This window comes from Streptomyces sp. R302 (genome assembly GCF_012927245.1).
GTDB lineage: Bacteria > Actinomycetota > Actinomycetes > Streptomycetales > Streptomycetaceae > Streptomyces.
The window spans coordinates 570890-685670 of the sequence record NZ_JABBGE010000002.1 but is presented as its reverse complement, the minus strand read 5'-3'; the positions used below and the strand labels follow the sequence as shown (position 1 = coordinate 685670).

The window sequence follows — 114781 nt, the reverse complement described above, 5'->3', positions numbered from 1 at the left end:
TCCCCGCCTTCACCCGCGCCGTCGGCGGCGCCGAGTCCAACGTCGCCTGCGCGCTGGCCGCCGCCGGGCACCGCGTCCGCTGGGTCGGCCGGGTCGGCGCCGACGGCTTCGGCGACCACCTGCTCGACACCATCGCAGCGTACGGAGTCGACACCGGCGCCGTCCGCCGCGACCCGCACCGCCCCACCGGCGTCTACTTCCGCACCGACGCCGACCGCTCCACCGACGCGCACGAGGTCGTCTACTACCGGGCCGGCTCCGCCGCCTCCGCGATGTCCCCGGCGACCGTCCCGTACGACGGCGTCGCCGACACCCGGATCCTCCACCTCACCGGCATCACCGCGGCCCTCTCCGCCGACTGCCGGGCCCTCCTGTACGACCTCACCGCCCCCCGCCCCGGCCGCCCCCTCCTCTCCTTCGACGTCAACCACCGCCCGGCGCTCTGGCGCGACGGCGAGGCCCCGGAGGTGCTGCGGGAACTCGCGAACCGCGCCGACCTCGTCTTCGTCGGCGCCGACGAGGCCGAACGCCTCTGGGGCACCCCCGACCCCGGCGCCGTCCGCGCCCTCCTCCCGGACCCCGCGGCCCTCGTGGTCAAGGGCGGCGACGGCCCGGCCGTCGCCTTCGAACGGCCCCGCCAGGGGACGGCCGACGCCGTCACCACCGTCCCCGCCCCCCGCGTCGGCGTCGTCGCCTCCGTCGGCGCCGGCGACGGGTTCGCCGCCGGCCACCTGTCGGCGCTGCTGCGCGGGCTGCCCACGCGCGACCGGCTGCGCCACGGACACCTCGGGGCCGCCGCCGCGCTCACCGTCCCCGGCGACCTCGCCGCCCCGCCCCGGCGCGCCCACGCCGACCGGCTCGCCGGGCTCGACGACGACGCCTGGGGGAGACTGCACCTCGGCCCCGGGTGGACGTCCGCCGGCACGGAGGCCGACGAGGAGGTACGTACCCGATGAGCCAGACCGTCGACCGCGCGCTCAGCATCCTGCCGCTGCTCGCGCAGGGGCCCGCCGACCTCGGGCAGGTCGCCGACCGGCTCGGAGTCCACAAGTCCACCGCCCTGCGGCTGCTGCGCACCCTCCACGAGCACGGGCTCGTCTACCGGCAGCAGGACCAGCGCTACCGCCTCGGCGCCCGGCTCTTCGCGCTCGCCCAGGAGGCCGTCGAGAACCTCGACGTCCGCGAGATCGCCCACCCCCACCTCGCCGCGCTCAACGAACGCACCGGCCACACCGTCCACCTCGCCGTCCACGAGGACGGCGAGGTGCTCTACATCGACAAGGTCGACAGCCGCTACCCCGTCCGCATGTACTCGCGGATCGGCAAGCCCGTCGCGATCACCGTCGCCGCCGTCGCCAAACTCCTCCTCGCCGACCTCCCCGAACCCGAGCGCCGCGCCCTCGCCGCCAAGCTCGACTACCCCCGCTACACGCCCCGCTCCACCCCCGACGCCGCCGCCTTCCTCCACGAGTTGGCGACCGTGCGCGAGCAGGGCTGGGCCACCGACCTCGGCGGCCACGAGGAGTCCATCAACTGCGTCGCCGCCCCGGTCCGCGGCGCCGACGGGCGCGTCGTCGCCGCGATGTCCGTCTCCGCGCCCAACGTGGTGGTCACGGCCGAGGAACTCCTCGCCCTGCTGCCGCTGGTGCGCCGCACCGCCGAGGCGATCAGCCACGACTACTCCGGAACCACCCCGCCGAAGGAAACGAAGGAAGCAGAGGCCACCGACGATGAGTGAGAAGACCGCGATCACCCCCGCGACCCACACCACCCCGCCCGCGAAGTTCTCGCACGGCGTGCGGAAGGGGAACATCCTCCAGGTCGCCGGCCAGGTCGGCTTCCTCCCGGCCGTGGAGGGACAGCCGCCGACGCCGGCCGGACCGACCCTGCGCGAGCAGACCCTCCAGACCTTCGCCAACGTCAGGGCGATCCTGGAGGAGGGCGGCGCGAGCTGGGACGACGTGATGATGATGCGCGTCTACCTCACGGACGTGGACCACTTCGCCGAGATGAACGCGATCTACGACCAGTACTTCGAGGAGCAGGATCTCAAGGCCCCGCCGGCCGCCCGCACCACCGTCTACGTCGGCCTCCCGAAGGGCCTCCTCATCGAGATCGACGCGCTCGCCGTCCTTGGCTGACCCCTGTATGGGCCCTTCACAGGGGCGTCGGCCATACTGCCGCCGTGGAGCAGAGCAACGGACCCATACAGCAGCCCCTGCACGCCGCTTCGGCCGACCCGGCGTTCGTCCCCGGCCTCACGGGGGTCGTGACGCCCCTCGACGACGCGCCCGAGGACGGGCCCGGGCCTGAGGACGCGGTCGTGGACTCCGTCGAGGAGGACGCGCCGCCCGTGGCGGCCGTCGCCGCCGCCGACGGGCCCGTCTTCGAGGCCGCCGACCGGCGGGGGCGGATCGTCGCCGACGCCGAGGGCGTGCGGCTGAGCTACGACGAGGAGGCGTGCGAGTTCCGCTGGGACGAGGTCGCCGCCGTCGAGAGCGGGAAGGGGCGGTTCGGGAAGCGGTTCACCGTCACCGTGCACACCCCTGACCGGCGCTGGTACCCGATCGAGATCATCGCGCCGGACAGGGGGCACATCGCGGGCTGGGAGGCCGAGCTCGACGCCGTCCTGGACGCCTACTTCGACGAGGACGAGACGGCCTGAGGACCGGCCGTCAGGGCGTCAGACCGTCAGACCGTCAGGCCGTGCAGTACTGGGCCTGCTTGCCGATGGAGCGGTACATGCAGTCCGCGTTCTCCAGGAGCTGGAGGACGGCGTCGCGGTTGCGGCTCGTCTCGCGCTCGATGACCTCGTCGGGCGGGTAGAAGCCGCCGTTCCAGGACGAGGTCGGGTACATCTCGAAGGTGTACCCGAAGATCCTGTGGGCGCCCCAGAGGTAGTCGTCGATCGAGCCGTCCGTGATGTACAGGTCGCTGGACTGCTCGGGGGTGTAGCCGTTGCTCGCGGCCATGTTCCTGCCGACCGCGGCGAAGGCGTCCCGGTCGTCCCGGGTCATGCCGGGGGCGGTGTCGGCGGTCGTCCAGCCGAAGGGCCAGAGGACCAGTTCGCTGTACGTGTGGAAGTCGATCGCCGCCTTGATCTGCTGCGTACCGCCGACGGTCCGGGAGCGGACGAAGTCGGCGACGACCTTCACCTCGGGGGCGGACTCGGGGGCGGTGCCCCGGTACGTCTCCGAGCTCTTGGAGCCGGAGGAGCCGCGGCAGCAGCCCCACTTGTAGTCCCAGTTCCGGTTCATGTCGGTGCCGACGTACGAGGAGCCGGAGTTGGGCTGCCGGTTCTTGCGCCAGCTGCGGTACGAGCCGGAGGCGATGTCGTACTCGCCGCCGTCCGGGTTGAGGTCCGGCACGATCCAGATCTCGCGCTCGTCCACCATCTTCGTGACGCGGGCGTCGGAGCCGTATCCGGCGCCCAGCTCGCGCAGCAGGTACAGCGCCATCTCGACGGTGAGGTGCTCGCGGGCGTGCTGGTGGTGGGTGAAGAGGACCTCCGGCTCGTTCTCGTCCGCGGCCACGTTGTCGCTGATCTTGATGGCGACGATGTCGCGGCCCTGGTAGCTCTTGCCGATGACCCGCTTGCTCATGATCGACGGGTACGCGGCGAGCCGCTGGTCGATCTCCGCCGTCATCTCGGCGTGGTTGTGGTACTTCGCGTCGGCGGAGGGGAAGTCGAGCGGGCCGAGCGCGGAGCGGCCGGCCTCGCCCCGGTCCGGCGGGGCGGGGAGGGCGACCGGCTCGTAGCCGAGGGCCTTGAGCCGGGTGAGTTCCCGCGCGTCGGCGCTGACCACGACCGAGCGGGCGTCGACCTCGTCGATCGAGACGCCGGTGGCAGCGAGGGCGGAGCGCTCGGCGGGGGTGGCGGGTCCGGTGATCTCGTACTGCCGGATCACGTCCCGGTCGGTCCGTGCGGTGGAGGCCGGGTCGGCGCCGGCGGGTGAGGAGAGGGCGGAGAGGGGCGCCGCGAGGGCGAGCGCCACGAGGGCCGCGAGGGTGGCGGACCTTCTGCCGCTTCGGGGACGTCGCATGGTGTCTCCTGGGTGGGGAGTGTGGGGGAGTGCGACAACAGGTGCGGGTGTCCGGGACACAGGGTGAGGCTGTGTCATGGACGGGTCAAGAGGGGGAGTTCGGCCATGGTCGTCGTCGCGGTAGGTGCGACGGTAGGCGCCACGGTAGGTGACGGACCGTCCGGAAACGCGGCACGGCGCCGCCGGAGGACCGGCGGCGCCGCGACGGGGGTCGGGAAGGGTTACGGCAGGCCGTGGACGTGCGGGCCGACCGCGTTCGACCAGGCGTTGCCGGCCGTCGCGTCCCAGTTGGTGGACCAGGTCATCGCGCCCCGGAGGGTCGGCCAGGCCTGGGCGGGCTTGAAGGTGCCGCAGCCGGTCAGCTCGGTGAGGCAGTCGATCGCGCTGTTCACGACCGACGGGGCGACGTAGCCGCTGCCCGCGCCCCGGGGGGAGGCGGGGACGCCCAGGCCGACCTGGGACGGGTCGAGACCGCCCTGGATCTGGATGCAGGCGAGCGCGGTGAGGAAGTCCACCGAGCCCTGGCTGTACACCTTGCCGTCGCAGCCGAGCATCGAACCGCTGTTGTAGTACTGGGTGTTGACCACCGTGAGGATGTCCTTCACGGCGAGCGCGGTCTTGAAGTACTCGGTGCCCGTCGACTGCATGTCGATGGTCTGCGGGGCCATCGTCAGGACCATCTTCGGCCCGGCGAGGGCGGACAGCTGCCGCAGCGCCTTCGTCAGGTACGTGGAGTTGATGCCGTGTTCGAGGTCGATGTCGATCCCGTTGAAGCCGTACTCCTGGAAGAGCGCGTAGGCGCTGTTCGCGAAGGCGGTGGCGCTGGCGTCACTGTTGATCGTGACGTTGCCCTTCTCGCCGCCGACCGAGATGATCACCGACTTGCCGGCCGCCTTCTTGGCCGCGATGTCGGCCTTGAAGTCGGCGGTCGAGGCGTAGCCGACGGCCGGGTCGAGGTTGAAGGTGATCTGGCCGGGCGTCGTCGTCGAGTCCGCGAAGGAGACGGCGATGATGTCGTAGGCGCCCTGGACGTCGCGGATCTTCTGCTTGGCGGCGCCGTTGTCGAAGTTCTGCCAGTAGCCGGTGACCGCGTGCTTCGGGACCGCCGGGTTGTCGCCGCCGCCCCCGCCGGTCTTGGCCGTACGGGCGCTCACGGCGGCCGACTTGGCGGACTCGCCCGCCGCGTTGGCGGCCGCGACCTGGAAGGAGTACGCGGTGTCGGCGGTGAGGCCGGTGACCGTGGTGGCGGTGCCCGTCACGGTCGCGGCGAGGGCGCCCCCCTTGTAGACCTTGTAGCTCGTCGCCCCGGAGACCGCGTTCCAGCTCAGCGGGACCGCGCTGGTGGTGGGCGTGCCGGCGGCGAGCCCGGCCGGGGTGGCGGGGACGACCGGGTCGGGGTCCTGCGTGCCGCCGCCGTCGGGGCCGAAGACGCTCACGTCGTCCACGTGGTAGGCGGCGGTGCCGTACCACCCGTGGGTGTAGATCTCGACCGAGGTGGTCGACGCGCCGGTGGTGAAGGTGGTGGTCAGCTGCTTCCAGGACGGGGAGTCGGGCGTCCAGGTGGAGACCGCGCCGGTCCCGGTCCCGGTGCCGCTCGCGCCGAGGTAGGCGTAGCCGCCCTGGACCCAGGCGCTCAGCGTGTAGGTGGAGTTGGGCTTCACCGCCACGGTCTGCACGCACTTGGCGTTGTCGAGACCGGCGGGGGTGGCCTTGAGGGCGCCGGCGCCGGTGTGCGTCGGGGTGGCGACGGCGGTGCCGCTGCCGGCCGAACAGGACCAGTTGGCGAGGCCGTTCTCGAAGCCCGCGTTCCTGGCGTTGTTGACGTCGGCGGCGAAGGCGGTGCCGACGCCGGCGGTCAGGGCGAGGCCGGACCCGACGGCGAGCGCGAGCGCGCTGCCGAGCAGGCGGCGGCCGACGGGCCGGGAGGTGGTGGTGCGGTCCACGTGTGTCCTCCGGTGGGGGAGATCGGGGATCGGGGGATCGGGGATCGGGGAGGGATCGGGGGATCGGGTTCTCGGGAGGTGGCCACCGCCGCTGTCGCACCAAGTTGGTCCAGACCAATTGCCTTGTCAAGACCTCTGGCAACCGGAACTCGTACGTCCGGCAACCCGAATGGGGGGTGGGAGTTGGCGGATTGTGTGTTCACCACCCCGGTCCCCGTGGATAAGGTGCAGAACAGTCGTGACGTGCGCCCCGAGGGGATGGGGACGCGGGGAGACGGGGGGTCCGACGTGCCGACAGCGATCGCGGTCACCGGCGCCGACCTCGTGCTGCCGCCCACCGATCCCGCGACCCCCAACGCCGCCGTCCTCGCCGACCCCGCGGCCCGCACGCTCGACGACTCCGTCACCGAACTCCGGCGCCTCGTCGACCGGTTCGGCCACGTCCTCGTCGTCTGCCCCGCCTCCGCACCGCCCGCCGTCGCGCACCGCCTCCACACCGTCCGCGGACTCCTGGAGAGCGACCGGATCGCGCTGGTCAGGACCGATCTGCCGCCGCTCGGCGCCGCCGTCCTCGTCCGCCAGCTCCGCGCGCTCTCCACCTGCGACTTCAGCCCCGGAGTCCTCGCCTCCGCCGCCCGGCTCCTCGCCCACTACATCTACGCGGGCGCCGTCCTCGGCTCCGTCTCCCGCCTCGACCGCGTCCCCGTCACCCTCGGCTCCCACCTCAAGAGCTGGCTCCCCGGCGCCCACTTCGCCGTCCTCGCCGGACCCACCCCCCGGATCGTCCGCGTCGGCGCCGACGAATCCGGCTTCACCGGACCCGAGTTCGCCACCCGGCTCCTCGTCGCCCGCGGCCAGCTCGCCACCGAATGGCCCGCCACCGCCCTCGCCCCCCGCTGGGCCGTCGCAGGCCCCGTCGAGGAGACCGCCCTCCCCGCCTCCTCACCCGCCTGGTGGGGCACCCCCAAACTCACCGAGTTCGCCGCCTACCTCCCCGACCTGCCCGTCCTCCACCGACTCGTCGCCTCGGTACGCCGCGAGACCTGCCACTGGTGCGGCATGGAGCTCATCGGCGACCGCTGCGGCTTCTGCGCGGCCCCCCTGGCCGGCCCCACCGCCCCCGCCCAGGCGGGCCCGGTGACCCGATGAACGGCGACCTGATGAACGGCGACCCCATGAACGGCGACCCGATGAACGAGGAAACCCGATGAACTCCCGCCAGCGCCGCGGCGTCATCCTGCTGCTGCTCTCCGTCCTCTGCGCCCTCGGCGCCTTCGCCGGCGTCCTCGCCGTCATCAGCGACGTCAACGCCAAGGTCGGACCGGAGACCACGGCCTACCGGGTCAAGGGCGACATCAAGCCCTACGTCCGCCTGAAGGCGAGCGACTTCGAGAAGATCTCCATGCCGGAGAAGTGGCTCTCCGACACCGCCGTCACCGACCTCGCCCAGATCGACGGGAAGATCGCCGTCACCGCCCTCAAGGCCGGTTCGCTCCTCCAGAAGGACATGATCGTCGCCCGCCCCGCGCTCAAGCCCGGCGAGCAGGAGATCGCCATCATGATCGACGCCGCCACCGGCGTCGCCGGAAAGATCAACGCCGGTGCCACCGTCAACATCTACGCCACCTTCGCCGGCGACAAGAAGGACGAGCCCGACCAGTCCCGCCTCCTCGTCGCCGCCGCCCGCGTCATCGACGTCGGCAAGCTGACCTCCATCGACGCGAAGAGCAGCCGCGTCAACCGCGACACCGAGGCCGTCCCGATCACCTTCGCCCTCTCCGCCCGGGACACCCAGCGCGTCGCCTACGCCGAGTCCTTCGCGAAGCACGTACGCCTCGCCCTCGTCGCCCCCTCGGCCGACGGCGCCCCCGCCGCGCCCGCCCCCGGCGACCGCACCTACACGCTCGACAAGGACAAGTGAGGCCCGGCCATGCCCACCAGGATCCTGCCGGCCGTCGGTGACCCCGACGCCGCCCGGGCCGTCGCCACCCTCCTCGGCCAGCTCCCCGACGCCGAGCCCGCCCCGCCCGTCCCCGACTCCACCCAGCTCGTCGACGCCCTCGCCCGGCTCGCCGCCGAATCCCTCGACGCGCTCCCCGAGGTCGTCCTCGTCCACGAACGGATCGGCCCCGTCCCCGCGCTCGACCTCGTCCGCGAGGTCGCCCTCCGCTTCCCCGCCGTCGGTGTCGTCCTCATCACCGCCGACTCAGGACCGGGCCTGCTCTCCGCCGCCATGGACTCCGGCGCCCGCGGCCTCGTCTCCCTCCCGCTCGGCTACGAGGAGCTGGCCGGCCGCGTCCAGGCCGCCGCCCAGTGGTCCGCCGGCTTCCGCCGCCACCTCGGCGGCGGCGCCGCCGAACTCTCCGCCGGCCCCGGCGGCACCGTGGTGACCGTCAGCGGCGCGAAGGGCGGCGTCGGCACCACCCTCACCGCCGTCCAGCTCGCCCTCGCCGCCCGCGCCGCCGGCCGCACCGTCGCCCTCGTCGACCTCGACCTCCAGAGCGGCGACCTCGCCTCCTACCTCGACGTCCAGTTCCGCCGTTCCGCCGCCGACCTCGCCGCGATCAGCGACATCTCGCCCCGGGTCCTCCAGGACGCCGTCTACGTCCACGAGACCGGCCTCTCCCTCCTCCTCGCCCCCGCCGAGGGCGAACGCGGCGAGGAGGTCACCGACCGCGCCGCCCGCCAGATCGTCAGCGCCCTCCGCGGCCGCCACGACGTCGTCGTCGTCGACTGCGGCTCCCGCCTCGACAGCGCCAACGCCGCCGCCGTCGAGACGGCCGACACCGCGCTCCTCGTCACCACCCCCGACGTCATCGCCGTCCGCGCCGCCAAACGGACCGTACGGATGTGGGAACGGCTCCAGGTCCGCAAGGCCGAGTCCACCGTCTCCGTCGTCAACCGCCACTCCCGCACCAGCGAGATCCAGCCACCCCTGGTGCAGAAGATCACCGGCACCCGCATCGCCGGCGTCACCGTCCCCGCCGCCTACAAGGAACTCCAGGCCGTCGTCGACGCCGGCCGCCTCCACGAACTCGACGCCCGCTCCACCGTCAAGCAGGCCCTGTGGACCCTCGCCGCCGAACTGGGCCTCACCGGCCCCCCGGCCGGCCCGCCCGCCCCCGGCAAGCAGCTCGCCCGCGCCGGCGACCGCGGCTCCCTCGGCCTGCGCCGCCGCGGAGGCCGCTGAACCATGCGCCGGCTGCGGGGGAGGGGAGACGAGGGCCAGGTGGCGGTGGAGTTCGCCGGCATGATCCCGCTCATCCTGCTGACCCTCGCGCTGCTGTGGCAGGTCGTCCTCGTGGGGTACGCGTACACCCTGGCCGGCAACGCGGCGGACGAGGCGGCCCGCGTGTGCGCGGTCGACGGCGACTACCGGGCGGCCGGCACCCGGCACCTGGACGGCGCCTGGTCCGGGAGCGTGGACTGCCCGCCCCCGGCGGACGGCATGGTCACCGTGACGGTCTCCATCGAGACCCCGATCCTCTTCCCGGGACTCGGCGGCTTCCCGGGCGTGCAGGCGAAGGCCGGCGCGGTGTACGAGGGGGAGGACCGATGAGGCGTACGGGGCGACTTCGGGCGCGGGACGGCGCCGACGGTACGGGCACGGGTACGGGTGCAGGCCTCGCCCGGCCGGGCGGTGCGCGGGTCCTGGGAGGACGTGCGGAGAGGTGCGGGGGCGCTTTCCGGCGGGGCTTCGGCGGGGCCCGGGGCGGTCCGCCACGGGGCGGCGGCCACGGGCGGGGCGACGACCTTCGGAGTCGTACGAGATCTTCCTCCCGGGTCCGCGACCGCGGTCAGGCGGCGATCGAATACCTCGGCTTCCTCCCCATCCTGCTCCTCGTCGGGCTCGCGGGGCTCCAGCTCGGGCTCGCCGCGTACGCCGCGCAGCAGGCGGGGACGGCGGCGCGGGCGGCGGCGCGGGCCGCGACCAGCGACGAGGAGGACGCCCCGGACGCCTCCGCCGCCGCGCGGGCCGCCGTCAGCGGCTGGCTCGACGTGAGCGGAGGCGACCCGACACCGGGCGACGGGGAAGTGACCGTCACCGTCCGGATCGAGGTCCCCCAGGTCGTCCCCTTCTGGTCCTTCGACCCGGTCGAGAGGTCCGCCACCATGCCCTACACCCCGCAGGAGGACGAGCGACCGTGAGCGTCTCTGATCAGCTGAGCGATCCCGTGCGAGCTGTGAGGTCGGGCATGGGTTCTGCCCACCTGGGTGGGGAGGCGTGAGCGTGGAGGTGGAATCCCGCGCCCAGCGCTGCCCCTCGTGGCCGGTGTCGGCTGGTGGTGGGTGTGCTGATCGTGATCACGCTCTGGTGCCGGTGGGCTGCGTGGGGCAGCCTTCTCCGGTCCGTTGGCGCGTGTCCCTCCGGACGCTGGCCAGTGCGACCCGTGGGCCGGGCTGGGGAGGGAACCTCACGTCGCCTGGGCGCGAGGCGGTTGGTTCCGGGCCGGGTGGGGCCGGTCTTCGACCGGTCCCACCGGCTGGTCTTCGGGACGGCGGTGATGACGGCCTTGGCCTCCATCGTGTCGACCACCGTGCGGATCACCATCGCACCGTTGGTGCGTTCGGTGACGGTCTTGGTCTGGTGGGTCAGCCCGCGTGCGGCGATACGGCGCCAGGCCCCCTGGTCGCGGTCGCCTTGCCATCGGCATTCGGGGTTCGGGCAGAACGCCCATTTCCACCCCGCGACGGTGGGTCGGTCAGGGGCTTTGCGATGCCGCAGCGGTGTGAGGCAGTTCGGGCAATGCTTCGAGGTGTTGCGCGGAGGCACCACGACCACGGCGATGCCCGCCTCGGCGGCGAGGTGACGCATACGGTCGGTGATCTTCCCGCGCACGGTCTGCGACAGTCGCGTGTTGTGGGTGCGGCCCATGCCCCCGGCTTCCATCGACCGGAGGTCTTCCAGGTAGATGACGGTTGCACCTGCGGCGGTGGCCTGGTCCACGGCCCAGCGGGCCGCGCTCCACGCCAGGGCGCCGTTGAGGTTCGAGCGGCGCTCGGAGACGCGCCGCATCTCCTCGGACAGCACCGCGTGTCGGCCGTCCGGATCGGGGTCGGCGAGCCGGGTGTACTGGTCGGTCTTGGCATGCAGGCGTTCCGAGTTGCGGCGAAGCCGGTTCTGCTTGGCGAGCACTCCGGCGGCCCGCAACCGGGCACCGGAGCCGAGCGTGGTGATACGCCCGTCGTCGTGCAGGCGGACAGCTCCGGCGGACAGGAGAGTGTTCAGGCCCCAGTCCACACCGAGCGCGACCGTGTGGCCGGTGCGCCGGGTTCTGGGGACGGGGTGGGTGTAGGCGAGGCCTGCCCGAACCTTGCCGCCGGCGAGGCGCAGGGTGGGCAGGTGGATCACTGCGTTCGCCGGAATGGTGGGCGGCAGTGTGACGGGGCAGGCGACCCAGGACCAGTCTGCGTACCGCTGAGGGTCGGGTCGAGTGGGGAGCTGGAGCCGCAGCAGTGCCCGCCGCCCGTCGTCGGACCGTTCGATCGTGGCCTGCTGCCCGTCACACGCGGCCAGCAGCAGCATCCTGGCGACACGGGGCGCGGGCTCCGATTCGAACACGTCGGCAGGGAGACGGCCGTTCTTCCGCTCGAAGGAGACGACCTGGCGGGTCCGGGAGCGGATGACGCTGGACGGCAGGTACGCGCCGTCCGATATTGCGGCCCGCACCCGACCCCACTCTTCGGCGGTGCGCTTGGCCGGATCGACGGGCCACGCCGACAGCACGCCGGCCGTCAGGTCGGCACGCCACTTGACCGACCGCAGCACACGCCCGGCCTGCTCCTGGGCCATGCGCACGATCCGGTCGTTGACCTTCACTCCCTCGGCCGGGGCGGTCGTCCAGCCCAGGCGGCGCAGCGCCATCCACGCGTTCGACGGCAGCCTCCTGCCGCCCGCGTCCACACCAGAGGCCAACGCGTCCACATCCGTGCTGTTCCAGTGCTCGGCCAGCAGCGTCCCAGCCATACCGGCGACAAGGTCGGCACACCAGCCGAAGCGCGCCGCCAGAGCGGTATGGCCGAGGAGTTCGCCGGACTTCTCGTCAACACCCGTTCGGATCAGGGCGGGGGCGCACGCGGTACGGGCCGTCTCGCCCTCGCCCAGCGGCAATTTCCGGCGCAAGGCCCCTCCCCTCACCTACGGTGCTGTCATCCGACCAACGACACGGCCACGGAAAGGTCACCCATTCGACCCACGAACCCACGTACTCCCGAGCACTACTCGCCTCATGAGCACTAGGGATCCGGAGAGAAAGACGTGAGCCTGCGTGCCCGCATCCACCACACCGGCGACGACCCGCGCGCCCTCGGACCCGGCGGCGGCGGTCGGGAGGACGGCCACCTGGTGGCGTCCTTCCGGGCGAAGCTCCTGGAGGAGATCGACCTCACCGAGATGTCCGCGCTCGCGGCGGCGGAGCGCCGGGCCCGCCTCGAACGCGTCCTCGGCCACATCATCAGCCGCGAGGGCCCGGTCCTCTCCACGGCCGAACGCGGCCGGCTGATCCGCCGCGTCGTCGACGAGGCCCTCGGCCTCGGCGTCCTCGAACCGCTCCTCGAAGACGCCTCCATCACCGAGATCATGGTCAACGGCCCCGACCAGATCTACATCGAGCGCGCCGGCCGCGTGGAGCTGCTCCCGCTCCGCTTCGCCTCCCACGACCAGCTGATGCAGACCATCGAGCGGATCGTCTCCACCGTCAACCGCCGCGTCGACGAGTCGAATCCGATGGTCGACGCCCGCCTCCCCTCCGGCGAGCGCGTCAACGTCGTCATCCCGCCGCTCTCCCTCACCGGCGCGACCCTCACCATCCGCCGCTTCCCCCGCGCCTACACCCTCCACGAGATGATCGGCCTCGGCTCGCTCGACGAGCAGATGCTGATGCTGCTGTCCGGCCTGGTCCAGGCGAAGTTCAACATCATCGTCTCCGGCGCCACCGGCACCGGGAAGACCACCCTCCTCAACGCCCTCTCCGGCCTCGTCCCGGAGGGCGAACGCATCATCACCATCGAGGACTCGGCCGAACTCCAGCTCCAGCAGTCCCACGTCATCCGCCTCGAAGCCCGCCCCCCGAACATCGAGGGCCGCGGCCAGGTCACCATCCGCGACCTCGTCCGCAACTCGCTCCGCATGCGCCCCGACCGGATCATCGTCGGCGAGGTCCGCGGCGGCGAGACCCTCGACATGCTCCAGGCCATGTCCACCGGCCACGACGGCTCCCTCGCCACCGTCCACGCGAACTCCGCCGAGGACGCCCTGATGCGCCTCCAGACCCTCGCCTCCATGTCCGAGGTCAAGGTCCCCTTCGAGGCGCTGCGCGACCAGATCAACAGCGCCGTCGACGTCCTCGTCCAGCTCACCCGCCATCCCGACGGCACCCGCCGCGTCACCGAGATCGCGATCCTCGCCTCCCACGGCCGCGAACGCTTCCTCCTCGCCACGATCTGCCACTTCCGGGCCGAGCCGCTCTCCGCCGACGGCCGCGTCCACGGCCGTTACGTCCACCAGCCGCTCCCGAGGCGCGTCGCCGAACGCCTCTACATGGCCGGCCAGCCCGTCCCGCCGGCCTTCGGCGTCGCCGCCGACGACACCGCCCTCGCCATCCGGGAAGCGACCTAGGAGCGCCGATGACCGACCCCTTCTGGCTGACGACCGCCGTCGCGCTGCTCGCCTGCGTCCTCGGCGTCGCCGGAGTCCAGACGTACGCCAACGCCGCCCGCCGCCATGCCGCGCTCGTCGCCCGCCTCGACGACACCGCCGCGCCCGAGGAGACCGGCCGCCGCAGGCGCCGCTTCCCGTCCCTGGACCGGCGCGTCAGGGCCACCGCCCTCGGCCGCAACCTGGAACGGCGGATCGCGGCGACCGGACTCGACGTGACACCGGGCGAGTTCACGCTCGGGCTTGCGGTCACGGTCGCCGTCCTCTGGACGGTCGGCCAGGCGGCCCTGTCCCCCTTCTTCGGTCCGATCTGCGGCCTGCTGGGGGTGTGGGTGGCCCTCGGCTACCTCAACTGGCAGCGGCAGAAGCGCATCGAGAAGTTCATCAACCAACTCCCCGAACTCTCCCGGATCCTGGCCAACGCCACCCAGGCGGGTCTCGCGCTGCGCATGGCGATAAGCCTGGCGGCGGACGAGATGGAGGCGCCGGCGGGCGACGAACTGGAGAAGGTGTCGCAGCAGTTGGCGGTGGGCACGCCGCTCGACGACGCCCTGGCGGAGCTCGCGGAACGCCTCCCGTCGAGGGAGCTGGTGGTCCTGGTGACGACCCTGGTCCTGGCCAACCGCGCCGGCGGCACCGTCGTCTCCTCCCTCCGCAACCTCACCGAGACGCTGGAACAGCGCAAGGAGACGCGGCGCGAGGTCCGCACCCAGCTCTCCCAGGTGAGCATGACGGCGTACGCGGTCCCGGTCATCGGCTTCGGCTCGCTGCTCCTCATCGACAACATGCAGCCGGGCGCGCTGGACCGCATGACCGGCTCGCCGCTGGGGCAGGGCGCGGTGGTCGTGGCGTGCGCGCTGTACGTCCTGGGCTTCGCCGTCATCCGCCGCTTCTCGAAGATCGACGTGTAGGGACGGTCGCGACCGATGATGCTGGAACTGGCCCTGGCCCTCCTGGCCGCCCTCTCCGTCGCCGGCTTCGCGTACGGGCTCCGCCTCTACCGCGCCGACGCCCGCCTCCCCGACGACCTCCGCCTCGCCCTGGAGGTCGGCGCGACCCGCACCGGCGCGGTCGACTCCGCCGTGGACCGCCTCGGCATGCGCTGGTCCCCGACCGTCCTGCGCTGGATGGGCCCGAAGCGGGTCGGCGCGGTCCGCCGCCGCATCGACCTGGCGGGCAACCCCGGCGGCCTGACCATCGACCGCTACGGCGCGCGGCGCGCGGTCTACGGCTTCCTGGGCGTCCTCGGCGGCCTGCTGATGCTGGCGAGGGACTCGTACGTGACGGCGGCCCTCCTCTTCGCCTTCGGCGCGTTCTGGACGGAGGTCGGCATCTGGTCGGCCGTCCGCATCCGCAAGGACCAGATCGAACGCACCCTCCCGGACTTCCTCGACGTCCTCGCGGTCGTGGTCTCGGCCGGCCTCGGCTTCCGCCAAGCCCTGGAACGGGTCGCGGAGAAGTACGAAGGCCCCTGGTCCGACGAGCTCCGCATCACCCTCCGCCAGATGGACATGGGCGTCCCCCGCCGCCAGGCCTTCGACGAACTCCGCCGCCGCAACGACTCCGAGCAGGTCGCCCAGTTCGTCACCGCCCTGCAGCAGGGCGAGGAGCTGGGCGCCCCCATCGTCGACACGCTGATCCAGATCGCGGAGGACATGCGCCGCACGGACGCCCAGAACGCCCGCCGCAAGGCCGCGAAGGCGGTCCCCAAGGCAACCATGGTCATCACCACCCTGATGGTCCCCGCCACGATGATCCTGCTGGGCGCGGGCCTGTTCCTGGGCACGGGGACCGACCTGGGCTCGATCGCGGGGGAGTGACCCTCGGCCGCCGGCCGACGGGACCGACGACTGACGGGGCCGACGCCTGACGGGCAACTGTCTCAATCTCACCTCAGGTTGACGATCCTGCTTCGCGCAGACAACCGCATGTGACAGAGTGCTGACCGAGTGTGGGAGGGGTGGGCGTGATGGATGCGAATGCCGAGGGCCTGAACAGCCTGCGCGGCGACACGACTTGCGCCCTCGCCGACGGCTCGGCCGAGCGCCGCGCGAACCGCGTCTTCGCCGAACTCCCCACCCGCACACCCGTCGAGGCCATAGCCTCCTGGCTGGGCCCCAGGCCCACCCGATGACCCGGGCCCGCACCAGGGCCCACGGGTACGGCCCGCCGTCCCGCCGGTCGGCGGACCGTGCCCAAGCGCAGGCGTCCGAACGCGGAGGGGACCACGATGAACGACGCGATGCTGAAGGCTCTGACGAAGGCGCGACTCCACTGGGCGTCCCGGGGCGACCGGGGGCAGACGGCGGTGGAGTACCTGGGGATCATCGTGGTGGTGGTGGCGATCATCATCGCGATCACCGGGACGGACATCGGGCAGTCGATCAAGAACGCCATTGTCGAGCGGATCACGGCGATCACCGGTGGAGGAGGCGAGTAGCCGACTCCGGGCAGGCGTTCCCGGCCTACGTCGCGGTCATCGCGGGACTTCTCCTGCTGGGCTTCGTCTACTTCGTCGTGGGGCGAGCCGCCGTGGTGCGGAACGGTGCGCAGACCGCTGCTGACGCGGCCGCCCTCGCCGCCGCCCAGGACGCACGGCAGCAGCTACGCGAGGGCTGGCTCGGAGTGATCGACGACCCGGCGCAGTGGCAACAGTTCGTCCTAGGTGACGTGTACGACCCGGAGTTGGCGTGCCAGGCGGCGAATGCCTTCGCCGCGCGCAATGGTGCCGAGGTCGAGGGCTGCTCGCCCACGACGCTTGGCTTCAAGGTGACTGTGCACAGCACGGGCACGGTGGGCGATTCCATCGTTCCGGACGCGGCGAATCAGCAGGCCGTGGCCTCGGCGGCGGCCGTGATCGAGCCGCGCTGCTCGTTCGAGGAGCCAGACCCCACCGAGGAACCAGAGCCACCTCCGACACCGCCTGCTGAGCCCGAGGAGGAGGATCCCGGACCCATCGTGGGCCTTGAGTGTGACGGATCGCCCCAGGTCATCGACCCGGAGAATCCCGAGCTTCCCGATGCGGGCGACCTCTTCCGTGTCCGACTGACCGGCGACGACGAGTAAAGGAAGAGCTCTTCATGAATGTCTCGTACGTGAGAGGGGGGTTCATCGCCCTCGCGGTGGCAGCCTCATTGAGCGTTGCAGGCTGTGGCGCCGACGCCGAGCCCAAGGCGGGCGACAAGCCGACCGCTTCGGCCCCCTCACCGCAGCAGGGCGAGAAGGCTGCGACGGAGTCGCAGCCTACGAAGGAGGACGCTGAACCCTTGGTGGTCCTCAAGGGTCCGAAGGGGCTGCAACTGGAGATCGGCTCTGCCGAGCGGGATGCCGGCGGGTTCCTGACGGTGAAGGGTCGGCTCAGCAACGCATCCGACAAGGCGACCATCGTTCCGGCCCAGTTGAGTGGCGATGAGACCGAGGTCGTCAAGCACGGCAACTCGTTGGGCGGCGCGACGCTCGTGGACGGATTCGGCAAGAAGCGGTACTACGTCCTCAGGGACACCGACGGCCGGCCGCTCACCACCACCAACCTCGACAGCCTCGGCCCCGGTAAGTCCACCGCCGTCTTCATGCAATTCCCCGCGCCCCCCGCATCCACCACCGAGGTCTCGTTCCAGCTGCCCACGTTCGAACCTGCCACGCTCAAGCTTTCCTGAGGCGACGCCATGATGACGACGACAGGACGACGACGCAGGGTGGCCGCGCTGGTGGTCGTGGTGATGGTGGGGTGGTCGGGGGCGGTCGGTACCGTGGCTCATGCCGATGATCCGCCGGGGAGTACGTCCACCTCTCCGCCGCCCGCGATCGATTCCAACTCCCCGAATCTCATGCTTCCCGACGGTGCCACGCTCGCGCCCGCCAAGGTGCTCGACATCAAGCAGATCGTCGAGGAGGAGGGCGGCGAGCAGCGGCGTGAGGACACGAACGTGGACGTGACGTTCGCGCTGCAGGCGGAGGTGCTGTTCGCGAAGGACAGTGCCAAGCTCAGCCCGGCCGCCGCCGCGCGGATCCGGGCGATCGCGGGGGAGGTGCGGACGCAGGGGTCGGGGAAGGTGCGGGTGTTCGGGTTCACCGACAACCTGGGGACGTACGAGCACGGGCTGAAGCTCTCCAAGGAGCGGGCCGTCGCCGTGCAGCGGGTGCTGGCGCGCGAGCTGGACCCGGGGACCTCGTACGAGATCCGCGGCTACAGCGAGGACTACCCGATCGCCGACAACCGCACCGAGGAGGGCCGGAAGAAGAACCGCCGCGTCGAAGTCTCCTTCCCGCGCACGGTTCCGCCGTCCGCCGCACCCTAGGAGGGGAGACGGGGGGACGTGCGATGCGACGCGCTGTCCGACGTCCTCGACATGATCCACCTGCGCGGTGAGGCGCTGACCGCCGTCCGGGCGCGGGGCGGGACCGACGTCCGTCACGCGCCGGGGGCATGGCGCCGTCGGCGACCGGCGCCGCGCACCGGTTGCGGGCGGTCGAGGGGACGGGGCCTGGATGAGCGGCCGGTTCCTCGTCGAGGAGCGCGCGGCGTCCCCGCTGCTCGCGGCGCTGCCGCGGGTGATCGTGCTGCGCGCGCCGAGCCCGGCCTCGAATCGAGTGGCTGCCGCTCAGCGCCGGGCTGCTCGCCGCCGAGATCGCCGATCCGAGTGCCGATCCGAGCGCCGATCCGAGCGCCGGTTCGCGGGCGATGGCCTCCCGGCTGCTCGACCTGCTGTTCATCGAGGCGCTGCACGCCTGGTCCGACACCGACGGGGACGGCGGCAGCCCGGGGTGGCTGACCGCGGCGCTCGACCGGTCCCTCGGGCCCGCCCTGTGGGCCATCCACCGCCACCCCGAGCAGCCGTGGTCCGTGGAGGAGCCGGTGGGCCTCGCCTCGCTGTCCCGGGCCGCGTTCGCGGTGCGTTCCACCCGGCTGGCGGGCGATCGCGCCCCGCTGCTGTTCATCTCCGGCGGCAACGACCACCTCCTTCCCCCGGCCGTCCAGCGCGAGAACTACGAGAAGAACGCCACGCGTTGGAAGGCGATCACCGCGTACACGCTCTTCGACGGCCGCAGCCACTACACCTGCGGCGAGGCCGGCTGGCAAGCCGTCGCCGACCTCGCCCTCGACTGGGCCCTCCCCCCACCCCCCCCGGCGACCTCGACCAGCCCTGACGGCGGCCGCCTCACGTGACCGGGCCGAGGAGGGCCAGGTCCGTCAGGGACGCCGCGATCGTCGTCGTCATCCGGGTCGGGTCCGTGAAGACCTCTCTCGCTGTGAAACGGAGGACGCGGCGGATCTCGGGGCAGGACTGGAGGGCGTTGAAGCGGGCCACGTCCCGTTCGTGGGCGCGGGGCGTGCCGTGGTACGCGTACCCCTCCACCTCCACCGCCAGGCCCGCCGCCCGGAAGAGGAAGTCCGGGCGCAGGGTCTGGCCCCGGGGCGTGCGCACCTGCGGCTGGCACTCGGGGTGCAGGGACGCGTCGGCCATGCGCAGGCGGGCCACCGTCTCCGCCGGTGAGCCGGCCGCCGGGTTCGCGAGGCGCAGCCAGGCGCGGGCGCGCGGGGCTCCGGGGCGGCGCACGGAGAGCTGGGCGGCCAGGTCCTCGTAGCCGGTCAGCGGGTCTCTGCGGACACCTTCCACCACGCGCCGGGACAGGGCCGAGTCGGCCGTCACCACCGCCGCCTCCCTGCTTCCGGAGGCCCGTATCAGGTCCGCGACCGTCCGCGCGGCTGTCGTCACCCGCAGGCCCCGGCGCAGGCAGACGTCCCCCGGTGCGAGGGAGGAGCGGGAATCCGCGGGCGGCGGGCCCGTCAGGAGCTCGATGCGGTGGACGCGGGCCGCCGTGACGTGGCGGCAGATCCGCTGTGGGCGCAGCAGTTGGAGTGCGGTCTCCCGGACCCGCCAGTCCGTCTCCTTGCCCGGCACCGCCCACGCGCCCCGGCAGATCCGCTGCCAGCCGTCCCGCCGCAGGCGCGCGGCGAGCCGGCCCGGCGGCCAGCCCGCCGCGAGCGCCCAGACCGTGAGGAGTACCCCGCCCCTGGCGAGGATCGCCAACTCGTACATACGCCCAACGATCCACGGAAGAGCGACACTTCGCATCCCCTGTGGAAAACCCCCCGAAAGTTATCCCCAGGAAAACGTAAATGTGTCGGGACGGAGGGGCCGGGGAGGAGCATTCTGGACCGAAACACCACAACACCTCCGGGGCAGGGCCGCCGATGCCGCACTCCGCCACTCCTCAGACCGCCGTCACTCCTCAGACCACCACCACCCGTCAGACCGCCATCACTCCCCAGGCCGCGGCCTGCGCGTCCGGTGTGCAGCTCGTCCACGACCTCGTCGGCCACGTGCCCTCCTTCCAGGGCGCCTACGACCGTCATGTCTTCCGGCAGGGCGGGGTCCTGCCGCACGTCTTCTTCTGGGACGTCGTCCAGGGGACCGTCCGCTCCTTCCTCGCGCTCGCCGACGCGGAGGAGGAGAAGAAGGCGGCGGACTGGCGCCGCACCCTCGACTTCCTGGAGGAGCGGTGCGGGCGCGGCGACACCGTCGTCGACGAGGTCATCGTGACCTCCTTCCTCGGCGACCTGCCCTCCCCGCACGAGCCGGGCCACGGCATCGTCCGTCGGCTCGGACCCGTCATGGCGGCCCGGTTCGGGCGCATGAGGCCCGGCGGATGAAGTCGAAGAGGGGGTCCGTCCCGCTTGATCCGTAACGGAGTCGGGTAGTTTCCCGGGGTCATCCGAGGGTCCCCTGGAGGCCGAGGCGTGCTGAGCGAAGAGGACATCCTGGCGGCGGTGCGGCGCAGTCTGGGGGCGGCCGGGGCGGACCCCACCGCCTTCCCCGCCGACGGCGCCCGCATCACCCGGCACCTCCTCGTCGACGGGGAGATAGTCCGCAGCGTCGAGACCCGCGAGGAGCGGCCCGGCTTCCACCCGGGCTCCCGCGACCTGTCGGACCGGCCCGAGTACGACGACCTCGACGGGTACGCGATACCCGCCCCCGCCGACCCCGGGAACCCCTCGACCCTGCTCCTCGTGCGGCGCGGCACGGTGGACCCCCGGCCCTGCGTCTGCGCCAACGGGCGGCGGCAGTGCGCCCGCTGCGAGGGCGCGGGGGATCTGAAGTGCCCGCCCTACGTGCCCTGCGGGGGGTGCGAGGGGCGGCTGTGCTGTCTCAGCTGCGAGGGCACCGGCAAGCCCGCCCTCAAGGCGGCCGACCGGCCGCAGGGGGAGACGGCGACGCGGGTCCGCTGCCGGGAGTGCGGGGCCGAGGACGCGGCGTGCGAGAAGTGCCGGGGAGCGGGCCGGAAGAAGTGCGGGGTGTGCCGCGGCAGCGGGACCCGGCCCTGCCCCGTCTGCAAGCGGGAGGGCACGATCGCCCACGACTACTGCGAGGGCACCGGCCGGTACGTCCGGTGGACCGAGGGGGTCGTCGACCGCCGTCCGGTCGTGGACGCGTTCGAGGAGACCTCGTCCCTGCCGGCCCGGGCGTTCGCGTGGACGCGCGAGAGCGACGGCTGGGAGCACATCGACACCGCCCATGAGATCCCCGACATGGACGCCGGCATCGCCGCCTTCCTCAAGCCCCGGCTCGGGTTCCACGACGGCGAGGTCGGCCGCCGGGTCCGCGTGCGCCACCTCTCCCTCGCCCGCGTCACCCACGACGACCACCCCCACCGCGTCTACGTCGTCGTCCCGGGGCAGGTCACCCCGCGCGTCGTCGCCGTCCGCTCCCCGCGCCGCACCCTGCAGCTCGCGCTCCTCGCGCTGCTGGTCCTCGTCGCCACCTTCACGGCCGCCCGCCTCGTGTCCTGACCCGCCCGCGATAATCGAGCGCATGTCCCCGCCCGCACGTCGTCCTTCCCCCCTCCTGCTCGCCCTCGGCGGCTACGCCGTCACCCGGGTCCTCGGGCTCGCCGTCCTCGCCGTCGCCGCCGCCGCGACCGGCAAGGACGGCTTCCACCGGCTGAGCGGGCGCTGGGACTCCGTCTGGTACGTGCGGATCGCCGAGCACGGGTACGGGTACCAGGTCACGCTCCCGAACGGCGACGTCCACTCCGACCTGGCGTTCTTCCCGCTCCTCCCCGTCCTCGAACGGGGCCTGTCCGCCGTTCTCCCGCTCGACGCGGCCGGCGCCGGACTCCTCGTCTCCTGGACCGCGTCGCTCGCCGCCGCCTGGGGCGTCTTCCGGTGCGGCGAGCACGTCGTCTCGGCGCGCGCCGGGGTCGTCCTCGCCGTGCTGTGGGGGGTGTACCCGACCGCGTTCGTGCAGTCGATGGCGTACACGGAGACGCTGTTCACCGCGCTCGCCGCCTGGTCGCTGTACGCGGTGCTGCGCGGGCGCTGGATCCTCGCCGGGCTCCTGTGCGCGCTCGCCGGGCTGACCCGGCCCACCGCCGCCGCGCTGATCGCCGCCCTCGCCGTCACCGCCGCCGTGACCCTCGTACGGGACCGGCGGCTGCCGTGGCGTACGCTCGCCGGGGTGCTGCTCGCGCCGCTCGGCTGGCTCGGGTACGTCGCGTACGTCGGCGTCCGCGAGTCGAGCGTCACCGCCTACTTCGACGTGCAGGCCGCGTGGGGGAACTCCATCGACGGCGGCGTCGCCCTCGCCCGCTTCATCGCCTCCCAGCCCTGGCCCGCCGCGCTCGGCCTGTGCGCGGCCCTCGCGCTCCTCGGGTGGCTGGTCGTGCTGTGCGTCCGGCAGGGCCAGCCGCTGCCGCTGCTCGTCTACACGGTCGGGGTGGTCGTGGTGTCGCTGGTGGGCGCCGCGTACTTCGGCTCCCGGCCGCGCCTGATGATGCCCGCCTTCGGGCTGCTGCTGCCGCCCGCCGCGGCCCTCGCCCGGCTCCGCACCGGCCCCGCCGCCGCCGCGCTCGCCGCGCTGGCGCTCGCCTCCGCCGCGTACGGCGCCTTCACGCTCCTGGGGTCGGGTCCGCCGTGAGCGTGAGGCGTGCCCCGGGCCGTACGCCCCACCCCGCCATCGCGCCGGCCTCCGCCTCCAGGACGTGCCGGGCGCGCGGCCGGGGCAGGCCGAGCCGGCCCGGGCGCATGGTGACGACGGCGAGCACCCGCAGGCGCCGGTCCAGATAGGCCACGTCGATCGGGAAGCGCATGCCGAGGGTGTGGACGCTGTTCGCCGGGGTCAGCAGCATCGCCCCGGTGATCCCGTCCCGTCCGAGCAGCCCGCGCCGCCGCGCCCGGTACGAGGCCGCGATCTCCAGCCGGACCACCGGACCCCCCGGCGCCTCGAACGGCGCCTCGAACGGCACTCCGAGCGTCCCCGTCCCGTCCCGCCAACTCCGCCCCATGCGGCCGACCTTAGACCTAAGGTCGGGCCGTGTACGCCTCGCCGATCGTCCTCGTCGTCCTCGCCGCCCTGTGGGGCGCCGCCGTCGGGCTGCTCGTGCCGCGGGCCGCGTACCGGCTGTCCGTGGCGCCCGAGGAGCCGTGGCGGGAGCTGTGCCCGGCCGGGCACGTCCTCACCGGTCCGGCGGGCGGCTGGCTCGGCGGGCCCGGCCGGGCCGGGTGCGCGACGACGCCCGCGCCGCTCGCCGTGCCGCTGCTCACCGCCGCGGTCTGCGCGCTGCTCGCCGCCGCCACCGGCGGGCCCCGGCCCGAGCTGGCGGTGTGGCTGCTCGCGGCGCCCTTCGGGGTGCTGCTCGCCTGTGTCGACGTACGGGTGCAGCGGCTGCCGGACGGGCTGACGCTGCCGCTCGCGCTCGCCGTGCCGCTGCTCCTGGGGGCCGCCGAGCTCCTCCCGTACGACGCCGGGTCCTGGCCGTCGGCGCTGCTCGGGGCCCTCGCGCTCGGCGGCGGCTATCTCGCCCTGCACCTGATCAGCCCGCAGGGCCTCGGCTTCGGCGACGTGAAGCTGGCGCTGCCGCTGGGCGCCGCGCTCGGCTGGTACGGCTGGGGCGTCCTCTTCACCGGCGCGTTCCTCGGCTTCCTGCTGGGCGCCGGATACGGCTTCGGGCGCGTCCTCCTGGGGCGCGCGGGCCGCTCCTCCGCGATCCCCTTCGGGCCCTTCATGCTCGCCGGCGCCCTCCTCGGGCTCGCCCTCGGCGCCTTCACCGCCGTGCCGTGACCAACGGCGGCGTCAACGGGGGAGCGGCGCCGGGCGTTCCCCCGTCGGAGGGACGGAAGTCCGCCGCCACGCCGGGCACAAAACCGCCACACGGGCCCGGAACCCTTGCGGCGCCTGGGATCCGGGGAAATCCGCGCGGATCGTTCGGCGCACGTGGCGCGCAGCCCGACTATTGAAGGGTTATGGTGGAACCCCCCCCTCGGGCCGGTCCGTATCCCCCCCACGGACCGGCCCGTTTTTTCTTTCCTACCCGCCGATTCCCGCCCGGCGGGAGGGCGGGTCAGCCCCGGCCGGCCCAGATGTTGGTGCCCTCGGTGTCGACGGCGAAGGAGTCGATCTCCTTCAGCTCCTCGTCCGTCAGCGGTGCCGACGCCAGCGCCGCCACGTTCTCCTCCAGCTGCCCGACGCTCGACGCGCCGATCAGGGCCGAGGTCATCCGCGGGTCCCGCAGCACCCACTTCAGCGCCAGCTGGGCGAGGGACTGGCCGCGCCGCGCGGCGATGTCGGCGAGGCCGCCCAGCCGGCGCAGCACCTCGTCGGAGAGCAGGTTCGGGTCGAGGGACTTGCCCTGGGTGGCGCGGGAGCCCTCCGGGATGCCCTTCAGGTACTTGTTGGTGAGCAGGCCCTGGGCGAGCGGCACGAAGGAGATGCAGCCCATGCCGGCCGCCTCCAGGGTGTCGAGCAGGCCGTCGTCCTCGATCCAGCGGTTGATCATCGAGTACGAGGGCTGGTGGATCAGGGCCGGGACGCCCATCTCCTTCAGGAGCCGCGCGGCCTCGGCGGTCTGCTCCGCGTTGTACGAGGAGACGCCGACGTACAGCGCCTTGCCCTGCTGGACCGCGGAGGCGAGCGCCCCCATGGTCTCCTCCAGCGGGGTCTCCGGGTCGAAGCGGTGCGAGTAGAAGATGTCGACGTAGTCGAGGCCCATCCGGTCCAGGGAGGCGTCGAGCGAGGACAGCAGGTACTTGCGGGAGCCCCACTCGCCGTACGGGCCGGGGTGCATCAGGTAGCCGGCCTTCGTCGAGACGATCAGCTCGTCGCGGTAGGGCGCGAAGTCCTGGGCGAAGATCTTGCCGAAGTTCAGCTCGGCGGAGCCGGGCGGCGGACCGTAGTTGTTCGCCAGGTCGAAGTGGGTGACGCCGAGGTCGAAGGCGCGGCGCAGGATCGCGCGCTGCGAGTCGAGCGTGCGGTCGTCGCCGAAGTTGTGCCAGAGGCCGAGGGAGACGGCGGGGAGCTTGAGCCCGCTGCGGCCCGAGCGGCGGTACTCCATGGAGTCGTAGCGCTCCGCGGCGGCGCGGTGGAGGGGGGAGTCAGTCACGTATCTCTGCTTATCACGGACTTGTGACAGTCCCGTAGGGACTTGTGACACGCCCGGGCTGGGAGCCTTCACCCGACGGCAGTAGTGTGGCGGCTTGCGAACCGCCCGCCCATGGAGGGGTAAAGAACAGTGAACCTGCGCGACCTGGTGTACGGGCTCTACGCACGCCGGGTGGAAGGCCGACTCGACCACGATCAGGTGCCCAAGCACATCGGGGTCATCCTCGACGGCAACCGGCGCTGGGCGAAGGCCTCCGGCGGTACCCCCGAGCAGGGACACAAGGCCGGCGCGGACAAGATCCGGGAACTGCTCGGCTGGTGCGGTGAGACCGACGTCGAGGTCGTCACGCTCTGGATGCTCTCCACGGACAACCTGAACCGTCCCGAGGCGCAGCTGGTGCCGCTGCTCGGGATCATCGAGGACGCGGTGAAGGCGCTGGCCTCGGACGGCCGCTGGCGGGTGCACCACGTGGGCACCATGGACCTGCTGCCCGGCCGGACGCAGACGGTGCTCAAGGAGGCCGAGGAGGCCACCCGCACCAACCCCGGGATACTCGTCAACGTCGCCGTCGGCTACGGCGGCCGGCAGGAGATCGCCGACGCGGTCCGCTCCCTCCTCCTGGACCACGCCGAGCGCGGCACCGGCTTCGAGGAGCTGGCCGAGACCGTCTCCATCGACCTCATCTCGGAGCACCTGTACACCCGCGGCCAGCCCGACCCGGACCTGGTGATCCGCACCAGCGGCGAGCAGCGCCTCTCCGGCTTCATGCTGTGGCAGAGCGCGCATTCCGAGTACTACTTCTGCGAGGTCCACTGGCCGGCCTTCCGCAAGGTCGACTTCCTCCGGGCGCTGCGCGACTACGCGGCCCGGCACCGGCGCTACGGCACCTGAGGCCCGCACCCTTCCCGAGTCACCGGACGTTCACGAACACGCCGTCATATGCCGTGGCATGGCGAGGAGTGTTCGAGGGAATAAGCCTGGTGAAGTGAGCGGCACGGAGACCGCCACCCGGGAGGCCCCTTGCACCAGGACGACCGTGCGGGACACGCACGGGAGACGCGGAGGGCCGGAGTTCGGCCCGCGCTGGGCGGTCCGATCCCGGTCCCATTCCGCCGCGACACCGGTTGTCCCGTCGCACCCCGGCCTCATTCGGGTCTTCAGAGGGGGTCTGTCCTTCCGTGGTGACCAGCACGAAGCGCCGCCTTTCCGACCGGCGCACCTATGTACTCGACACCAGCGTCCTGCTCGCCGACCCCAAGGCGATGTCCCGCTTCGAGGAGCACGAGGTCGTGCTCCCCATCGTGGTGGTGACCGAGCTGGAGGCGAAGCGGCACCACCCCGAGCTCGGCTACTTCGCCCGGCAGGCGCTGCGCCTGCTCGACGACTTCCGGGTCCGGTACGGCCGCCTCGACGCGCCGCTCCCGATCGGGGACCTCGGCGGCACGCTGCGGGTCGAGCTCAACCACTCCGACCCCTCCGTCCTGCCGGCCGGCTACCGGCTGGGCGACAACGACTCCCGGATCCTCGCGGTCGCGCGGAACCTCCAGGCCGAGGGGTACGACGTCACCGTCGTCTCCAAGGACCTGCCGCTGCGCATCAAGGCGTCCTCGGTGGGCCTGCTCGCCGAGGAGTACCGCGCGGAGCTCGCCATCACGGACGCCAACGGGTGGACCGGGATGTCCGAGCTGTCCCTCTCCGGCGAGCAGGTCGACCTCCTCTACGACCAGGATCGGCTGTACGTGCCCGAGGCGGCCGAGCTGCCCGTGCACACCGGCCTGGTGCTCCAGTCGGAGCGCGGCAAGGCCCTCGGCCGGGTCGGCGCGGACGGGAACGTACGGCTGGTCCGTGGCGACCGGGAGGCCTTCGGGATCCGCGGCCGCAGCGCCGAACAGCGCATCGCCCTCGATCTGCTGCTCGACCCGGACGTCGGGATCATCTCGATGGGCGGCCGGGCCGGCACCGGCAAGTCGGCGCTCGCGCTCTGCGCGGGCCTGGAGGCGGTCCTGGAGCGCCGGCAGCACCAGAAGGTGATGGTCTTCCGTCCGCTGTACGCGGTCGGCGGCCAGGACCTCGGCTATCTGCCGGGCAGCGAGTCCGAGAAGATGAGCCCCTGGGCGCAGGCGGTCTTCGACACGCTCTCGTCGGTCGCGGGCCGCGAGGTGATCGAGGAGGTGCTGTCCCGGGGGATGCTGGAGGTCCTGCCCCTCACCCACATCCGGGGCCGCTCGCTGCACGACGCCTTCGTCATCGTCGACGAGGCCCAGTCCCTGGAGCGGAACGTCCTGTTGACCGTTCTGTCCCGTATCGGCGCGAATTCGCGGGTGGTGCTCACCCATGACGTCGCCCAGCGGGACAACCTCCGGGTGGGGCGGTACGACGGAGTCGTCGCCGTGGTCGAGAAGCTGAAGGGGCATCCGCTCTTCGCGCACGTCACCCTGACCCGCTCCGAGCGGTCCCAGATCGCGGCCCTGGTGACCGAGATGCTGGAGGACGGCCACCTGTAAGCATCGGATGCCCGATTGGTACCGATTGACTCCCGTACGGGAGTTGGCGCCGCCCGGCGAAGCGCAGGAGCTTAGCCGGGCGGCGCCCCTGTGTCCGCAACATCCGTCAAAACACCTGCGTCCAATGAGGTGTGAGCTTTCACACTCAACACGGAATTGCCTTGCGGCGTCCGCGTCCGGCAGAGTCTTGCTTCCGTCAGGCCCCGCATACGGCACCCGTGCATCCTCGATCCCTTCGAGCGCGCACCGCACCACCGCACAACTCCACAGACGTCGTCGTATGCCGCCCACAGCACCACGGGCCCGTGTCTTCTGTGACCGGTACGACGAAGACCAGCGCCAGGGGCACGATTTCGCCCGCGAGGTCACCATTGCGGGCGATGCTGGAAGGAAACCGTGTGAGCCGGATCTCGGTCCGGGGATTCGCGGTGGCGTCTGCCACTGCGGTCACCACCGTCGGCGCCGTCGTCGGCGTCGCCACGGGCAACGCAGCCCAGGCCACCTCTGACGACAACTTCGAGGCCACCGCGGCCGACAGCACGCTGCTCGCGGACATCCCCGCGGGCGCGCAGGCCCAGGTCCAGGTCGCCTCCCTCGCGGAGCAGGCCGACGTCCAGGCCGCCGCCGCGGACGCCACCGCGCGCAAGGACGCCGAGGAGGCCGCCCGCCTCAAGGCCGCCGAGGACGCCGAGGCGAAGAAGAAGGCCGCCGACGAGAAGGCCGAGCGGGAGAAGAAGGAGCGCGAGGAGCGGGAGGCCCGCGAGAAGGCCGAGCGCGCCAGCCGCGACGCCGTGCGCGACGCGTCCAGCTTCGCCGCCCAGGGCTCGTACTCCGTCTCCGAGGTCAAGGCGATCGCCCGCCAGATGGTCCCGGCCTCGCAGTTCCAGTGCTTCAGCAACATCGTGAACCACGAGTCCACGTGGAACTACCGGGCGCAGAACCCTTCCTCCGGTGCCTACGGCCTCGTCCAGGCGCTGCCGGGTTCCAAGATGGCCTCGGCCGGCGCCGACTGGATGACCAACCCCGCCACCCAGATCAAGTGGGGCCTCAGCTACATGAACAGCCGCTACGGCAGCCCGTGCGGCGCCTGGTCGTTCTGGCAGGCCAACCGCTGGTACTAGACCGGCGCGCGCTCAACCCCGGGAAGCCCCGCACCGTCCTACGGTGCGGGGCTTCCTGCGTGTAGGTTGCCAGGGACCGAACGGGGGGAAGAGGAACGAGATGTCGAGACTGCCAGGATGGCTGAACCGACTGGGCGAGGGCATCAGCCGGGTGGGAGCCGCGCTGGACGCCCGACGCGCCGAGGCAGCCGAGGACCAGGAGCCCGACGGTCGGGCACGACCCGCCGGATCCGTCGGACCGGACGACGGACGGCCGCCGCTGACGCCGGCTCCCGAACGCGCGCCGGCCGGGGAGGGACCTTCCGGTGACGCCGCCGAGCCGCCGGCCGCCGGGGACTCCGCCGTCGCCGTGACCGAGGGCCGCACCGTACCCGCCCCGCCGGCATACGCCCCCGCCGTCCCCGCCCGCCCCGACCCGGTCTCCGCCATCCCGTGGGGACTGCGGGTCGCCGGCGAGGCCGGCTGGCGGCTGCTCGTCCTCGCCGGGACCGTCTGGGTCCTGATGCGGGTGATCAGCTCCGTCCAGCTCGTCGTCCTCGCCTTCGTCGCCGCCCTCCTGGTCACCGCGCTGCTCCAGCCCACCGTGGCCCGGCTGCGCACCATGGGCGTGCCGCGCGGGCTCGCCACCGCCATCACCGCCGTCTCCGGCTTCGTCGTGATGGGGCTGGTCGGCTGGTTCGTGGTGTGGCAGGTGATGGACAACATCGACAACCTCACCGACCGGGTCAGGGACGGCATCGAGGAGCTCAAGCGCTGGCTCCTCGACAGCCCCTTCCACGTGACCGAGCGCCAGATCAACGACATCGCGAAGAACCTCAGCGACACCATCGGCTCCAACGCCGAGCAGATCACCTCCGCCGGACTCCAGGGCGTGACCGTGATCGTCGAGACCATGACCGGCATCCTGCTCGCCATGTTCTCCACCCTCTTCCTGCTCCACGACGGGAAGCGGGTCTGGGAGTGGACCCTCAAGCTCGTCCCCGCGCAGGCGCGCCCCGGGGTCGCCGGCGCCGGTCCGCGCGCCTGGCGCACCCTCACCGCCTATGTGCGCGGCACCGTCCTGGTCGCCCTCATCGACGCGGTCTTCATCGGCCTCGGCCTGTACTTCCTGGAAGTGCCGATGGCGGTCCCGCTCGCCGTCTTCATCTTCCTCTTCGCCTTCATCCCGCTCGTCGGCGCCGTCATCTCCGGCGCCCTCGCCTGCCTGGTCGCCCTCGTCACCAACGGCGTGTTCACCGCGCTGATGGTGCTCGTGGTGGTCCTCGCCGTGCAGCAGATCGAGGGCCACGTCCTCCAGCCGTTCATCCTCGGCCGGGCCGTCCGCGTCCACCCGCTGGCCGTGGTCCTCTCGGTCGCCGCGGGCGGGCTGACCGCCGGCATCGGCGGCGCCGTCGTCGCCGTCCCGCTCGTCGCGGTCGCCAACACCGTCGTCGGCTACCTGAAGGCGTGGAGCCACGAACCCGCGCTGCTCACCGCGCCCGAGCCGCGCGGCGCCACCGCCTACGAGGTGGCCCCGACCCCGGCGCCCGGCTCGCCGGGCCGAAAGGAACTGACGTGATATCCGAGCCCGAGCTGGAGGGCGGCGCCCCCTACCGGACCGTCGAGGTGCTGACCGAGGAGCGGGAGCGCGCGCCGCGCCCGCCGCGGGCCCGCCGGCCCTGGCTGTGGGCGCTCGGCGGCGCGGTGGTCGCCTCGGCGGTGTGGGGCGGGGGGCTGTACGCGTACGGGCAGCGGGCGGAGCCGGGCCCGGACCTGGGCGGGTACAAGGCGCCGGTGGAGCTCTGCGAGCTCGCGGAGCTGAAGGCGCTCACGACGGTCCTCGGGAAGCGGTCCGACAGCGGCGGCGAGCCGGTCGTGATGGACGACCCGGCCGTGTACTCCACGGGTTGTGACGTCTCCTTCGGCCCGGAGGACAACGGGCACCAGGTCTCCCTCAGGTACACCCTGCACAAGATGACGGACCCGGGTCCCGAGTTCGGGCCCCGGGCGAAGCACTACGGCCTCGCCACACCGATCGGCGGGCTCGGGGAGCAGGCGTTCTTCGACGACAACGGTGGCGAGGGCGGGCAGCTGCACCTCCTCGACGGGCAGGCCGAGATCGAGCTGCACATCTACCGGAACTACACGCTCGACGACGAGGGCATGCCGATCGAGGAGCCCGAGCCGGTCGACCTCTCCGGCGTCGACGTCCCCATGACCCAGGACATGCTGGCGCTCATGAAGGCGCTCAAGAAGTGACGGAAGGGCCCCGGAGCACGCGGCTCCGGGGCCCTTTCCCGTACAGGTACGGAGTCCTACTCGGCGAGGACGGCCTCCGCGTCCAGGGTGACGGCGACCGCCTGGATCACCGCGGCGATCTTGAACGCCTCCTGGATCGTCTCGCGGTCGACGCCGGCCTTGCGCAGGACCTGCTCGTGCGAGTCCAGGCACTGGCCGCAGCCGTTGATCGCGGAGACGGCGAGCGACCAGAGCTCGAAGTCGACCTTCTCGACGCCCGGGTTGCCGATGACGTTCATCCGCAGACCGGCCCGCATCGTCCCGTACTCGGGGTCCGACAGCAGGTGCCGGGTCCGGTAGAAGACGTTGTTCATCGCCATGATGGCGGCGGCGGACTTGGCGGCCTGGTACGCCTCGGGCTTCAGGTTCGCCTGGGCCTCGGGCTCCAGCTCCTTCAGCACCTTCGGCGAGCGCGAGGCGATCGCGCAGGCCAGGACGGTGCCCCACAGCTGCTGCTGCGGGAGCTCGCTGTTGCCGATGACCGAGCCGAGGTTCAGCTTCAGGTCCTTGGCGAAGTCCGGTATGGCGGCCTTCAGCTCATCGAGGGCCATGCTCACTCACCGGCCAGGAGCGCGCCGGCGTCCAGGGTCGAGTCGCCCTTGTTCCAGTTGCAGGGGCAGAGCTCGTCGGTCTGCAGGGCGTCGAGGACCCGCAGGACCTCCTTGGGGTTACGGCCCACGGAACCGGCGGTCACCATGGTGAACTGGATCTCGTTGTTCGGGTCCACGATGAAGACGGCGCGCTGCGCGAAGCCGTCCTCGCCGCGCACGCCGCAGTCGCTCATGAGCTCGTGCTTCGAGTCGGCGAGCATCGGGAAGGGCAGGTCACGCAGGTCGGCGTGGTCCTTGCGCCAGGCGTGGTGGACGAACTCGGAGTCGCCGGAGACACCGAGGATCTGGGCGTCGCGGTCGGCGAACTCGTCGTTCAGCTTGCCGAACGCGGCGATCTCGGTCGGGCAGACGAAGGTGAAGTCCTTCGGCCAGAAGAACACCACGCGCCACTTGCCCTCGTAGGACTTGTGGTCGATCTGCTCGAACTCCTTGCCGCTCTCCAGCGACACGCAGGCGGTCAGGTCGTAAGTGGGGAACTGGTCACCGACAGTGAGCACGCGCTCTCCTTGCACAGGTCGGAAGAATCCCTTTTGAGGGCTTCCGTGAGGGGTTGGACGTCTCACATACTGGCACGGGGTGCATTGATCAGTGAAATAGCTAGAGTGGGTCGCGTTGATCGAAGGTGGTTATCAGTGGTTCCCGTCCGGCGCGTGAAGCAACCCAGCCTGTCCCAGCTCAGAGCCTTCGCGGCGGTCGCGGAGCATCTGCACTTCCGGGACGCCGCGGCGGCCATCGGGATGAGCCAGCCGGCTCTTTCGGGCGCGGTTTCGGCCCTCGAAGAGGCACTCGGTGTCCAGCTCCTGGAGCGTACGACACGGAGAGTGCTGCTCTCGCCCGCCGGGGAGCGGCTCGCGGCGCGCACCGGCGCGGTGCTCGACGCGGTGGCGGAGCTGATGGGGGAGGCGGAGGCCGCGCAGGCGCCGTTCACCGGGGTGCTGCGGCTCGGCGTGATTCCGACGGTCGCGCCCTATCTGCTGCCGACCGTGCTGCGGCTCGTCCACACCCGCTACCCGGAGCTCGACCTCCAGGTCCACGAGGAGCAGACCTCGTCCCTCCTGGAGGGGCTCGCCGCGGGCCGGCTCGACCTGCTGCTCTTCGCCGTGCCGCTCGGGGTGCCCGGGGTCGTCGAACTCCCGCTGTTCGACGAGGACTTCGTCCTGGTCGCGGCCGAGGGGCATCCGCTGGCCGGGCGGGACGGCATCCCGCGCGAGGCCCTCAGGGGGCTGCGGCTCCTCCTCCTCGACGAAGGGCACTGCCTGCGCGACCAGGCCCTCGACATCTGCCGCGAGGCCGGGCGGGAGGACGGCGCGGAGGTCACCACCACCGCGGCCGGCCTGTCGACGCTGGTCCAGCTGGTGGCCGGCGGGCTCGGCGTGACGCTGCTGCCGCGCACCGCCGTCACCGTCGAGACCGCCCGCAACACCGCCCTGAGCACCGGTTCCTTCGCCGCTCCCGCGCCCACCCGGCGGGTCGCCCTCGCGATGCGGGCCGGGGCGGCCCGCCACTCCGAGTTCGAGGAGCTGGCCGGGGCGCTGCGCGAGGAGCTGGCGGCGCTGCCGGTACGGGTGCTGGGGGCGGGTTCCTGAGGGGAGCCTGGGCACGGAAGGGCGCGGGTTCCCGAAACCCCCCGGTATCGGGAACCCGCGCCCTTTCTCCCGTACATCCGTCCGGCGGGTTACTCCGTGCGCAGGCCGTCCGCGCGCATCAGCCGCCACAGCGGGGGCAGGCTCAGCAGCGTCACGGTCGCGATCAGGCCGAGGCCGATCCCGACGACCGGCAGGAAGGACCACCAGTCCCGCACCTGCTGGCCGCCGAGGCGCAGCAGGACGACGCCGAGGGCGAGGCCGCCCGCCACGGCGAGGGCGAGCCCGAGGAGGATCGGCACCGCCGTCTGCCACAGCACCGACCAGCTCAGGGTCGAGCGCCGGGTGCCGAAGGCGACGAGCGAGGACAGCAGCCGCTTGCGGTCCCGCAGTTGCTCCAGGGTGGAGACCAGGAGCGAGGCCGCCACCAGGAGCATCGTCAGGGTGGAGCCGACGAGGATGCCGGTGCGGACGCTGGAGAAGGCCGCGTCGCGCTCGGTGTCCTTCAGGTCGCGGACGTAGGCCGCCGGGTCGATGTCCGCGGCCGCGTTCCGCACGAGGTCGGCGGCGTCGGGCACGGACGGGTCGAGCCGGACCATGATCTGCGCCTCGGGCGTGTCGAGGACGGCCGTGCCGATCGCCGACGGGGTGGCGAGCACGCCGTACTCGTACATGCCCGTCGGGGCCGGGCGGGAGTCGACGACCCGGGCGTCGGCGGGGATCCGCCACAGCGGCAGCGGGGTGCCGGCGGGGGGCTTCGGCGCGTCCGGGTGGGGGTGCGGGTCGCGCAGGGCGACCGTGGTGCCGGGCCGGGCGGCCCGGGTGACGTAGGAGTCGTCCGGGTTGCCCTGCGCGCCGTGCGCGAGGAAGACGAACACGTCGCCGTCCGTGCAGGACGGCAGGGTGGCGAACTCGCGGAGGGAGGCGCAGTCGCCGACCCGGAGCGAGGTCGCCGGGGCGAACTCCTCGCCCTTCCGCAGCGGTCCCGGCCGCCAGACGGTCGACCCGACGGTGCCGATCACGGCGTCGACGCCCTCGGTCCGCGCGACGCGGTCGATCACCCCGCGGGCCTCGGCGGCGGTCCTCGCGTCGGTGCCGAACACGATCTGGGCGCGGGACGAGTCCTCCCCGGTGAGCTGGGTGAAGTCGCTCTCCATCGCCTGGAAGAGCATCTGGAGCGCGATCGCCCCGGTGGCCGCGACGACGATGCCGCTGACCGCGCGGGCCGCCGTGCCGGAGCTCAGCTGGAGCCTGCGGACCGCGAGCTGCCAGGCCACGGGCCCGGTGCCGAGCCGTTTGACGCCCGCCTCGACGAGCCACGGCAGGAGCGTGGTGAGGCCGATCAGGGCCAGCGTGGTGCCGGTGACGACGCCCACGGTGTCGATGCCGGTCTGGGTCGGCTGGATGTCGCCCATGAGGGGGACGAGGAAGGCCGCGCCGGCCGCGAGGAGCAGGAGCCGCCACCACAGCCGGCGGCGGCGCGGGGTGGAGACGCGGACGACGCCGAGCGGCTCGACGACCACGCCGCGCATGGCGAAGAGGGTGACCACGACGGAGGCGACCGGGACGACGACGAGGACGAGCGCGGCGAGCGCGGGCATCGGCACCACGTCGCCCGGGTAGGCGTTGACGTCCCAGATGGTGAAGGCGCCCGCGAACTGCCGGGCCGCCGCGAAGAGTCCGAGGCCCGCCAGGAGGCCGAGCAGCGCGCCCGCGAGGGACTCGCCGGCCGCGATCCGCCGGGTCGTGGCGGTGTCGGCGCCGATCAGCCGGAGCGCCGCGAGCCGCCGGTCCCGCTGCTCGCCGCCGAAGCGGACGGCGGTCGCGACGAAGACGAGCACCGGGAGGAGCAGGACGACGCAGGCGACGACGACGAGGAGGATGAGGAACGCGTTCATCGGTTCCTCGGGCACCGACCAGCCGTAGCGGACGCCGCGCCCGTCGAGGTTCTCCTCGTCCAGGAAGTCGGCGTGGGCGACGTACCGCAGTTCGGCGGGGCCGATGAGGCCGGCCTCGCCGATCGTCCCGGCGACCTCGTAGGGCAGCCGTTCCTTGAGGAGGGCGCCCTCGGGGGAGTCGAGCAGCTCGCGGAGCGCGGGGGAGACCAGCATCTCGCCGGCCTTCGGGAACGCGTCGGCGCCCGGCGGGACCGGGGGAGCGTCGCCCTCGGGGCGCAGCAGCAGCCCGCTGATGACGTCGTCGCGGTAGACCGTGGTCCGCGAGAGGTGGAGGAAGGAGTCGGGCCGGGGCGCGTCGACCTGTTCGCTGCCGTCGACGGCGCGGACCGACTCCCGCACCTCCCGCTGGAAGAGCATGTTCGGGAAGGAGGCGGCGAGCAGCAGCAGGGCCACGCCGAAGCCGACGCCCGCCGCGGTGAGGAGCGTACGGAGGACTCCCGAGCGGCCGCCGGTGACGGCGAAGCGGGCGCCGAGGGCGAGGTCGCGGGCCCAGAGCCGGGGGCTCACGCGGCCCACTCCGTGGACCGGACCGCGCCGTCGCGGACGACGACCTCGCGGTCGGACCAGGCGGCGACGCGGGCCTCGTGGGTGACGAGGACGACGGCGGCGCCGGTGTCCCGGGAGGCGTCGGTGAGCAGCCGCATCACCCGCTCGCCGTTGAGGGAGTCGAGGGCGCCGGTCGGTTCGTCGGCGAAGATCACGCGCGGGGCGGAGACGAGGGCGCGGGCGACGGCGACCCGCTGGCCCTGGCCGCCGGATATCTCGCCGGGGCGTTTGGCCGCGGTGTCGTCGACCTCCAGGCGGGCGAGCCACTCGGCGGCCCGGGCCTCGGCGGCCTTCCGCTTCTCGCCGTTGAGTCGGAGCGGCAGGGCGACGTTCTCCACGCAGCTGAGCTCGGGAACGAGCTGGCCGAACTGGAAGACGAAGCCGAAGTCGGTGCGGCGCAGGGCGCTGCGGGCCGAGTCGGAGAGGGCGGTGAGGTCGCGCCCGTCGTAGGTGAGGGTGCCCGCGTCGGGGCCGACGATGCCGGCGAGGCAGTGCAGGAGGGTGGACTTGCCGGAGCCGGAGGGGCCCATGACGGCGACGACCTCGCCGGCGCGCAGCGCGAAGTCCGCCCCGGAGAGCGCGGTGGTGGGGCCGTACGCCTTGGTCAGGCCCTCGGCGCGGAGGAGGGGCGCGGTGGTCACCGGCGGACCTCCTCGGCGAGCCGGTCGAGGCGGGCGGCGGTGAGTTCGAGCCAGCGCAGGTCGGCCTCCAGGTGGAAGAGGGCGTGGTCGCAGATGAGCTGGTCGGCGAGGTCGCCGTCCTTCTTGCGGCGGGTGAGCTCGCGCATCAGGCGCAGGTGCTCGGCGCGCTGGGTGTCGAGCAGCTCGGCGGCCCCGCGGCCGGTCATCAGGGCGAGGACGACCTTGGTGTAGAGCGTGGACTGGAGGTACGGCTCCGGCTTCTCGGGGGTCGCGAGCCAGGCGGCGACATCGGTGATGCCGGCGTCGGTGATCGCGTACCGCTTGCGCTCGGGGCCGCCGCCGGCCTCGACGCCGTCGACGACGACGAGGCCGTTCTTCAGGAGGCGGGACATCGTCGAGTAGACCTGGCCGTAGTGGAGCGGCCGGTCGTGGCCGAACCGCTCGTCGAAGGCGCGCTTGAGGTCGTAGCCGTGGCGCGGGCCCGATTCGAGGAGTCCGAGAAGGGTGTGACCGATGGACATGGGCGTCACTGTACACCTGGTGTATACGCACGATGTATAGCGATCCCCGGTGGATACGCCCGCGTACGTACGGAAAAGCGGAACCGAACCTTCACGCAACCATCACGTCCGCTCGGGCGTCGGTTCCCCTGGGAGTGGGTGCTGATTCTCACGTCCTGAAAAGGCGTGATCGGTTGCCCTATGTCCGCAGTGTCGGTGTTAGCTTGCTGAGCTGATCCGGCGCGCCGGGCGACCGGGGGTGGCGGGACACACGACGAGCGGGAGCGACACACGACATGGGCCGACCGGACGCGAAGGCGAAGAAACGGGGCATACGCCGCCTCTTCACCTGGAAGAAGCTGCTGGGCACCTTCCTCCTGCTCTGCCTCATCGGCATCGGCGGCCTCTACACGGTCTACCTGCTGGTCCCCGTGCCCACGGCCAACGCCGAGGCGACCATGCAGAGCAACATCTACAAGTACGCCGACGGCAAGATCCTCGCCCGCACCGGCGAGATCAACCGCGAGATCGTGGGCCTGGAGAAGATCCCGCTCCCCGTCCAGCACGCCTTCGTCGCCGCCGAGAACAAGACCTTCTACAAGGACAACGGCGTCGACATCAAGGGCACCACCCGCGCCGCCTGGAACACCCTCACCGGCAAGGGCAAGCAGGGCGGCTCCACGATCACCCAGCAGTACGTCAAGAACTTCTACCTGAGCCAGGACCAGACGGCGACCCGCAAGCTCAAGGAAATGGTCATCGCCATCAAGGTCGACGAGGAGATGTCCAAGTCCGACATCCTCGCCGGGTACATGAACACCAGCTACTACGGCCGCTCCGCCTACGGCATCCAGGCCGCCGCCCGCTCGTACTACGGCACCGACGCCTCGAAGCTCACCACCGCCCAGGGCGCCTACCTCGCCTCGCTGCTCCAGGCCCCCAACCAGTACGACTGGACCTCCGCCAACGCCACCGGCCGGGCGCTCGTCGAGGAGCGCTGGAACTACGTCCTCGACAACATGGTCGAGATGGGCTGGCTCCCCGCCGCCGAGCGCGCCGGCCTGAAGTTCCCCGTCCCGCAGGCGCCCAAGCCGCTCCCCGGCATGGAGGGCCAGACCGGCTACATCGTCGAGGCCGCCAACCAGGAGCTGATGCGCCAGGGCGTCAGCGAGGAGGACATCAAGGCCGGCGGCTGGACGATCACCCTCACCGTCGACGAGCGGAAGCAGAAGGACCTCGTCGCCGCCGTCGACAAGGAACTCGAAGCCAAGCTCGACCGCAAGGGCGACAAGAAGGCCGCCACCGTCCAGGCCGGCGCCACCTCCGTCGACCCGAAGACCGGCGCGGTCGTCGCGATGTACGGCGGCGTCGGCGCCACCGAGCACTGGATGTCCAACGCCACCCGGCGCGACTTCCAGCCCGCCTCCACCTTCAAGCCGATCGTCCTCGCCTCCGCCCTCGACAACGAGGCCACCACCCAGGACGGCCGCGACATCGGCCTCGGCACGATCTACGACGGCGACAGCAAGCGCCCCGTCGTCGGCAGCAAGATCCCCTACGCCCCCGAGAACCAGGGCGACTACTCGTACGGCCCCGTCACCGTCCAGCGCGCCACCGACAAGTCCATCAACTCGGTCTACGCCCAGATGATCGTCGACGTCGGCGCCGAGAAGACCAAGAAGACGGCGCTCGCCCTCGGCCTGAAGGACGGCCAGGACTTCGCCCCCACCCCCGCCATGGCGCTCGGCACCATGGGCGCCTCCACCCTCGACATGGCCGGCGCCTACGCCACCCTCGACAACCACGGCCGCAAGGTCAGCCCGAGCCTCGTCAAGGCCGCCCAGCACCGCGACCGCCAGGTCGACACCGTCCGGCAGACCGGCGAACAGGTCATCAGCCGCCGGGCCGCCGACACCGTCACCAAGGCCATGAAGGGCGTCGTCGACAACGGCTCCGGCTTCCGCGCCGCCGGCGACTACGAGGCCGCCGGCAAGACCGGCACCTCCGAGAACAACCGCTCCGCCTGGTTCGTCGGCTACACCCCCGAACTGGTCACCGCCGTCGCCCTCTTCGGCGAGGACACCTCCGGCAAGATCGCCGAGCAGGTCACCCTCACCGACACCATCGAGCCCGGCCGCGCCAACGGCGGCGGCTTCCCGGCCAAGATCTGGGGCGCGTACACCGAGCGTGCCCTGAACGGCGGCTCCGACGCCGAGTTCGACCTGGAGACCGACGGCGGCTGGGACGGCGGCGGCCGCCTCCCGACCGGGACCGGCTCGCCCACCGCGACCGAGGAGCCCACCGAGGAGCCGACCGAGGCCGCCACGACCCCGCCGGCCCGCACCACCGCCCCGCCGACCACCCCGCCCACCACGCCGCCGACGACCGCGCCGACGACCACCCAGGCGCCCACCACCACCCCGCCGGTCCCGACCGGCGACCCCACCCGGGAGCCGACCACCACGGCGACCGTCCAGCCGCCCGACCCCGGCGTCCCGGACGGCGACGAGGGCGCCGTCCTGCCCGACGGCACCACCACCCGTCAGCCCCGCTGACCCCCGCTCCTTCACGCGGCGAAGGCCGGCCCCCACCAGGGGGACCGGCCTTCGTCACGTACTCCCGCGGATCAGACGCGCGTCGACAGCTCGAACCAGACGACCTTGCCGCCCGACAGACGGGTCGCCCCCCACCGCCGCGCCAGCCGGTTCACCAGGAACAGGCCGCGCCCGCCCTCGTCCGTCTCGCGGGCCCGCCGCTGCCGGGGCAGCTGCGGGGAGTCGTCGCCGACCTCGCAGCGCAGCACGTCCGTCCGCAGCAGCCGCAGGGTCACCGGCCGCTCCGCGTACCGCACCGCGTTCGTCACCACCTCGCTGATCAGCAGCTCCACCGAGTCGGTCAGCTCCTCCAGGTCCCAGCGGGCGAGCGCCCGGCGGGCGAGCCGGCGGGCCCGGCCCGGGGCCGCGTCCTCAGGATCCAGGAACCAGTACGCCACGTCGCTCGGCGCGATCCCGTCGAAGCGGGCCGCGAGCAGCGCGATGTCGTCGTCCCGGTCGCCCGGACCCAGCATGTCGAGCACGTCGTCGCAGAGCGCCTCCAGGGGCGGCGCGTGGTCCGGCCCGGTCAGCTGGGCCGCCGCCGCCAGCCGCTCCCGCAGCTGCTCGATCCCGGTCCACACGTCCCGCAGCCGGGACTCCACCAGACCGTCCGTGTACAGCAGCAGCGTCGCACCGGCCGGGGCGTCCAGCTCGACCGCCTCGAAGTCCACGCCGCCGACCCCGATCGGGGCGCCCGCGGGCACCCGCAGCACCTCCGCGCGCCCGTCCAGGTGGAGCAGTATCGGCGGCGGATGACCGGCGTTGGCGACCGTGATCCGGTGCGAGACCGGGTCGTAGACCGCGTACATGCAGGTCGCCATCCGGTTCTCGCCGAGCCGCTGGGCCTGCTCGTCGAGGTGGTGCAGCACCTCCTGCGGCGGCAGGTCGAGCCCGGCCAGGGTCTGCGCGGTGGTGCGCAGCTGGCCCATGATCGCGGCCGAGGTCATGGAGTGGCCCATGACGTCGCCGACGACCAGGGCGACCCGGCTGCCGGGCAGCGGGATCGCGTCGTACCAGTCACCGCCCACCCGGGCCGTCTCGGCCGCCGGCAGGTAGCGGGAGGCGAGCTTGACGCCGGTCGGCTGCGGCAGCGAGTCCGGCAGCATGGTCCGCTGGAGCTCGTCCGCGATGTACGCCTCCCGGCCGTACAGCACCGCCTTGTCGATGCCGAGCGCGGTGTGGGTGGCCAGCTGGGCGCCGACGAGCAGGTCGTCCGGGTCGAAGGCGGGCTGCTCGGCGCGGCGCAGGAAGACGGCCGCGCCGATCACCCGGCGCCGGCCGCGCAGCGGAGCCAGTATCGCCCGCGGGCCGCGGGGCAGCGGATGCTCGGGGCCCAGGAGCTCGCCGAGCGCGGCCCGGGCGGCGGCGGAGTCGCCGAAGACCGGCCGGACCCCGCGGAGCACCTCGGCCAGGGAACTGCCGGAGCGCACCTCGCACAGCTCGGCGGCGGGGGTCGGGTCGGGATCGGGTACGAGGACGAGCTCGTCGCCCTCCAGGTCCGTTAACCGCAGCCGGTCCGTGCGGCGAAGGCGCAGCACGAAGGGCGCCACCGGGCGTTCGTCGCCGACCGGCAGCGGGTCGCGGAGGTAGACGAGGATCTCGTCGGAGAAGGCCGGCACGGTGGCGCGGCACAGGCCGAGCACGATCTCGTCGAGGTCGAGGCCGCGGGCGATCCGCCGGGTCGCGGCGCCGACGAAGCGCAGCCGGTCGCCCTCGCGCCGCCCGGCCTGCTCCGCCCCTTTGGGGGAGACGGCGACGGCGACCGCGGGCGCCGAGGGCCCCGGCGCCGGCGAGGGCTCCGGGAGCTGCGGCGCGGGCTGCGCGGGGATGTCGGAGGGCAGGCCGGCGGGCGCGGCCTCCTGGCGAGGCCGCGTCTGTTCCTGGGGCCGGTCGGCCAGCGGCTGCCGGCCTTCGTGGGAGGTGGGATGCTCCGTCACGCGTGGGATTCCGTCCGTCCGGGCCGGTGGTGCGATGCACTCGCTCTTCTCGCCGATGCCGCGCCTCCGGTGGGGATAAACCCCGCGGCGGCGGTATTCGCGCTGGATTTCGCGGTGGGTACGGACGATCCGCGGACCGCGGCAGGGGCGGGGGGAGTGCGACCCGGGCACAGCTCCGGCACTGCTCTCCCCCTCATCGATGACGTGCGGTGACGTGTGGTCAGTTGCTGCGCTGCGTTCGGTCGGTGACGTGGTGTCCGACGGTTGCGCCCGATGTCGGCCGTGCGGAGGACGATCCTACGTTTCGACCCCGGGGGCGCGGCAAGGGTCTCATGGAGCGGTGTGCGCCGGGGTGCGATCCCAGTCCGCCGGCAGGACGGGGACGGTCCAGGCGGGATCGGGCCGCCACTCCTCCCAGCCGTCCCGGAAGGGTGTTCCCCAGCTCTCGACCAGCCGTACGGCCGCCGCGCCGGCCTCCCGCACCCGGGCGGCCCCGGCCGGGTCCATGAGCCCGGTGCGCTGCGCCTGCTCGAACTCGTCCTCGTCCCGCCAGAGCCAGCTGTGGTCGGGGTAGACGGAGATGTCGAGGAAGTGGTCCTCGGAGTCGACGCCGCCGGCCCAGCGGCGGCGCGGCTCCTCCAGGTTCACGTACCAGCTGCGGAAGCGCCAGCCGCGCTCCCAGAAGAGCCAGACCGACCAGGGGTCGCCGGGTCTCGCCAGCTTGAGGACCCCGCTGCCCGCCCAGCGGGCGCGCTCGGTGGTGCGGGGCGCGGTGTAGCGGGTGGCGAGCGGCTCGTCGTGGACGGAGGTGCCGTCGGCGAGCACCGGCCGGACGCACTCGGTGCCGGGCGCCATCCACACGGCGAGCAGGTCCGGGGTGTCGCGGACGACGGTCACCGGCCGGCAGATGTGCACCGCGTCGGTGCCCACGCCGCGGTAGCGCCAGAGGATGTGCTCCCCGGGCGCCCAGCGCTGGATGTCGTCCGAACCGTCCGCTCCTGTCATGCGCAGATCTTAGGGGCGCGCTCCCACCGGCGCTGCGGTACAGGTCACGGTTGAGTCACCCGGGAGCGGCCCCGGGTTCGTACGGGAGACATCCCGGGGTCACGCCGGGGTCACGTCGGGACCGCACCGGGGCCGCGCCGGGGTCAGGGCCGGGTCATGCGCAGGACGTCGAGGGCCTCGTCGAGCTGTTCGAGGGTGAGGTCGCCGCGGTCCACGTAGCCGGACTCCAGGACGACCTCGCGGATGGTCTTGCGCTCGGCCAGGGACCGCTTGGCGACCTTCGCGGCCTCCTCGTAGCCGATGTACTTGTTGAGCGGGGTGACGACGGAGGGGGAGGACTCGGCGTACTCGCGGGCGCGCTCCACGTCGGCGGTGACGCCGTCGACGGTGCGGTCGGCGAGCAGCCGGGAGGCGTTGGCCAGGAGGCGTACGGACTCCAGCAGGTTCTTGGCCATCACCGGGAGCATGACGTTGAGCTCGAAGTTCCCGGCCGCGCCGGCCACAGCGACGGTGGTGTCGTTGCCGGTGACCTGGGCGGCGACCATGAGGACGGCTTCGGGGACCACCGGGTTGACCTTGCCGGGCATGATCGAGGAGCCGGGCTGGAGGTCGGGCAGCGCGATCTCGGCCAGTCCGGTGCGGGGGCCGCTGGCCATCCAGCGCAGATCGTTGGCGATCTTGGTGAGGGAGACGGCGATGGTCCTGAGCTGGCCGGAGGTCTCCACCAGGCCGTCCCGGGCGCCCTGGGCCTCGAAGTGGTCGCGGGCCTCGGTGAAGGGCAGGCCCGTGGCGCGGGCGAGCTCGGCGACGACGGCGGCCGAGAAGCCGGGCGGGGTGTTGATGCCGGTGCCCACGGCGGTGCCGCCGAGGGGGAGTTCGGCCAGCCGGGGCAGGGCCGAGCGCAGCCGTTCGATCCCGTACCTGACCTGCGCCGCGTAGCCGCCGAACTCCTGGCCCAGGGTGACCGGCGTGGCGTCCATCAGATGCGTACGACCCGACTTCACCACCGTCGCGAATTCGGCCGATTTTCGCTCCAGGGCGGCGGCCAGGTGGTCGAGCGCCGGGATGAGGTCGCGGGTGACGGCGGCGGTCGCGGCGATGTGGATGGAGGAGGGGAAGACGTCGTTGGACGACTGCGAGGCGTTGACGTGGTCGTTGGGGTGGACGGCCCGGTCGGCCGGCAGCCGCTCCCCGGCGAGGGTGGCGAGGACCTCGTTGGTGTTCATGTTGGAGGAGGTGCCGGAGCCCGTCTGGAAGACGTCGACCGGGAACTGGTCGTCCCAGCGGCCCTCCGCGACCTCCGCGGCGGCGGCCGCGATGGCCTCCGCGCGGTCCCGGTCGATCACCCCGAGCTCGGCGTTGACGGTGGCGGCGGCGGCCTTGATCCGGGCCAGGGCTTCGATGTGGGCGCGCTCCAGGCGCTGCCCGGAGACCGGGAAGTTCTCCACCGCGCGCTGGGTCTGGGCCCGCCACTTGGCGTGCGCGGGGACGCGCACCTCGCCCATGGAGTCGTGCTCGATCCGGTAGCCGTCTTCGTTGCTCATCTTGGTCAACCTCCTGAAAAAGTTGAGCACTTGTCTTGTTCGATGTATTCCCAAGGCGTGTACCGGCCAGTAAAAACCGTGGGTAACCCCACTTCCAGGAGGCGCAATGACGCGCACCAGGTACAGACTCCGGTGGCCCATCGCCGCCGTCGCGGCAGCCGCCGCCGCACTCGGCTCCTTCACCGCCGCCCCCGCCGGAGCGGCCGACACCGGTACGAGGGCCGCCGTCGCCTCCGTACCCCTCCCGCCCGAGCTGGAGGCGATCCGGGCCGCCGAGGCCACGAAGATCTACGGCAGCCCCGAGGAGCGCCCGCTCGACCAGCGGAAGACCGGCCTGATCTCGCTCGGCGACAGCGAGATCTCCGGCGAGGGCGTCGGGACCTACGAGTCCCCCACCAACGGCCCCACCAACTGGTGCCACCGCTCGCCCGACGCGGCCATCCACCGCACCGGCATCGCCGCCGACCTCACCTTCAACGTCTCCTGCTCCGGCGCCTACACCGGCAACATCCGGATCGGCGGGAGCAAGCAGTACGCGGACGAGCTGGTCCAGAGCGACAACCTCGCCGTCAAGGCCCGCAACACCCGCATCAAGATGGTCCTCCTGGTCGCCGGAGCCAACGACGACCTGCAGTTCGGCCCCGTCATGACCGACTGCGTCACCCGGTACGTCCTCAGCCAGGGCACCTGCGAGCCCAAGTACGCCCCCGGCTGGCAGTCCCGCGTCGACGCCCTCGTCCCCAAGGTCGAGCAGACCGTCCGCGACCTGAAGACCGTCATGCGGGACGCCGGGTACGCCGACGGCGACTACAAGCTCGTCGTCATGGGCTACCCCAGCCCCATCGGCCCGGACTTCTACGACAACCCCCGCTTCCCCGGCAAGCTGAGCTGCGGCGGCATGGGCTACGACTCCGACACCAAGTGGGGCCGCAACACCGCCGTCCCCGCCTTCGAGCGCGGCATGCGCCGGGTCGCCGCTTCCACCGGCGCCGTCTACCTCGACAACTCGCGGCTCTTCCACGGCCACGAGGTCTGCATGGAGGACACCTGGGCCCGGGGCCTGTACATCGACCTCTCCAAGCCCGGCGGGATCGACGAGAACTCCACCCGCCAGTCCTTCCACCCCAACAAGAGCGGCCACGCCGCCTTCGCGTCCTGCCTGACCCAGCTGTACGGCTCCGGCCTGCGCGAGGCGAGCTGCGCCGACGTGAACTCCTCCGGCACCCCGACGCTCTTCCCGCTCGCCTGGGACGACGCCTACGAGCCGCTGCGGAACGGCGCGACCGGCAACTGCCTCGACGTGAACGCCGCCGAGTCCGCCAACGGCACCGGCGTCCTCGGCTGGGACTGCCACGGCGGCCGCAACCAGGGCTGGTGGTACGACTCCGCCCGCGGGACCCTGCACACCGAACTCACCCAGGACCGCTGCCTGGACGTGCCGGGCGCCGCCTACCAGGCCGGCAAGGCGCTCATCGTCTGGAACTGCAGCGGCGCCGCCAACCAGAGGTTCGTCCGCGACGGCGCCACGATCCGGCCCGCCGCCGCGACCGGCCTCTGCCTCGCGCAGAGCGCCGCGAAGGAGCCGGTCCGGCTCCAGACCTGCGACGGCTCGGCGAACCAGAAGTTCGCCTAGCCGACGACAGGCCCGAGAACGCCGTGGCCCCCCGTCCGGTGCGGGGCGGGGGGCCACGGCCCCGTCGCGTGCGGAGCTCTCATGTCCGGGGCTCTCGCGTGCGGAGCTCTCAGGTGAGCTTGAGCGTGGACTTCGCCAGCTCGTACGCCGGCAGCATCTCCCGGTGCTCCTCCGTGTCCAGACCGCCGAGGTGCAGGATGACCGCGCCCTTCGGGGTGGCGACCGCGAGGGCCCGCTCCTCCTTGGGCTCGTCGAGGAGCTCGCTGCCGGCGGTGTACGTGACCTCCACCGCCGGCAGGCCGCCGGCGGTCCGGATCTCCCGGTAGACCGTGTCCGCGGTCTTCTCCTCGGCCCGCACGAACCCTTCGAGGGCGGCCCGGGCCGGGCCCTTCGCGGTCCACACCCGCAGGAAGCCGATCTGCCCGGCGGGCTTGGCGTCCACCGCGCAGCGGATGATCGCCGGCCCCTGCCGCGTCAGCGCCGCGAACTCGGGGTTCTCCGGGTCGTCGATCGCGTCCGGCTCCCACTCCTCGGCGAGGGAGAAGGAGACGGGGAGCGCGCACGCGGTCCCGGGACCGCCGACGGACCCCGCGGCCTTCACGGACGGCGAGGGTGTCACGGCCGACGAGGGCGTCGCGGACGGCGTCGCGGAGGGCTTCGCGGCCGGAGGGGCGGACGCGTCCGGCTCCGGGGTCGTGCCGCAGGCGGTCAGCAGGGCCGCCGCGAGCAGGGCGGTACGGAGGAGAGGGGCTCTACCTGGCATGGCCCCATCATCCCTGACCGGGGTGCGTCACCCGGACGGCGGTCGCACAATGTGAGGACGGCCCGAAGGGGGGAAGATCCGCACCCCGCCAGGGAGGCAGCCCATGATCCGGAGCTTCAGGAGGATCGGCGCCCTCGGCGCCGCGACGGTCGCGGCCGTCACCTTCGCGGCCGCCGCGCCGGCCGCCGCCGCACCCGCCGTACCCGAGGACGGGTTCGAGTTCACCCTGTACGCCAAGGAGGTCCCGGCCGACGAGGACGAGGGCACCGGCGCGGCACCGAAGGTCGGCGACTCCTTCGCCTTCGCCGATGACCTCTCCCGCTCCAAGGGCGGCGAGACGGTCGGCCGGGACGGCGTCGGCTGCACCGTCGTGCGCACCGGCGACCCGATGGACGTGCTCTGCGTCGGCACCTTCGTCCTGAACGGCGGTCCCGGCGGCCAGCTCACCGGGCAGACCCTGCTCTCCGTCGACCCCTCGGACGAGGCCCCGGCCGCGTTCGACATCGCGGTCACCGGCGGCACCGGCGACTTCGACAACGCCCGCGGCTGGATCCGCTCCATCCCGGACGGGGACTACTCACGACTGGAGTTCCACCTCACCCGCTGACGGGGCGGTGTCAGGAGAGCTTGCCGTAGTCCGGCAGCTTGAAGGCGCGCTCGGCGTGACCGCCGACGATGTCGGTCGTGTTGTTCCCGATGTTCGCGATGATCGTGTAGCCCTTGGCCTCGATCTCGGCGCGCTTCTCCGTCTTGTACGCGCTCACCTCGGCGAAGAGGTCGGGCAGCGAGCGCACGTACAGGCCGTCGACCGGGTAGCCGACCTGCTTGAGGTTCCACTCGGTGAGCGCGTGGATGATCCCCGGCCGCGCGGTCACGAAGAAGACCTTCACCCCGCGCGCGTGCGCGTCCCGGACCAGCGAGTGGATCTCGGGGATGGCCGGGGTCGGCAGCTCCCAGAACGGGTGGAAGTCCGTCTCCAGGGAGCTGTTGTCGATGTCGAGGACGATCGCCTGCTTCTCCGTGCCGGCGTCCTCGGCGCGCTCCTCGATGTACGGGCGGGCCTCGGCGACCACGGCGGCCACGTCCCGGCGCCAGGTCGCGTAGTCCACGTCCTCGAACGCGGCGGCGGAGGTGAGGTGGGTGTCGGGGTCGGCGGCGGAGGCGGCGGGCGCGGGCCCGACGACGAGGAGGGCCGTGAGGCCGAGGAGGCCGGTGGCGGTGGCGGCTGCGGACTTGGCGGAGGGCATGGGGGGCTCCCGAGTGGTCGACCGTCTCAGTGGTTGACATGCTCGCGACCCATACTGACCAGTAAGTGGCCGGCTGACCACCAGTCGGTAGCGACTTTCGGAGCGGGACGTGACGGCGCCCCCGGTCCGTCCGCGCGGACCGGGGGCGCCGAAGTGCTACCCGGGGTTACGACAGCTGGGAGCCCTGGCGCACCGGGATGTGGGTGAACGTCGGCTCCGGGGCGGGGTTCTGGAAGAAGTCGTTGCCCTTGTCGTCGACGACGACGAAGGCCGGGAAGTCCTCGACCTCGATCTTCCAGACGGCCTCCATGCCGTCCTCCTCGTTGTCCAGGACCTCGATCTTCTTGATGCAGTCCTGGGCGAGGCGGGCGGCCGGGCCGCCGATGGAGCCGAGGTAGAAGCCGCCGTGCGTGCCGCACGCGTCCGTGACCTGCTGCGAGCGGTTGCCCTTGGCGAGCATCACCATCGAGCCGCCCGCCGCCTGGAACTGCTCCACGTAGCTGTCCATGCGGCCGGCCGTCGTCGGACCGAAGGAACCGGAGGCGTACCCCTCGGGGGTCTTCGCCGGGCCCGCGTAGTAGACCGGGTGGTCCTTCATGTACTGCGGCATGTCCTCGCCCGCGTCGAGCCGCGCCTTGATCTTGGCGTGCGCGATGTCGCGGGCGACGACCAGCGGGCCGGTGAGCGAGAGGCGGGTCTTCACCGGGTGCTTCGTCAGCTCGGCCAGGACCTGGTCCATCGGCTGGTTGAGGTCGATCTTCACGACGTCGCCCGCGTCCAGGTGGGTGTCCTCGGTCTCCGGCAGGAAGCGCGCCGGGTCCGTCTCCAGCTGCTCCAGGAAGACGCCCTCGGCGGTGATCTTCGCGACGGCCTGGCGGTCGGCCGAGCAGGAGACGGCGATCGCGACGGGCAGCGAGGCGCCGTGCCGGGGGAGGCGGACGACGCGCACGTCGTGGCAGAAGTACTTGCCGCCGAACTGCGCGCCGATGCCGATCTTCTGCGTCAGCTCGAAGACCTTCTCCTCCAGCTCCTTGTCCCGGAAGCCGTGGCCGGTGGCGGCGTCGCCCTCGGTCGGCAGCTCGTCCAGGTAGTGCGCGGAGGCGTACTTCGCGGTCTTCAGCGCGAACTCGGCGGAGGTGCCGCCGACCACGATCGCCAGGTGGTACGGCGGGCAGGCGGCCGTACCCAGCGAACGGATCTTCTCCTCCAGGAACTTCATCATGGACGCCTCGTTGAGGACGGCCTTCGTCTCCTGGTAGAGGAAGGACTTGTTGGCCGAGCCGCCGCCCTTGGCCATGAAGAGGAACTTGTACGCGCCGCCGTCGGTCGCGTACAGCTCGATCTGCGCGGGCAGGTTCGAGCCGGTGTTCTTCTCCTCCCACATGGTGACCGGGGCCATCTGCGAGTAGCGGAGGTTGAGCTTGGTGTACGCGTCGTAGATGCCCTTCGACAGGGCCTCCTCGTCGCGGCCGGAGGTCAGCACGTTCTGCCCGCGCTTGCCCATGACGATCGCCGTGCCGGTGTCCTGGCACATGGGGAGCACGCCGGCGGCGGCGATGTTCGCGTTCTTCAGGAGGTCGAGCGCGACGAACTTGTCGTTGCCCGACGCCTCCGGGTCGTCGATGATCTTCCGCAGCTGGGCCAGGTGCGCCGGGCGCAGGAAGTGCTGGATGTCGTGGACGGCCTCGGCGGCCAGCTTGCGCAGCGCCTCCGGCTCGACCTTGAGGAACGTACGGCCGTCGGCCTCGAAGGTGGAGACGCCCTCGGCGGTCACCAGGCGGTAGGGCGTGGTGTCCTCTCCCACGGGGAGCAGATCGGAGTACGCAAACTCTGGCATGACGGCGGCCATTCCTCACTCGGCAGACAGCAGCGCGCCGCCTCCGTTGGCGGGCGCGCCCTCCAGCGTAGAACGCGGGCGCGGCACCGATCCTGTGAGGTAAGGCTCACCCGGAATCGGGAATGCGCCGAAGTGGAGTCTTCCGCGCCGGGGAGGCGCGCCGACAGCTCTCCGCCGAGGGCCGGGCCGTTCTCGGCAAGTCGCTTCCCCTAGGGGAGAGATGGGGGATCGGATCCCTGGTCGCGATCTATCGCGTGTGCCAGGGTGGAGACGTGGACCTCGAAAAGCAGCCCGACCCCGCGCAGCCGTCCGACCCCGCGCAGCCGCCCGCCGCGCCGGAAGCCCCCGCCGCGCCGGAAACCCCCGCCGCGCCGGAAGCTCCCGCAGCGCCGGAAACCCCTGCCGCCGCCCCGGCCTCTGCGGCCGCGCCCGCCGCGCCCGCGGAACCTGTCGCGCCTGCTGCTCCTGCTCCACCCGCTGCTCCTGCCCCACCGGTCGCTCCGGCGGCTCCCGTCGCTCCCGCGCCGCCCGCGTACGCCGATCCGCAGGGGGCGCTCCGGGCCTCCGACGCCGACCGGGACCGGGTCGCGGAGATCCTCGCGGAGGCGCTCGCGCAGGGGCGGCTCGACGCGGAGGAACACGCCGAGCGGGTCGAGGCGGTCTACCGGGCCAAGACCGTGGGCGAGCTGGAGCCGATCGTGCGGGACCTGCCGGCCGCCGACGGCGGACCGGCCGCCGCGCGGCCGGAGCCGGCCCCCACCGCCTGGGGACCGGAGGACGCGGAGGGGAACGCGGACCAGCTGTTCGCCGTCTTCTCCAGCACCACCCGCAAGGGCCGCTGGCGGGTCGCCCGCCGCACCAACGCCTTCGCGATCTTCGGGAACGTGGAGATCGACCTGACGGAGGCGATCTTCACCCAGCCCCTCACCACCATCAACGCCACCTCGATCTTCGGGAACATCGAGGTCCGCGTCCCGGAGAACATCAGCCTGCGCGGCTCCGGCGCCGGCATCCTCGGGAACTTCGAGGTCACGACCCTGGAGGGGGTCGACCCGCAGGCGCCGCTGGTCGTCGTCAACGGCTACGCGGTGCTCGGGAACGTGGAGGCGAGACCCAAGCGCGGCAAGTGGGTCACCGACCTCCAGAACAAGGTCCGCAAGCACCTCGGGCACTGACCCGCCGGGTATCGGCCAGGAAGTGACCGGAATACGTCGCCGGGGCTCCGGACTCCGGATGGGGAACGCACGCAGTGCATAGGCGCGCGCACAGCGGGTAGGGCTGCTGCATCGCTGCTCGCTCGCGAAGCCGTCGTCAGGAGTAGACCGTGCTGCAACTGCCGCATCAGCCCCTCCAGGTAGCCCCCGTGCCGCCCCAGCGTGCTCCGGCGCGGCAGGACGAGGACGGCCCCTGGCACGCGGAGGCGGTGTGCCGCCGGGACGAGGCAGGACTCTTCTTCGCCCCCTCCAAGGAGCCGACCGCCGCGCGACTGGCCCGCGAGGAGGCGGCCAAGCGGGTCTGCGCCCGCTGTCCCGTGATGGTCGACTGCCGCGAGCACGCGCTGCTGCAGCCGGAGCCGTACGGCGTCTGGGGCGGGCTCACCGCCGCCGAGCGCCGTGTGGTGCTGGCCCGGCGCCGCCGCCGCGAGGTCGAGCTGCGCAAGGCCGCCGCGGCCGAGCGCATCCCCCAGGCCGGCTGACGAGCGGACCGCCGGGGCCGGCCGCCCCGGCACCCGGACCCTGTCCCGTACCCCGCGACCCGGACCCGTACGGAACGGGAAGGGGCGCCCCCACCGCACATGGGGGCGCCCCTCTTCGTTGCCGTCGGCCGAGCCGGGGTCAGTTCGCCCGGTCGAAGTCGATCTGGCTGTAGGCGCGCAGCTTCGCGAGCCGGTGCGTGGAGTCGATCTGGCGGATCGTGCCGGACTTCGAGCGCATGACCAGCGACTGGGTGGTCGCGGTCTCGGAGCGGTAGCGCACCCCGCGCAGCAGCTCGCCGTCGGTGATGCCGGTGGCGACGAAGAAGACGTTGTCGCCGCTGACCAGGTCGGTGGTGGTGAGGACCCGGTCCAGGTCGTGGCCCGCGTCGATGGCCTTCTGGCGCTCGGCCTCGTCCTTCGGCCACAGCTTGCCCTGGATCACGCCGCCCAGGCACTTGATGGCACAGGCCGAGATGATGCCCTCGGGCGTGCCGCCGATGCCCATGAGCAGGTCGACGCCGGTGCCCTCGCGGGCGGCCATGATCGAGCCGGCCACGTCGCCGTCGGAGATGAACTTGATGCGGGCGCCGGTCTCCCGGATCTCCTTGACGATGCCCTCGTGACGGGGGCGGTCCAGGATGACCACGGTGACGTCCTCGGCGTTCATGCCCTTCGCCTTGGCGACCCGGCGGATGTTGACCGAGACGGGCGCGTTGATGTCGACGAAGTCGGCGGCCTCGGGGCCGGTGACCAGCTTGTCCATGTAGAAGACCGCGGACGGGTCGAACATGGAGCCGCGGTCGGCGGCGGCGAGGACGGCGATCGCGTTGGGCATGCCCTTGGCGTTCAGGGTGGTGCCGTCGATCGGGTCCACGGCGATGTCGACCTCGGCGCCGGTGCCGTCGCCGACCCGCTCGCCGTTGAAGAGCATCGGCGCCTCGTCCTTCTCGCCCTCTCCGATGACGACGACGCCGTTCATCGAGACGGTCGAGATGAGGGTCCGCATCGCGTTGACCGCGGCGCCGTCCGCGCCGATCTTGTCGCCGCGGCCGACCCAGCGGCCGGCGGCCATGGCGGCGGCCTCGGTCACGCGGACCAGTTCGAGGGCGAGATTGCGGTCGGGGGCCTCGGGAGAGACCTCCAGCTCGGGAGGGAGGTGGTGCTCGGTCATCGGAGCGCACCTTTCTGTACGACGACGGCCGGAAAAAGGAGGGTGCTGTGACTCTATCGCCAGGTCGACAAATTGAGCAGAGGGCCCCACGTATGAGCGCGGGACCCGGATGCGACCATATGGGGCGTGGCAGCTAAGCGAGGCAGGCAGACGGTACGCGGGATGTTCCAGTCCCTCGGGGTGATCATGGTCGCCGCGGGGGTCATGTATCTCTTCATCCCGCACGACGAGGACGCGGAGCCGGTCAAGGCCAAGGACTACCGCGTCGAGCTGGTCACGGCCCAGCGGGCGGCGCCCTACCCGGTGCTCGCGCCCGAGGGCCTCGGCGAGGACTGGAAGGCGACGGTGGTCTCGTACAGGCGCGAGCAGGGCAACGCCTGGCAGCTCGGCTTCCTCTCCCCGGACACCCAGTACGTCTCGGTCAACCAGTCGACCACCGAGCCAAAGAAGTTCGTGCCCAAGGTCACCCACTCGGCCAAGAACACCGGGAAGACGCAGACGGTGGGCGGCCAGGAGTGGCAGCGCTGGGAGGGCCCCAAGTACGACGCGCTGGTACGCACCGAGGGCGGGGCGACCACGGTCGTGACGGGGACGGCGTCCTTCGACACGCTCGCGGAGATGGCCGGCGCGCTCCGGTCGAAGCAGGCCTGACCCGATCCCGGGGCACGCCTGCCTTCCGGGTGTGCCTCCGGGCACTCTTCCGGACGCGCCTCCGGACGCGCCTCCGGACGCGCCTCCGGACGCGCCTCCGGACGCGCCTCCGGACGCGCTTCCGGACGTGCTTCCGGACGCGACGAAGCCCCCGGTGCCTCGGCACCGGGGGCTTCGTCGTGCGCGGTGGTCCGGCTCAGACGGTGGTGATGACGTCGTCGTAGGCCAGGCGCGGGGAGCGGGGGAACCAGGCGTCCTCGCCGGGCTTGCCGATGTTGACGACCATCAGCGGGGTGTGGTCGGCGTCCAGGAACTCCTTCTGGACACCGGCGAAGTCCAGGCCGGTCATCGGGCCGGCGGCCAGGCCGGCGGCGCGGACGCCGACGATGAAGTACGCGGCCTGCAGGGCGGCGTTCAGCAGCGCGGAGCCCTCGCGGACCGGGCGCTCCGAGAAGAACATGTCCTTGGCCTGCGGGAAGTGCGGGAGCAGGGCCGGGAGCTCCTCGTGGAACTCGTTGTCCGCGGAGAGGATCGCGACGAGCGGCGCCGTGCGGGTCTTGGCCTGGTTGCCCTCGGCCATGTGCTTCACGAGGCGCTCGCGGGCCTCCTCGGAGCGGACGAGCGTGATGCGCAGCGGGGTCTGGTTGAAGGCGGTCGGGCCGAACTTCACCAGGTCGTAGATCGCCTGGACCTGCTCGTCGGTCACCGGCTCGTCGGTGAACGTGTTGGCGGTGCGGGCCTCGCGGAAGAGGAGGTCCTGGGCGGCGGAGTCGAGAACGAGGGACATGCTGCGTACCTTCCGGACTGCAAAGAGGGCCGCCCGGCGGGGAATCCGGGCGATGGCTCGACAGTACGCCCGCGATTGGTGAAAATTCAACTATCCGATCCGGATAGTGATCCGTTTCACTTCGCCAGTGTAGCCCGGCCCCCACCACCGCCGGACCGCTCGCGTCTCCCTCTCTCCCTCTCTCTCCCTCCCTTCCCTCCCTGCGCTCAGTCCTCGGACTCCTCCGCCTCCCGCTCGGCCGCCAGCGAGGCGTCGAGCCGGGCGCGGGCGCCCTCCAGCCAGTGCCGGCAGACCTTCGCCAGCTCCTCGCCGCGCTCCCAGAGCGCCAGCGACTCCTCCAGGGTCGTGCCGCCCGCCTCCAGGCGCCGGACGACCTCGATCAGCTCGTCGCGCGCCTCCTCGTACCCGAGCGCCGCACCCGTCTCCGTACCGCTTGCCATGTCTTCTCCGTCCTCCGTGCCTTCTCGTGTCGTCGTCCCGCGCGGGCCCGTCACGCCCGCCGCACCGTGAACTCGCCCTCGGCGACCCGGGCCCGCAGCTCCTCGCCCTCCGCGACCTCGCCGGCCGCGCGGACCACGGAGCCGTCCGCCCGCTGGAGCACCGCGTAGCCGCGCTCCAGGGTCGCGGCGGGGGAGAGGGCCCGCACCCGCGCGCGGGTGTGCGCCAGCTCCGACTCCGCCCGGTCCAGGAGGTGCCCGAAGACCCGCCGGCTCCGCGCCAGGAGCGCGTCCAGCTCGTCCTCCCTGACCTCCACCATCCGCTGCGGGTGCTCCATCACCGGCCGGGCCAGGGCGTGCGCGAGCCCCCGCTCCTCGCGCTCCAGGAGTCCCCGGACCGTCCGCAGCGCGCGGTCGCGGAGCCCGCGCACCCGCTCCAGTTCCTCGCCCACGTCCGGGACGATCTTCTTCGCCGCGTCCGTCGGCGTGGAGGCGCGCAGGTCCGCCACCAGGTCGAGGAGCGGGGAGTCCGGCTCGTGCCCGATCGCGGACACCACCGGCGTCCGGCACGCGGCCACCGCGCGGACCAATTGCTCGTCCGAGAAGGGCAGCAGGTCCTCGACGCTGCCGCCGCCCCGCGCCACCACGATCACGTCCACGTCCTCGTGGGCGTCCAGCTCCTTCACCGCCTGGATCACCTGCGGCACCGCCTTCACGCCCTGCACCGGCACGTTCCGCACCTCGAAGCGGACCGCCGGCCATCTGCGCCGGGCGTTCTCCAGGACGTCCCGCTCGGCCGCCGACGCCCGGCCGCAGACCAGGCCGATCAGCTGCGGCAGGAACGGCAGCGGCTTCTTCCGGTCGAGCGCGAACAGCCCCTCGGCCGCGAGCCCCCGCTTCAGCTGTTCGAGCCGGGCCAGCAGCTCGCCGATCCCGACCGGCTTGATCTCCACCGCCCGCAGCGACAGCTGCCCGCGCGGCGCGTACCACTCCGGTTTCGCGTGCACGACGACGCGGGCGCCCTCCGACACGACGTCGGCCACCGCGTCGAAGACCTGCCGGTAGCAGGTCACGCCGATGGAGATGTCGTACGAGGGATCCCGCAGCGTCAGGAAGACGACCCCGGCACCGGGGCGGCGTGAGAGCTGCGTGATCTGCCCCTCGACCCAGATCGCCCCCAGCCGGTCGATCCACCCCCCGATCATCCGGGAGACCTCACCGACGGGAAGCGGCGCTTCGGCGGACGTAGTCATACCCATGCACCGAGCGTAACGGCGCCCCCCGACAACGTCACCGCCACGAGGCCCCCGGCCCCCCGGGGAAGCCCCCCCCGGCCCCCCCCCGGGGGAGCCCCGCGTCTGCTGCCCTCGCCGCCGTACCGACCCTCAGCGCCACGCCCGACCCGACCCCACCGGGAGGTCCGGGCTGGCGGGGTCCGGCACGGAGCCGGTCTCGTGGCCGTTCCGTATCCGGCCCTGCTGGGAGGTCCCGGCCGGCGGTTTCGGCTGGTCTCGTCGCCGTTCCGTATCCGGCCCTGCTGGGAGGTCCCGGCCGGCGGTCTCGGCCGGTCTCGTCGCCGCTCCGTACCCGACCCCGCCGGGAGGTCCCGGCCGCCGCCGCGCGCCGAACCTCAGTGCCGTCTCCCGCCCGCCCCCGCCGGCGAGCCCCCGACCGGCCCCCGCCCCGCCCCCTGCACCGCGAGCACCACGAGGCCGATGCCCAGCCACACCACGCCGACGACCTGGGCCGCCACCGACGCCTCCACGATCACGGCGATCAGGATCGCCGCGCCGACCACGGGCAGGACCACGTGGCGCAGCCAGTGCGGCGGGCCCTCCGCGCGCTGGACCGCGAACCAGCCGACCACGCTCGCGTGCAGCAGCACGAAGGCGGTCAGCGCGCCGACGTCGACCACCGACACCAGGTGGTCCAGGCCGTCGTCCTGGCGGGCCGCCCACAGCGCGGCGATCATCGTCACCGTCGCCGACACCAGGAGCGCCACCCGGGGCACCCCCGAGTCCGTACGCGCCAGCGCGTGCGGCAGCCGCCCCTCGCGGCCCATCGCGAAGAGCAGCCGCCCGCCCGCCGCCTGCCCGGCCAGCGCCGCGAACGCCGCGCCGACCGCCTTCGACACCGCCACCAGATCGTGCAGCCAGCCGCCCACCGAGACGTCCACGGCGTCGTAGAAGGCGGAGCCCTGCTTCCCCGGATCCGCCGCGAGCTCCGCCGAGGAGACCGGTTCGAGGAGCGCCACCAGCCAGGTCTGGGTGATGAAGAGGACGCCCGCGAGGACCAGACAGAAGAGCAGCGCCCGCGCCACCTTCGCCGAGCCGCCGGTGACCTCCTCCGCGAAGGTCGCGATCGCGTCGAAGCCCAGGTACGACAGGACCGCCACCGACACCGCGCCGACCACCGCCGCGAGCGAGAAGGTCCCGTCGCCGGTGAGCGGCGACCACCAGTCGCGCTGCGCCCCGTCCCGTACGAGCACGACGAGCGCCGACCCCACGAAGACGAGCAGCACCACGATCTCCATCGCGAGCACCGCGAAGCCGACCCGGGCGGCGGCCCGCACCCCCCACAGGTTGAGCAGGGTGGTCACCACCACCGCGATCCCGGTCCACACCCACCGGTGCACCTCCGGCACCAGCGCCTCCATCGCGATCCCCGCGAAGAGGTACGCGACGGCCGGGATCAGCAGGTAGTCCAGCATCGCCATCCAGCCGGCGACGAAGCCGGGCGCCTCGCCGAGCCCCTTGCGGGCGTACGCGAAGACCGAACCGGCCTGCGGCGCGACCCGGACCATCTGCGCGTAGCTGAAGGCCGTGAACGCCATGGCCACCGTCGCCACGACGTACACCAGTGCGACGGCGCCGTGCGACTTCGCGTCGAGCGTGCCGAAGACGCCGACCGGCGCCATCGGCGCGATGAACAGCAGCCCGTACACGACCAGGTCGCGGAAGCCGAGCGTCCGCCGTAGCCCCGTGTGGTCCGGCCGCCCGCCCGGCTCCCCGTCCACCACCTGCGCGTTCTCAGCCATGGCGTCAGTTTCGGCCACGGCCGCGCCCGAACCGCCCACCGACGCGCGCCCGACCCGCCCACCGATGCGCGCCCAACCGCCCACCGACGCGCGCGCCCGCCCACCGACGCGCCCGCCCGCCCGTCGACGCTCGCCCACCGACGCGCGCGCCCGCCCACCGATGCGCGCCCAACCGCCCACCGACGCGCGCGCCCGCCCACCGACGCGCGCGCCCGCCCATCGACGCGCCCGCCCGCCCACCGACGCCCGCCCACCGACGCCCGCCCGACGCGCGCCGGGCGCCCCCCGGCCCGGCCTTACGATGGGAGGCATGACTGCAACGCCCGCGACCAACCGCCCGAAGCGTGTCCTCCTCGCCGCTCCCCGCGGCTACTGCGCGGGCGTGGACCGTGCCGTGATCGCCGTCGAGAAGGCCCTGGAGCAGTACGGGGCCCCCGTCTACGTGCGTCACGAGATCGTCCACAACAAGTACGTGGTCCAGACCCTGGAGCGGAAGGGCGCGATCTTCGTCGACCAGGCCACCGAGGTCCCGCCGGGCAACATCGTGATGTTCTCCGCGCACGGCGTCGCCCCGACCGTCCACGAGGAGGCCCGCCAGGGCCGGCTCGCGACGATCGACGCGACCTGCCCGCTGGTCACCAAGGTCCACAAGGAGGCCGTCCGGTACGCCAAGGAGGACTTCGACATCCTCCTCATCGGCCACGAGGGCCACGAGGAGGTCATCGGCACCTCCGGCGAGGCCCCCGACCACATCCAGCTCGTCGACGGCCCCGAGGACGTCGCCAAGGTCGAGGTCCGCGACCCCTCCCGGGTCGTCTGGCTCTCCCAGACCACCCTCTCCGTCGACGAGACGATGGAGACCGTCGACGCGCTCAAGAACAAGTTCCCGCAGCTGGTCTCCCCGCCGTCGGACGACATCTGCTACGCCACGCAGAACCGCCAGACCGCGATCAAGGAACTGGCCGGCCAGGCCGAGCTCGTCATCGTCGTCGGCTCCAAGAACTCCTCGAACTCGATCCGCATGGTCGAGGTCGCCAAGCAGGCCGGCGTCCCCGCCGCCTACCTCGTCGACTTCGCGAGCGAGATCGACGAGGCCTGGCTGGAGGGCGTCACCTCGGTCGGCCTCTCCTCCGGCGCCTCCGTCCCCGACGTGCTGGTCCAGGAGGTCCTGGAGTGGCTGGCGCAGCGCGGCTACGCCGACGTGGAGCTGGTCAAGACCGCCGACGAGCACCTCACCTTCTCGCTCCCCAAGGAGCTCCGCCGCGACCTGCGCGCCGAGGCCGCCGAGCTCGTCGAGGAGTAACCGCCGGCGGATGCCCGTAACGTGGGTCCATGAACGTCTTCGGAGTGGACATCGGCGGCTCGGGCATCAAGGGCGCCCCCGTGGACCTGGAGCGCGGCGCCCTCGCCGAGGAGCGGTACAAGGTCCTCACCCCGCAGCCCGCGACACCGGACGACGTCGCGGGCAGCGTCGCGGAGGTCGTGGCGCACTTCGGCTGGACCGGCCCCATCGGCGTCACCTTCCCGGGCGTCGTCACCGGCAGCACGATCCGTACCGCCGCGAACGTCGACACGTCCTGGATCGGCACCGACGCCGGCGCGCTCATCGGCGAGGCCGTCGGCGGCCTCCCCGTCACCGTCCTCAACGACGCCGACGCGGCCGGCGTCGCCGAGATGACCTTCGGCGCCGGCCGGGGCCGCACCGGCACCGTCATCCTGCTGACCCTCGGCACCGGCATCGGCTCCGCCGTCTTCACCGGTGGTCGCCTCGTCCCCAACACCGAGCTCGGCCACCTGGAGCTCAAGGGCCACGACGCCGAGAAGCGCGCCTCCTCCAAGGCGCGCGAGGACGAGGAGCTGAGCTGGGAGCACTGGGCGTCCAAGCGGCTCCGCAAGTACCTCGCCCACGTGGAGATGCTCTTCTCCCCCGAGCTGTTCATCCTCGGCGGCGGAGTGAGCCGCAAGGCCGACAGGTTCCTGCCGTACCTGGAGGGCATCCGCGCCGAGATCGTCCCGGCCGAGCTGAGGAACGACGCGGGGATCGTCGGCGCGGCGATGACCGCGAGCGCCGCGGCCACCCGCTGATCGGCAGGGGTACGGCTACGGCTACGGCTACGGCTACGGCTACGGGGCCGGCGGCCGGTTCCGTGCGGGCGTCCGGCCGCCCCGTACGGGCCCGGCGGCGCCGGCGCGGGGCGCCCGGTCCACCCGTTCCACCCGGTCCACCCGTTCCGCCCGCGACGGACTCCCCGGACCCACGAGAGCCGGGCGGCTCCTCCGGCGGCCCATGTCGCGCACCTTCCGGACGCTCGCGATGACGCCGGCGATCAGCGTGCCCCCGTACAGCCAGCCGGCGTGCACCGCGAGCGCGGTGACCACGGCCATGGCCTGGCCGCCGAAGCCGCCGGTGCCGCCCGCGATCGGCACGACGCCGACGGCGAAGGCGATCGGGACGGCGATCGGCGCGGTGACCAGGTCGGCGGGGCGCACCCACAGCGCGGTGAGCGCGCTCACCGGCAGGAACAGCAGGCCGAACGCCAGCGGCGAACCGTCCAGGACCAGCCAGTCCAGGAACCCGACGACCAGCATCGCCGCCGAGGCGAAGAGCCCCGCGCCGAGCCCGGTGAGCCGGGGCGAGGGCAGCCGCCGCAGGGCCTGGACCACGGGCGGCGCGGGCCGCCGCGCCGCCGGGCCTCCGACCCGGTAGACGGTGGCCGCCCCGGCTCCGGCCCCGGCCGCGGCCCCGGTCCCCTCCACCTCCACGAGCGCGCCGGGCGGCGTGAGGGGGGTCTGCGGCCGTCGGCGGCCTTGCGGCTGACTTGTCCTGTGCTGCTCCACCTCACCAACGTAGGTCGGGACACGGCGGGAGGGGCCCGGGACACGCCCTTCGGGTGACCTTGGGGCCACAGTTCGACCGATCCCGACCGTACGTGGCCGGGAGGCGCCCCGGGCCGCGACCCCGGCGGACGGCGAGGGCCCGCGCCGGGCCCCCGTAAACTGGGGGATCGACCCACCGTCCGCCCCCCATCCGCATCTAGGGAAGTCGCCACCGTGTCGCTCACGATCGGAATCGTCGGCCTGCCGAATGTCGGCAAGTCGACCCTGTTCAACGCCCTGACCAAGAACGACGTGCTGGCGGCCAACTACCCGTTCGCCACGATCGAGCCGAACGTCGGCGTCGTCGGCGTCCCCGACCCGCGCCTGCAGCAGCTCGCCGACATCTTCGGCTCGCAGCGCCTGCTCCCCGCCACCGTCGACTTCGTCGACATCGCGGGCATCGTGCGCGGCGCGAGCGAGGGCGAGGGCCTGGGCAACAAGTTCCTCGCGAACATCCGCGAGTCCGACGCGATCTGCCAGGTCATCCGCGCCTTCAAGGACGAGAACGTCGTCCACGTCGACGGCAAGGTCTCGCCCAAGGACGACATCGAGACGATCAACACCGAGCTGATCCTCGCCGACCTCCAGACCATCGAGAAGGTCCTCCCGCGGCTCCAGAAGGAGATGCGGATCAAGAAGGACACGGCGCCCAAGGTCGCCGCCGTCGAGGCCGCCCAGGCGATCCTGGAGAAGGGCGACACCCTCTTCTCCCAGGGCATCGTCCAGGGCTCGGAGAAGGCGGAGCTCCTCCACGACCTCCACCTCCTCACCACCAAGCCCTTCCTCTACGTCTTCAACGTCGACGAGGACGAGCTGACGGACGACGCCTTCAAGGCCGAGCAGAGCGCCCTCGTCGCCCCGGCCGAGGCGATCTTCCTCAACGCCAAGCTGGAGCAGGACCTCGCCGAGCTCGACGAGGAGGACGCCATGGAACTCCTCCAGTCCGTCGGCGCCGAGGAGCCCGGCCTCGCCACCCTCGCCCGTGTCGGCTTCGACACCCTCGGCCTCCAGACCTACCTGACGGCCGGCCCCAAGGAGTCCCGCGCCTGGACCATCAAGAAGGGCGCCACGGCCCCCGAGGCGGCCGGTGTCATCCACACCGACTTCCAGAAGGGCTTCATCAAGGCCGAGGTCATCTCCTTCGCCGACCTCCTCGAAGCCGGCTCGGTAACCGAAGCCCGCGCCAAGGGCAAGGCCCGCATGGAGGGCAAGGAGTACGTCATGCAGGACGGCGACGTGGTGGAGTTCCGCTTCAACGTGTGATCGCAGTGTTACTGCAAGTCAGACCCTTCGTTGTGTTCGCGGAGGACGGGGGGACCGGCCTTTAGGGAGCCGGCCCCCTGCTGTTTCCCGTGCCGGGAATCCTGCTCCTCGGACCTCTGTCTTTGCATCGCCGTTTCTCGTGGCTATGCGCAAGGGGACTGGGGGCGGGTGGACGCTCCCCTGCCGCGGTGTGCGGCGAAGGGGAGCCTCGGAGAGCCGACCGTCTACCGGATCAGATCCTGTTCTCGTCGTCCTCGTCCCATGGGCCAGGTTCGGCGGGCCGGTGCGGACTGTGAGACAGGTCCCAGAAGTGCGGAGACGGAGTATCTTCCTCGCCCGTCTCCCACCGACCTCGACCCCGGTCCTCGGCGTTTGCGCTGCCCCCTGCCGTCCTCGGTGTGAACGTGCTCGCACCAGGGGCCACGTCCGGGTCGGTGAACGGCGGGCCCTCGGGGGACGGTGAGCGGGGCGGCCAGGGGCCGGCGGTGTTCCCCTCGCCCGAAGGCTCGTCCTCCGGGCTCTCGTCGGGACCCAGGCCAAAGGCCCGCCTGATCTCGTCGGCAGCCTCGTCCAGCCCCTCCGTTTTCAAGAACCTCATTACGCGGTGCGCGAGCACCGTGTACCCGTCCATGTCCGGCTTCAGGCCCGCCTCCGTCAGCAACAGGCGCAGTCGATCCGAGACCCCTACTTCCTCCTCGCGGTCGAAAACCCCTCCTCCGTGGCCGTCCCCGTCCCACAGCGGGCCTCCGACGGTCGCTTCGTTCCGTGCGCCCACGGGTGGGACGAGCAGGTGGCGGAAGAGCTCGGGCACTTCCTCGTCGTTGGCCGCCGCCGCGACCTGGGCGAGCGGGCCGATCATGTCGACCGCCTTCTCGATTTCGTTCTCGTGGCGGGCGAGCCACCACACCACCGCGCTGCCCGCGCTCTTGAGCACGTCGTCACCGAGATAGCGCCGCTTGTTGCGCTCGTGCTGACGCTCGTACTCCCAGATCTCCTCGTCCTTGCGAAGGTCGTTCAGCTTCTGCAGGCGTTCGCGGTCGGCGGGGGCGAGGGTCAGCGTCACATCGGCCGCCATGGCCTTCACCCGTCCGCTCAGGTCGGGGAGCAGGATGCCCAGCTGCCCCTCCAGGAGGTACCGTGCGAAGCTTGCCCGGCCGGGTTCCTCGTGACGGACGACCTCCAGGGCCCGGCTGACGACCGAGGACACGGCGAGGGCTGAGGAGGCACTGTCTGCCTGGCCGGCGTGGTCGGGGACTGGCCTCCACCACACGGTGGCGGAGAAGAGGAAGTCGTAGCCGTTCGTCGCGCTCGACAGCGCCGCGTCGACCACCCGTGCCTCCTGGTACGGCCGCTCCGTCGGCACCGCGGGCGGCTCGGGTTCCCCGGGCTCGTACGGGTCGGCGGGCGTGTGGCCACTGCTGAGGACCGTCATCACGAGCAGGAGGGAACCGGAGGCCGTGACCATGGACATAAAGCCCCACAACCATGCCGACCAGTCCAGGAAGTGTCCGAGCACAGCTGGTGCGAGGCCGCAGAGAGTGACGAACAGCAGGCGGGGAAAACGGTGTTTCATCGTTCCTCTTCCGTGGTCCGTGGTTTTGCGCCCGCACGCTCCGTACTTTCCGGGCGGGCGTACTGCGCTTGGTCGATGTGCCGCCAGAAGAGGGCGGCGACGGCCGCCCGGGACGGGTGGCGCGCAGACCGTGCCCAGCCGCAGGCGATGACGTAGAGGCGGTGGAGGGCGGCCGTGCGGCCGTGCGTCGCCCTGACCATCACGGTCAGCGCCATCTCTTGCGTGCGGTCGTCCGCCACGGCGTCCAGCCAGCTGTTCACCAGCGGGTTCCAGAGTTCCGTCGGCGATTGCGAGAACACCGTCTTCCAGCCCAGGAACAGGTCCGGCCAGCGGGGTGGGTCCGGCGCTCGGTCGCTCCTCAACAGCTCTGCGAGCAGGTGGAGATGGGAATGTGCCCCGGATTGTTCCTGACGGGCCCGGTCCCGCAGGCGGTCGATCAGCAGCCGGTAGAGCCGACGGTCACGGCCGGTGAGGTCGAGAAGCGCTTCCCGGGCCCCGTGCGCTGCCCCCTCCCTCCGTACGGCGAGGTGGTGGAGGCGCACCACTGCTTGATCTGGGTGCGTCGCGCCGAGGCTCTGGTGACAGGCGGTTGTCAGGACACAGGCCAGGCCGTCAGACAAGGAGCCGGACCTCGTGACGCACTCGTATATCCGCCTGCGGAACCAACCCCCGAACTCCTCGTGGCGAAGACCGAGTTCGAGAGCTGTCGCGGCTCGCGGATCGCCGGACGCCCTGGCCGCGTCGTTCGCCCAGCGCACCACGAGGCCGAAGAGGTCGTCGGGCCGCCGGACGGCCAGGGACCGCTCGCCGAAGCGGACGACGACGTCCACCTGGTCGTCGGTGGTCAGGCCGTTCAGCTCGGCGGCAGAGCCGATCCAGTCCCTGAGGCCGTTGCGCACCCCGGGGAAGTTCGCCCAGAAGTACGTCCGCACCGCGTCGGCGTAGGCCAGCCGCTCGAAGCGGAGTCGCCCGTCCGGGGCCCGTTCGATCCCGAGCGCTTTCAACCGCTCCCCAAAGTCCGCCTGCGCGAACTCGGAGGTCACCTCCTCCTTGTGCCCCACCTCCTTCAACAGGCCTTGCCATGCCTCGTAAACGGTGTCGGCGCGAGCTCCCTCGAACACTGCCGCCGCGAGCAGCAGGGCCCGCTCGGGCGCGGTGCGGACCGCGACCATCTGCTGACCCACCTCACCGGCACGGTCGGTCACCGCGTGTATCGCCTGGTCGAGCCATCCCGCGAAGTCGGATCCGAATCGGCCACTGTCGCGGGCGGCCTTCACCAGCCCCGCGAGTCGCGCCAGTTCCCGCATGGGGGAGCGGTCACACAGGCGCTGGAGGTCGGCGCTCCTCAGATCCGCAGGGTGGAAGGCCATCCGGTCCATGCGGAGGTACCGGGTGACGACAGTGACGCCCCGGGGGCGCTCCAGCTGCACCCTGTGCGGTTCGAAGTCCGGCGCATGGGCGTGCTCCATGACCGACGGCAGGACGACGACCATGTGGGCCCCCGCCTCCTGGACCTTCGACCGGTGCACGGCCAGATGGTGCTGAGCCCTGGTGTACTCCTCTTCGTCGGTGATCCCGGAGAGGTCGAGAAGGAAGCGGTCCCCCTCACCGGGGGTGAGTGGCTTGTCGTTCCTGTTCTCGTCCTTGGCCGTGGCGGGAAGCTCCTCGACCCGAACCCTCTCCTCGTCGGCGCTCCCGTCCTCACCGAACCCGTGCAGCAGCATGATTGCCGCAGCGCGTCGGCCGCTGCCGGGCGGTCCCTCCAGCAGCACCACCGACCCCGGTTTCTTCAGGTGGTCGGCGGCGATGCGGTAGCCCCTGGGGGGAACGAACCGGTTGGCCAGGCGCACCCGGTCCTCGCGGGCGATCCGGAGGGACTCGACCCCTTTGCGGGTCATCCAGTCCGTGGCGGCGCCGTAGAAGACGTACTGGGGCCCCTCGCCGTTGTTCACCGGGCCGCGCGGATCGTTGACGGTGACGCGGTCCTGCTCGGTCATCGCCCGTCGTCCGAGCGCCGGCGCTCGCGCTCGAAGCGCTGGTGGACCGTACCGCTGTTGTCGCCGGCGGTGAACTGGACCCCGGTGTTGTCGCCCTCGAAGTGAGGTGCGTTGTACTGGTGGCCCCGGCCGGTGTTCACGGGCCCCTGCGGCTCGTTGACGAAGGTGCCGAACATGTCTCCGTTGAGGTTTCCGATGCCGCCGCGCACGCGCTGTTCGACGTCACGCGTCCGCATCCTGATGTGCCCGGTGTCCCGGGCCGACTTCTCGCGTGACTTCGCCTCCGTCCGCTCCCTTGCCGCACGGCTTTCGCGGTCTGCCCTGCTCAGCTCGGGCAGCAGCCGGGCGAGGGTGTCCCCGAGCGTCGTCAGGTCCGACTCGGCGTTGCGGTGGTCGAATCGCCTGTACTGGAAGTCCGCCAGCTCCAGCAGATCGTCAGGAAGGACGGTGCGGTCGATCCGCGTGGCCTTTCCGATGAGCACGGGAATCACCAGGATCCCGCGGTCGAGCGCGGTCTGGATCTCGCGACGGGTCCAGTCCTGTTCGGCTTCGAGCGCGGGGCGGCCGTCGGTCCCCCGTACCTCCGCCCAGCGCGGGCCGATCACGGCGAGGAGCGCCTCGCACTCCTCCACCGCCCTGACCAGTTCCGCCGGGAAACGGCGTCCGGGATCAATCGAATTGCTGGCGAAGAAGATCCGCTCGTCGCCGAACCTCCGGGCGAGTTCCCGGGCGATCATGGTCGCGGCGGATTCCTCGTCCCCTGTGCGGTAGTTGACGAAGACGTCGGGCATGAAGGTTCCCTTCGTGAGAGAAAAACGAATGAACGGACACGGGGCTGTGGACCGGGGTTCCGGTTCGCCGAGTCAGGGGTCCCGACCGTGTGACGGCATGGCGCGTCCACGGGAGGGCATATGAATGGAGGGGCACCGCCTGTGCGTCACTGGCTGCGGGCAGCCCGGAGAAGCCGGAAGGCGTGATGCGACGCGTCGGGCGGGAACCAGAGAGGCCCGCGGGGATCATGCGATCCGGAGGGCCGGAGAACCGGTACGGCGGGGCGAGCCGGGCGGCTCGAGTCCGTCTCGGTCGTGGAGCGACTTTCAGCTGTGCGCGGGGGCGAGTACGCGTGCCAGCGCGGGCTGCAGATCACGTACGGCGCGGCTGCTCCGGAACCGGGACAGTTCCCGCGCGAGGCGTCGGACGTCGCTGTTCACTGTCGCCGAGGGCACGGCCGGCATCACTCCCAGGAGCTCCCCGGCGATCGCGCACGCGTGCTCTACCTCCCCGGAGGCGGCATGTGCCAGGGACCTGCGGAAGCCGTACCGGGCGCGGGTACGCAGCGCGTACGGCGGGAGGCGGCGGTACTCCCGGTCGAGCACCTCGGCAGCGGCCTTGGGGCGCCCGAGGTCGTGCAGACACCAGCCGGTCGACATCGCCGCCGGATCGCTCACGTGGGAGGTGCCGATCACGGGTTCGGCGCCGTTGAGGGCGTCGTCGGCGGCGAGCAGTTCCCGCGCCCTGTCGAGGCTGCGGAGGCATTCGACTTCGTTGCCGACGAGCGCGTGCCCTTGGGCCTCTCGTTGGGCCGCGAGTCCCCTGATGCGCGGTGGGAGTTCGCTGCTCTGGGCGCGGCGGGCCAGGGCGACGGTGCCGGCGGCGTCACCGCCGTACATGGTGACCAGGGCGCGCCTTACCAGTGCGTAGGAACTGAGGTATGGGTCACCCCCGGCGCGCGCCAGTTCGACGGCCTCGCCTGTCCAGCCGAGTGCCGCGTCGCTGTCCCCGGCCTCCTGGGCCATCCAGCCGGTGAACTCCGCGAACCGTGAGGCGAGCAGAAACGCGGGGGCCTGGGAGGCGGACCGGGCGCCGGAGGCGAGCCCGGCGACCATGCGGGTCTGTGTCTCCAGCAGGGGCAGCAGGACCTTGGGAGCGGTGGACTGACCGAGCTTCCGCAGCTGGTCGAACTGCATGCGGTAGGAGCCCAGGAGGGGGTCGTCGGCGGAGGACAACGCCTGACCGCCGAGTTTCAGGCCGAGGTCGATCAGCACTCCCGTACCCGCCGAGAGGACTGCCCGACGCCCGACGAGCCAGCGGCTCGGACCGGCGGGGGACTCGGCGGAGCTCGAGTCCGAGTCTGCTTCGGGGCGGGCGACCAGGCGCTGCAGCTCGCCGTCCGCGCCGAGGAAGGCGTCACACCGCCGGGCCAGTTCGGGGGAGGGGGAACGCTCTCCGCGTTCGACCTTGCTGAGGTGCCCCTTGTCGTAGTTGAGCGCCACGGAGAACTCGGTAAGAGTCAGCCCCGCTTCCACTCGTAAACGGCGAAGTTCCGGGCCAAAACGTAAAGTCGTGCTCATCATCAACCTCCCCTTGAACAGTGACCGCGAGAGCCGTCCGCCCTCACGGGAGCCGTCATCAGACGATCACCGATCGACGCGAAACCCGGCGGTGAACACCTGCTGTAACGGCGTCGTTTCGCTTCGCGTCCGAAACTGAGTCTGGCACGACCCTCGTCTGGAGAATCGGGGTTTGGTGGTGTTGCCCGTTGCCTCTTTCGTTCTTCGCTGTTCCCCGCCCGTTCCTCGGAGTGACCGGGATTGACCATGATCGAAACAAAGTGTTCGAGAGCGATGGGGTCAGGGGCGGGGTCCCGTCCTTCACGAAGTCGCAGTGCTCGATTACGTAGCCGCAGCTGGTCTCCGCGGGTGCCGGAACGGCATCGGCCACCTCGCCGGGGACAGGTCGGTACGGTCGATTCAGGCGGGGGCGGAGGCACCCAGCAGGGGCCAGGTGCGGGACTCTTCGACCAGGTGCTCCCAGGGCGCGGTCCATGCGGGTTCCCAGTCCAGATCGGTGCCGGAGATGACGTACGTGCGTCTGGCGCCCACCTGCCAGAACTGGGAGTAGAGGATCACCTGGGTGTGGTCGGCGAGGTCGTTGATGATCTCGGTGAAGTGGGCCGAGGGCAGCCGGGGACGTCATCTGTAGCGGTCGCTCGAAGGCGTGCTGTGAGCGGAGGGGCGACAGGGCTGCGTGCGCCGAGTTCGGTCAGGGCCCAGCGGATGTCGGGCGGGCTCGCTCCAGTCCGGCGGTGTCGCCCGTTCCAGGCAGGCACGGTAGGCGTCGACCGCGCCTTCGATCTCCAGGCTCGCCAGGGCCATCGCCGCCCATTCCCGGACGGTGGAGTCGTTGCTGCTCAGGAGGGCGATCAGGTCGGGTATGTCAATCGAACTGGCTCTGGCCTGCATTCGGTGGCGACCGAGAGTGCTGGTCGAGCCGGTAGATGCCTACCCGGGCCAGCTGCCTCTCCACCCACACGTCCAGAGTCGCGGAGCCCTGAACGACGAGTCGAATGGGCGTATCGCTGCGCGTGACTATCGTCGCCGTGCGTCACCACCGGATGTGAGCCAGAGTCGAACGATTTACGGTCCCGCGGCTGGACTATTAGACGGTGCGGATGACAGGGGCGGGTTTGATGTCTTGGGCGTCGATGAGGGTGCGGATGTCGTTCGGGTCTGAGGTCCAGATGATGGCGCCGAGGCTGGCTGCCATGGTCACGACGGTGGCGTCGACGATGTCGGAGGTGCCGGCCTTGCCGCAGAGGATGCCTGCGGCTTTGGCGGTTTCGAGGCCGACGGGTACGACGTGGCACCCGGCGAGGAACTTGCCGAGTCTGACCTGGCGGCGGGAGTCCCGCCATGCCTGGCTTACGACGACGGAGGGGACGTGGATGTCCCGGCCGTCGTCGAGGGCCAGGCTGTGGCGGGCCCAAATGTGTCGGTCGTCGTTGTCGATGGCGATGAGTACGCCGGCGTCGTACAGGTAGGGGATGTTCACGCGGCCGAGGCTCCCGGGCTGCTGAGGTACTCGGCATCGGCGGCGGCAAGGTCCGCGCGGGCGGCGGCTAGCTCTTCGGGAGTGAAGGCGCCGTGTTCTGCCTGCCACTCCTGGATGACGGCCCGGCCGGCCCGCAGGCGCAGCTCGCGTTCGGCTGCTCCGGCGACGAGACGGGAGAGCGGGATACCTTCTTCCTCGGCGGCTCCGGCCAGGGCTTCGACCAGAGATTCGTCGAGAGTGATAGTCACCTTCTTGGTAGCCATACATCCACCATAGCGCGGTATGGCCTTCGATGCTTGTGTACGGGTTACACGCATGCAAGCGCGGAGGGCGTGAGCGCATCCAGCGAGGAGGGTCTCGCCGATCCGATGGCCCGCGGGACCGTGGGGAGGGGCTGGGTCCGCATTCGCCGGAAAGAGGGGTTTGGCGGTGAAGTCCTTGCCCGTCCGTGAGGTGGCGGTGCACGGTTTCGAGCACGGGCCGGGCGGAGGATCGTGGGGGGCTTGGGGTGGCGAGCGTCTTTCAGAGGTGCAAGAAGGACGTCCGGGACCGGAACTTTCCCTGTGATCGTCCGCGGTGTCGGCATGGGTGGACGGTGCGCTACCGGGAGCCGGGCGGTAGGCGCGGGCGTCAGCGGGAGAGGTCGTTTCCCCGTCGGGTGGGTGCGGATGGTGCGGACGCTTTCGCCGACAAGGTCGAGAACGACAAGAAGGCCAGCATTCGCTTTGATTCCGGGCGAGGGCTTGTGGCGTTGCGAGTCTGGGCTCAGGAGTGGCTGGAGAGACAGGTCGTTGGTGAGTTCACACGCCGCAACTACGAAGGGTTCATCCGTAACCATCTCGGGCCGTGTCTGGGACGGAAGACGCTGGCTGGGCTGGCGCGACGCGACTTCGAGGAGTTCGCCAAGGACCTGCATGCCTCGGGTGAGGGGTTGGCGGTCTCCACGGTCAATGACCGCATGGTGATGGTGGCCGCCATCATGGAGGCGGCGGTCGTCGACAAGCGCATCACGGAGAACCCTGCTCGAGGCATCCGGATATCCCGTAGGGATGCTGTGGCGGTGGACGAGGACGCAGTGCCGACGCCAGCTGAGGTTGATCTGATCGCTGCGCATATCACGCCACAGTTCCGCCTCGCCGTCTACCTTCAGTCCGGTACAGGTCAGCGACCCAGCGAGGCCCTGGCCTTCTCCACCGAGTGCAGGCGGTCTGGCTTCGTCAGGATCCGATGGCAGGTGAGTGCCAGGGCGCACCGCGAGGACTGCCGGACGCCCTTCGTCCCCCTGAAGCATCGGCTGGAGAAGGAGTGCCGGGACATTCCCACCGCTCTGTTCGTCGAGCAGGAGATTGATGCTCATCTCCGCAGGTGGAAGCCGGTGCCCGTGGTTTTACCGGGCAGAAGGGCAAGCGGATTCGACTCGAGACCTTCTTCGCCCCGCGTCAGCCTGGCGCCGGGGTGATGCCGTCCATCGCGTCCTACGGCTACCAGTTCAAGAAGGCATGCCTCCTGGCCGGCCTGGTCGATCTGGACGGCAGGGCCAAGTACACGCCTCGTAGCCTGCGGCACTTCTTCGCCTCCACTGCCCTGGCCAACGGTGTGCCGATCCACGAGGTGTCGCGTTGGCTGGGGCACCGTTCGGTCAAGACGACGGTCGATATCTACGGGCATCTGCTGCCCGGCGCGTGGGAGCGCTGCCGGGAAGTCTTGCAGCGTGCCATGTGGCCCGTGCCCCCGGATGTGACGTCCCCGCCGTCGGAGGAGGCGAGCTCGAGCGCCGGCAACCGAGCTGTGTAGGCGTACGAGGGCTGGCTGGCCTGTGTGGTGCTGGGATGGAACACCCGTGCTGGGATGGTGCTGGGATGCGCCCTGAAGGAACCGCGTTTCCGCAGGTGGGAGCTCTGTACTACAGGTTCCGCTTCAACGTCTGAACTCCACCACGTCGCTGATGTGGGGGAGTTCAATGCGAAAGTACGTGCTCTCGGCGACGGGCGAATCGTGCCCCTCTGGCGGAGGAGACGTCTCGTTGCCCGGGGGGCAAGCGGCCGCTACCGCGTTGATCGGCAAGGGGGCGGTGGCCAGTGCTGGGGGGAGGCGTAGCGGCGCCTACGACGCGGATCTGTTGCGGAGTGTCCTTCGCGGCCCGAAGTGCCGGGGCGGCTGCCGGTGGGCATCCGGCGACCGTTGCCGCGCCGGCGGTCGCCGTTGCGGCCGGGGTGATTGCAAGTCGGGGCATCGGCCAGGCGCGGCAGCGTGTTGAGCAGGGCTGCGGCCCAGGGGGCGGGCAGCGTCAGGCCGACCGGGAGCAGGGTCTGGGAGGCGGCGGGAGTGGAGGACTTGGCCACGATGTGGGCCAGGACCAGTGTCACGAGGGCCGGTCCCCCGAGCGCCGCCGTGGTGCCCGGGTATCCGCCGAGCGCGAGCCCGACGCCGGTGAGCTCGGTGGCGGGGAAGGCGCCGAAGCGTGGCGATGGCGGGAGGCCAGGGTTCGTACCAGCGTGACGAGCCAGGCGATCGGGGGCTTTCCAGGAAGTCGCGTCTTGCGTTCCGCGGCGGCGTGGCGTTCGTCTGCTCCTCTCGCTCGTGGTCGTTGTGGGCGGGTGCTGCGACATCAGGACGGACTCGACCCGGACCTCGGTGCCCCGTGGGACGGGAACGGCCGCACGCGCCGCGTCCTTCACGGGCCGGCCGCCCAGGTACAACAGAACCTCGCCGTAGCCGTCCGCCGGGATCGCGGTGACCACCGACCCGGATGTGCCCGTAGGGTCCTCGCCGCGCGGTGCGGGCGCGGAGCCATCGCGCATGAGTACCCGGCTGAACCGCCAGGTCACCCATCCGGCGACGCCCCCCCCGCGACCACGCCCGCACCGGTGGCGACGCCCGCCCCCGTGAAACCGGGAGCCGACACGAAGCCGGCGGTCACCGGTTCATGCATCCCTTGATGCCATCGCCGTGCCGTGGGGACGAACGCGGGGACGAGCGCGGCCGCCTGCTCGGGCGCCGCTTCAGGGACGAGATGCCCCGCGCCGTGGCGCCGGGACGGTCGGCGGACCGGTCCTCCTCCGCGGCCGTCACCGCGCTGGGGGCGGATCATATGATCTCGGCCATGCGACGAGATGTGATCGACGGTGTGCCCGTTCTGTGGGCGGAGGCGCCTGGACCCCTTGAAGCCGCTCTGATCTTCGGCTGCGGGATGGGCGACGAGACGTTCCGGACCCTCGGAGTGAGTCACCTTGTCGAACACCTGGCGATGAGCTCGCTGCCGCGGCTCCACCACGATCACAACGCGTCGGTGACGCTCTCGCTCACGGACTTCACCGCTTCCGGGAGTGACGAGCAGGTCGCGCGGTTCCTCACCCGTGTCTGCGAGGCGCTGTCTTCCCTGCCGTTGGACCGACTGGAGCGAGAGGCCGGTGTGCTCGCCGCCGAGGGCTCCGGTATCACCGATCCGACCAGCGCGGAGTTGCTGTCGTTCCGATACGGCTCTGTCGGGGCGGGTCTGGCTTCCTGGGACGGTCCCGGTCCCGACCGCATCCCCGCCGAGGCCGTCCGGGACATCGCCGCTCGCTACTTCCACGCGGACAACGCCGTTCTGATCCTGACGGGCCGGCCCCCGGCGGAACTCCGCCTGCCGCTGCCGCGAGGCGCACGCCCCGACCGCGACGGGGCACAGCCGGTGATGAACCCGGGGCCGGCCTGGTTCCAAGCCGTCGTGCCCGGCCCTGGTCTCGCGCTCCGTGGCGATCTCGACGATCCCGCGCTCGTGCTCGCCCTCGCTGTGCTCCAGGAACGGCTCAGGCAGCGGGCACGGCACCAGGAGGGCCTTTCGTACGACGTGGTCGGCGCCCGCATGCACACCGGAGCCGGCCAGGGCGAGTACACCCTCTGCCTGGACGCCCGCGAGGGCAAGGAGCAGCGTGTGGCCGAGCTGCTGTGGCAGGAGGCGCTGCGCATGGCCCGCACGGGAGTCACCGAAGAGGAACTCGCCGAAGAGGCAGTCGGGTTGCGCGAATCCTGGCTCGACCCGCGGTCGACGTCCTCCGAGCTCGGCGACGCGGCCGGGTGCCTGTTGCTGGGGCTCGACTACCAGGACCCGCGGACACGGCTGGACGCCCTGGAGAAGGTCACCCCGGAACAGGCGGGGCAGGCGTTCATCACCGCGCTCGCCACCGCCCTGCTGGCCGTCCCCTGCGAAGTGGAGGTGAGCCTCGGGCAGCTTGACGGCACCCCGCTGCCCCGCGGAGGCTGCACCACGACCCAGACATTCCCGGCGGACGTACGCGTGTTCAAGCCCTCTCTGCTCGACCGCGCCCTCTCCTCCGCTGCCCGCACGGCACGGCTCGGAATCGGCGCCTCGGGCCTGTGGTCACGAGACGCTGACGGCGGCGTGCACCATGTGCCCTTCGACGAGGTTGTCGGCGTGGAGATGCGAGGGCCGGGGCGTGTGGTGTTCGGCCGAAGCGGCTGCCTGATCCCGGTCATGCCCGAGATGTGGGCGAAGATCGGGCCAGCCGTCGCAGCCATCGACGCCGCTGTGCCGGCGGCGTTGCGCTACGAGACCTCCGGCCTCGTCACCGACGGTGACGACTGAGCCTCCGGCGACGCACGGGCCGGCCGCCCGCGGACCGCGATCCCGCCGACCCGCTCGACCCACCGGCCGGCTGAAGGTGTCGTCGCCCGAGGGCCTTGCGGTCCCCGCCGCGGCTCGGCGTCGTCCCATGCCGCGATCTGCCGACGGGCGTCAGGCCCACCGTGTGCTGCGCGGATCGAGGGTCCGTGGCGGGCCGGATGGTCGGTGTGCGGAGTCGCGCACGGTCAAGTCGTCCATATGTGGAGCAGGTGGGCTGTCAGACCGCGGGACGTGGTCCCCTACCTGTCCCGCAGGGCCTTCGAAGAGGCCGACCGCTGCCCCCCCCCAAGGGGCCGTCGTACCGGTGGCCGGTCCGTATGAGTGCGGCCACCCAGGGATTCTGGGTGGCCGCACGCTGGTGGAGCGCTACTTCTTCTGGCGCCTGCTGATCACGAGAACCGTGAGCAGGCCGCAGACCAGGCCGGCGAGGCCCCAGGGGCCGCTTGGACTGTGGTCGTTGAGAACGTAGCCGATGGCGGAGAAGGCGACGGCAACAGTCAGGACGATGAGGCCCCAGAAGCGTCTTCCCGGCATCCGTTCACTCCTTGTCGAGTCGTCGGTCGTCCTGTTTCGCCGCGTCCCTAGGAGAAGCGCAGCTTGCAGTGCTTGTTGGTGCAGTAGGCGCGCCACTTGGTGGAGTAGCGCCTGTGGCCGGACAGGCCCGGGCCCTGGACGTTCCGGGAGTACGCGACCGTGACGGCGAAGCGCTCCTGGTAGCCGCAGGTGAAGAAGATCTTGAAAGCGCAGACCTGGGCCATGCCGGAGGCGCCCCACTCATGGTAGGTGGAGCTCCGGGCGTTGCGGGCCGCCCCGTGGAACTGGATCTTCCAGCCGAGGACCGAGGCGAGACCGCTCTCGTCGTCGCTCGTCCACGCCCTGGAGCTGCTGATGTTCCCCTTCTTGTTGAGGCAGAACTCGGCCTGCATGGAGGTGGTGCCGAGCTGGATGCGCACAGCTCCCTCGTAGAGCTTGTACCTGCGCGAGACGGTCTTGCAGCTCGCCGTACCGGCGTTGTCGTAGGTGTTCACCGGGTCGGCACACACGTAGTCGTAGGAGTTGCAGCTTCCGCCGTACAGGGGGTCCACGCTGAGGAAGCGCCCCGTGCCGGGCGAGTAGAGCCGCGCGCCCATGAGCAGGGTGTCCGTCGGAGTCTCGCTGGAGCGCTGGAACGCGCCGAGCCAGCCGTAGCGGGCCGCCGGTGATCCGGTCCGGACGTTGCCGTACTCGTCGCTCTCCAGGGCCACGGGGCTCTGCGAGGCGTCCAGCGGGAGCTGCACGCCGATGTCGCCGTGGATGTTGGTGAGCATGAGGACGGTGCCGCCGGTCTTGCCGGTGACGGCGGCCAGGCCGCCGCTCAGCGACGCGACGTTGCGGGAGACGGCTCCGGTGCCGCTCTCCACGATCCAGCTCGGGCTGTCGGTGTCGTTGGCGTAGTGGTTGACCTTGGCGCCGGTCTGGGACCAGGTGCCGCCGCTGTTGGTCTCGGTGGTCCAGCCGCGGAAGCGGAGAGCCGCGTCGAGTTCCCAGGTCTGGCGCTTGGTGCCGGCGGTCTGACGGCGGACCAGGTTGTTGGTGTAGTAGTCGATGGTGGCGCCGGGCATGGCCGTGGTGCGGCCGTACGCGTCGTAGGCGTAACCGGGGTCGACGAGGCGGTCGGCGCTGTCGTAGGTGTGGGTGCGGGTGGTGCCTCCGGTGGTGGTGCAGGCGAGACCGGGCTGCGCGGCGGTCGTGGTGAGGGAGGTGCGGTTGCTGCGCTTGTCGAAGGCGTAGGCGCGGCGGGTGCAGACCGAGTCGGCGGTCTCCTCCGAGACGGTCAGGCGGCCTGCCCGGTCGTAGGTGTAGTCACGGTTGCTGGTGCCGCTGGCGCGGGTGGTGACCTTGCCGTCGACGGAGTGCGTCACCGCGTCGGAGTAGACGACGGCGCCGTCGGCGTCGCGGGTGTAGACCCGGTCGGCCGTGGTGCCGACGGTGTTCTCCGTCTGGCGCAGGGTGTAGCCGCCGGGCAGCTGCTCGGCGACGATCGAACCGGCCGCGTTGTACGTGGCGGTGAACGTGCCCGCGACGGAGTCGACGAGCTTGGTCGCCATACCGCGGGGCTCGATCGCCGTGTCGTAGGTGAACGTCCGGGTCGAGGGGGCGCTGTCGGTGATGGTCAGCGGGCGGTCCAGCGCGTCGTAGCGCAGGGTGGTGGTGCCGCCGTCCGCGTCGGTGTACGAGATCAGCCGGCCCAGCTTGTCGTACTGCTTGGTGATGGTGCCTCCGGTCGGGGAGGTCACCGTGACCGGCTGGCCGCCGGCGGGGTCGTAGGTGACGGTGCTGGTCGGCACCGCCTGGCCGAGGCCGCCGCTCATCGTGGTGGTGGTCTGCCGCCCCGCGGCGTCGAAGGCCACCGACAGCGTACGGGCGGCCCCGTTCGCCGTGTCGACGCTCTTGGACTGCTGGCCGTAGAGGCCGTACTCCATCGTGGAGTCCTCGACCTCGACGGGGTTGGAGCCGCCGCCGACGATGTCGCCCGCCGGTCCGGTCCAGCACACCTGGTCCGCCCACTCGGGGCGTCCCTTGCACCAACCGGTACCCGTTCCGGACCAGTAGGCGACGACCCTGGACGCCGCGTCCTGTCCCGTGCCACCGGGCGGCTGGGTGCCGGTGACCCTGCCGTCGGCGTCGTACGTGGTGCTGGTCACCAGGTTGAGGCCGCCGGGATCCTGGATCTTCAGGGTGGGAAGGCCCTTGACCCAGTCGTACTGGTTCTCGACCAGCTGCTTCTCGCCCATGACCGAGTCGTGGTCACGGACACGGACGCCGCTGATCGTGAGGGTGACCTGGTTGCTCACGACGGCGCTGCCGTCGGTGGGCCGGCCCTCGTCGTACTCCTTGACCGTCCACGCGCGCGCGGCGACGGGGGTGTTCGCCGGCACCAGGACGGTGGTGCCGTCCTTGAGGTCCTGCGTCAGGTCGGCACGGTGCAGGGGGCCGAACGTCTCCGTCTCCCGCATGCCGGTCGGGTCGTACAGGGAGAGGGAGGACAACAGGCGCGCCCGCTCCGTGGCGGAGCGTCCGTCGATGCCCAGGTCGCGCAGGGTCGCCCGCTCGGCGGCGGTGGTCCCCAGGGCGAGAGTGCGGTTCGCCGGCGTCAGCTCGCGGACGGTGTTGCCGAAGCGGTCGTACTCGGTCGTGGAGATGTGACTGCCGGGGTCGGCCGAGTTCACCGCACGTCCCGACGCGTTCAGGTAGTGCACCGTGGCGCGCGGGTACGCGGACGCGGTGAGCTGCGGCCCGGAGTGGGAGGCGGGGACGGAGTCGGACGGGAAGATGGCGGTGGCGTCGGTGGGGAGGTCGCTCTGCCCCCACGTCTTCACCTCCGCGGCACCCATCGCGTACGGGGCGGCGCCGCCGGTGAGCGGTACGCCGTAGACGACGGAGGTGACCGCCGTGCCCTGCTGCTGGTCGACGCTGCCGGGTACGAGCGCGGCTCGCGAGACCTTGAGCAGCATGCCGTCGCCGGGAACGGGGCCGGCGCCGGCGTTGCCGTAGGTGAAGGTGAAGGGGAGCTGCCCGGCGGGCTGGAGCCAGGTCACCCGGCCGGCCCAGTACGCGTACTGGTGCTCACCGGCCTGGGAGAGGCGGGGGTCCCAGACCTGCCGCAGGCTGCCGTTGCTGTCGTAGCGGTAGGACGTCACGGCGATCGCCGTGCCGGAGGCGGCGCCGGGTGCGGACGCCCACAGGCGGAGTTCCCGGACCTGGCTCGCGAAGTCGCCGAACTGGTCGTCGGTCTGCGTACCGGTGGCCGTGGTGGCGGTGGCGTACACGAATTCCAGGACGCGGCAGCCCCGGGTCGCGGGGTTCGCCTCGCAGGTGGCCACGGTCACGGCCGAGGTGGGGGCGATGATCCGCTTGGGCCTGGCGAGCCGCTTGCCGTCGACGGTGACGGCCTCGGAGACCACGGTGGTGGTGGTGTTCGTCAGCCCCTTCAGGAGGGTGCTGGACACCTGCCAGGTCGGCGCGGCCGGGTCGGCCTTGGTGAAGGTGGTCACCGTGCCGCCGGTGTCCGACAGGGTGAAGCTGCCGTCGAAACGGCCGCTCAGCGTCAGGTGCTCCGAGCCCTTCTCCGCGATCCACCCGGTCTTGGCGGCGTTGCTGGTGAAGGCGATGGCCGTCCCGTCCTCCAGGACCACGTCCAGTGCGGTGTCGGAGACCTTGCGGACGTGGCTGAAGACCGTCTGCGTCAGTTCCGCGGTCGTGCCGGCCACCCACTCCTTGCCGAAGATGGTGGCCTGCCCCTCCAGGCTCGCGGCCCCGTTCGGGGTGCGGGAGGAGGCACTGCGCGTCACGGCCATGCCGAAGAACGACGCGTCCGTGGCGGAGAGGGTGTAGTCACCGGTGAGCAGGTTGAGGGACCCGGGCCCGACCTCCTCGCTCGCGGCACCGGAAGCGTCCCGGTCGACGATCACGGACTGGGGCTGGGTGCTCTTGGCGGCGCCGTTCGGGCCGGTGAAGTCGGCCTTGATCTCGATGGAGCCGTCGGGGTCGACGGTGTCGGTGGCGTTCCAGACCAGGAGTTCGTTCTTGCCGTTGACCAGAGGCCGGGGCCACGCGGTGATCGCGCTGCCCTGGAAGAACACGTCCTCGAGCGGGATCCGAACCCACGGGTCGGCCTCGGAGCGACGCCACGAGAAGGAGACCGCGTCGTACGTGCTGCCGTTCGCCTCTGCGACCAGCGGCAGGCGGCGCGCGGTGCGCTCACCGTCGGCGGGCTGGACGAAACCGCCCGGGCCGGCGTGGAAGACGTACTCGATGGCCTCGGACTTGTTGTCGGCCTTGTCGACCTGCCGGACCTGGAGGGCGTGAGTGCCGTCCTGGGGCGGGGCGACGGAGACGGCCTTGGCGGCGGTGGAGCCGCCGGTGACGACCTTGGTCCAGGTCGCGCCGTCGAGCGACCACTCGAGCCAGTTGTGGTCGGTGCCGTTCGGGGTGACGGTGAAGGTGCCGGCCTGGCCGGCACCCTTGACCCACTGCCCGGCCGGGTAGTCCGTCGAGGCGATGCCGGTCGGGGCGGACGGGTTGGCGGTGTCGACCGTGAAGGTCTTCCACTCCGACCAGCCCAGGTTGTAGTGGGTTCCGTCGTACGGGCTGCTGCGGAACCGGTACGTCTTGCCGTTCGTCAGCACGCCGGCCGGAACGACGACCGGGGCGGGCTGACCCGAGGGCACGAACGCCGACCGCAATACGGCACCGACCTGGGTGTTCGTGGCGGTGTCGAAGATCTGGTAGGCACCCTGGATCTTGTCGCCGTTGGGGTCGACGAACGTGTCACGCAGCGTCGGGGTCGTGGTGTTGACCACGTAGGCGCCGTTGTAGGAGAAGTACGGCGGGCCCGCCTCCTGCTTGGTGCCGGTGCGCGGCCGGTAGTTGTACGTGACCGTCAGCTTCGGCACATTGGAGGCGGCGTCGGCGGAGTTGACGCGCTTCCACTGCCCCGTGACGGTCTCATCTGTGGCGCGCAGACCCATGTGGGACGTGGCGGCCTTGGCCGAGGCCCAGTCCTGCACCATCGTGGTGACGTCGGCGTTGATCCAGCCGTCCGGCTGGGTCGAGCAGGAGGCGTTGCCCCTCGTCTCCGAGGAGGTGGCCTTCTTCGCGATCCACGCCGGCTGGTTGGGCGCGGTCCAGCGCGAGGAAGTCGAGGCGGCTCCGGTGGACCACACCTCCCACGGCTGCGCCGGGCAGGAGGAGCCGGTGTAGTTGCCGGAGTGGAAGTTCCACAGCGACAGCTTGGCGTCCGTCACGAGCGCGTCGGCGATCGGCGCGGTATTCCACGAGAGGAACGAACGCGCCAGCCGGTACGTGCCGTCGGCGTTCTTCGTACCCGGGTTGCCCAGGTCCAGCTCGACGTCCGTGGACCAGTCGACCGTCGTGCCCTGCTGCACGTACGTGTCGAAGACGTTCGACAAGGACGAGGTCGACGGATCGACCGTCACCGGGTACGTCGTCGCCGGATCGGCGAGGAACTTCGCGTCGGGGGTGAGGACGAGGTCCACGCCGCCCTTGGTCTTGACTACCTTCATGTCGACCGCGACCTGGCGGGTGTGCTTGCCGGAGACGGGATCGACGGTCGCGTCCCACATCACCGGGGCGGGCATGACCGCGGACTTCTTCGACTTCTTGTCGGTGAACAGCACGCTGCCGTCGGCCTGGGCCTCGACCTTCAGCCCCTTGGTCCTGAGCGGCAGCGTGTAGGAGAAGCCGTCGGCGGGCTTCTCCTTGATGTCCACGAACTGCTCGAAGCCCGTACGGGTCGCCTCGACCACGACGTCGGCGCCGGGCACCGCGTTCACGTAGGTCGCGCGCGTGCCGTCGAGCTTCGGCGCGGGCAGACCGCCCCGCCACTGCAGCGTGATCTGCTCGTCCCCCTCGCCGAGGGTCACGAGGTCCGTGGCCGGGGCCGCCTGCGCTGCCTTCAGCGACGTGGCCTTCGTACCGGCCTTGCCCGCCAGCTTCAGCCCGCGAGGGTGGGCCTTGGAGACGACCGAGCCGTCCGAGGCAGCGGCGAGTTCGACATCGACATCACGCCAGGCGCCCGTGGCCGGGTCCTGGAAGCGGATCGGGCCGGCGGACAGCTCGGTGGTCAACGACCCGTCCTTGTCGACCCAGGTCGTCGATGTCTCGGTCCGTTCCGACAGCGCCTCCACCCGCTTGCCCGACAGCCGTGCCGCCACCCGGGCGGAGGCGATGTCGGCAGCCGATGTCGCGGCAGGCGCCTTCTGCTGGGACCCGGCCGTCTGCGGAGCACGGGGCGCGGCGACGGCGGCCTGGGCTCCGTAGATCGTCGATACCGACATCAGCAGCGCCACACCGACGGCGGTGCCGCGGATGCCTCTGTGCCGGTCGAGTCTTGGCCGGTAGCGGAACCCTGATGAGGGCTCCGGTATCTGGCTTGTCACGTTTCTCCCCTGAACATGTCGTGGGTGATGGTGATGGTGATGGTGCTGGGGGCCGGAGTGGGCCTCCGGTCCCGGCGCCGGCCCATCAGAGGTGGGACGGCGCGGTCTAGGGGCCGGCCGTCAGGCGTTGTCACTGGACGGCGGCATGCAGAGGTCGCCTCCCGGCGTGTGAGCCAGGCGGCTTGATGGCACGGTGTCGGCGCTACGGCTCGATCAAGCCGGTCCTGATGGCGTAGCGGGTGAGTTCGACACGGTCGCGCAGGCCGAGCTTCTGCAGAAGGTTCGCCCGGTGGCGTTCCACCGTCTTGGCGCTGATGACCAGAAGTTCGCCGATCTCCTTCGACGTGTGGCCTTCGGCGACGAGCTTGAGGATCTCTTCCTCGCGGTCGGTGATCGTCTTCTGCGGGAGCGGTCTGCCCTGCTCCGCCATGTCGAGGTAGTTGCGGATCAGGGTGGTTTCGGCGCCGGGGTAGAGGAACGGCTCATCGCGCATGGCCGCACGGCAGGCGTCGACCAGGTCGCGGTCCGCCACGGACTTGAGCACGTATCCGCTGGCGCCGACCCGCAGGGCCTCGAAGAAGTACTGATCACTGTCGTACATGGTGAGGATCAGGATGCGAAGGCCCGGGTGTGCCCGCGAGAGTTCACGTGCGGCTTGCAGACCTGTCAGCCGAGGCATGGCGATGTCCAGGATCGCCAGGTCGACGGGCAGCCGGCGCGCCATTGCGACGGCCTCGGCCCCGTCGCCGGCTTCGGCCACGACACACGTGTCCGGTTCGGCGTCGAGGATGAGGCGCACGCCACGACGGACCAGCGCGTGATCGTCCGCCAGCAGGATGCGAGTGGGGCGTGTGGTCACAGCTCGGCCCCTTCCACCGCCGGTACCCGCATGCGCACCGCGGTTCCGCCCTCCGGCGAGGTCCCGAGGGAGAACTCCGCCCCGATCATCAGCGCACGTTCCCTCATGCCGCGGATGCCGGATCCTTCCGTGTCGTCTCGGCGACCGTGACCGTTGTCCCGGACGACGAGGCCCACGACTCCCGGCGTCCCGTGTCTGAGGTCCAGGTCGATACGGTTGGCATGCGAGTGACGTGCCGCGTTGGCGAGGGCCTCCTGGGCCACCCGGTAGATCGTCAGTTCCACCTCGGGCGCCATGTCCGGAAGCGCCGTGTCGAGGTGGTGCCGCACCGTGACTCCTGCCGTGTTGAAGTCGGCTGTCAGAGCACGCAGGGCACTGGCCAGTCCCAGGTCCTCCAGCACTCCGGGGCGAAGCCGGCGGGCGATGCGCCGCAGTTCGTCCAGACTTTCCCGGGTCGTCTCCTGGGCCGCGTGCAGATCTTCCCGCAGTTCCGCGGGTGCCTGATCCGCGAGCCACTTCAGCTGGAGGAGCACGGCGGTCAGGGCTTGACCGACCTCATCGTGCAGGTCCCGGGCGAGGTGCCGTCGCTCGGCCTCCTGCGCGGCGACCACCCGAGCGCTGCTGGTGGCGCGCTCGTTCTCCAAGCGGTCGAGCATCGCGTTGAACGTGCGAACGAGGTTCGCCATTTCATGCCGCCCGGTGGCCTCCGGCCGCGTGCCGGGGTTCAGCAGGTCTGCGCTCGCCATCGCGCCGGACAGCCGCTTGAGCGGAGCCAGCCCGTACCGGCAGAGAAGAGCATTGGCCACGAGCATCGCCAGCACACCGGCGATCACCACGACGACCTCGTCGAAGAGGACCGGGGACGAGACCGTGACCCACGGACTCAGCAGGAGCGCGGTGGCCGTGACGAGAAGGAAGGCATTCATCACGAAGATCCGCAAGAACAACGACACAGCGGACCTCCCCCCGTCTCTCGTGCCGCCCATCGGCCGGCACCCCCGCCACCGTCACGGTCTCGCCACGGTCGTCACGGCATCATCACAGTCGTCACCGTATCGTCACGGTGATCACGACGGAGTCTGGGCGATCAAGCCAGCGGCCGTCCATACATGCTGGCACCCATCTTCAGCAGCCCGTTCCGCCCCGTCCGGCAGCCTCAAGCCTCATAGGGGAGGGGGCAGTTGCGCCCCCCTGGCTCTCTACGCGCCGGGCCTCGCTGACGCGTGGGGACCGAGACCGACACGTCGGTCGTCGCGGCTTACGACCGGCATCAAGAAGACGTCGAAGACTGCCAGGTCACGGCAGTGCGGGGCGGAGTCCTGCTGTTTCAGGATGGTTCGGGGACAGGGGCGGGGAGCGCCCCGATGCCGGGAACCGGAAATGACGACATATCAGGGGGAGCATCATGGCCAAGCCTCTGCACGCGCAGATCGGGGACACCCCGATCCACTGCCTGATGTGCGACAGCGACACGTTCCGCGAGCGGGAGGTGAAGCTGAACAGCACAGGGATGGAATTCCTCAACCTGGCGTGGGCGAACGAGTCGGCGACCGGTTTGATCTGCTGGTCGTGCGGTTACGTCCACCTGTTCGTCAACCGTGACATCAGGCTCTACCGGGTCCGTGGGTGACGTGGGCCGACGGAGGAACGGGCCCACGGGCTTCTCCGCCGATGCCTGTGCGCACGGCCCCGCTCGCCCGCATACAGGGAGGTGAGGAGCCTCCTGGTGAGAGCGTCGGCACGCCGATGGGGTGTGAAGAACACGTCAAGGCGACGCTGGCCCCGGAGACCGCTCCCATGACGCAGCCGCGCCCACGCAAGGCCCTGTTCGGTCTGCTGCCCTGGACGGAGCGGCAGACGGTCGCGGAAGCCCTGCGTACGGAGACGGCGGGCGGGTGGTCCTCCTGGTCGCGGCCGTCGTGGCGCTCGTCCGGGCCGACAGCCCGTGGAGCGGGGCGTACGCGGCCCTCCGCGACTTCCCCTTCGGCGTACCCGCCCTGGGCCTCGACCTCTCGGTCGGCCACTGGACGGCCGACGGCCTGCTCGCCGTCTTCTTCCTGATCGCCGGTATCGAGCTGAAACGCGAGCTGGTGGTCGGCGAGCCGCGGACCCCCGGCCGCCTGGTGCGGTGCGTCGTCACCACCGGGCGGTTGCTGCGCCGGCTGCTGCGCGCCGCCCGGTACGGGCCGGTCCGGTCCCTCGACTGCCTCCTCCTGCCGGGTTGTGGGGAGCCCGCGACCGAGGCGCCGATGCTCCCGTTGACCGCTCTCGCCGAGGACGGCGAGGAGGATTCCCTCCGGCAGTACGTGACGGACCTCGTCCCGTCCGGCGTCGCGCTCGACGTCCCACCCGCACCCGGCTGCCCCGTGGGGTCCTCGCCCGATCCTCGGCCGTGTCTGCACCGAGGCCGCCCTGGGTTTCGGGGGCCGGTGGGGAACCGGGGAGTGTGGGTGGGGCGTGTTCGGGGAAGGCGCGTGGGCGTCGTACAGGTGCAGGCGTAGGTGTCGGGTTCGGGCTTCGGGGGTGGTGGCGGAGTGGTCGAGGGGAGTGCGCTCGCCGGGCGGATCGCCGAGCGGCGGGCCGGGGCGGGTGAGCCGCGGGCGTTGCTCGGGGAGCTGCGGCGGGCACGGCTGCTCGTGCCGGTGGAGCGGGGCGGGCTGTGGACGGGGCACTTCGGCGGGGTGCGCTGGGTGTTCGCGTTCACCGGCGAGGAGGCCCTCGCGCGGTTCGCGCGGGAGGTCGGGGACCCGGGGCGGAGCTGGGAGTTCGCCGAGCTGCTCGGTGCCCGGCTGCTCGACGAGGTCGTGCCGGCGATGGGCGTGCCCGCCGGTGTCGCCGTCGACGTCGCGGACCCGGACGGGGCCATGCTCTTCCCGCCGGCCGAGGGCATCGTCCCGGATTCGGCGGCCGTCGAGGGGACCGCGGGGGGTGGCGTCTGATGGGTGACGGGGCGAAGGACCTCGGGATCGACCAGTACACCGTCCGGCGGCTCACCCAGGGCATCCGGAACGCGGTCGGCGAGCTGAAGGAGATCGGGACGGGCACCGGCGCGGTGCTCGGCAAGGGCTTCTCCGAGCTGGCCATGACCGGCATGGAGGCCGGGCACCACGGGCTCTCCACGGACTTCGAGGACTTCTGCGAGCGCTGGGAGTGGGGGGTCAGGGCGCAGGTCCAGGACGCCAACGCGATCGCGGCGAAGCTCGGCCTGGCCGCGGGCGTGCTGTGGGAGGAGGACCAGTACGTCGAGAGCTCGCTGAAGTTCGGCGTGAACGCGATCGCGGGCGGCAGCCCGTACGCCTCCGAGGAGGACATCGCCCAGCAGGACTGGGGCGACGTCCTCACCCCGGACGCGCTGAACCCGGACTGGAGCCGCGAGTCCTGGGACCGCGCCGGCGACGACATGGCCCAGACCTGGAAGGACACCGGGCGCGCGCTGCTCACCGAGGGGCAGGGCGGGGAGCGGTCGCGGATGCTGAACGACCTCCTCGGCGTCGACCAGGAGCAGTTCGACCGGGCCGTCGACGACACCTTCGGGCCGTCGCCCGAGGAGCGCGCCCAGAACGGGGGGAACTGACCGGTGGGTTTCGGGGACTTCGTCAGCGACATCACGCCGGACGTCATCGAGGACGCCGTCGAGGACGGCGTCGAATGGGCCGGGAACCGCGTCGAGGACGTCGGCAACTGGACCGCGGACCGCCTCGACGACGTCGGCTGGGAGTCCGGCGCGGACTGGGTGCGCGAGCAGTCCCGCTCGCTCGCGAACCGGATGGGCGCCGAGGTCGACGAGATGGACCTCGGGCAGACCGAGGACAAGACCAAGCTGATCTACGGATCGCCCGGCAAGCTCCGCTCGACCGCCGCCCACCTGCGTGACTTCTCGGCCGCCTTCAACGACGTCGGGCTCGGGCTCGAAGGGCTCGACTCCGACTCGCTCCAGGGGCAGGCGGCCGACGCCTTCCGCAGGACGGTGAAGCTGGAGCCGCCCAAGTGGTTCAAGGGCGCGGACGCCTTCGAGGAGGCGGCGAAGGCGCTGGAGTCCTTCGAGTCGACGGTGACCTGGGCGCAGGGCCGGGCCCAGGTCGCGATCGACACGTGGAAGGCGGGCACGAAGGCGTCGGAGGACGCCCTGGACGCCCACAAGAAGAAGGTCGACTCCTTCAACGACGCCGTCGACAAGTACAACGCGACGCCCGCCGACAAGCGGGACCCCGCCACCCTGCCGCCCCGGCCCGGTGAGTTCTCCGACCCCGGCAAGGAGCGGATGAAGGAGGCGCAGGACATCCTCGCCGACGCGCGCCGGCAGCGGAACTCCGCCGCCGAGGCCGCCCGGGCCGCCGTGCGCAGGGCCCGGGACGCGGCCCCGCCCAAGCCGTCGTACGGCGAGCAGCTGAAGGACGGGCTCGACGAGCTCGAACTGATGAAGACCCACTTCGCCATGGGCGCGGTCAAGGGCACCGCCGGCATCGTGAACTTCATCCGGGGCGTCAACCCGCTGGACCCGTACAACATCACGCACCCGGCCGAGTACGTCACCAACCTCAACAGCACCGTCGCCGGACTCGTCCGGGTCGCCAACGACCCCTGGGGCACCGGCAAGCAGATGCTGGACGACTTCATGAAGGACCCGGCGGAGGGGCTCGGCACCCTGGTGCCGGACGCGATCCTCACCGTCGCGACGGGCGGCGCCGGCGCCGGCGTCAAGGGCGTGCGGCTCGCCGACGAGCTCGCGGACGCCGCCAAGGCCCGCCGCGCCGACGACCTCAGGGAGACCGTCCGCAGGCCCGACGGCAAGCGGTGCGGGCGCGAGCCCGTCGACTTCGCGACCGGCCGCATGTTCCTGCCGCAGGAGGACCTGCTGCTGCCGGGCAGCCTGCCGCTGTCGTTCCGCCGGGACTTCGAGTCCTCCTACCGGGCCGGCCGCTGGTTCGGCGACAGCTGGTCGTCCACGATCGACCAGCGGCTGACCGTCGACCCGATCGGCGTCGTCCTGCACGGCGAGGACAACCTCCTCGTGCCCTACCCGCACCCCGCCCCCGGCACCCCGGTGCTCCCCGAGGCCGGGCCGCGGTGGCCGCTGGAGCGGCACGCCGACGGCAGCTACACCCTCACCGACCCGGAGACCGGCACCGTCCGGCACTTCCTCGCCCCCGCCGGTGCCGAGCCGGGCGGCGACGGCACCGCGCCGCTCGGCGAGATCGCCGACCGCCACGGGCGCACCCTCACCGCCGAGTACGACGAGGAGGGCGCCCCGCTCGCCCTCGTCCACTCCGGCGGCTACCGCGTCGACTTCACCACGGAGAACCGCCGGATCACCTCGCTGAGCGTCGGCGGCACCGAGGTCGTCCGGTACGGGTACGACGAGGAGGGCCGCCTCACCGGGGTCACCGGGTCCTGCGGGGTCCCGACCCGGTTCGCGTACGACAGCGAGGACCGGATCGTCTCCTGGACGGACACCAACGGCTCGCGCTACGACTTCGTCTACGACGAGCGGGACCGGTGCGTCTCCCAGTCCGGCGCCGAGGGGCACCTGCGCTCCGAGTTCCACTACGGCGACCCGCACCCCGACACGGGCCTGTCCACCACCACGGTCACCGACTCCCTCGGTCACACCTGGCGCTACGCGGTCAACCGGCACCTCCAGGTCGTCGCCGAGACCTGGCCCACCGGCGCGACCGTCCGCTTCGCCTACGACCGCGACGACCGGCTGCTGTCCCGCACCGACCCGGGCGCGGACGGCGGGCCCGGCGCCCGCACCGAGTTCCGCTGGGACGACAAGGGCCGGCTCGCCGAGACGGTCCTCCCCGACGGCAGCGTCCGGACGGCCGTCCACGACGACGCCGGCCGCCCCGTCGAGCTGGTCCTGCCGGGCGGGCAGCGCTGGCGGCAGGAGTTCGACGAGCACGGCAACCGGACCGCCGTCACCAACCCGGCCGGGCGCACCACCCGCTACACCCACGACGCGCGCGGCCACCTCACCTCGGTCACCGACCCCCTCGGCGCGACCACCCTGATGCGCCACGACGCCGCGGGCATGCTCCTGGAGCAGACGGCCCCGGACGGCGGCACCACCACGTACGCGCGGGACGCCTTCGGCCGGATCACCGCCCGCACCGAGCCGTCCGGCGGCACCGCCCGCTACGTCTGGACCCCCGAGGGGCGGCTCGCCTCGTTCACCGGACCCGACGGGGCCGTGGAGTCGTGGACGTACGACGGCGAGGGCAACTGCCTGACCCACACCGACCCCCAGGGCCGCACCACGGCCTTCGAGTACACCCACTTCGACCTGCTCGCCGCCCGCACCGACCCCGACGGCGCCCGCCACGAGTTCACCCACGACACCGAGTTGCGCCTCACCGAGGTCCGCAACCCGCTGGGACTGCGCTGGAGCTACTCCTACGACCCGGTCGGCCACCTGGTCGCCGAGACCGACTTCGACGGCCGCACCGTCGGCTACGACGTCGATCCGCTCGGTCGGGTGCTGACCCGGACCGGTCCGCTCGGCACGGCCGTCCGCTACGAGCGGGACGTGCTCGGCCAGGTCGTCCGCAAGGACGCCGGCGGCGCCGTGACGACGTACGAGTACGACCCCGCGGGCCGGCTGCTGCGGGCCGTCGGGCCCGACGCGGAGCTGACGTACGCCTACGACCGCCGGGGCCACGTCAAGACCGAGCTGACCGACGGGCACGCGCTGTCGTTCTCGTACGACGAGGCCGGGCGCCGCACCCGGCGCGTCACTCCGGGCGGCCACGTCACGACGTACACCCACGACGCGGCGGGCCGGTCCGCCGCGCTGACCGCCGCGGGCCGCGCCGTCGTCTTCACCCGGGACGCCGCGGGCCGCGAACGGAGCCGCACCGTCGGGGAGTCGCTGACGCTGACGTCCGACTGGGACGCGGCCGGCCGGCTCACCGCCCAGGAGCTGGCGCGCGGCGGCCGGCGGCTGAACCTGCGGACGTACGCGTACCGCGAGGACGGCCATCTCGTCGCGTCCGAGGACGGTCTGCGCGGTCCGCGGCGCTACGGCCTGGACGCCACCGGCCGGGTCACCGCCGTCACCGCCGACGGCTGGAGCGAGTCCTACGCCTACGACGGCGGCGGCAACACCGTCTCCGCCGGCTGGCCGGACCGCCTCGCCGCCGGCGACGCCCGCGGCGGGCGGGCGTACACCGGCACCCGGGTGACCGAGGCCGGCGCCAACCGGTACGCGTACGACGACGCGGGCCGGCTGGTCCGCCGGACGAAGACCCGGCTGTCGCGGAAGCCCGACGTGTGGACGTACGCCTACGACGCCGAGGACCGGCTCACCGGGGTCACCACCCCGGACGGGGCCCGGTGGCGCTACCGGTACGACCCGCTCGGCCGGCGCGTCGCCAAGGAGCGGCTCGCCGCCGACGGCGTGACGGTGGCCGAGCGCACCCGCTTCGTCTGGGACGGCCCGCTGCTCGCCGAGCAGACCACCGAGGCGTGCGCCGAACTGCCCCACCCCGCCACGCTGAGCTGGGACCACGAGGGGCTGACGCCGGTCGCCCAGACCGAGCGGCTGCACGACGCGGCGACCCGGCGGGAGATCGACGCGCGGTTCTTCGCCATCGCCACCGACCTCATCGGCACCCCCACCGAACTCGTCGACGAGACCGGCCACATCGCCTGGCAGAGCCGCACCACCCTGTGGGGCGTCACGACGTGGAACGCCGACGCGTCCGCGTACACCCCGCTGCGCTTCCCCGGCCAGTACTACGACCCCGAGACCGGCCTCCACTACAACCACCACCGCTACTACGACCCGCGCACCGCCCGCTACACCACCCCCGACCCGCTCGGCCTCGCCCCCGCCCCCGACCCGACCGCCTACGTGCGCAACCCGCTCCGGTTCAGCGACCCGCTGGGGCTCGCCCCGTACGAGGACAACGGCGGACTCGGCGACCTCATCGAGGTCACCAAGCCCGACGCCGACGCGGACAAGCTGGCCGAGAAGCTCGGCGGAGAGCCCCGCAGACGCTTCGCCAACGACCCGGACGGCCGCGAGTTCGACGCCATCAGCGACGAGTACGTGGCCCAGGCCAAACCGGCGGACTTCACCCTGAACAAGAAGTTCCGCAAACAGGCGCAGGCCACCTTCGAGGCGGCGCTGCAGAGCGGCCGCACGCCGTACTTCCACTTCGACGGACCGCCCGGCCCCGGCGTGATCGATAAGCTCCAGGAGTACGGGCGACGGTACGGCGTCGAGCCGGTGATCGACACGACTCCGCTGGAGTGAGGGCATGTACGAGTTCCATGGCTGGTTCGGCATCTCCGAGGACCCGTACGAGGACGACCTGCCCTCGCTGCGGGCCGGCGTGGAGGAGCTGCGCGCCCGGATCGGCGCCGTCGACTGGTCCTCCAGCTGCCGGGTCGCCCTCGACGTCCTCAACGGCCTGCCCGTCGTCACCGTCGCCGGGCAGACCAACCACCTCGGCCGGGAGGCCGCGGAGCTGGACGAACTGGTGGCGTACATCGCCCGCCGCTTCCCCGGCTCGTGGGGCCTGCTCCACGACCGCTCCGACGAGGGCGACATCCCCGACGCCGCCAACGCCTTCCGGGTGCGGGTCCTGCGGCGGGGGCTCGTCGAGGTGCGCCTGGACCCGTTCCTCTCGCCGTGCAATCCGGTGATCGAGGACTGAGACCCCGGCCGCCCGCCCGCCGGTTTCGGACGAATACCGGGGGCGGGGCGGGATCGATGCAGGTGGGGGGCGGAGGGGCGCGTATCCTCGGCTGCCGGGGGCAGCGGGGGAATCGGACGCGGAGGTGCGGGTGGAGTTCCGGCTGCTCGGGTCCGTCGCGGTCGTGACGGAGGGCGGCGACGTCGCCCCGGGGCCGGCCAAGCGGACCAGCCTGCTGGCCGCGCTGCTGCTGCGCCCCAACACGGCCGTGAACGTGACGGGGCTGATGGACGCGCTGTGGGAGGACGAGCCTCCGACGCACGCCAAGACGGTGCTCCAGGGGCACGTCTCCCGGCTGCGGGCGCTGCTCGCCGCGCACGGCGCCGAGGCGTACGGCGTGGAGCTCACCACGCAGGGGTCCGCCTATCTGCTGCGGATGCCCGAATCGCTCGTCGACGCCCACCGGTTCGAGGAGCTGGTGGGGCTCGCGGGCGCGCAGCGGAACGCCGCCGACACCGTGCGGATGCTGCGCGAGGCGCTGTCGTACTGGCAGGGGCCCGCGCTCACCGGCACCGTCCCGAGCGGGCCCCTGGAGGCCGCCGCCACCGCCCTGGAGGAGCTGCGGCTCTCCTCCGTGGAGGCGCTGGCGGAGGCGTACGGGAAGCTGGGCGAGCACGGCCGGGCCGCCGCCGTCCTGCGGACCGAGGCCGTCGCGCACCCGCTGCGCGAGTCGCTGGCCGCCGCGCTCATGACGGCCCTCGCCCGCGCCGGGCGCCGCTCGGACGCCCTCGACTGGTACCACCGCACCCGCCGACTGCTCGCCGAGGAGCTGGGCGTCGACCCGGGCGCCGCGCTCGCCGACACGTACGCGGAGCTGCTGCGGGACGCGGGGGCGGTCCTCGTCCCGGCGCCCGCGGAGCCGCCGGCGCCCGAGCCCGCCGTCGTACCGGAACTGCTGCCCAGGGCGCCGCGCGGCTTCACCGGGCGGGAGGCCGAGACCGCGCTGCTCGACCGGGCGGCCGGCGGCGGCGACGCGCCGGTCTGCCTGGTCACCGGGCCCGCCGGCGTCGGCAAGACCGCCTTCGCCGTCGACTGGGCGCACCGGCGGCGGACCGCCTTCCCCGACGGGCGGCTCTTCGCCGACCTGCGCGGCTTCAGCGACACCCCGGCGCCCGAGACCGGCGTCGTGCTCCGCGAGTTCCTGCTCGCGCTCGGCGTGCCGCAGCAGCGGGTGCCGGAGACCGCGGTGGGGCGCGGGGCGCTCTTCCGCAGCCTCACCGCCGGCCGCCGGATGCTCGTCGTCCTCGACAACGCCCGCTCCTCGGAGCAGGTCAGGCCGCTGCTGCCGGGCGGCGACGGCTGTGTGACCGTGGTGACCAGCCGGGACCGGCTCGGCGGGCTCATCGCCTCCGACGCGGCCCGGCCCGTGCCGCTCCGGCAGCTGCCGCCCGCCGCCGCGACCGCCCTCCTCGCGACCGTGCTCGGGCAGGACCGGGTCGCCGCCGAGCCGGCCGCCGCCGAACGGCTCGCCGGACTCTGCGACGGACTGCCGCTCGCGCTCCGGGTGACGGCCGCCCGGCTCGCCGAACGCCCCGCCCGGTCGCTGGACGACATGGTCGGGGAACTCGCCTGCGAACAGGGGAGGCTGGCGCTCCTCGACGTCGAGGACGTCGGCGTCTCCGCCGCCCTCCGCCTCACCGTGCAGCAGCTCCCCGAGTCCGCCGCCCGCGCCTTCCGCGCCCTCGGCCTGCACACCGGCTCCGACCTGGACCACTTCGCCGCCGCCGCGCTCACCGGCACCACCCCCGCCAGGGCCGCCGCCGACCTCGAACGGCTCGCCGCCGCCCACCTCCTCACCGAGGCGGTGCCCGGCCGCTGGACCCCGCACGACCTCGTACGCCTCTACGCCCGCGGCCTCGCCCCGCAGGCCGACCCGGAGGGGCTGCGCCGACTCCTCGACCACTACCTGTACGCGGGCCTCGCCGCCGACGCCGCCGCCGAACCCGGCTCGCAGCCCTGCTACGCCCTGCCCGCCGACGCGCGCAGGCCCGCCGCGGTCCCGGAGTTCGAGGGCCGCACCGCCGCCCTCGACTGGTACGTCGCCGAACGCCCCGCCCTGGAAGGGGCCGTGGCCGCCTCCGCCGCCCTCGGGCTGCACGACCGGGCCTGGCGGCTCGCCCTCGTCGCCTGGCCGCTGATGCTGATGCGGCTCCAGGACGGCTGGACCCCGCTCCTGGAGGCCGGGCTCGCCTCCGCCGAGGCGGCCGGCGACCCCGACGCGCAGTCCCGGACCCGGGCGCTGCTCGGCTGGATCCTCCACGAGGAGGGGCGGGACGAGGAAGCCCTGGTCCACCTGGAGAAGGCGCCCGCGCTCGCCCTCCTCGCCGGCGACCCGATCAGCGAGGCCATCGCCGTCGTCAACCACGCGGCCGTCCTCGACGCCACCGGGGAGTACGGCCGGGCCCGCGCGCTGATGGCGCGGGCGGTCGCGCTCGCCGACCGGACCGGGCACCCGTCCACCCAGGTCCTCGCCCTCCAGCACCTCGCCGGGCACTGCCTGCGGGCGGGGGAGTACGAGGAGGCGCTGGCGCACGTGCTTCGCGCGGGGGAACTCGTCGCGCCCGACGCCGTCGTCGTCCAGGCCGAGCTGCGGATCGTACGGGGCGAGGCGCTGGCCGGCATAGGACGGGTCGAAGAGGCCGCCCACCAGCTGGAACGCGCTGCCGCCGATGCCGAGGCGGCCGGCTTCACGGCGGGTTCGGCGCGGGCGGCGGAGCGCCTCGCGCGCCTCGCGGCGGGGCGTTAGCGGCGGGCGTTAGCAGTACGCAAGCGGGACGGCAGCGCGCGGCGGGAAGGTGGACACGTACCACCGACCGCTCCGCGCAGTGCGCTTCACCGACCACGGGGGAAACACCGACATGCGTACGACCACCAGCAGGAACACGGGCAGGACCGCCCTTCTCGTCGCCGCCGTCGCGGCCGTCTCGCTCGGCCTGACGGCCTGCGGCGGTGACGACGGCGCGAAGGACGCCGGCAGTGCGAAGACCACGACCGGCGCACCGGCGGCGACCGGGACCACCGGGACCACCGGGACGACCGGGACGACCGGGACCACGGGGACGACGGGGACGACCGGGGCGGCGGAGAGCGCGGCGCCCGCCGCGAAGGGCTCGGGCGCGTCGGGGGACGCGACCGCCGCCGCGCAGGCCACCCCGGCCACCGCCGGTTCCGCCGCCGACGCCAAGGCGCCGGTCTGCGCCTACGGCGACGTCAGGATCACCGCGAAGAAGGCCGACGAGGTGCCCACCGAGCACATCGTCCTCACCGCCACCAACACCTCGGGCCGCGCCTGCCGTCTCCTCGGCCACCCGCTCATCGCCTTCGGCGAGATCCAGACGGCCAAGGACGTCCCGGCGGTCCCCGCGAGCAAGCCGGCCGCCCCGGTGGTCCTGGCGGCGGGCGCGCCCGCGTACGCCAACGTGCGGGTCTCCAACGGCGGCGTCCACGAGGACAACAAGGTGGTGAAGGAGTTCAACGTGAACCTCTTCGCGGCCGACGGTCCGGCGGAGGGCAGCGTCGTGGTGGCCGCCCCGGCGGGCGGGCTCGCCGTCGACGAGGCCGTCGCGAGGACCGGGTACTGGACGCACGAACTCCGCAACGGCGCCGACGAGTTCTGAGCCGCGCGCGGGGCAACGCGGACGGCGGGCCCGTCTCCCGGAGGATCGGGGACGGGCCCGTTTTTCCGTCCGCCGACTGTGTCGGCGCTGTGAATTCCCGTGTTCCTCAGGGCGGTCGGCGGATGACGGCCGGGTGGGGGAGGTTCGCAGGTGGGGGCCGGGAAGCGCGTGCCCGGAAGCTACTGATCAGTCATGTCGGCGCTGTAACACGGGAGTTGGCGTGGCGTGAGTCCTCTTGCGGGATTCCTATGGATCAGTCAATCTTTCGGCGACGGCAAGGCGGCCGAGGTCGTGAGGATCCGCGTCGGACCCCACGCATTCTTGTCATGTCCATGTCGTTAATGAAGGTCACTCGGGCTCCCTCCCCACGGGAGCACCCCCCACGAGGAGGACACCTCACATGGCAGTGATGCGCGCATCGCGTCGCCGGATCACCACCGCCGCGGCCATAGCCGTCACGGCGCTGGCCCTCGGTTCGCTCTCCGCCCTTCCCGCCACGGCCGCGCCGGCCGCCGCGGAGGGCGTCATCGAGAACGCCGGGGCCGAAGGCACCATCCCGGGCAGCTACATCGTCACCCTCGACGAGTCCGCCCAGGCCGAGACCGCCAAGGGCCGCGCGGTCCCCGGCAAGTTCGGCGCCAAGATCAAGCGCACGTACACCTCGGCGGTGAACGGCTACGCGATCGAGGTCTCCGAGGCGCAGGCGAAGAAGCTCGCCGCCGACCCGGCCGTGAAGTCCGTCGTCCAGAACCGCGTCTTCACGATCGACGGCACCCAGCCCTCCCCGCCGTCCTGGGGCCTGGACCGGATCGACCAGAAGGCCCTGCCGCTGAACCAGAGCTACGGCTACCCGGACAGCGCGGGCCAGGGCGTCACGGCGTACATCATCGACACCGGTGTCCGGATCAGCCACAACGACTTCGGCGGCCGGGCCTTCAACGGCTACGACGCCATCGACAACGACAACACCGCCCAGGACGGGCACGGGCACGGCACCCATGTCGCCGGCACGGTCGCGGGCTCCTCCTACGGCGTCGCCAAGAAGGCGAAGATCGTCGGCGTCCGCGTCCTCAACAACCAGGGCTCCGGCACCACCGACCAGGTCGTCGCCGGCATCGACTGGGTGACGCAGAACGCCGTCAAGCCGGCCGTCGCCAACATGAGCCTCGGCGGCGGCGTCGACACCGTCCTCGACCAGGCCGTCCGCAACGCCATCGCGGCGGGCATCACCTTCGCGGTCGCGGCGGGCAACGACAGCTCCAACGCCTCGAACTACTCCCCGGCGCGGGTCTCCGAGGCGATCACGGTCGGCTCCACGACCAGCAGCGACGCCCGCTCCAGCTTCTCCAACTACGGCAGCGTCCTGGACATCTTCGCCCCGGGCTCGTCGATCAAGTCGGCCTGGAACAGCAGCGACACCGCCACCAACACCATCTCGGGCACCTCGATGGCCACCCCGCACGTGGCCGGCGCCGCCGCCGTCTACCTCGCGGACAACCCGACGGCGACCCCGGCGCAGGTCTCCACGGCCCTCACCACCGCCGCCACGCCGAACGTCGTGGGCAGCCCCGGCAGCGGCTCCCCGAACAAGCTGCTCTTCGTCGGCGGCGGCGGCACCACCCCGCCGCCCACCGGTGACAAGTTCGAGAACACCGCCGACTACGCGATCAACGACAACGCGACCGTCGAGTCCCCGGTCACCGTCAGCGGCGTCTCCGGCAACGCCCCCTCGGCCCTCCAGGTCCAGGTGAACATCGTCCACACCTACATCGGCGACCTCCAGGTCCAGCTGATCGCCCCCGACGGCAGCGCCTACACCCTCAAGGGCTTCGGCACCGGCGGCAGCTCCGACAACATCAACACCACCTACACCGTGAACGCCTCCTCCGAGGTCGCCAACGGCACCTGGAAGCTCCGCGTGACGGACAACGCGAACTGGGACACCGGCAAGATCGACTCCTGGGCCCTCCAGTTCTGACCCGCAGTTCTGACCCGAGCTCGAAGCCCTGAGCACGGCAGGGGCGGCCACCGGCGGGTGGCCGCCCCTTCGCCGTGCCACGTACGATGCGCGCGCCCGATCGTCTGTTCGTCCCGCGCCAACAGGAGCCCGCCCCCGTGGAGCCGACCCCGCCGACCCCGCCGACCCCGCCGCACCAGCCGCCCCCGCCGGGGACGCCCGCCGCGTACCCGGCCCCCGGGCCGTACACCTCGCCCGGGATGCCCTACGCGGGCCTGCCGGGCCCCTACGGGCCGTACGCGCCGCCGCGGGCGACCACCAACGGGCTCGCCGTCGGCTCGCTCGTCAGTGGCATCGTCTGCTGCCTGCCGCCGCTCGGACTCGTCCTCGGCGTCTTCTCCCTGCGGCAGATCAAGAAGCGCGGCCAGGGCGGCAAGGGCATGGCGATCGCCGGCATCGTGCTCTCCTCGCTCAGCACCCTCCTCGTCCTCATCGGTCTGATCACGGGGCAGATCCAGGTAGGCGTGAGGGCGTTCGGCGACGGCGTGCGGGAGGCGGCGTCCGTGCGCATGCCGATGGACCTGCGCACCGGCGAGTGCTTCGTCGACGAGTCCGGGCAGGGCGAGTACACCCTCGGCGTCCGGGTCGTCGACTGCGACCGGCCCCACGACGGCGAGATCACCGGACGGTTCGAGGCCACCGGCTTCGACGGCTGGCCCGGCGAGAGCGAGCTCACCGCGCTCGGCGAGGAGCGCTGCGAGACCATGGCCGCCGCCTACACGCGGGACACCTGGGCGCTGACCGCCGACACCCTCAGCCTGTACTACACCCCGGACCGGCGGGCCTGGCGCACCGGCGAGCACCGCATCGCCTGCGCCGTCGGCGGCTCGGAGCGGCTCACCGGCTCGCTGCGCTCCGACGGGACCACGCTCGACGCGGGCCAGCTGGCCTTCCTCGGCCACGTCAACCCCATCGAGGACGCCCTCTACGCGGAGCCCGAGGAGGACCCGGAGGACGACCTCCAGGCCAACCTCGCCTGGGCCGCGGAGGTGCGCTCCGCCGTCGACTCGGCCCGCTCCGGGCTGCGCGGGCGCACCTGGGAGCCGTCCCGGCGCAAGGCCATGGAGGGTTATCTGAAGAGCCTGGACGCCGCCTCCGAGCAGTGGGCGAAGCTGTCGCGCGCCACGGACTCGGTGGAGTTCTGGGACGCGTACGACCACGCCTGGGAGGTGGTGCCGAACGACGCGAGCATCGAGGTCCGCAAGGCCCTCGGCCTCACCCACACGCCCCCGGAGGGCCCGGGCGAGCACAGCTCCGTCTGAGCCCCGGGCGGCGGAAGGCGGACAGTCGTACGGCACGCGGAAGGGGCCGGGTCTCCGTGGGGGGAGACCCGGCCCCTTCGTGTGCGGACCGGCGCCGGGGCGGGCGGCGGCCGGGCGGGGCGGGGACGGCGGCCCGTGACCAGCCGCCGTCCCCGCCCCGGCGCGCCGTCGCCGGCGGTCCGGTCCGCGCCCCGCGGCGGCCGCCCGGCGGGGCGGCTCCGGGGGAGCGGGTGGTTCAGCGGCGGGTGAGGCCGCGGTCGATCGCGCCGATCAGCTCGCCGTCGGCGGTGTCGCCGTCGAGCGACCAGATCATGGCGCCGCCGAGCCCGTGGGTGCGGACCCAGTTCGCCTTGGTGCGCAGCACGGCCGGGTCGTCGTAGGTCCACAGGGTGGTGCCGTCGAAGAGCCAGGCGTGGCCGTTCCGGTGGCCCCGGTACAGCTTGTACGTGCCCGATTCCGCGAGCTCCTTGAGGTTCTTGTAGTCCTCGGAGCCGGGCGCCCAGGTCGCCGGGGCGGGACCGGTCGCGGGCCGTCCGAGGCCGTCGCCGCCGCCGGTGACGCCGGTCCAGCCCTGGCCGTAGAACGGCATGCCGACGACGAGCTTGCGGGCCGGGGCGCCGCGCCGCAGCCAGGACGTGACGGTCCCCTCGACGCTCCAGTCGTTCTTGGCGAAGAGCGCGGACTGCTGGGCGGTGGTCGTCTCGCCGGAGACGTGGAAGTCGTAGCCCTGGAGGTTCACGAAGTCGAAGTCCCGCATGATCCTGGCGACCTCGAAGCCCGCGTCGATCTTGGCGGGGGCGGTGGGCACGTACGCGCTGAGCTCGTAGTGCCTCCGCTGCGGCAGCGAACGGCCGTAGGCGTCGAGCTGGGTGCGGAACTCCCGTACCAGGGCGGTGAAGTTGACCTTGTCCTCGGGGCGGATGACGTTGCCCGGGTTGCCCTCGGAGCCGGGCCACTCCCAGTCGAGGTCGATGCCGTCGAAGAGGCCGGCGGCCGCTCCGGCGCCGCCGCGGGCGCCGTCCTGCGGCAGGTTCCCCTTGATGTAGAGGTCGATGCAGGAGGAGACGAGGGCCTTGCGGGACGCGGGGGTGCGCACGGCGTCGGAGAAGTACGCCGAACCGCTCCAGCCGCCCAGCGAGATCATGACCTTGAGGTTCGGGTGCTTCGCCTTCAGCTCGCGCAGCTGGTTGAAGTTGCCGGCCAGCGGCTGCCCGTCGGTGTCGGCGGTGCCGTCCACGGAGGTGGCGGCGTCGACCGGGCGGACGTAGTCGGCCCAGGGGTCGGAGCCGGGGACGGGGCCGATGACGCACTTGCCGGCCTTGTCGACGATGCCGAAGGCGTAGTTGATGTGGCTGAGCCTGGCGGCGGAGCCGCTCGTGTCCAGGTCCTTGACCTGGAAGTTCCGCCCGTAGATGCCCCATTGGGTGAAGTAGCCGACCCGCTTGAGGGCGTGCTCCGCGGCGGGCGGGCGGTGGTCGGGGCGCGGATGGGCGTCGGCGGCGGGGGCCAGGGTGGCGAGGAGGCCGAGGGCGGCGGCCGCGGCGGTGCCGAGGGTCAGCTTGGTCAGGGCTCTGGGACGCATGGGCTCGTTCCTGTGCGAGGCGGGTTGGAGCGTGGGCGCGCAGGCAGGAAGGTATTGGTCCAGACCAATGGGGTCAAGGGGTCGGGCGGCGGCGGTTCACCTTCATCACTTCGAGTGAAACTCTGGCCCATGCTTGCGGTCGGCGACAATCGGTTGTCAGGCTGTAGCTGTCTGTCAACCTGAGGGGAGTGTCCAGTGACGTTCGGTGAGCAGCCCGCCTATCTGCGTGTGGCGAGCGATCTGCGGGAGAAGATCGCGAACGGCTCGCTCCCCCCGCATACCCGCCTCCCCTCGCAGGCACGCATCCGCGAGGAGTACGGGGTGTCGGACACGGTCGCGCTGGAGGCCCGCAAGGTGCTCATGGCCGAGGGGCTCGTCGAGGGCCGCTCGGGGTCGGGGACGTACGTCCGGGAGCGTCCGGTGCCCCGCCGCGTCGCCCGCTCCGGCTACCGGCCCGCCGTCGGTGCCACCCCCTTCCGCCAGGAGCAGGCGGTGGAGGGCGCGCGCGGCACCTGGGAGGCGAGCAGCGAGCAGGAGGAGGCGAGCGGCCCGGTCGCCGAGCGCCTCGGCATCCCGCCCGGCGACCGCGTCATGCGCACGCGGTACGTCTACCGGGACGGCGGCGAGGCCATGATGGTCGCCACCTCCTGGGAGCCGCTCGCCGTCACCGGCCGCACGCCCGTGATGCTCCCCGAGGAGGGGCCGCTCGGCGGCTGCGGCGTGGTCGAGCGGATGGCGGCGATCGACGTCGTCGTGGACAACGTGGTGGAGGAGGTCGGCGCCCGCCCCGGCCTCGCCGAGGAGCTCCTCGTCCTCGGCGGCGTCCCCGGTCACGTCGTCATGGTCGTCGAGCGCACCTTCTACGCCTCGGGCCTCGCCGTCGAGACCGCCGACGTCGTCGTCCCCGCCGACCGCTACCGCCTCTCGTACCACCTCCCGGTCCGCTGACCGGACCGGACCCGCACCCGCCCACCTCCGGGTCGAAGCTCCCTCCCTCTCTCCCTCTCTCCCTCTCTTCCTTGCTCCCTCCCTCGCGCCGTCCGGCATGTGTGCTTCGGCCGCCTTGCGTCGGTTCCCGGCCGATCCGTATCTCTTGGTGAAAATCCGTATCCGCTGTGTGAAGGTCAGGCGTAGGCTCAGGCATATGCGGATTGCGGTTTCCCGGAGATCCTTGGTGACGCCTGGCCCGGCGGAGGGAGAAGCCTGATGACCGACAGCGGCCCCGTCCATCCGTGGCTCGTGATACGGCAGGACGACAACGGCAACCGCTACCGGGTGGGCCGGTACGCGACCCAGGACGAGGCGCAGCGGATCGCGGACACGCTCGACTCCCGCGGCCCCAAGCAGCTCTACTGGGTCGAGCGCGTCAGCCCCACCCCCTGACGCCCCCGATACCCTCGCGGGCATGACCTCACGCTCCCCGCACCACGGCACCGGAACCGACCTCGGGACCGGTGCCGTGGTCGTCGTCGCGGCCGCCCTCCTCGACGGCGGCCGCCTGCTCGCCGCCCGCCGCAGCGCCCCCGCCGAACTCGCCGGCCGCTGGGAACTCCCCGGCGGCAAGGTCGAGCCCGGCGAGCGCCCCGAGGACGCCCTCGTCCGCGAACTGCGCGAGGAACTCGGCGTCGAGGCCGAGACCGGCGAGCGGATCCCCGGCGAATGGCCCCTCAAGCCCGGTTACGTCCTCCGGGTCTGGACCGCCCGCCTGCTCTCCGGCGAACCCCGCCCGCTGGAGGACCACGACGCGCTCCGCTGGCTCGCCCGCGACGAACTCGACACCGTGGACTGGCTCGACCAGGACCGCCCGGCGGTCGTGGAGGCGGCGCGCAGACTCCCCGTCGCGCGCCCCTGACCGGGGCTCGCACCCGGCCCCCTACGCCGTTCGTGCCACTGTGCGCCCATGACCGCCCCCCGGTGGGATATTTCGCGAGTAATTCCGGGTATGTCCCCATTGGTCCCTCGGGAGAGGGTGATCCTCTTCCTGCTGCACCGTGCCTGGGGAAGTGATCGCGTGTGATCGACACCGACGGCGCCCGCGCCGAGTGGAACTTCCCGGCGGAGGCCGACGCGGTGCGCACCGCCCGCCACGCCGTACGCGAGACCCTCCGCTCCTGGGAGGTCGACGCGACCGTGGGGGACATCGCCGTCCTGCTGGTCAGCGAGCTGGTCACCAACTCCCTCCGGTACGCCTCCGGGCCCATCGGGGTGCGCATCGTGCGGGCCGAGGGCGCCGCCACCGACCCGCCCCGGCACTCCGCACTCCTCGTGGAGGTCTCCGATCCGCTTCCGGATCCGCCCACCGAGCGGCCCGCGGGACCCGACGACGAAGGGGGCCGCGGGCTCGGTCTCGTCGCCTGCTCCGCACGCCGCTGGGGGACCCGGCAGGGCGACACGGGGAAAACCGTATGGTTCGAGCTGGCTCTCCCTGGTGAGTAAAGAGAGAGGGACGACGATCACCGGAGCGGGTCGCGAGCCGACCGAGACCACCCTGTGATCGTGGACGTCGTGCCGCCGGGGCCCGCGTGCTGAATACTGCGGGCATGGCCGGTCCGGTGCGGTGAGCTGGAGGGGACGGTCGCGTGAGCGAGATATCCGAGACGGCGGGCGGCGTCGTGTGGCAGAGCAGCCCGCCCGGTTCGATCTACGACTACATCCGGGTCGCCTCCTTCTCCCTCGGGCCCGACGGACGCGTCGACCAGTGGAGCCGCCGGGCGGCGGACCTCTTCGGCGTGGACGCCCGGGAGGCCCGCGGCAAGGACCCGGTCGAGGTCTTCATGCCCGCCGAGCTGCGCGATCGCGGCCACCGGCAGGTCAAGGAGGTCCTCGACGGGCGCGAATGGACCGGCCTCGTCCCGTTCCGCATCCCCGGCCAGGCCGGGCCCCCCGGACAGGACCGGCCGCACGGCATCGCCGAGCTGTACGTGATGCCCACCGAGACCGAGACCGGCGAGCGGGCCGCGCTCTGCATCGTCGTCGACGTCCGCGCCCTGCGGAGGATCGAGACCGACCTCGCCGCATCCCAGGCCATTTTCGGCCAATCCCCCTTCGGCTTCCTCCTCTTCGGCACCGACCTCACCGTCAAGCGCGCCAACCAGCGCTTCGCCGCCGTCTTCGGCGGCGACGCCGACGACCACCGGGGCCGCGGCGTCCACGACTACCTCGCCAAGCCCGAGGCCGACCGGATGACCACTGCCCTCCGCCGCGTCCTGGAGACCGGAGAGTCCGTCACCGACCTCCACATCACCGGCGCCGCCCCCGGCGCCCGGATCCGCCGCCACTGGTCCATCAACCTCTACCGGGTGCACAGCGGCTCCGGCCGCCCCATCGGCGTCGCCGGGCTCGGCATCGACGTCACCCGCCGGCAGAGCGCCGCCCGCGAGGCCGCCAGCGCCCGCCGCAACCTCGCCCTCCTCAACGAGGCCGGAGCCCGCATAGGGAACTCCCTCGACCTGGAGGCCACCGCCCGCGAACTCCTCGACGTCGCCGTCCCCGGCTTCTGCGACCTCGCCTCCGTCGACCTCTACCAGGGCCTCCTCACCGGCGACGAGGCCCCGCCCGGCCGCTGGGGCAGCTCCCACGACGTCGGCTACGGCGCGGGCAGCGCCGAACTGCGCCGGGTCGCCTTCGCCTCCGCCGTCTCCGACACCCCCCTCAGAACCGACGAGGGCCACGGACCGGCCGGCGACGGCGGCGCACCCGTCCCCATCGAGGTCGGCGCCGTCCACCGGTACCCCTTCAACTCGCCCACCGCCGGAGCCCTGCGCACCGGCCGGGTCCGCACCGTGCCCGGCGGCGAGGGCGACCTCGTCCACTCCACCCTCGCCGTCCCGATGGTCGCCCACGACACCGTCGTCGGCCTCGTGCAGTTCTCCCGCACCAAGGGCAGCGAACCCTTCGGCGACCGCGACCGGGCCCTCGCCGTCGAACTCGCCGCCCGCGCCGCCGTCTGCATCGACAACGCCCGCCTCTACCGCCGCGAGCACGAGCGCGCCCTCATCCTCCAGCGCAGCCTGCTCCCGCCCGGCGACCCCGAGGCCGCCGGACTCGACATCGCCTGCCGCTACCTCCCCGGCACCGACGCCACCGAGGTCGGCGGCGACTGGTTCGACGTCATCGAACTCCCCGGCCACCGCACCGCCCTCGTCATCGGCGACGTCATGGGCCGCGGCCTGCGCGCCGCCGTCGCCATGGGCGAACTGCGCACCGCCGTCCGCACCCTCGCCCAGCTCGACCTCGAACCCGCCGAGGTCCTCTCCCACCTCGACGAGATCGCCCGCGGCCTCGGCGCCCCCATCGGCGCCCAGCAGTCCCGCGCCAACAAGAACCGCGGCCCCGAACTCTCCGAGGTCTACCTCGCCACCTGCGTCTACGCCGTCTACGACCCCGTGACCAGACGCTGCGCCTTCGCCAACGCCGGCCACCTCCCGCCCGTCCTCGTCGCCCCCGGCGAGGAGGCCGTCCTCCTCGACGTGCCCCCGGGGATGCCGCTGGGCGTCGGCGGCGAACCCTTCGAGGAGGTCGAGGTCGAACTCCCCGAGGGCTCCCTCCTCGCGCTCTACACCGACGGACTCGTCGAATCCCGCGACCACCCCCTCGACGAGGGCCTCAGCGCCTTCCGGCGGGCCCTCGCCGACCGGGCCCGCCCCCTGGAGGACGTCTGCGACCGGGTCCTGACCACCCTCGACACCGGCCACGGCGAGGACGACATCGCCCTCCTGATGGCCCGTATCCAGGGACTGCCCGCCGAGGCCGTCGGGGACTGGCGGCTGCCCCGCGAGCCCCGCTCCGTCGGCCGCGCCCGCGAACTCGCCCGCGCCCAGCTCACCGCCTGGGGCCTCGACGCCCTCGTGGACACCGTCGAACTCCTCGTCAGCGAACTCGTCACCAACGCGCTCCGGTACGGCGAGGGCGAGATACGGCTCCGGCTGCTGCGCGACCGCACCCTCGTCTGCGAGGTCTGGGACGCCGGCCTCGTCCAGCCGCGGCGCCGCCGCGCCAAGGACACCGACGAGGGCGGCCGCGGCCTCCAGCTCGTCGGCCTGCTCTCCGCCTCCTGGGGCTCGCGCCGCACCCCGCGCGGCAAGACCGTCTGGTTCGAGCTGGCGCTGCCCGACGGCGGGCCCACCGCGGAACCCACCGTGGACCAGCTCCTCAGCATGTTCTGAGGACGGTTCGCGCCGAGGACGGCTCAGGCCGCCTTGAGCGCGGCCAGCCGGGCCGCGATCTCCGCCTCGTCGCCCAGCGCGTCCAGCTGCTCGAACTGCGCGTCGAGCGAGGACGCGGCCAGCTCCTGCTTGCCCAGGGCCCGCGCCTCCTCCCGGCGCACCTTGTCCTCGAAGCGGCTCAGCTCGCTCGTCGGGTCCAGGACGTCGATGCTCTTCACCGCGTCCATCATCGTGTTCTGCGCCTGCGCCGACTTCGCGCGGGCGACCAGCTCGTCCCGCCTGGCCTGGAGCTCGACCAGCTTGGCCTTCATCCGGTCGAGGCCCGAGGTCAGCTTCCGTACGACCTCCGTCTGCGCGGCGATGGTCGGCTCGGCCGTCCGCGCCTCCTTCTCCGACTGGAGCTGACGTCCGAGCGCCACCTTGGCGAGGTTGTCGAAGCGGTCCGCCTCCGCCGCCTGCCCGCCGGTCCGCAGTTCGTCCGCCTTCCGGCTGGCGGAGAGGGCCTTCCCGCCCCACTCGGCGGCCGCCGCCACGTCCTCCGCGTGGTCCTGCTCCATCAGCCGCAGATTGCCGATGGTCGCCGCCACCGCCTCCTCCGCCTCCGAGATGTTCGACGAGTAGTCGCGGATCAGCTGGTCCAGCATCTTCTGCGGATCCTCCGCCTGGTCCAGGAGGGCGTGGATGTTCGCCTTCGCCAGCTGGGTGACCCGGCCGAGGACGGTCTGCTTGCTCATGCGCTGCTCCTTGAAGAGTCGTACGAGGTGGGGCCGTACGAGGTGAGGTGAGGTGACGTGGGGTGGGGTGGGGTGGGGTGGGTGTCGTGGACGTGGAACTCAGAAGCGGCCGCCGCCGCCCCGCCGGCCGCGCGTGCCGCCGCCGCCGAAGCTGCCCGGCCCGCCGCCGAAACCTCCGCCCCCGAGGCCGCCGCCCCCGAAACCGCCGCCGCCCCTGCCGGAGCCCCCGCCGAACAGCCCGCCGAGGATGATGCCGCCGAGCACGGCCCCGCCGAGGCCGCCGCCACCGCTCCCGCCGACCCCCGTCACACCGCCCAGGCCGTTCGGGTTCCCGTACCGGCGCACGTCCTGCTCCGCCAGCTCCTGCGCCCGCCGGGCCAGCCCGTCCGCCCGCTGCGCCTCCGCGAGCGCCGCCTGCGGCTCCTCCGCCGCCAGCGCCCGCGCCTTCTCCAGGCGCCGCTGGGCCTCCGCGAGCCGGGTCCTGGCCTCGCTGCCCACCGCGCCCCGATGCGTCTGTACGTAGTCCGAGGCCGCGCCCAGCTCCGCACGGGCCGTCAGCAGCGCCTGCTCCAGGAGCGTCCGGGCCCGCGCGTCACCGGACTCGCGCTCCCGCGCCCCGGCCAGCGCGCCGTCCAGGGCCGCGTCCGCCTCCTCGACCCGGCGCAGCGCGTCCAGGGGGTCGTACCGTCCCGCCTCCCTCGCCCGCCGCACCTCCGCCGCCACCGACTCCGCGCGGGCGATCCGGCCCCGCAGATCGCCCGTCGAGGCGCCCTCGGCGGTCCCTTCGAGGAGGCCCCGGGCCTCGGCCAGGTCGGCGTCCGTCTCGGAGAGCGCGCCCGGCAGCCGGCCGACCGCCTCGGCCAGCTCCTGGGCCCGCCGCTCCACGGCCTCGATCAGCCGGGCCGCCTGGTCGACCGCGCCCTCGGCGGCCCGCACGTGCACCGCCGCCGAGCCGTTGTCTCCGTCGTCGACGGCCTGCCGGGCCTGGTGGACGCGGGCGGTGGCGAAGACCAGCCGGTCCTTGGCCTGCTGGACGTCGCCGGCGACCGGCGCCGCCGACGACTCGGGGTACCGCTCCCGCATCGCCGCGAGCGCCGCCTCGGCGCCGCCGACCCGGCCGGTCTGCTCGCGCAAGGCCGCCTCGACCTTGGCCAGCGCCTCGGGGGCGGTCCGCTCCAGGGCCCGCAGCCGGTCGAAGTCCTCGGTCTCCGCGTCGAGCCGGTCGTTCGCCTCGGCGCAGCTCCGCAGGATCTCGTCGAGCATGGACCGCCGGGTCGCGTCGTCCTCGGGGAAGGAGTCGTCGAGCCGCTGCCGCAGCCGGAAGGAGGCGGTCAGCCGCTCCTTCGCGAAGGCCACGGCCTCCTCGAAGGGCCGGGCGGCCTCCTCGCCGAACTGGGCGGTGGCGAAGCCGAGCTCCTCCTGGCTGGTGCGGACGGCGTCGTCGGTGGCGACCAGCGCCCGCCGGGCCTCGCCGTCCAGCTCCTCCAGGGAGGGCGGCGCGGGCTGCCCCCACCCCTGCCCGCCGCTGCCGCCGGGGGTGGTGCGGGTGGTGCTCCGCCGGCGCCTGCGGGTGTACGCGTACGCCGCCACCGCGCCGGCGCCGCCGATCAGAGCGATCGGGAGGACCAGATCGCTCCCGGAGGGCGCGTCGGCCCCGGAGCCGCCGGGGTCGGCGGGGCCCGGGGTGATCTCGGGGGAGGGGACGGGCCGGCCGGCGAGGACGGCGGAGTAGCCGTCCGCCGCGCCGATCGCGGCGCCCGCCCAGTCGTTCTCCCGCAGCGCCGGCTCGATCGCGGTCCTCGCCACGTCGTCGAGCTGGTCCTGGGTGAGCCGGGAGTCGGGGTCGGCGGAGTAGCCGTAGCGCCGGTCGCGGGTGGCGACGGCGAGCAGCACGTCGTCGCGGCCGAGGCCGCTCAGCTCGGCGGTGGCGTCGGCCCAGTCCTGGCCGGAGCGGCCGGAGAAGTCCCGTACGTAGACCACGAAGAGCTGCACCCGGCGGTCGTCGTAGAGCCGGTCGAGGGCCTCGGCGACCTCCGGGCGCCGGTCGCGCAGCGCGCCCACCCGGTCGAGGATCTGCCCGTCGGAGGGGAGGACGACGGGGTCGTCGGCGCGGGCGCAGGGCGCGGCGGGCGCGACCAGCCACCACGCCGCCACCAGCATCGCGAGCAGGGCTCGGGTGGCTGTTCGGGTCACAGAAGGGAGGCTATGTACGGTATTGCGCCCCCGCGACCGGACGGCTGCTCCGGAAACCGACCGGCGGGGGAGGGGCGTCCCCGTCAGAACCGATCATCTCCGTGAGGTTCTGGGGGCCAGGATGGACGGACGGCTGAAACGCATGTGGCGCAAGGGGCGCTGGTGGGCCCTGGGGCTCGCCCTCGTCCTCGTCGTGCCGCCGCTCTTCGGCGCGCTCGCGCTGCGGGTCAGTTACGCGGGCGACCTCCGCGACGACGCGCGCACGCGGGGGAGGGACGCGTACTGGATCGGGCACGCGTGGGTGGACGGCCGGAAGAAGGACGCCGACCTGAAGGTCCTCGCCGAGCGGCTGAAGGGCACCGGGATCAAGGACCTGTACGTGCACGCCGGGCCGCTCGAACACGACGGCACGCTGCCGGCCGCCCGGCACCCGCGGGCGCGGTGGCTGACCGACGGGATCCACCGGGTGCTGCCCGGGATCCGCGTCCAGGCCTGGCTCGGCGACGTCCTCGCCAACGACGGGCCCGTCGGCCTGCGGCTCGCCGACCCCGCGTCCCGGGCGGCCGTCACCGCCTCCGCCCGGCAGGTCCTGGACGCGGGCTTCGACGGCGTCCACTTCGACCTCGAACCGCTCCAGTCCGGCGACCCCGACTACCTGAAGCTCCTCGACGACCTCGGACGGCTGACCCGGGCCAGGAAGGCGCCGCTCTCCGTCGCCGCCCACCAGATCGACCCGCTGCCCGGCGCCCACTCCGCGCTCGGCCTCTTCTCCGACCAGGGCAAGTGGTGGTCGCAGGAGTACTTCGGGGAGGTGGCGCGGCGGGTCGACCAGATCGCGGTGATGTCGTACGACACGTGGATGCCGCTGGAGAGTCTGTACGGGGGGTACGTCGCCCAGCAGACCTCGCTGGCCCTGGAGGTGACGCCGGAGAGCACCGACCTGCTGATGGGGCTGCCCTTCTTCCACGAGGACGACCTGGGGCACCACGAGAACGCGGAGACGGTGGCGGCGGGGGTGCGGGGTGTCCGTCTGGGCCTGGGCCGCACCGACCCCGCCCGCGAACGCTTCGGCGTGGCCCTCTACGTCGACTTCGCCGAACACCCCCAGGACTGGACCGCCTACCACGAGGGCTGGTCCTGACCCCGCCGCTCCGTCGCGGGCGGGCGCGTCCGCGCACAGGGACGGCGGGTTGGGCCGCACGGGTGGGTTTGGGGCGGGGGGTCGTCGTGTCGGCGGGGGCGGGTGGGGGCGTTGTCGTTCAGTGGGATGAGTAAGAGAGTCTGATCATCTCCAAATGGCACGAAAACGGACGAAGGGGTATAAGTCATGTCCCAGGTCGGCGCCCCCCAGAGGAGGAGCCCCCGCTCCCGGACCCCCCGCTCCCGGACCCTCCGCTCCGTCGCCACCCTCACCACCGCCGCGCTCGCCGTGACCGTCCTCGCCGGATGCAGCTCCGACGAGGACGCCGACACCGGCCCCGCCGCCGCCCAGGACAACGCGCCCACCGCCCGCGCCCTGGTCGACGACGGCGGCACCCTGCGGTGGGCGGTGGACGCGCTGCCCGCCACCTTCAACGTCTTCCAGGCCGACGCCGACTCCGCCACGAGCCGGGTCGCCGGCGCCGTCCTGCCCGCCCTGCACACCCTGGACGAGCGCGGCCGGCCCCGGCTCAACCCCGACTACCTGGAGACCGCGGAGGTCATCGAGACCGAGCCCCGCCAGGTCGTCCTCTACAAGCTCAACCAGCAGGCCGTGTGGAGCGACGGCCGCGAGATCGGCGCCGCCGACTTCGTCGCCCAGTGGCGGGCCCTCAGCGGCCGCGACACCGCCTACTGGACCGCCCGCAACGCCGGCTACGAGCGCATCGAGAAGATCGAGAAGGGCAAGAACGACCTGGAGGTCCGGGTCACCTTCGCCAAGCCCTACGCCGACTGGCGCGCCCTCTTCACCCCGCTCTACCCGAAGCAGGTGATGGGCTCCCCGAACTCCTTCAACGACGGCGCCCGCACCACCCTCAAGGCCACCGCGGGACCGTTCCTGCTGGGCGCGGCGGACCGGAAGACCGGCGACCTCACCCTCACCCGCAACCCCCGCTGGTGGGGCAAGCCCGCCAAGCTCGACAGCCTCGTCCTGCGCGCCGTCCCGCGCGCCGACCGGGAGGCCGCCCTCGCCGGCGGGAAGCTCGACCTCGCCGAGATCGACCGCTCCACCGCCGAGCGGATCGCCCTCGCACTCAAGGACGCCGACGCGGGCCGCGGCGGCGCCGAGGCCGCCCGGCTGCACGGCCCCGGCTCCTCCATCACCCCCGGCAAGGCCCTCAGGTCCTGGGCCCTCGCCCACGGCGAGGACGAGGAGCTGGCCGCCGAGGTCACGGCCGCCCGCGCCCAGAACGAGGCGGCCGTCGCCCGCTACGCCGCCGCCCAGGACGCCCTCGCCGGCTACGTCGTCCGCAAGTCCCTGGAGCCCGCCTACACCCAGCTCTCCCTCAACGGCGAGTCCGGGCCGCTCGCCGACGAGCGCGTCCGCCGCGCCGTCGCCCGCGCCATCGACCGCCGGGAGCTCGCCGAGTCCGTGCTCAAGCCGCTCGGGCTCCCCTCGGAACCGCCCGGCAGCCACCTGGCCCTGGCCGGCCAGGCCGCGTACGCCGACAGCAGCGACGCACTCGGCGACCAGGACACCAAGGAGGCCCGCGCCCTCCTCGCCGACGCCGGCTGGGTCCCGGGCGGCGCCCAGAAGAAGCCGGCGGGCACCAAGGCCGGAGCCGGGGCGGAGAAGACCACGGAGAAGACCACGGAGAAGGCCACGGAAAAGGCCACGGAGAAGAAGGCGGCCGGGACGGCCGAGGAGGCCGACTCCAAGAAGAAGGCCGAGCAGAGCGACACCGCCTCCGACGACGGCCTCTACATCGTCGGCGACGACAAGCCCGGCGAGCTCCCCGCCGCCCCCCGCATCGGCCCCGGCGGCCCCGAGACCGGCACCCGGGTCCTCGCCCCGGCCCCCGCCGCCGCCCGCGAGAGCGCCGCCCTCCTCGCCCGCGCCGAGGCCCTCGACACCGGCACCCGCGCCGCGGCGGCCGCCCCCGCGAACGCCAAGCCGGACAGGGGCGTCGCCGGCGCCTACGCCCCCATGGGCAGCGCCGCCCCGGCCGCCGCCCCCGCCGCCTCCCAGGCCCTCGGCAAGGACGGCAAGGCCCTCAGCCTCCGCTTCGTCCTGCCCTCGGGCCCCGGCTCGGAGACGCTGCGGGCGGTCGGCGACCGGATCGTGCGCATGCTGGACGCGGTGGGGATCCGTACCGAGATCACCAAGGTCTCCGACGAGAGCTTCTTCAAGGACCACGTCGCCTCGGGCGAGTACGACCTGGCCCTCTACTCCTGGCCGGCCTCCGCCTATCCGGCGACCGACGCCCGGCCGATCTTCGCCAAGCCCGAGCCCGCCTCGGACGGCTCCCTGCTGGTCGAGCAGAACTACTCGCGCGTCGGCACGGACCGCATCGACCAGCTCTTCGACCAGGCGGCCGGCACCCTCGACGAGGAGGAGGCGGGCGATCTGATCCGCCAGGCCGACGCCCGGATCTGGGCCGCGGCCGGATCCATCCCCCTGTACCAGCGCCCCCAGCTGGTCGCCGCCCGGAAGGACGTGGTGAACGCCGGCGCCTGGGGCTTCGCCGCCCCCCGGTACCAGGACATCGGTTTCAAGAAGAGCGAAACGACCAAGGGTAGCCCGTCGAAACGCTGAAACCGCAGGCCACAACCTCAGAAGCAGCTCAAGTTCCTTGCCCGCCGGTGATCCCGGCGGGCAGGATCGCGTCGGCCCCTTGACCCGGACCGCATGATCTTCCCCACACCCTGGGACCCACCCTGAAACGTCCCAGTAGACCCTCTCGGATCGATCCGGGGAAGCCCCTTGCACGCCAGCCCCGTACCATAGGACATAGCCGTGGCGCGTCCGCCCGGCGGGCGTAAGAGGAACTGACGCCGATTCCCACGATCCGAGAGAAGCGCAAGCCACCCATGCCCACGCGCCACGACATCCGTAACGTCGCCATCGTCGCCCACGTCGACCACGGCAAGACGACCATCGTCGACGCCATGCTCAAGCAGGCCGGTGCCTTCGCCGCCCACCAGCAGCTCGACGACCGCATGATGGACTCGAACGACCTGGAGCGTGAGAAGGGCATCACGATCCTCGCCAAGAACACGGCGGTGAAGTACCACCCCAAGGACGGCGGGGCCCCGATCACGATCAACATCATCGACACCCCCGGCCACGCCGACTTCGGTGGCGAGGTCGAGCGCGGTCTGTCGATGGTCGACGCCGTCGTCCTCCTGGTGGACGCCTCCGAGGGTCCGCTCCCGCAGACCCGCTTCGTGCTGCGCAAGGCCCTCCAGCAGCGCAAGCCGGTCATCCTCTGCATCAACAAGACGGACCGCCCGGACTCCCGGATCGACGAGGTCGTCAACGAGACCTACGACCTGTTCCTGGACCTGGACGCGGACGAGGACCAGATCGAGTTCCCGATCGTCTACGCCTGCGGCCGTGACGGCATCGCCTCGCTGACCAAGCCGGAGGACGGCACGGTCCCGCAGGACTCCGAGAACCTGGAGCCCTTCTTCTCCACGATCCTGGAGCACGTCCCGGCCCCGTCGTACGACGAGGAGGCGCCCCTCCAGGCCCACGTCACCAACCTGGACGCCGACAACTTCCTCGGCCGTATCGCGCTGCTCCGCGTCGAGCAGGGCGAGCTGCGCAAGGGCCAGACGGTCGCGTGGATCAAGCGGGACGGCACGATCTCCAACGTCCGCATCACCGAGCTGATGATGACCGAGGCGCTCACCCGCAAGCCCGCCGAGGTCGCCGGCCCCGGTGACATCTGCGCCGTCGCCGGTATCCCCGACATCATGATCGGCGAGACCCTGGCCGACCCGGAGAACCCGATCGCGCTCCCGCTGATCACGGTCGACCAGCCGGCCATCTCCATGACCATCGGTACGAACACCTCGCCGCTCGTCGGCCGCGGCGGCACCGGCAAGGGCGCCGACGCGAAGGCCGCGGTCAAGGACCGCAAGGTCACCGCCCGCCAGGTGAAGGACCGCCTGGACCGCGAGCTCATCGGCAACGTCTCGCTCCGCGTCCTCGACACCGAGCGTCCGGACGCCTGGGAGGTCCAGGGCCGTGGTGAGCTCGCGCTCGCCATCCTGGTCGAGCAGATGCGCCGCGAGGGCTTCGAGCTCACCATCGGCAAGCCCCAGGTCGTCACCAAGGAGGTCGACGGCAAGATCCACGAGCCCGTCGAGCGCCTCACGGTCGACGTGCCCGAGGAGCACATGGGCGCCGTCACCCAGCTCATGGGCGTCCGCAAGGGCCGCATGGACAACATGTCGAACCACGGCTCCGGCTGGGTCCGCATGGAGTTCGTCGTCCCGTCCCGCGGCCTGATCGGCTTCCGTACGGAGTTCCTCACCAACACCCGCGGCACCGGCATCGCCCACTCGATCCACGAGGGCCACGAGCCGTGGTTCGGCCAGCTCCAGACCCGTAACAACGGCTCCCTGGTCGCCGACCGCGCCGGCGCGGTCACCGCCTTCGCGATGACCAACCTCCAGGAGCGCGGCGTCCTGTTCACCGACCCCGGCACCGAGGTGTACGAGGGCATGATCGTCGGCGAGAACTCGCGCTCCGACGACATGGACGTGAACATCACCAAGGAGAAGAAGCTCACGAACATGCGGTCCTCGTCGGCCGACTCGTTCGAGGCGATCGTCCCGCCGCGCAAGCTCTCCCTGGAGCAGTCCCTGGAGTTCTGCCGCGACGACGAGTGCGTCGAGGTGACCCCGGAGGCCGTCCGCATCCGCAAGGTCGTCCTGGACCAGAAGGAGCGCAGCCGCTCCGCCTCGCGCGCCAAGAACGCCTGAGCCGCATCTCACACATAAGGCCTGGCCACTCGCACACTGTGCGAGTGGCCAGGCCTTTTTCGTCAAACGCATTGCCCGGGCCGGGTGTCCGGATTCCGGTCATCGCTCTCCGGTACGTGTGTTAACGGTCCGTTTCGCGGGTGTCTGTCTGTGATCAGTTTGTCCGGATTTCGGTATCTGGGGCCTTGGTGATGTTGTCAAAACGAGACCACTTAAGTGTGGTTTACAGCCCGGGCGTACTTAATAGTTGGCTGCATTGAGCTCGGGTCAATGGGTCACGCACTGTGGGGAGTGCCGACTCACGAGCACACTCGGGGTACCGGGGGATCAACGCCGTCAGGGGTGTCGGCAGGTCTCGAAGTGCCCTTCTTGTAGTGACAAGTGGACTCATGAGGAGGAAACCCATGCGCGGTGCCAAGAGCGCCAAGTGGGTAGCGGGCGCGATCATCGTCGCCCTGGCTGCTACCGCCTGTGGCGGGGGCAAGGACGACAGTGGCGACAAGGGCAAGAAGAACGCCTCGGGTCAGCCCGCAGGCTACGTCTCGATCGACGTCGGTGAGCCGCAGAAGCCGCTGATCCCGGCCGACACCAACGAGAGCGTCGGCTCGTACGTCATCCGCGCAGTCTTCACTCAGCTGCTCGACTTCGACGCCAAGGGCGACATCGTCTACACCAACGCCGAGTCGGTCACGACGACGGACGCCAAGGTGTGGACCGTCAAGCTGAAGCCCGGCTGGAAGTTCCACAACGGCGAGGCCGTCACCGCGCAGTCCTACGTGGACGCCTGGAACTGGTACGCGAACGTCAAGAACAACCAGCAGAACGCGTTCTGGTTCTCCGACATCGCCGGCTACGGCGACGTGCACCCGGAGAAGGGTGACCCGAAGACCGACAAGATGTCGGGTCTGAAGGTCGTGGACGACACCACCTTCACGATCACGCTGACCGACAAGGTCCCGTACTTCAACTACAAGCTGGGCTACTCGACCTTCGCCCCGCTGCCGAAGGTCTTCTACGACGACCCGAAGGCGTTCGGCCAGAAGCCGATCGGCAACGGCCCGTACAAGTTCGAGTCCTGGACCCACAAGAAGATGATCCAGGTCGCCGCCTACGACGGCTACCAGGGTCCGAACAAGCCCAAGAACAAGGGCATCCAGTTCAAGAACTACGCCACCGTCGAGGCGGCGTACCAGGACGTCCTCTCCGGCAACCTGGACATGATCCGCCAGGTCGGCCCGACCGACCTGCCGAAGTACAAGCAGGACCTGGGCGACGGCGCCATCGAGCAGGCGTACGCGGCCATCCAGTCGCTGGTCCCGGCCTTCTACAGCAAGACGTTCAAGGACGTCGACCCGAAGGTCATCCAGGGTCTGTCCATGGCGATCGACCGTGACACGATCACCAAGACCGTCCTGAACAACACCCGTACCCCGGCGAAGAGCTTCACCCCGCCCGGCATCAAGGGCAACCAGGACCTCGGCACGGACGTCTTCACCTACAACCCGGAGAAGGCGAAGAAGCTCATCGCCGAGGGCGGTGGCGTCCCGGACAACAAGCTGTACATCCAGTACAACACCGATGGTGGCCACAAGGAGTGGGTGACCGCGGTCTGCGAGTCCATCCGCCGGGCCACCGACGTGGACTGCGTCGGCGACCCGAAGCCCGACTTCCCGACGGACCTCGAGGCGCGCGACAACAACCAGGTCAAGTCGATGTACCGCGGTGGCTGGGTCGCCGACTACCCGGTCAACGTCAACTTCCTGAAGGAGCTCTACCACTCCAAGGCGGAGAGCAACAACGGTCGCTTCAACGACGCGGAGATCGACGCCCTCATGGCGGCGGGCGACAAGGCCAACTCCCTCGAGGAGTCGGTCAAGGCCTACCAGGAGGTCGAGAAGAAGGTTCTCGAGAAGATGCCGGCCATCCCGCTCTGGTACTACAGCATCAACGGCGGCCACGGTAAGGGCGTCACCAACGTGAAGGTCGACTACCACGGCGACCTCGTGCTGACCGACGTCACCACCAAGTAACCAGCCCGCGGGCCTCAACCCCCAATCGGCCGTCAAACCGCCGTCGTCGGAGTCTCCGACGACGGCGGAGGTCAGGGGGCCGTCTGTCACGGACGGTCCCCTGACCGTCGTTCACCCCTCACGGAGGCACCCATGGGGCGCTACGTCGCACGACGACTGCTCCAGATGATCCCGGTGTTCATCGGGTCAACCCTGCTGATCTTCTCGATGATGTACGTGCTGCCCGGCGATCCCGTGCGCGCGCTGGCAGGCGAACAGAACGTGGATCCGGCGCAGATCGCTGCGCTGAGAAGCGATCTGGGGCTCGACAAGCCACTTTTGATGCAGTACGTCATCTATCTGGGCAACCTGCTTCAGGGTGACTTCGGGACGCAGATCGCCAGCGGTCGGCCCATCGCCGAGGTCATCGCGGAGGCCTACCCGGTCACCATCCAGCTGACGCTCTTCGCGTTCACCTTCACGGTCGTGGTCGGCATCACGCTCGGCGTGATCGCGGGCC

95 protein-coding genes and 3 pseudogenes (2 of these 98 cut by a window edge) are annotated in these 114781 nt (G+C 72.1%); 60 read left to right on the top strand and 38 right to left on the bottom strand.

Annotated features, from left to right (window positions below; genetic code table 11):
- The 4 genes in view from HHL19_RS08905 to HHL19_RS08890 are tightly spaced (at most 44 nt apart) and all read left to right on the top strand, a layout consistent with a single transcriptional unit that may run on beyond the window.
- A protein-coding gene (locus tag HHL19_RS08905) for a sugar kinase (protein ID WP_346768452.1) crosses the window boundary here: on the top strand, nucleotides 1-956 show its 3' portion. It extends 85 nt beyond the left edge of the window; 956 of the gene's 1041 nt are visible here — the last part of the coding sequence; the start codon falls outside the window, past its left edge; the stop codon is at nucleotides 954-956.
- Nucleotides 953-1738: an IclR family transcriptional regulator gene (locus tag HHL19_RS08900; protein WP_169087373.1), complete on the top strand. Its 786-nt coding sequence runs from the start codon at nucleotides 953-955 to the stop codon at nucleotides 1736-1738. The genes HHL19_RS08905 and HHL19_RS08900 overlap by 4 nt, the downstream gene beginning before the upstream one ends.
- Complete coding sequence (locus HHL19_RS08895) at nucleotides 1731-2141, top strand: RidA family protein (RefSeq protein WP_169087372.1); 411 nt, start codon at nucleotides 1731-1733, stop codon at nucleotides 2139-2141. The genes HHL19_RS08900 and HHL19_RS08895 overlap by 8 nt, the downstream gene beginning before the upstream one ends.
- A 44-nt stretch (nucleotides 2142-2185) precedes the next feature.
- Nucleotides 2186-2665, top strand: coding sequence for a hypothetical protein (locus HHL19_RS08890; protein ID WP_169087370.1), 480 nt, complete (start codon nucleotides 2186-2188; stop codon nucleotides 2663-2665).
- A 34-nt stretch (nucleotides 2666-2699) separates the two neighbouring features.
- Here HHL19_RS08890 and HHL19_RS08885 read toward each other — a convergent pair whose 3' ends face one another.
- Entirely contained in the window at nucleotides 2700-4043 is a 1344-nt protein-coding gene (locus tag HHL19_RS08885) for a M14 family metallopeptidase (RefSeq protein WP_169087368.1), read from the bottom strand.
- A 221-nt stretch (nucleotides 4044-4264) separates the two neighbouring features.
- Entirely contained in the window at nucleotides 4265-5986 is a 1722-nt protein-coding gene (locus HHL19_RS08880) for a glycosyl hydrolase family 18 protein (protein ID WP_169087366.1), read from the bottom strand.
- A gap of 288 nt (nucleotides 5987-6274) precedes the next feature.
- On the opposite strand from HHL19_RS08880, the gene HHL19_RS08875 reads away from it, so the two are divergent.
- The 5 genes from HHL19_RS08875 to HHL19_RS38440 are packed head-to-tail and all read left to right on the top strand — an operon-like array spanning nucleotide 6275 to nucleotide 10135.
- Nucleotides 6275-7135: a hypothetical protein gene (locus HHL19_RS08875; RefSeq protein WP_346768451.1), complete on the top strand. Its 861-nt coding sequence runs from the start codon at nucleotides 6275-6277 to the stop codon at nucleotides 7133-7135.
- Nucleotides 7136-7193: 58 nt separating this feature from the next.
- Complete coding sequence (cpaB, locus tag HHL19_RS08870; RefSeq protein ID WP_169087364.1) at nucleotides 7194-7907, top strand: Flp pilus assembly protein CpaB; 714 nt, start codon at nucleotides 7194-7196, stop codon at nucleotides 7905-7907.
- A gap of 9 nt (nucleotides 7908-7916) precedes the next feature.
- On the top strand, nucleotides 7917-9176 hold the full coding sequence (locus HHL19_RS08865; RefSeq protein WP_169087362.1) for a P-loop NTPase: 1260 nt from the start codon (nucleotides 7917-7919) through the stop codon (nucleotides 9174-9176).
- A 3-nt stretch (nucleotides 9177-9179) separates the two neighbouring features.
- Nucleotides 9180-9545 (top strand): TadE/TadG family type IV pilus assembly protein, encoded by a 366-nt coding sequence (locus tag HHL19_RS08860; RefSeq protein WP_169087360.1) that lies wholly within the window; start codon nucleotides 9180-9182, stop codon nucleotides 9543-9545.
- Nucleotides 9542-10135 carry a TadE/TadG family type IV pilus assembly protein gene (locus tag HHL19_RS38440; protein ID WP_169087358.1) on the top strand — a complete coding sequence of 198 codons (594 nt, stop codon included), beginning with the start codon at nucleotides 9542-9544 and terminating at the stop codon, nucleotides 10133-10135. Before HHL19_RS08860 ends, HHL19_RS38440 begins: the two co-directional genes overlap by 4 nt.
- A gap of 10 nt (nucleotides 10136-10145) precedes the next feature.
- On the opposite strand, the gene HHL19_RS08850 is transcribed toward HHL19_RS38440, so the two are convergent.
- Nucleotides 10146-12110, bottom strand: a complete 1965-nt coding sequence (locus HHL19_RS08850) for a zinc ribbon domain-containing protein (protein ID WP_169087356.1) — start codon at nucleotides 12108-12110, stop codon at nucleotides 10146-10148.
- A 153-nt stretch (nucleotides 12111-12263) separates the two neighbouring features.
- Here HHL19_RS08850 and HHL19_RS08845 point away from each other — a divergent pair, with 153 nt between their 5' ends.
- From HHL19_RS08845 to HHL19_RS08810, 9 genes are all read left to right on the top strand, one after another.
- Nucleotides 12264-13604 carry a CpaF family protein gene (locus HHL19_RS08845; RefSeq protein ID WP_169087624.1) on the top strand — a complete coding sequence of 447 codons (1341 nt, stop codon included), beginning with the start codon at nucleotides 12264-12266 and terminating at the stop codon, nucleotides 13602-13604.
- Between the two features lie 8 nt (nucleotides 13605-13612).
- Complete coding sequence (locus HHL19_RS08840) at nucleotides 13613-14554, top strand: type II secretion system F family protein (protein WP_169087354.1); 942 nt, start codon at nucleotides 13613-13615, stop codon at nucleotides 14552-14554.
- 15 nt (nucleotides 14555-14569) lie between these two features.
- A complete protein-coding gene (locus HHL19_RS08835; RefSeq protein WP_169087352.1) occupies nucleotides 14570-15463 on the top strand; it encodes a DUF5936 domain-containing protein in 894 nt (297 codons plus the stop codon).
- 146 nt (nucleotides 15464-15609) lie between these two features.
- The gene (locus HHL19_RS08830; protein ID WP_169087350.1) at nucleotides 15610-15777 is read left to right on the top strand and encodes a hypothetical protein; all 168 of its coding nucleotides are present in this window, start codon (nucleotides 15610-15612) and stop codon (nucleotides 15775-15777) included.
- Between the two features lie 96 nt (nucleotides 15778-15873).
- Nucleotides 15874-16083: a Flp family type IVb pilin gene (locus HHL19_RS37125; RefSeq protein ID WP_240981479.1), complete on the top strand. Its 210-nt coding sequence runs from the start codon at nucleotides 15874-15876 to the stop codon at nucleotides 16081-16083.
- Between the two features lie 38 nt (nucleotides 16084-16121).
- Entirely contained in the window at nucleotides 16122-16709 is a 588-nt protein-coding gene (locus HHL19_RS08825; protein ID WP_346768457.1) for a pilus assembly protein TadG-related protein, read from the top strand.
- A 14-nt stretch (nucleotides 16710-16723) separates the two neighbouring features.
- Nucleotides 16724-17299: a hypothetical protein gene (locus HHL19_RS08820; protein WP_169087346.1), complete on the top strand. Its 576-nt coding sequence runs from the start codon at nucleotides 16724-16726 to the stop codon at nucleotides 17297-17299.
- A gap of 63 nt (nucleotides 17300-17362) precedes the next feature.
- Entirely contained in the window at nucleotides 17363-17941 is a 579-nt protein-coding gene (locus tag HHL19_RS08815) for an OmpA family protein (protein WP_240981516.1), read from the top strand.
- Between the two features lie 383 nt (nucleotides 17942-18324).
- Nucleotides 18325-18810 carry a hypothetical protein gene (locus HHL19_RS08810; RefSeq protein WP_169087344.1) on the top strand — a complete coding sequence of 162 codons (486 nt, stop codon included), beginning with the start codon at nucleotides 18325-18327 and terminating at the stop codon, nucleotides 18808-18810.
- On the opposite strand, the gene HHL19_RS08805 is transcribed toward HHL19_RS08810, so the two are convergent.
- Nucleotides 18803-19684 carry a hypothetical protein gene (locus HHL19_RS08805; protein WP_169087342.1) on the bottom strand — a complete coding sequence of 294 codons (882 nt, stop codon included), beginning with the start codon at nucleotides 19682-19684 and terminating at the stop codon, nucleotides 18803-18805. The two genes, HHL19_RS08810 and HHL19_RS08805, sit on opposite strands and share 8 nt — an antisense overlap.
- Before the next feature lie 155 nt (nucleotides 19685-19839).
- Here HHL19_RS08805 and HHL19_RS08800 point away from each other — a divergent pair, with 155 nt between their 5' ends.
- The 3 genes from HHL19_RS08800 to HHL19_RS08790 all read left to right on the top strand — a co-directional run bounded on the left by HHL19_RS08800 (nucleotide 19840) and on the right by HHL19_RS08790 (nucleotide 22561).
- The gene (locus tag HHL19_RS08800; protein ID WP_240981478.1) at nucleotides 19840-20298 is read left to right on the top strand and encodes a hypothetical protein; all 459 of its coding nucleotides are present in this window, start codon (nucleotides 19840-19842) and stop codon (nucleotides 20296-20298) included.
- A gap of 87 nt (nucleotides 20299-20385) precedes the next feature.
- Nucleotides 20386-21435 (top strand): hypothetical protein, encoded by a 1050-nt coding sequence (locus HHL19_RS08795; RefSeq protein ID WP_169087340.1) that lies wholly within the window; start codon nucleotides 20386-20388, stop codon nucleotides 21433-21435.
- A gap of 22 nt (nucleotides 21436-21457) precedes the next feature.
- Complete coding sequence (locus HHL19_RS08790) at nucleotides 21458-22561, top strand: mannosyltransferase family protein (protein WP_169087338.1); 1104 nt, start codon at nucleotides 21458-21460, stop codon at nucleotides 22559-22561.
- On the opposite strand, the gene HHL19_RS08785 is transcribed toward HHL19_RS08790, so the two are convergent.
- Nucleotides 22533-22928 carry a DUF192 domain-containing protein gene (locus HHL19_RS08785; protein WP_169087336.1) on the bottom strand — a complete coding sequence of 132 codons (396 nt, stop codon included), beginning with the start codon at nucleotides 22926-22928 and terminating at the stop codon, nucleotides 22533-22535. The genes HHL19_RS08790 and HHL19_RS08785 overlap by 29 nt on opposite strands.
- A gap of 29 nt (nucleotides 22929-22957) precedes the next feature.
- Here HHL19_RS08785 and HHL19_RS08780 point away from each other — a divergent pair, with 29 nt between their 5' ends.
- Complete coding sequence (locus HHL19_RS08780) at nucleotides 22958-23704, top strand: A24 family peptidase (RefSeq protein WP_169087334.1); 747 nt, start codon at nucleotides 22958-22960, stop codon at nucleotides 23702-23704.
- A gap of 280 nt (nucleotides 23705-23984) precedes the next feature.
- On the opposite strand, the gene mgrA is transcribed toward HHL19_RS08780, so the two are convergent.
- Nucleotides 23985-25022, bottom strand: a complete 1038-nt coding sequence (gene mgrA / locus HHL19_RS08775) for an L-glyceraldehyde 3-phosphate reductase (protein WP_169087332.1) — start codon at nucleotides 25020-25022, stop codon at nucleotides 23985-23987.
- A gap of 129 nt (nucleotides 25023-25151) precedes the next feature.
- On the opposite strand from mgrA, the gene HHL19_RS08770 reads away from it, so the two are divergent.
- From HHL19_RS08770 to HHL19_RS08750, 5 genes are all read left to right on the top strand, one after another.
- Nucleotides 25152-25913 (top strand): isoprenyl transferase, encoded by a 762-nt coding sequence (locus tag HHL19_RS08770; RefSeq protein ID WP_169087330.1) that lies wholly within the window; start codon nucleotides 25152-25154, stop codon nucleotides 25911-25913.
- A 287-nt stretch (nucleotides 25914-26200) separates the two neighbouring features.
- Complete coding sequence (locus tag HHL19_RS08765) at nucleotides 26201-27526, top strand: PhoH family protein (protein WP_169087328.1); 1326 nt, start codon at nucleotides 26201-26203, stop codon at nucleotides 27524-27526.
- A gap of 398 nt (nucleotides 27527-27924) precedes the next feature.
- Entirely contained in the window at nucleotides 27925-28647 is a 723-nt protein-coding gene (locus HHL19_RS08760; RefSeq protein WP_169087326.1) for a transglycosylase SLT domain-containing protein, read from the top strand.
- A 100-nt stretch (nucleotides 28648-28747) separates the two neighbouring features.
- Nucleotides 28748-30205 carry an AI-2E family transporter gene (locus HHL19_RS08755; protein WP_169087324.1) on the top strand — a complete coding sequence of 486 codons (1458 nt, stop codon included), beginning with the start codon at nucleotides 28748-28750 and terminating at the stop codon, nucleotides 30203-30205.
- Entirely contained in the window at nucleotides 30202-30885 is a 684-nt protein-coding gene (locus tag HHL19_RS08750; RefSeq protein ID WP_169087322.1) for a hypothetical protein, read from the top strand. The genes HHL19_RS08755 and HHL19_RS08750 overlap by 4 nt, the downstream gene beginning before the upstream one ends.
- Before the next feature lie 56 nt (nucleotides 30886-30941).
- On the opposite strand, the gene HHL19_RS08745 is transcribed toward HHL19_RS08750, so the two are convergent.
- Nucleotides 30942-31475, bottom strand: a complete 534-nt coding sequence (locus HHL19_RS08745) for an alkyl hydroperoxide reductase (protein WP_169087320.1) — start codon at nucleotides 31473-31475, stop codon at nucleotides 30942-30944.
- Between the two features lie 2 nt (nucleotides 31476-31477).
- The gene (locus HHL19_RS08740) at nucleotides 31478-32032 is read right to left on the bottom strand and encodes a peroxiredoxin (RefSeq protein WP_169087318.1); all 555 of its coding nucleotides are present in this window, start codon (nucleotides 32030-32032) and stop codon (nucleotides 31478-31480) included.
- Between the two features lie 153 nt (nucleotides 32033-32185).
- Between HHL19_RS08740 and HHL19_RS08735 the strand changes: the two genes are divergently transcribed.
- Entirely contained in the window at nucleotides 32186-33121 is a 936-nt protein-coding gene (locus tag HHL19_RS08735) for a hydrogen peroxide-inducible genes activator (RefSeq protein WP_346768450.1), read from the top strand.
- Between the two features lie 89 nt (nucleotides 33122-33210).
- Here the strand turns inward: HHL19_RS08735 and HHL19_RS08730 are convergent, their stop codons facing one another.
- Genes HHL19_RS08730 through HHL19_RS08720 form a run of 3 tightly spaced genes read right to left on the bottom strand, consistent with a single transcriptional unit; the run spans nucleotide 33211 to nucleotide 36784 of the window.
- Nucleotides 33211-35583: an ABC transporter permease gene (locus HHL19_RS08730; RefSeq protein WP_169087314.1), complete on the bottom strand. Its 2373-nt coding sequence runs from the start codon at nucleotides 35581-35583 to the stop codon at nucleotides 33211-33213.
- A complete protein-coding gene (locus HHL19_RS08725) occupies nucleotides 35580-36263 on the bottom strand; it encodes an ABC transporter ATP-binding protein (RefSeq protein ID WP_169087312.1) in 684 nt (227 codons plus the stop codon). Before HHL19_RS08725 ends, HHL19_RS08730 begins: the two co-directional genes overlap by 4 nt.
- Nucleotides 36260-36784, bottom strand: coding sequence for a PadR family transcriptional regulator (locus tag HHL19_RS08720; RefSeq protein ID WP_169087310.1), 525 nt, complete (start codon nucleotides 36782-36784; stop codon nucleotides 36260-36262). The genes HHL19_RS08725 and HHL19_RS08720 overlap by 4 nt, the downstream gene beginning before the upstream one ends.
- 275 nt (nucleotides 36785-37059) lie before the next feature.
- Here HHL19_RS08720 and HHL19_RS08715 point away from each other — a divergent pair, with 275 nt between their 5' ends.
- Entirely contained in the window at nucleotides 37060-39318 is a 2259-nt protein-coding gene (locus tag HHL19_RS08715) for a transglycosylase domain-containing protein (protein ID WP_169087308.1), read from the top strand.
- Between the two features lie 71 nt (nucleotides 39319-39389).
- Here the strand turns inward: HHL19_RS08715 and HHL19_RS08710 are convergent, their stop codons facing one another.
- The 3 genes from HHL19_RS08710 to HHL19_RS08700 form a co-directional block, all read right to left on the bottom strand.
- Complete coding sequence (locus HHL19_RS08710; protein WP_169087306.1) at nucleotides 39390-41294, bottom strand: SpoIIE family protein phosphatase; 1905 nt, start codon at nucleotides 41292-41294, stop codon at nucleotides 39390-39392.
- Between the two features lie 330 nt (nucleotides 41295-41624).
- A complete protein-coding gene (locus tag HHL19_RS08705; protein WP_169087304.1) occupies nucleotides 41625-42299 on the bottom strand; it encodes a DUF402 domain-containing protein in 675 nt (224 codons plus the stop codon).
- A 143-nt stretch (nucleotides 42300-42442) separates the two neighbouring features.
- The gene (locus HHL19_RS08700; RefSeq protein WP_169087302.1) at nucleotides 42443-43843 is read right to left on the bottom strand and encodes a class II fumarate hydratase; all 1401 of its coding nucleotides are present in this window, start codon (nucleotides 43841-43843) and stop codon (nucleotides 42443-42445) included.
- Between the two features lie 106 nt (nucleotides 43844-43949).
- Between HHL19_RS08700 and HHL19_RS08695 the strand changes: the two genes are divergently transcribed.
- Complete coding sequence (locus HHL19_RS08695; RefSeq protein ID WP_169087300.1) at nucleotides 43950-45476, top strand: ricin-type beta-trefoil lectin domain protein; 1527 nt, start codon at nucleotides 43950-43952, stop codon at nucleotides 45474-45476.
- Nucleotides 45477-45585: 109 nt separating this feature from the next.
- On the opposite strand, the gene HHL19_RS08690 is transcribed toward HHL19_RS08695, so the two are convergent.
- Nucleotides 45586-46239, bottom strand: a complete 654-nt coding sequence (locus HHL19_RS08690; RefSeq protein WP_169087298.1) for a lipoprotein — start codon at nucleotides 46237-46239, stop codon at nucleotides 45586-45588.
- 103 nt (nucleotides 46240-46342) lie between these two features.
- Here HHL19_RS08690 and HHL19_RS08685 point away from each other — a divergent pair, with 103 nt between their 5' ends.
- Nucleotides 46343-46846, top strand: a complete 504-nt coding sequence (locus HHL19_RS08685) for a hypothetical protein (protein WP_169087296.1) — start codon at nucleotides 46343-46345, stop codon at nucleotides 46844-46846.
- Nucleotides 46847-46856: 10 nt separating this feature from the next.
- Here HHL19_RS08685 and HHL19_RS08680 read toward each other — a convergent pair whose 3' ends face one another.
- Entirely contained in the window at nucleotides 46857-47486 is a 630-nt protein-coding gene (locus tag HHL19_RS08680; RefSeq protein ID WP_169087294.1) for an HAD family acid phosphatase, read from the bottom strand.
- A gap of 166 nt (nucleotides 47487-47652) precedes the next feature.
- Complete coding sequence (locus HHL19_RS08675; protein ID WP_169087292.1) at nucleotides 47653-49323, bottom strand: fumarate hydratase; 1671 nt, start codon at nucleotides 49321-49323, stop codon at nucleotides 47653-47655.
- Nucleotides 49324-49856: 533 nt separating this feature from the next.
- Here HHL19_RS08675 and HHL19_RS37115 point away from each other — a divergent pair.
- Both HHL19_RS37115 and HHL19_RS08665 read left to right on the top strand, forming a co-directional pair.
- Nucleotides 49857-50498 (top strand): annotated as a pseudogene (locus HHL19_RS37115) (DUF1707 domain-containing protein); the annotation flags it as partial.
- Nucleotides 50499-50647: 149 nt separating this feature from the next.
- Nucleotides 50648-51019 (top strand): WhiB family transcriptional regulator, encoded by a 372-nt coding sequence (locus tag HHL19_RS08665; protein WP_169087288.1) that lies wholly within the window; start codon nucleotides 50648-50650, stop codon nucleotides 51017-51019.
- A gap of 139 nt (nucleotides 51020-51158) precedes the next feature.
- Here HHL19_RS08665 and glpX read toward each other — a convergent pair whose 3' ends face one another.
- A complete protein-coding gene (gene glpX / locus HHL19_RS08660; RefSeq protein WP_169087286.1) occupies nucleotides 51159-52190 on the bottom strand; it encodes a class II fructose-bisphosphatase in 1032 nt (343 codons plus the stop codon).
- 126 nt (nucleotides 52191-52316) lie between these two features.
- Here glpX and HHL19_RS08655 point away from each other — a divergent pair, with 126 nt between their 5' ends.
- Complete coding sequence (locus tag HHL19_RS08655; protein WP_169087284.1) at nucleotides 52317-52841, top strand: DUF4245 domain-containing protein; 525 nt, start codon at nucleotides 52317-52319, stop codon at nucleotides 52839-52841.
- 196 nt (nucleotides 52842-53037) lie between these two features.
- On the opposite strand, the gene HHL19_RS08650 is transcribed toward HHL19_RS08655, so the two are convergent.
- The 4 genes from HHL19_RS08650 to HHL19_RS08635 form a co-directional block, all read right to left on the bottom strand.
- A complete protein-coding gene (locus tag HHL19_RS08650; protein WP_169087282.1) occupies nucleotides 53038-53628 on the bottom strand; it encodes a malonic semialdehyde reductase in 591 nt (196 codons plus the stop codon).
- 206 nt (nucleotides 53629-53834) lie between these two features.
- Complete coding sequence (locus tag HHL19_RS08645; protein ID WP_169087280.1) at nucleotides 53835-54068, bottom strand: exodeoxyribonuclease VII small subunit; 234 nt, start codon at nucleotides 54066-54068, stop codon at nucleotides 53835-53837.
- A 50-nt stretch (nucleotides 54069-54118) separates the two neighbouring features.
- Entirely contained in the window at nucleotides 54119-55324 is a 1206-nt protein-coding gene (xseA, locus tag HHL19_RS08640) for an exodeoxyribonuclease VII large subunit (RefSeq protein WP_169087278.1), read from the bottom strand.
- A 371-nt stretch (nucleotides 55325-55695) separates the two neighbouring features.
- Nucleotides 55696-57102, bottom strand: coding sequence for an APC family permease (locus HHL19_RS08635; protein WP_169087276.1), 1407 nt, complete (start codon nucleotides 57100-57102; stop codon nucleotides 55696-55698).
- 301 nt (nucleotides 57103-57403) lie between these two features.
- On the opposite strand from HHL19_RS08635, the gene HHL19_RS08630 reads away from it, so the two are divergent.
- Nucleotides 57404-58405 (top strand): 4-hydroxy-3-methylbut-2-enyl diphosphate reductase, encoded by a 1002-nt coding sequence (locus HHL19_RS08630; RefSeq protein ID WP_169087274.1) that lies wholly within the window; start codon nucleotides 57404-57406, stop codon nucleotides 58403-58405.
- Between the two features lie 29 nt (nucleotides 58406-58434).
- On the top strand, nucleotides 58435-59187 hold the full coding sequence (gene ppgK, locus HHL19_RS08625; RefSeq protein WP_169087272.1) for a polyphosphate--glucose phosphotransferase: 753 nt from the start codon (nucleotides 58435-58437) through the stop codon (nucleotides 59185-59187).
- 39 nt (nucleotides 59188-59226) lie between these two features.
- On the opposite strand, the gene HHL19_RS08620 is transcribed toward ppgK, so the two are convergent.
- Nucleotides 59227-59766, bottom strand: a complete 540-nt coding sequence (locus tag HHL19_RS08620) for a DUF6542 domain-containing protein (RefSeq protein WP_169087618.1) — start codon at nucleotides 59764-59766, stop codon at nucleotides 59227-59229.
- A gap of 387 nt (nucleotides 59767-60153) precedes the next feature.
- On the opposite strand from HHL19_RS08620, the gene ychF reads away from it, so the two are divergent.
- Nucleotides 60154-61242, top strand: coding sequence for a redox-regulated ATPase YchF (ychF, locus tag HHL19_RS08615; protein ID WP_169087270.1), 1089 nt, complete (start codon nucleotides 60154-60156; stop codon nucleotides 61240-61242).
- Nucleotides 61243-61474: 232 nt separating this feature from the next.
- Here the strand turns inward: ychF and HHL19_RS08610 are convergent, their stop codons facing one another.
- From HHL19_RS08610 to HHL19_RS08580, 7 genes are all read right to left on the bottom strand, one after another.
- Nucleotides 61475-62815 (bottom strand): hypothetical protein, encoded by a 1341-nt coding sequence (locus tag HHL19_RS08610; RefSeq protein ID WP_169087268.1) that lies wholly within the window; start codon nucleotides 62813-62815, stop codon nucleotides 61475-61477.
- Nucleotides 62812-64812, bottom strand: coding sequence for a hypothetical protein (locus HHL19_RS08605; protein ID WP_169087266.1), 2001 nt, complete (start codon nucleotides 64810-64812; stop codon nucleotides 62812-62814). Before HHL19_RS08605 ends, HHL19_RS08610 begins: the two co-directional genes overlap by 4 nt.
- Complete coding sequence (locus HHL19_RS08600) at nucleotides 64809-65603, bottom strand: toll/interleukin-1 receptor domain-containing protein (protein WP_169087264.1); 795 nt, start codon at nucleotides 65601-65603, stop codon at nucleotides 64809-64811. Before HHL19_RS08600 ends, HHL19_RS08605 begins: the two co-directional genes overlap by 4 nt.
- 306 nt (nucleotides 65604-65909) lie before the next feature.
- Entirely contained in the window at nucleotides 65910-67163 is a 1254-nt protein-coding gene (locus HHL19_RS08595; protein WP_169087262.1) for a helix-turn-helix transcriptional regulator, read from the bottom strand.
- A 399-nt stretch (nucleotides 67164-67562) separates the two neighbouring features.
- Nucleotides 67563-67721: a hypothetical protein gene (locus HHL19_RS37110; RefSeq protein WP_240981477.1), complete on the bottom strand. Its 159-nt coding sequence runs from the start codon at nucleotides 67719-67721 to the stop codon at nucleotides 67563-67565.
- A gap of 529 nt (nucleotides 67722-68250) precedes the next feature.
- Nucleotides 68251-68643, bottom strand: a complete 393-nt coding sequence (locus HHL19_RS08585) for a PIN domain-containing protein (protein WP_169087260.1) — start codon at nucleotides 68641-68643, stop codon at nucleotides 68251-68253.
- Nucleotides 68640-68906 carry a hypothetical protein gene (locus tag HHL19_RS08580; RefSeq protein WP_152370712.1) on the bottom strand — a complete coding sequence of 89 codons (267 nt, stop codon included), beginning with the start codon at nucleotides 68904-68906 and terminating at the stop codon, nucleotides 68640-68642. The genes HHL19_RS08585 and HHL19_RS08580 overlap by 4 nt, the downstream gene beginning before the upstream one ends.
- A gap of 245 nt (nucleotides 68907-69151) precedes the next feature.
- Between HHL19_RS08580 and HHL19_RS37105 the strand changes: the two genes are divergently transcribed.
- Together HHL19_RS37105 and HHL19_RS37100 are read left to right on the top strand one after the other, a co-directional pair.
- Nucleotides 69152-70102: a site-specific integrase gene (locus tag HHL19_RS37105; protein ID WP_169087258.1), complete on the top strand. Its 951-nt coding sequence runs from the start codon at nucleotides 69152-69154 to the stop codon at nucleotides 70100-70102.
- Nucleotides 70102-70437 carry a tyrosine-type recombinase/integrase gene (locus HHL19_RS37100; RefSeq protein ID WP_169087256.1) on the top strand — a complete coding sequence of 112 codons (336 nt, stop codon included), beginning with the start codon at nucleotides 70102-70104 and terminating at the stop codon, nucleotides 70435-70437. Before HHL19_RS37105 ends, HHL19_RS37100 begins: the two co-directional genes overlap by 1 nt.
- 818 nt (nucleotides 70438-71255) lie before the next feature.
- On the opposite strand, the pseudogene HHL19_RS37095 reads toward HHL19_RS37100, so the two are convergent.
- A pseudogene (locus tag HHL19_RS37095) lies at nucleotides 71256-71530 on the bottom strand (hypothetical protein); the annotation flags it as partial.
- A 204-nt stretch (nucleotides 71531-71734) separates the two neighbouring features.
- On the opposite strand from HHL19_RS37095, the gene HHL19_RS08565 reads away from it, so the two are divergent.
- A complete protein-coding gene (locus tag HHL19_RS08565; RefSeq protein WP_169087254.1) occupies nucleotides 71735-73231 on the top strand; it encodes an insulinase family protein in 1497 nt (498 codons plus the stop codon).
- A gap of 405 nt (nucleotides 73232-73636) precedes the next feature.
- Here the strand turns inward: HHL19_RS08565 and HHL19_RS08560 are convergent, their stop codons facing one another.
- The 4 genes from HHL19_RS08560 to HHL19_RS08545 all read right to left on the bottom strand — a co-directional run bounded on the left by HHL19_RS08560 (nucleotide 73637) and on the right by HHL19_RS08545 (nucleotide 82023).
- Complete coding sequence (locus HHL19_RS08560; protein ID WP_169087252.1) at nucleotides 73637-73804, bottom strand: hypothetical protein; 168 nt, start codon at nucleotides 73802-73804, stop codon at nucleotides 73637-73639.
- 47 nt (nucleotides 73805-73851) lie between these two features.
- Nucleotides 73852-80109: an RHS repeat protein gene (locus tag HHL19_RS08555; RefSeq protein WP_169087616.1), complete on the bottom strand. Its 6258-nt coding sequence runs from the start codon at nucleotides 80107-80109 to the stop codon at nucleotides 73852-73854.
- Nucleotides 80110-80413: 304 nt separating this feature from the next.
- A complete protein-coding gene (locus tag HHL19_RS08550) occupies nucleotides 80414-81070 on the bottom strand; it encodes a response regulator transcription factor (RefSeq protein WP_169087250.1) in 657 nt (218 codons plus the stop codon).
- Nucleotides 81067-82023: a histidine kinase gene (locus HHL19_RS08545; RefSeq protein ID WP_169087247.1), complete on the bottom strand. Its 957-nt coding sequence runs from the start codon at nucleotides 82021-82023 to the stop codon at nucleotides 81067-81069. Before HHL19_RS08545 ends, HHL19_RS08550 begins: the two co-directional genes overlap by 4 nt.
- A 452-nt stretch (nucleotides 82024-82475) precedes the next feature.
- Here HHL19_RS08545 and HHL19_RS08540 point away from each other — a divergent pair, with 452 nt between their 5' ends.
- From HHL19_RS08540 to HHL19_RS08495, 10 genes and pseudogenes are all read left to right on the top strand, one after another.
- A complete protein-coding gene (locus tag HHL19_RS08540) occupies nucleotides 82476-82700 on the top strand; it encodes a hypothetical protein (RefSeq protein ID WP_169087245.1) in 225 nt (74 codons plus the stop codon).
- Nucleotides 82701-82867: 167 nt separating this feature from the next.
- Nucleotides 82868-83184, top strand: a pseudogene (locus HHL19_RS08535) (Na+/H+ antiporter NhaA); the annotation flags it as partial.
- 420 nt (nucleotides 83185-83604) lie between these two features.
- The gene (locus HHL19_RS08530; RefSeq protein WP_169087614.1) at nucleotides 83605-84009 is read left to right on the top strand and encodes an SseB family protein; all 405 of its coding nucleotides are present in this window, start codon (nucleotides 83605-83607) and stop codon (nucleotides 84007-84009) included.
- On the top strand, nucleotides 84006-84644 hold the full coding sequence (locus HHL19_RS08525) for a hypothetical protein (RefSeq protein ID WP_169087612.1): 639 nt from the start codon (nucleotides 84006-84008) through the stop codon (nucleotides 84642-84644). Before HHL19_RS08530 ends, HHL19_RS08525 begins: the two co-directional genes overlap by 4 nt.
- A gap of 3 nt (nucleotides 84645-84647) precedes the next feature.
- Nucleotides 84648-89327, top strand: a complete 4680-nt coding sequence (locus tag HHL19_RS08520; RefSeq protein ID WP_169087243.1) for a putative T7SS-secreted protein — start codon at nucleotides 84648-84650, stop codon at nucleotides 89325-89327.
- A 4-nt stretch (nucleotides 89328-89331) separates the two neighbouring features.
- Entirely contained in the window at nucleotides 89332-89730 is a 399-nt protein-coding gene (locus tag HHL19_RS08515; protein ID WP_169087241.1) for an Imm7 family immunity protein, read from the top strand.
- Between the two features lie 130 nt (nucleotides 89731-89860).
- Nucleotides 89861-92515 (top strand): BTAD domain-containing putative transcriptional regulator, encoded by a 2655-nt coding sequence (locus HHL19_RS08510; RefSeq protein WP_169087239.1) that lies wholly within the window; start codon nucleotides 89861-89863, stop codon nucleotides 92513-92515.
- 112 nt (nucleotides 92516-92627) lie between these two features.
- Nucleotides 92628-93386: a DUF4232 domain-containing protein gene (locus HHL19_RS08505; protein WP_169087237.1), complete on the top strand. Its 759-nt coding sequence runs from the start codon at nucleotides 92628-92630 to the stop codon at nucleotides 93384-93386.
- Nucleotides 93387-93786: 400 nt separating this feature from the next.
- On the top strand, nucleotides 93787-95364 hold the full coding sequence (locus HHL19_RS08500; RefSeq protein ID WP_169087236.1) for a S8 family peptidase: 1578 nt from the start codon (nucleotides 93787-93789) through the stop codon (nucleotides 95362-95364).
- Between the two features lie 137 nt (nucleotides 95365-95501).
- Nucleotides 95502-96665, top strand: a complete 1164-nt coding sequence (locus HHL19_RS08495; protein ID WP_169087234.1) for a DUF4190 domain-containing protein — start codon at nucleotides 95502-95504, stop codon at nucleotides 96663-96665.
- 235 nt (nucleotides 96666-96900) lie between these two features.
- Here the strand turns inward: HHL19_RS08495 and HHL19_RS08490 are convergent, their stop codons facing one another.
- Entirely contained in the window at nucleotides 96901-98247 is a 1347-nt protein-coding gene (locus HHL19_RS08490) for a glycoside hydrolase family 18 protein (RefSeq protein WP_169087232.1), read from the bottom strand.
- Between the two features lie 195 nt (nucleotides 98248-98442).
- On the opposite strand from HHL19_RS08490, the gene HHL19_RS08485 reads away from it, so the two are divergent.
- The 5 genes from HHL19_RS08485 (at nucleotide 98443) to HHL19_RS08465 (ending at nucleotide 103412) form a co-directional block, all read left to right on the top strand.
- Entirely contained in the window at nucleotides 98443-99195 is a 753-nt protein-coding gene (locus HHL19_RS08485; RefSeq protein WP_169087230.1) for a GntR family transcriptional regulator, read from the top strand.
- Between the two features lie 258 nt (nucleotides 99196-99453).
- On the top strand, nucleotides 99454-99630 hold the full coding sequence (locus HHL19_RS08480) for an SPOR domain-containing protein (RefSeq protein WP_169087228.1): 177 nt from the start codon (nucleotides 99454-99456) through the stop codon (nucleotides 99628-99630).
- A 22-nt stretch (nucleotides 99631-99652) separates the two neighbouring features.
- Complete coding sequence (locus tag HHL19_RS08475) at nucleotides 99653-100099, top strand: (deoxy)nucleoside triphosphate pyrophosphohydrolase (protein ID WP_169087226.1); 447 nt, start codon at nucleotides 99653-99655, stop codon at nucleotides 100097-100099.
- Between the two features lie 161 nt (nucleotides 100100-100260).
- Entirely contained in the window at nucleotides 100261-100683 is a 423-nt protein-coding gene (locus HHL19_RS08470) for an ATP-binding protein (protein WP_169087224.1), read from the top strand.
- Between the two features lie 143 nt (nucleotides 100684-100826).
- Entirely contained in the window at nucleotides 100827-103412 is a 2586-nt protein-coding gene (locus tag HHL19_RS08465) for a SpoIIE family protein phosphatase (RefSeq protein WP_169087222.1), read from the top strand.
- 23 nt (nucleotides 103413-103435) lie between these two features.
- On the opposite strand, the gene HHL19_RS08460 is transcribed toward HHL19_RS08465, so the two are convergent.
- Together HHL19_RS08460 and HHL19_RS08455 are read right to left on the bottom strand one after the other, a co-directional pair.
- Nucleotides 103436-104146 (bottom strand): PspA/IM30 family protein, encoded by a 711-nt coding sequence (locus tag HHL19_RS08460; RefSeq protein ID WP_169087220.1) that lies wholly within the window; start codon nucleotides 104144-104146, stop codon nucleotides 103436-103438.
- Between the two features lie 99 nt (nucleotides 104147-104245).
- The gene (locus HHL19_RS08455; RefSeq protein WP_206325369.1) at nucleotides 104246-106306 is read right to left on the bottom strand and encodes a TPM domain-containing protein; all 2061 of its coding nucleotides are present in this window, start codon (nucleotides 106304-106306) and stop codon (nucleotides 104246-104248) included.
- Between the two features lie 154 nt (nucleotides 106307-106460).
- Here HHL19_RS08455 and HHL19_RS08450 point away from each other — a divergent pair, with 154 nt between their 5' ends.
- The 5 genes from HHL19_RS08450 to HHL19_RS08430 all read left to right on the top strand — a co-directional run.
- The gene (locus HHL19_RS08450; protein WP_240981476.1) at nucleotides 106461-107480 is read left to right on the top strand and encodes a hypothetical protein; all 1020 of its coding nucleotides are present in this window, start codon (nucleotides 106461-106463) and stop codon (nucleotides 107478-107480) included.
- 186 nt (nucleotides 107481-107666) lie between these two features.
- Entirely contained in the window at nucleotides 107667-110075 is a 2409-nt protein-coding gene (locus HHL19_RS08445; RefSeq protein ID WP_169087216.1) for an ABC transporter family substrate-binding protein, read from the top strand.
- A gap of 275 nt (nucleotides 110076-110350) precedes the next feature.
- Nucleotides 110351-112252 carry a translational GTPase TypA gene (gene typA / locus HHL19_RS08440; protein WP_169087214.1) on the top strand — a complete coding sequence of 634 codons (1902 nt, stop codon included), beginning with the start codon at nucleotides 110351-110353 and terminating at the stop codon, nucleotides 112250-112252.
- Nucleotides 112253-112656: 404 nt separating this feature from the next.
- Complete coding sequence (locus HHL19_RS08435; protein ID WP_169087212.1) at nucleotides 112657-114282, top strand: ABC transporter substrate-binding protein; 1626 nt, start codon at nucleotides 112657-112659, stop codon at nucleotides 114280-114282.
- A gap of 132 nt (nucleotides 114283-114414) precedes the next feature.
- On the top strand, nucleotides 114415-114781 hold the 5' end (the start) of the coding sequence (locus HHL19_RS08430; protein ID WP_169087211.1) for an ABC transporter permease. The gene runs 563 nt beyond the window's last position; 367 of the gene's 930 nt are visible here — the first part of the coding sequence; the start codon lies at nucleotides 114415-114417; the stop codon falls past the right edge of the window.

What these genes read in the sequence shown, in the direction of transcription:
- HHL19_RS08900 (WP_169087373.1), top strand. Translation starts at nt 953, where the DNA reads ATGAGCCAGACCGTCGACCGCGCGCTCAGCATCCTGCCGCTGCTCGCG.
- HHL19_RS08895 (WP_169087372.1), top strand. Translation starts at nt 1,731, where the DNA reads ATGAGTGAGAAGACCGCGATCACCCCCGCGACCCACACCACCCCGCCC.
- HHL19_RS08885 (WP_169087368.1), bottom strand. Translation starts at nt 4,043, where the DNA reads ATGCGACGTCCCCGAAGCGGCAGAAGGTCCGCCACCCTCGCGGCCCTC.
- cpaB (WP_169087364.1), top strand. Translation starts at nt 7,194, where the DNA reads ATGAACTCCCGCCAGCGCCGCGGCGTCATCCTGCTGCTGCTCTCCGTC.
- HHL19_RS08865 (WP_169087362.1), top strand. Translation starts at nt 7,917, where the DNA reads ATGCCCACCAGGATCCTGCCGGCCGTCGGTGACCCCGACGCCGCCCGG.
- HHL19_RS08860 (WP_169087360.1), top strand. Translation starts at nt 9,180, where the DNA reads ATGCGCCGGCTGCGGGGGAGGGGAGACGAGGGCCAGGTGGCGGTGGAG.
- HHL19_RS38440 (WP_169087358.1), top strand. Translation starts at nt 9,542, where the DNA reads ATGAGGCGTACGGGGCGACTTCGGGCGCGGGACGGCGCCGACGGTACG.
- HHL19_RS08840 (WP_169087354.1), top strand. Translation starts at nt 13,613, where the DNA reads ATGACCGACCCCTTCTGGCTGACGACCGCCGTCGCGCTGCTCGCCTGC.
- HHL19_RS08835 (WP_169087352.1), top strand. Translation starts at nt 14,570, where the DNA reads ATGATGCTGGAACTGGCCCTGGCCCTCCTGGCCGCCCTCTCCGTCGCC.
- HHL19_RS37125 (WP_240981479.1), top strand. Translation starts at nt 15,874, where the DNA reads ATGAACGACGCGATGCTGAAGGCTCTGACGAAGGCGCGACTCCACTGG.
- HHL19_RS08820 (WP_169087346.1), top strand. Translation starts at nt 16,724, where the DNA reads ATGAATGTCTCGTACGTGAGAGGGGGGTTCATCGCCCTCGCGGTGGCA.
- HHL19_RS08815 (WP_240981516.1), top strand. Translation starts at nt 17,363, where the DNA reads ATGGTGGGGTGGTCGGGGGCGGTCGGTACCGTGGCTCATGCCGATGAT.
- HHL19_RS08810 (WP_169087344.1), top strand. Translation starts at nt 18,325, where the DNA reads ATGGCCTCCCGGCTGCTCGACCTGCTGTTCATCGAGGCGCTGCACGCC.
- HHL19_RS08805 (WP_169087342.1), bottom strand. Translation starts at nt 19,684, where the DNA reads ATGTACGAGTTGGCGATCCTCGCCAGGGGCGGGGTACTCCTCACGGTC.
- HHL19_RS08800 (WP_240981478.1), top strand. Translation starts at nt 19,840, where the DNA reads ATGCCGCACTCCGCCACTCCTCAGACCGCCGTCACTCCTCAGACCACC.
- HHL19_RS08790 (WP_169087338.1), top strand. Translation starts at nt 21,458, where the DNA reads ATGTCCCCGCCCGCACGTCGTCCTTCCCCCCTCCTGCTCGCCCTCGGC.
- HHL19_RS08785 (WP_169087336.1), bottom strand. Translation starts at nt 22,928, where the DNA reads ATGGGGCGGAGTTGGCGGGACGGGACGGGGACGCTCGGAGTGCCGTTC.
- HHL19_RS08755 (WP_169087324.1), top strand. Translation starts at nt 28,748, where the DNA reads ATGTCGAGACTGCCAGGATGGCTGAACCGACTGGGCGAGGGCATCAGC.
- HHL19_RS08745 (WP_169087320.1), bottom strand. Translation starts at nt 31,475, where the DNA reads ATGGCCCTCGATGAGCTGAAGGCCGCCATACCGGACTTCGCCAAGGAC.
- HHL19_RS08720 (WP_169087310.1), bottom strand. Translation starts at nt 36,784, where the DNA reads ATGTCCATCGGTCACACCCTTCTCGGACTCCTCGAATCGGGCCCGCGC.
- HHL19_RS08715 (WP_169087308.1), top strand. Translation starts at nt 37,060, where the DNA reads ATGGGCCGACCGGACGCGAAGGCGAAGAAACGGGGCATACGCCGCCTC.
- HHL19_RS08705 (WP_169087304.1), bottom strand. Translation starts at nt 42,299, where the DNA reads ATGACAGGAGCGGACGGTTCGGACGACATCCAGCGCTGGGCGCCCGGG.
- HHL19_RS08700 (WP_169087302.1), bottom strand. Translation starts at nt 43,843, where the DNA reads ATGAGCAACGAAGACGGCTACCGGATCGAGCACGACTCCATGGGCGAG.
- HHL19_RS08695 (WP_169087300.1), top strand. Translation starts at nt 43,950, where the DNA reads ATGACGCGCACCAGGTACAGACTCCGGTGGCCCATCGCCGCCGTCGCG.
- HHL19_RS08690 (WP_169087298.1), bottom strand. Translation starts at nt 46,239, where the DNA reads ATGCCAGGTAGAGCCCCTCTCCTCCGTACCGCCCTGCTCGCGGCGGCC.
- HHL19_RS08685 (WP_169087296.1), top strand. Translation starts at nt 46,343, where the DNA reads ATGATCCGGAGCTTCAGGAGGATCGGCGCCCTCGGCGCCGCGACGGTC.
- HHL19_RS08680 (WP_169087294.1), bottom strand. Translation starts at nt 47,486, where the DNA reads ATGCCCTCCGCCAAGTCCGCAGCCGCCACCGCCACCGGCCTCCTCGGC.
- HHL19_RS08675 (WP_169087292.1), bottom strand. Translation starts at nt 49,323, where the DNA reads ATGCCAGAGTTTGCGTACTCCGATCTGCTCCCCGTGGGAGAGGACACC.
- glpX (WP_169087286.1), bottom strand. Translation starts at nt 52,190, where the DNA reads ATGACCGAGCACCACCTCCCTCCCGAGCTGGAGGTCTCTCCCGAGGCC.
- HHL19_RS08650 (WP_169087282.1), bottom strand. Translation starts at nt 53,628, where the DNA reads ATGTCCCTCGTTCTCGACTCCGCCGCCCAGGACCTCCTCTTCCGCGAG.
- HHL19_RS08645 (WP_169087280.1), bottom strand. Translation starts at nt 54,068, where the DNA reads ATGGCAAGCGGTACGGAGACGGGTGCGGCGCTCGGGTACGAGGAGGCG.
- xseA (WP_169087278.1), bottom strand. Translation starts at nt 55,324, where the DNA reads ATGGGTATGACTACGTCCGCCGAAGCGCCGCTTCCCGTCGGTGAGGTC.
- HHL19_RS08635 (WP_169087276.1), bottom strand. Translation starts at nt 57,102, where the DNA reads ATGGCTGAGAACGCGCAGGTGGTGGACGGGGAGCCGGGCGGGCGGCCG.
- HHL19_RS08630 (WP_169087274.1), top strand. Translation starts at nt 57,404, where the DNA reads ATGGGAGGCATGACTGCAACGCCCGCGACCAACCGCCCGAAGCGTGTC.
- ppgK (WP_169087272.1), top strand. Translation starts at nt 58,435, where the DNA reads ATGAACGTCTTCGGAGTGGACATCGGCGGCTCGGGCATCAAGGGCGCC.
- HHL19_RS08610 (WP_169087268.1), bottom strand. Translation starts at nt 62,815, where the DNA reads ATGAAACACCGTTTTCCCCGCCTGCTGTTCGTCACTCTCTGCGGCCTC.
- HHL19_RS08605 (WP_169087266.1), bottom strand. Translation starts at nt 64,812, where the DNA reads ATGACCGAGCAGGACCGCGTCACCGTCAACGATCCGCGCGGCCCGGTG.
- HHL19_RS08600 (WP_169087264.1), bottom strand. Translation starts at nt 65,603, where the DNA reads ATGCCCGACGTCTTCGTCAACTACCGCACAGGGGACGAGGAATCCGCC.
- HHL19_RS08595 (WP_169087262.1), bottom strand. Translation starts at nt 67,163, where the DNA reads ATGAGCACGACTTTACGTTTTGGCCCGGAACTTCGCCGTTTACGAGTG.
- HHL19_RS08580 (WP_152370712.1), bottom strand. Translation starts at nt 68,906, where the DNA reads ATGGCTACCAAGAAGGTGACTATCACTCTCGACGAATCTCTGGTCGAA.
- HHL19_RS37100 (WP_169087256.1), top strand. Translation starts at nt 70,102, where the DNA reads ATGCCGTCCATCGCGTCCTACGGCTACCAGTTCAAGAAGGCATGCCTC.
- HHL19_RS08565 (WP_169087254.1), top strand. Translation starts at nt 71,735, where the DNA reads ATGATCTCGGCCATGCGACGAGATGTGATCGACGGTGTGCCCGTTCTG.
- HHL19_RS08560 (WP_169087252.1), bottom strand. Translation starts at nt 73,804, where the DNA reads ATGCCGGGAAGACGCTTCTGGGGCCTCATCGTCCTGACTGTTGCCGTC.
- HHL19_RS08555 (WP_169087616.1), bottom strand. Translation starts at nt 80,109, where the DNA reads ATGTCGGTATCGACGATCTACGGAGCCCAGGCCGCCGTCGCCGCGCCC.
- HHL19_RS08540 (WP_169087245.1), top strand. Translation starts at nt 82,476, where the DNA reads ATGGCCAAGCCTCTGCACGCGCAGATCGGGGACACCCCGATCCACTGC.
- HHL19_RS08515 (WP_169087241.1), top strand. Translation starts at nt 89,332, where the DNA reads ATGTACGAGTTCCATGGCTGGTTCGGCATCTCCGAGGACCCGTACGAG.
- HHL19_RS08505 (WP_169087237.1), top strand. Translation starts at nt 92,628, where the DNA reads ATGCGTACGACCACCAGCAGGAACACGGGCAGGACCGCCCTTCTCGTC.
- HHL19_RS08500 (WP_169087236.1), top strand. Translation starts at nt 93,787, where the DNA reads ATGGCAGTGATGCGCGCATCGCGTCGCCGGATCACCACCGCCGCGGCC.
- HHL19_RS08490 (WP_169087232.1), bottom strand. Translation starts at nt 98,247, where the DNA reads ATGCGTCCCAGAGCCCTGACCAAGCTGACCCTCGGCACCGCCGCGGCC.
- HHL19_RS08480 (WP_169087228.1), top strand. Translation starts at nt 99,454, where the DNA reads ATGACCGACAGCGGCCCCGTCCATCCGTGGCTCGTGATACGGCAGGAC.
- HHL19_RS08475 (WP_169087226.1), top strand. Translation starts at nt 99,653, where the DNA reads ATGACCTCACGCTCCCCGCACCACGGCACCGGAACCGACCTCGGGACC.
- HHL19_RS08460 (WP_169087220.1), bottom strand. Translation starts at nt 104,146, where the DNA reads ATGAGCAAGCAGACCGTCCTCGGCCGGGTCACCCAGCTGGCGAAGGCG.
- HHL19_RS08455 (WP_206325369.1), bottom strand. Translation starts at nt 106,306, where the DNA reads ATGCTGGTGGCGGCGTGGTGGCTGGTCGCGCCCGCCGCGCCCTGCGCC.
- HHL19_RS08450 (WP_240981476.1), top strand. Translation starts at nt 106,461, where the DNA reads ATGGACGGACGGCTGAAACGCATGTGGCGCAAGGGGCGCTGGTGGGCC.
- HHL19_RS08445 (WP_169087216.1), top strand. Translation starts at nt 107,667, where the DNA reads ATGTCCCAGGTCGGCGCCCCCCAGAGGAGGAGCCCCCGCTCCCGGACC.
- typA (WP_169087214.1), top strand. Translation starts at nt 110,351, where the DNA reads ATGCCCACGCGCCACGACATCCGTAACGTCGCCATCGTCGCCCACGTC.
- HHL19_RS08435 (WP_169087212.1), top strand. Translation starts at nt 112,657, where the DNA reads ATGCGCGGTGCCAAGAGCGCCAAGTGGGTAGCGGGCGCGATCATCGTC.